General features: G+C 49.1%; 86 protein-coding genes (2 of these 86 running past the window's edge). 81 read left to right on the plus strand and 5 right to left on the minus strand.

Translation table 11 applies throughout. The features are described 5' to 3' along the window. From MHH48_RS01740 to MHH48_RS01990, 51 genes are all read left to right on the plus strand, one after another. A protein-coding gene (locus MHH48_RS01740; RefSeq protein ID WP_076322568.1) for a Wzz/FepE/Etk N-terminal domain-containing protein crosses the window boundary here: on the plus strand, nt 1–494 show its 3' portion. Its footprint begins 259 nt before the window's first position; the window shows 494 of its 753 coding nt (coding positions 260–753); its start codon lies beyond the left edge, outside the window; its stop codon occupies nt 492–494. Further along, nucleotides 475–1,119, plus strand: a complete 645-nt coding sequence (locus MHH48_RS01745) for a CpsD/CapB family tyrosine-protein kinase (RefSeq protein ID WP_076322567.1) — start codon at nt 475–477, stop codon at nt 1,117–1,119. The genes MHH48_RS01740 and MHH48_RS01745 overlap by 20 nt, the downstream gene beginning before the upstream one ends. Nucleotides 1,120–1,408: 289 nt before the next feature. Continuing rightward, nucleotides 1,409–2,299, plus strand: coding sequence for a UTP--glucose-1-phosphate uridylyltransferase GalU (gene galU / locus MHH48_RS01750; protein WP_076322566.1), 891 nt, complete (start codon nt 1,409–1,411; stop codon nt 2,297–2,299). Nucleotides 2,300–2,313: 14 nt separating this feature from the next. Continuing rightward, on the plus strand, nt 2,314–3,012 hold the full coding sequence (locus MHH48_RS01755; protein ID WP_076322565.1) for a sugar transferase: 699 nt from the start codon (nt 2,314–2,316) through the stop codon (nt 3,010–3,012). An 18-nt stretch (nt 3,013–3,030) separates the two neighbouring features. Continuing rightward, complete coding sequence (locus tag MHH48_RS01760; RefSeq protein ID WP_256720521.1) at nt 3,031–3,975, plus strand: glycosyltransferase family 2 protein; 945 nt, start codon at nt 3,031–3,033, stop codon at nt 3,973–3,975. Continuing rightward, complete coding sequence (locus tag MHH48_RS01765; protein ID WP_144023446.1) at nt 3,939–5,036, plus strand: glycosyltransferase family 4 protein; 1,098 nt, start codon at nt 3,939–3,941, stop codon at nt 5,034–5,036. The genes MHH48_RS01760 and MHH48_RS01765 overlap by 37 nt, the downstream gene beginning before the upstream one ends. After that, entirely contained in the window at nt 5,033–6,469 is a 1,437-nt protein-coding gene (locus MHH48_RS01770; RefSeq protein ID WP_076322563.1) for an O-antigen ligase family protein, read from the plus strand. Before MHH48_RS01765 ends, MHH48_RS01770 begins: the two co-directional genes overlap by 4 nt. Nucleotides 6,470–6,494: 25 nt before the next feature. Then, the gene (locus MHH48_RS01775; protein WP_076322562.1) at nt 6,495–7,847 is read left to right on the plus strand and encodes an oligosaccharide flippase family protein; all 1,353 of its coding nucleotides are present in this window, start codon (nt 6,495–6,497) and stop codon (nt 7,845–7,847) included. 30 nt (nt 7,848–7,877) lie between these two features. Continuing rightward, nucleotides 7,878–8,774, plus strand: a complete 897-nt coding sequence (locus MHH48_RS01780; protein ID WP_076322561.1) for a glycosyltransferase family 2 protein — start codon at nt 7,878–7,880, stop codon at nt 8,772–8,774. A gap of 48 nt (nt 8,775–8,822) precedes the next feature. Continuing rightward, nucleotides 8,823–9,992 carry a glycosyltransferase family 4 protein gene (locus MHH48_RS01785; RefSeq protein WP_076322560.1) on the plus strand — a complete coding sequence of 390 codons (1,170 nt, stop codon included), beginning with the start codon at nt 8,823–8,825 and terminating at the stop codon, nt 9,990–9,992. 1,155 nt (nt 9,993–11,147) lie between these two features. Then, nucleotides 11,148–12,335: a glycosyltransferase family 4 protein gene (locus MHH48_RS01790; RefSeq protein WP_076322557.1), complete on the plus strand. Its 1,188-nt coding sequence runs from the start codon at nt 11,148–11,150 to the stop codon at nt 12,333–12,335. Continuing rightward, nucleotides 12,332–13,528, plus strand: a complete 1,197-nt coding sequence (locus MHH48_RS01795; protein WP_076322556.1) for a glycosyltransferase family 4 protein — start codon at nt 12,332–12,334, stop codon at nt 13,526–13,528. The genes MHH48_RS01790 and MHH48_RS01795 overlap by 4 nt, the downstream gene beginning before the upstream one ends. Further along, a complete protein-coding gene (locus MHH48_RS01800; protein WP_083659643.1) occupies nt 13,528–14,667 on the plus strand; it encodes a glycosyltransferase in 1,140 nt (379 codons plus the stop codon). The genes MHH48_RS01795 and MHH48_RS01800 overlap by 1 nt, the downstream gene beginning before the upstream one ends. A gap of 3 nt (nt 14,668–14,670) precedes the next feature. Beyond that, nucleotides 14,671–16,050, plus strand: a complete 1,380-nt coding sequence (locus MHH48_RS01805) for a sugar phosphate nucleotidyltransferase (protein ID WP_076322555.1) — start codon at nt 14,671–14,673, stop codon at nt 16,048–16,050. Between the two features lie 37 nt (nt 16,051–16,087). Beyond that, on the plus strand, nt 16,088–17,425 hold the full coding sequence (locus tag MHH48_RS01810; RefSeq protein WP_076322554.1) for a UDP-glucose/GDP-mannose dehydrogenase family protein: 1,338 nt from the start codon (nt 16,088–16,090) through the stop codon (nt 17,423–17,425). 23 nt (nt 17,426–17,448) lie between these two features. Next, nucleotides 17,449–18,621 carry a nucleotidyltransferase family protein gene (locus MHH48_RS01815; RefSeq protein WP_179090627.1) on the plus strand — a complete coding sequence of 391 codons (1,173 nt, stop codon included), beginning with the start codon at nt 17,449–17,451 and terminating at the stop codon, nt 18,619–18,621. Between the two features lie 118 nt (nt 18,622–18,739). Further along, the gene (locus MHH48_RS01820; RefSeq protein ID WP_076322552.1) at nt 18,740–19,030 is read left to right on the plus strand and encodes a lasso peptide biosynthesis PqqD family chaperone; all 291 of its coding nucleotides are present in this window, start codon (nt 18,740–18,742) and stop codon (nt 19,028–19,030) included. A gap of 2 nt (nt 19,031–19,032) precedes the next feature. After that, nucleotides 19,033–19,536 (plus strand): lasso peptide biosynthesis B2 protein, encoded by a 504-nt coding sequence (locus tag MHH48_RS01825; protein ID WP_076322551.1) that lies wholly within the window; start codon nt 19,033–19,035, stop codon nt 19,534–19,536. Beyond that, complete coding sequence (locus tag MHH48_RS01830) at nt 19,533–21,338, plus strand: ABC transporter ATP-binding protein (RefSeq protein WP_076322550.1); 1,806 nt, start codon at nt 19,533–19,535, stop codon at nt 21,336–21,338. The genes MHH48_RS01825 and MHH48_RS01830 overlap by 4 nt, the downstream gene beginning before the upstream one ends. Nucleotides 21,339–21,738: 400 nt before the next feature. Further along, entirely contained in the window at nt 21,739–21,939 is a 201-nt protein-coding gene (locus tag MHH48_RS01835) for a cold-shock protein (protein WP_006207692.1), read from the plus strand. Between the two features lie 100 nt (nt 21,940–22,039). Then, nucleotides 22,040–22,282: a cold-shock protein gene (locus tag MHH48_RS01840; RefSeq protein ID WP_076322548.1), complete on the plus strand. Its 243-nt coding sequence runs from the start codon at nt 22,040–22,042 to the stop codon at nt 22,280–22,282. Nucleotides 22,283–22,349: 67 nt separating this feature from the next. Further along, nucleotides 22,350–22,598 (plus strand): helix-turn-helix domain-containing protein, encoded by a 249-nt coding sequence (locus tag MHH48_RS01845; RefSeq protein ID WP_076322547.1) that lies wholly within the window; start codon nt 22,350–22,352, stop codon nt 22,596–22,598. Nucleotides 22,599–22,863: 265 nt separating this feature from the next. Continuing rightward, entirely contained in the window at nt 22,864–23,322 is a 459-nt protein-coding gene (locus tag MHH48_RS01850) for an Hsp20/alpha crystallin family protein (RefSeq protein WP_076322546.1), read from the plus strand. Between the two features lie 158 nt (nt 23,323–23,480). Beyond that, nucleotides 23,481–24,185, plus strand: coding sequence for a PspA/IM30 family protein (locus MHH48_RS01855; RefSeq protein ID WP_076322545.1), 705 nt, complete (start codon nt 23,481–23,483; stop codon nt 24,183–24,185). A gap of 27 nt (nt 24,186–24,212) precedes the next feature. Then, entirely contained in the window at nt 24,213–25,244 is a 1,032-nt protein-coding gene (locus MHH48_RS01860) for a TFIIB-type zinc ribbon-containing protein (RefSeq protein WP_076322544.1), read from the plus strand. Next, complete coding sequence (locus MHH48_RS01865) at nt 25,241–26,029, plus strand: TPM domain-containing protein (RefSeq protein WP_076322543.1); 789 nt, start codon at nt 25,241–25,243, stop codon at nt 26,027–26,029. Before MHH48_RS01860 ends, MHH48_RS01865 begins: the two co-directional genes overlap by 4 nt. Nucleotides 26,030–26,050: 21 nt before the next feature. Further along, a complete protein-coding gene (locus MHH48_RS01870) occupies nt 26,051–27,076 on the plus strand; it encodes an SPFH domain-containing protein (protein WP_076322542.1) in 1,026 nt (341 codons plus the stop codon). 336 nt (nt 27,077–27,412) lie between these two features. Continuing rightward, complete coding sequence (locus MHH48_RS01875) at nt 27,413–27,553, plus strand: hypothetical protein (protein WP_179090626.1); 141 nt, start codon at nt 27,413–27,415, stop codon at nt 27,551–27,553. 193 nt (nt 27,554–27,746) lie between these two features. After that, nucleotides 27,747–29,135, plus strand: a complete 1,389-nt coding sequence (locus tag MHH48_RS01880) for an extracellular solute-binding protein (protein WP_076322541.1) — start codon at nt 27,747–27,749, stop codon at nt 29,133–29,135. Between the two features lie 83 nt (nt 29,136–29,218). After that, on the plus strand, nt 29,219–32,095 hold the full coding sequence (locus tag MHH48_RS01885; protein WP_076322540.1) for an extracellular solute-binding protein: 2,877 nt from the start codon (nt 29,219–29,221) through the stop codon (nt 32,093–32,095). 24 nt (nt 32,096–32,119) lie between these two features. Then, on the plus strand, nt 32,120–33,070 hold the full coding sequence (locus MHH48_RS01890; RefSeq protein ID WP_076322539.1) for a sugar ABC transporter permease: 951 nt from the start codon (nt 32,120–32,122) through the stop codon (nt 33,068–33,070). A gap of 2 nt (nt 33,071–33,072) precedes the next feature. Further along, nucleotides 33,073–33,948 (plus strand): carbohydrate ABC transporter permease, encoded by an 876-nt coding sequence (locus MHH48_RS01895; protein WP_256720520.1) that lies wholly within the window; start codon nt 33,073–33,075, stop codon nt 33,946–33,948. Between the two features lie 18 nt (nt 33,949–33,966). Further along, nucleotides 33,967–36,021, plus strand: coding sequence for a YIP1 family protein (locus MHH48_RS01900; protein ID WP_076322537.1), 2,055 nt, complete (start codon nt 33,967–33,969; stop codon nt 36,019–36,021). 15 nt (nt 36,022–36,036) lie between these two features. Continuing rightward, nucleotides 36,037–38,628, plus strand: a complete 2,592-nt coding sequence (locus MHH48_RS01905; RefSeq protein WP_076322536.1) for a DUF5696 domain-containing protein — start codon at nt 36,037–36,039, stop codon at nt 38,626–38,628. A 1-nt stretch (nt 38,629) separates the two neighbouring features. Next, entirely contained in the window at nt 38,630–39,526 is an 897-nt protein-coding gene (locus MHH48_RS01910) for a sugar ABC transporter permease (RefSeq protein ID WP_076322535.1), read from the plus strand. 106 nt (nt 39,527–39,632) lie between these two features. Next, on the plus strand, nt 39,633–40,553 hold the full coding sequence (locus MHH48_RS01915; protein ID WP_076322534.1) for a carbohydrate ABC transporter permease: 921 nt from the start codon (nt 39,633–39,635) through the stop codon (nt 40,551–40,553). A 76-nt stretch (nt 40,554–40,629) separates the two neighbouring features. Continuing rightward, the gene (locus tag MHH48_RS01920; protein WP_076322533.1) at nt 40,630–42,309 is read left to right on the plus strand and encodes a DUF4855 domain-containing protein; all 1,680 of its coding nucleotides are present in this window, start codon (nt 40,630–40,632) and stop codon (nt 42,307–42,309) included. Nucleotides 42,310–42,454: 145 nt separating this feature from the next. Continuing rightward, complete coding sequence (locus tag MHH48_RS01925; protein WP_076322532.1) at nt 42,455–43,726, plus strand: endonuclease/exonuclease/phosphatase family protein; 1,272 nt, start codon at nt 42,455–42,457, stop codon at nt 43,724–43,726. Between the two features lie 389 nt (nt 43,727–44,115). Further along, complete coding sequence (locus tag MHH48_RS01930; protein WP_076322531.1) at nt 44,116–46,344, plus strand: AraC family transcriptional regulator; 2,229 nt, start codon at nt 44,116–44,118, stop codon at nt 46,342–46,344. A gap of 176 nt (nt 46,345–46,520) precedes the next feature. Then, nucleotides 46,521–47,456 carry an ABC transporter permease subunit gene (locus tag MHH48_RS01935; protein WP_076322530.1) on the plus strand — a complete coding sequence of 312 codons (936 nt, stop codon included), beginning with the start codon at nt 46,521–46,523 and terminating at the stop codon, nt 47,454–47,456. 72 nt (nt 47,457–47,528) lie between these two features. Then, on the plus strand, nt 47,529–48,395 hold the full coding sequence (locus MHH48_RS01940) for a carbohydrate ABC transporter permease (RefSeq protein ID WP_076322529.1): 867 nt from the start codon (nt 47,529–47,531) through the stop codon (nt 48,393–48,395). A gap of 108 nt (nt 48,396–48,503) precedes the next feature. After that, nucleotides 48,504–50,054 carry an extracellular solute-binding protein gene (locus MHH48_RS01945; protein WP_076322528.1) on the plus strand — a complete coding sequence of 517 codons (1,551 nt, stop codon included), beginning with the start codon at nt 48,504–48,506 and terminating at the stop codon, nt 50,052–50,054. 189 nt (nt 50,055–50,243) lie between these two features. Continuing rightward, entirely contained in the window at nt 50,244–53,099 is a 2,856-nt protein-coding gene (locus tag MHH48_RS01950; protein WP_076322527.1) for a DUF4855 domain-containing protein, read from the plus strand. A gap of 466 nt (nt 53,100–53,565) precedes the next feature. Next, nucleotides 53,566–53,754 carry a hypothetical protein gene (locus MHH48_RS01955; protein ID WP_076322526.1) on the plus strand — a complete coding sequence of 63 codons (189 nt, stop codon included), beginning with the start codon at nt 53,566–53,568 and terminating at the stop codon, nt 53,752–53,754. 366 nt (nt 53,755–54,120) lie between these two features. Further along, nucleotides 54,121–55,227: a BMP family ABC transporter substrate-binding protein gene (locus tag MHH48_RS01960; protein ID WP_076322525.1), complete on the plus strand. Its 1,107-nt coding sequence runs from the start codon at nt 54,121–54,123 to the stop codon at nt 55,225–55,227. Nucleotides 55,228–55,626: 399 nt separating this feature from the next. Next, nucleotides 55,627–57,159, plus strand: a complete 1,533-nt coding sequence (locus tag MHH48_RS01965) for an ABC transporter ATP-binding protein (RefSeq protein WP_076322524.1) — start codon at nt 55,627–55,629, stop codon at nt 57,157–57,159. Then, complete coding sequence (locus tag MHH48_RS01970; RefSeq protein ID WP_076322523.1) at nt 57,152–58,207, plus strand: ABC transporter permease; 1,056 nt, start codon at nt 57,152–57,154, stop codon at nt 58,205–58,207. The genes MHH48_RS01965 and MHH48_RS01970 overlap by 8 nt, the downstream gene beginning before the upstream one ends. Before the next feature lie 6 nt (nt 58,208–58,213). Then, entirely contained in the window at nt 58,214–59,167 is a 954-nt protein-coding gene (locus tag MHH48_RS01975; protein ID WP_076322522.1) for an ABC transporter permease, read from the plus strand. A gap of 182 nt (nt 59,168–59,349) precedes the next feature. Continuing rightward, complete coding sequence (locus tag MHH48_RS01980; protein ID WP_076322521.1) at nt 59,350–65,622, plus strand: 5'-nucleotidase C-terminal domain-containing protein; 6,273 nt, start codon at nt 59,350–59,352, stop codon at nt 65,620–65,622. A 181-nt stretch (nt 65,623–65,803) separates the two neighbouring features. Continuing rightward, nucleotides 65,804–66,292, plus strand: coding sequence for a sigma-70 family RNA polymerase sigma factor (locus tag MHH48_RS01985; protein WP_076322520.1), 489 nt, complete (start codon nt 65,804–65,806; stop codon nt 66,290–66,292). Beyond that, nucleotides 66,292–67,275: a hypothetical protein gene (locus MHH48_RS01990; protein WP_076322519.1), complete on the plus strand. Its 984-nt coding sequence runs from the start codon at nt 66,292–66,294 to the stop codon at nt 67,273–67,275. The genes MHH48_RS01985 and MHH48_RS01990 overlap by 1 nt, the downstream gene beginning before the upstream one ends. 129 nt (nt 67,276–67,404) lie before the next feature. Here MHH48_RS01990 and MHH48_RS01995 read toward each other — a convergent pair whose 3' ends face one another. After that, nucleotides 67,405–68,049, minus strand: a complete 645-nt coding sequence (locus tag MHH48_RS01995) for an AraC family transcriptional regulator (RefSeq protein ID WP_256720516.1) — start codon at nt 68,047–68,049, stop codon at nt 67,405–67,407. 371 nt (nt 68,050–68,420) lie between these two features. On the opposite strand from MHH48_RS01995, the gene MHH48_RS02000 reads away from it, so the two are divergent. Beyond that, nucleotides 68,421–69,740, plus strand: a complete 1,320-nt coding sequence (locus tag MHH48_RS02000) for a sulfatase-like hydrolase/transferase (protein WP_076322518.1) — start codon at nt 68,421–68,423, stop codon at nt 69,738–69,740. A gap of 118 nt (nt 69,741–69,858) precedes the next feature. Here MHH48_RS02000 and MHH48_RS02005 read toward each other — a convergent pair whose 3' ends face one another. Beyond that, entirely contained in the window at nt 69,859–71,775 is a 1,917-nt protein-coding gene (locus tag MHH48_RS02005; protein ID WP_076322517.1) for a beta-N-acetylhexosaminidase, read from the minus strand. A gap of 494 nt (nt 71,776–72,269) precedes the next feature. On the opposite strand from MHH48_RS02005, the gene MHH48_RS02010 reads away from it, so the two are divergent. From MHH48_RS02010 to MHH48_RS02080, 15 genes are all read left to right on the plus strand, one after another. Then, nucleotides 72,270–72,743 carry a hypothetical protein gene (locus MHH48_RS02010; protein ID WP_076322516.1) on the plus strand — a complete coding sequence of 158 codons (474 nt, stop codon included), beginning with the start codon at nt 72,270–72,272 and terminating at the stop codon, nt 72,741–72,743. Between the two features lie 96 nt (nt 72,744–72,839). Continuing rightward, nucleotides 72,840–74,417: a S8 family serine peptidase gene (locus tag MHH48_RS02015; protein ID WP_144023443.1), complete on the plus strand. Its 1,578-nt coding sequence runs from the start codon at nt 72,840–72,842 to the stop codon at nt 74,415–74,417. A gap of 858 nt (nt 74,418–75,275) precedes the next feature. Further along, nucleotides 75,276–80,240, plus strand: coding sequence for a pullulanase (locus tag MHH48_RS02020; protein WP_076322514.1), 4,965 nt, complete (start codon nt 75,276–75,278; stop codon nt 80,238–80,240). A 490-nt stretch (nt 80,241–80,730) separates the two neighbouring features. After that, nucleotides 80,731–81,132 carry an IS200/IS605 family transposase gene (gene tnpA, locus MHH48_RS02025; RefSeq protein ID WP_076322513.1) on the plus strand — a complete coding sequence of 134 codons (402 nt, stop codon included), beginning with the start codon at nt 80,731–80,733 and terminating at the stop codon, nt 81,130–81,132. Nucleotides 81,133–81,137: 5 nt separating this feature from the next. After that, on the plus strand, nt 81,138–82,277 hold the full coding sequence (gene tnpB / locus MHH48_RS02030; RefSeq protein ID WP_076322512.1) for an IS200/IS605 family element RNA-guided endonuclease TnpB: 1,140 nt from the start codon (nt 81,138–81,140) through the stop codon (nt 82,275–82,277). Nucleotides 82,278–82,702: 425 nt separating this feature from the next. Further along, nucleotides 82,703–83,446: a hypothetical protein gene (locus MHH48_RS02035; protein WP_076322511.1), complete on the plus strand. Its 744-nt coding sequence runs from the start codon at nt 82,703–82,705 to the stop codon at nt 83,444–83,446. 15 nt (nt 83,447–83,461) lie between these two features. Then, entirely contained in the window at nt 83,462–85,150 is a 1,689-nt protein-coding gene (locus tag MHH48_RS02040) for a VWA domain-containing protein (RefSeq protein WP_076322510.1), read from the plus strand. 67 nt (nt 85,151–85,217) lie between these two features. Beyond that, on the plus strand, nt 85,218–86,357 hold the full coding sequence (locus MHH48_RS02045; protein ID WP_076322509.1) for a toxic anion resistance protein: 1,140 nt from the start codon (nt 85,218–85,220) through the stop codon (nt 86,355–86,357). A gap of 166 nt (nt 86,358–86,523) precedes the next feature. Beyond that, on the plus strand, nt 86,524–87,474 hold the full coding sequence (locus MHH48_RS02050; RefSeq protein ID WP_256720515.1) for a phosphotransferase: 951 nt from the start codon (nt 86,524–86,526) through the stop codon (nt 87,472–87,474). A 265-nt stretch (nt 87,475–87,739) separates the two neighbouring features. Beyond that, the gene (locus tag MHH48_RS02055; RefSeq protein WP_076322507.1) at nt 87,740–89,338 is read left to right on the plus strand and encodes an ABC transporter substrate-binding protein; all 1,599 of its coding nucleotides are present in this window, start codon (nt 87,740–87,742) and stop codon (nt 89,336–89,338) included. A 99-nt stretch (nt 89,339–89,437) separates the two neighbouring features. Continuing rightward, the gene (locus MHH48_RS02060) at nt 89,438–90,388 is read left to right on the plus strand and encodes an ABC transporter permease (protein WP_076322506.1); all 951 of its coding nucleotides are present in this window, start codon (nt 89,438–89,440) and stop codon (nt 90,386–90,388) included. Nucleotides 90,389–90,403: 15 nt separating this feature from the next. Then, on the plus strand, nt 90,404–91,309 hold the full coding sequence (locus MHH48_RS02065; protein ID WP_076322505.1) for an ABC transporter permease: 906 nt from the start codon (nt 90,404–90,406) through the stop codon (nt 91,307–91,309). Between the two features lie 22 nt (nt 91,310–91,331). After that, on the plus strand, nt 91,332–92,354 hold the full coding sequence (locus MHH48_RS02070; protein ID WP_076322504.1) for an ABC transporter ATP-binding protein: 1,023 nt from the start codon (nt 91,332–91,334) through the stop codon (nt 92,352–92,354). Next, nucleotides 92,338–93,339 carry a dipeptide ABC transporter ATP-binding protein gene (locus tag MHH48_RS02075; RefSeq protein ID WP_076322503.1) on the plus strand — a complete coding sequence of 334 codons (1,002 nt, stop codon included), beginning with the start codon at nt 92,338–92,340 and terminating at the stop codon, nt 93,337–93,339. Before MHH48_RS02070 ends, MHH48_RS02075 begins: the two co-directional genes overlap by 17 nt. Before the next feature lie 31 nt (nt 93,340–93,370). After that, nucleotides 93,371–93,790, plus strand: coding sequence for an OsmC family protein (locus tag MHH48_RS02080; RefSeq protein ID WP_076322502.1), 420 nt, complete (start codon nt 93,371–93,373; stop codon nt 93,788–93,790). A 158-nt stretch (nt 93,791–93,948) separates the two neighbouring features. On the opposite strand, the gene MHH48_RS02085 is transcribed toward MHH48_RS02080, so the two are convergent. From MHH48_RS02085 to MHH48_RS02095, 3 genes are all read right to left on the minus strand, one after another. Next, a complete protein-coding gene (locus tag MHH48_RS02085; protein WP_076322501.1) occupies nt 93,949–94,362 on the minus strand; it encodes a DUF2500 domain-containing protein in 414 nt (137 codons plus the stop codon). An 86-nt stretch (nt 94,363–94,448) separates the two neighbouring features. Further along, complete coding sequence (locus MHH48_RS02090) at nt 94,449–95,042, minus strand: NAD(P)H oxidoreductase (protein ID WP_076322500.1); 594 nt, start codon at nt 95,040–95,042, stop codon at nt 94,449–94,451. Further along, nucleotides 95,039–96,043, minus strand: a complete 1,005-nt coding sequence (locus MHH48_RS02095) for a hypothetical protein (RefSeq protein ID WP_076322499.1) — start codon at nt 96,041–96,043, stop codon at nt 95,039–95,041. The genes MHH48_RS02090 and MHH48_RS02095 overlap by 4 nt, the downstream gene beginning before the upstream one ends. 178 nt (nt 96,044–96,221) lie before the next feature. Here MHH48_RS02095 and MHH48_RS02100 point away from each other — a divergent pair, with 178 nt between their 5' ends. From MHH48_RS02100 to MHH48_RS02165, 14 genes are all read left to right on the plus strand, one after another. Continuing rightward, nucleotides 96,222–96,560 carry a helix-turn-helix domain-containing protein gene (locus MHH48_RS02100; protein WP_076322498.1) on the plus strand — a complete coding sequence of 113 codons (339 nt, stop codon included), beginning with the start codon at nt 96,222–96,224 and terminating at the stop codon, nt 96,558–96,560. 375 nt (nt 96,561–96,935) lie between these two features. Then, entirely contained in the window at nt 96,936–98,954 is a 2,019-nt protein-coding gene (locus MHH48_RS02105; protein WP_076322497.1) for a bifunctional diguanylate cyclase/phosphodiesterase, read from the plus strand. Between the two features lie 298 nt (nt 98,955–99,252). Next, nucleotides 99,253–100,263 carry a LacI family DNA-binding transcriptional regulator gene (locus MHH48_RS02110; RefSeq protein ID WP_076322496.1) on the plus strand — a complete coding sequence of 337 codons (1,011 nt, stop codon included), beginning with the start codon at nt 99,253–99,255 and terminating at the stop codon, nt 100,261–100,263. Between the two features lie 148 nt (nt 100,264–100,411). Beyond that, complete coding sequence (locus tag MHH48_RS02115) at nt 100,412–102,742, plus strand: glycosyl hydrolase family 65 protein (protein WP_076322495.1); 2,331 nt, start codon at nt 100,412–100,414, stop codon at nt 102,740–102,742. A gap of 20 nt (nt 102,743–102,762) precedes the next feature. Continuing rightward, nucleotides 102,763–104,058, plus strand: a complete 1,296-nt coding sequence (locus tag MHH48_RS02120; RefSeq protein WP_076322494.1) for a sugar ABC transporter substrate-binding protein — start codon at nt 102,763–102,765, stop codon at nt 104,056–104,058. Between the two features lie 59 nt (nt 104,059–104,117). Continuing rightward, nucleotides 104,118–105,014 (plus strand): sugar ABC transporter permease, encoded by an 897-nt coding sequence (locus tag MHH48_RS02125; RefSeq protein WP_076322493.1) that lies wholly within the window; start codon nt 104,118–104,120, stop codon nt 105,012–105,014. A gap of 14 nt (nt 105,015–105,028) precedes the next feature. Next, on the plus strand, nt 105,029–105,871 hold the full coding sequence (locus MHH48_RS02130; RefSeq protein ID WP_076322492.1) for a carbohydrate ABC transporter permease: 843 nt from the start codon (nt 105,029–105,031) through the stop codon (nt 105,869–105,871). A 28-nt stretch (nt 105,872–105,899) separates the two neighbouring features. After that, nucleotides 105,900–108,125, plus strand: a complete 2,226-nt coding sequence (locus MHH48_RS02135; protein WP_076322491.1) for a family 78 glycoside hydrolase catalytic domain — start codon at nt 105,900–105,902, stop codon at nt 108,123–108,125. 259 nt (nt 108,126–108,384) lie between these two features. After that, nucleotides 108,385–109,140: a response regulator gene (locus tag MHH48_RS02140; RefSeq protein WP_083659640.1), complete on the plus strand. Its 756-nt coding sequence runs from the start codon at nt 108,385–108,387 to the stop codon at nt 109,138–109,140. Beyond that, nucleotides 109,109–110,758 carry a histidine kinase gene (locus MHH48_RS02145; RefSeq protein ID WP_076322489.1) on the plus strand — a complete coding sequence of 550 codons (1,650 nt, stop codon included), beginning with the start codon at nt 109,109–109,111 and terminating at the stop codon, nt 110,756–110,758. Before MHH48_RS02140 ends, MHH48_RS02145 begins: the two co-directional genes overlap by 32 nt. A gap of 194 nt (nt 110,759–110,952) precedes the next feature. Next, nucleotides 110,953–112,590 (plus strand): ABC transporter substrate-binding protein, encoded by a 1,638-nt coding sequence (locus MHH48_RS02150; protein WP_076322488.1) that lies wholly within the window; start codon nt 110,953–110,955, stop codon nt 112,588–112,590. 105 nt (nt 112,591–112,695) lie between these two features. Continuing rightward, nucleotides 112,696–113,646, plus strand: coding sequence for an ABC transporter permease subunit (locus MHH48_RS02155; RefSeq protein WP_083659639.1), 951 nt, complete (start codon nt 112,696–112,698; stop codon nt 113,644–113,646). A gap of 10 nt (nt 113,647–113,656) precedes the next feature. Further along, nucleotides 113,657–114,544 carry a carbohydrate ABC transporter permease gene (locus MHH48_RS02160; protein ID WP_076322487.1) on the plus strand — a complete coding sequence of 296 codons (888 nt, stop codon included), beginning with the start codon at nt 113,657–113,659 and terminating at the stop codon, nt 114,542–114,544. A 272-nt stretch (nt 114,545–114,816) separates the two neighbouring features. After that, nucleotides 114,817–115,343 carry the 5' portion of a GntR family transcriptional regulator gene (locus tag MHH48_RS02165; RefSeq protein WP_083659638.1) on the plus strand. 634 nt of this gene lie beyond the right edge of the window, so only the first 527 of its 1,161 coding nucleotides appear in the window; its start codon is at nt 114,817–114,819; its stop codon lies beyond the right edge, outside the window.

Raw genomic sequence — 115,343 nt, forward strand, 5'->3', positions numbered from 1 at the left:
TTGTCGAGAAATATCCTAACTTAGGAGAGAGCGCTTGGCAATTATCTTCAAAGTTCTCCGTCACATCAGCGAACAATTCACAAGTTATGAACCTGGTCTATCAGGATACATCCTATGTTAAGGCTGCTGAGATTGTAAATGCGGTCTCCGCCGTATTCAAGGAGCAAATTCCTCATATTATGAATGTTGATAACATCACCATCTTGAGCGAGGCAGATACGTCAGCATCACCAGCGCCAATCAATTTCAATCCTATTATGAACTTGTTAATTAGCTTAGCTGTTTCGCTAATGCTGGCGATTGGACTTGTATTTCTACTCGACTATCTGGACGATACGCTGAAGTCAGAAGCGGAGATCATCGAGACATTGGACGTTCCTGTGCTCGCTGTTGTTGGAAAGATGAGTAAAGGAGACCTAAAGAAGTCCGCGAGAATGAAAGTAATCCAAAAAACTCAGGTAGGTGAAAGCCAATATGCGACGATCAATCAATGATAGCAGTCTAATTATATCAATGAACCCCAAATCACCTATATCGGAAGTGTATCGCCTGCTTCGAACAAAAATCCAGTTTTCTTCTAAAGATCAGGAATTGAAGACCCTTATGGTTACATCGACTCAATCAGGGGAAGGGAAGACTACTACGATTAGCAATTTGGCTGTTACTTATGCGCAGGAAGGAAAAAAGGTACTTCTTATTGATGCCGATATGCGCAAGCCCTCGCTGCACCGGGTATTCTCCCAACCCAATCATCAAGGTTTAAGCACACTATTAACAGGGCATACAAGCGTTCAAGATTCAATCCAAGAAACGATCAACGGTCATTTATCGTTACTTCCTTCCGGACCGGTACCTGCGAATCCGGCTGAACTTATGGATTCAGTAGTAATGCGTGAATTGTTGGAACAATTCAAACAGCAATACGATGTGATTCTCATCGATACACCATCAGTGCTTTCTACATCAGATAGTGTCATCGTTAGCGCGTTATGTGATGGCGTTGTATTGGTCGTTGCTGCAGGCAAGGTGAGGAAAGATTACTTAAAGAAGGCCAAAGAGCAGTTGGATCATGTAAATGCGCGAGTGTTAGGCATTGTAATGAATAAAGTAGCGAAGTAAATCCTTAGTAATACTAAAGAGAATATTCAGGACTAATGGCTGAACAGCCATAGAAGCAAAGGTAATGTCTACTGTACCTCTTTCACTGTAGGCACTCGGTCACGCTGTGGGTCCTAGGGACCTTAGACATTATTGTCGAGGGTGTGATGTGAGGACGGGTTGAATGCCCTTATTAGAAAATTTAGCTATGTTCTTTTCCGGGAGAAGAGTGCATAGCTAGGCTTTTCTACTACTTAAGAAATTGTTTAACAATGGTATTAATAATACAGGGATGGGTAGTGAATGAAAAATGAGGAAAGTAAAAAAAGCAATTATACCTGCAGCTGGTCTAGGAACTCGTTTCTTGCCTGCAACAAAAGCGATGCCAAAAGAAATGCTTCCGATCGTGGATAAGCCCACTATTCAATACATTGTTGAGGAAGCGGTAGCATCAGGGATTGAGGATATTATTATTGTGACAGGTAAAGGAAAACGCTCCATTGAAGACCATTTTGATCATGCGTTTGAACTGGAAAATAATCTGTTCAGTAAAGGAAAATTTGATCTCCTTGATGAAGTGCGCCGCTCATCAAATGTAGACATCCATTACATACGTCAGAAGGAAGCTAAAGGGCTTGGCCATGCCGTTTGGTGTGCACGTAATTTTATTGGCGATGAGCCGTTCGCTGTGCTCCTTGGGGATGATATTGTCCAATCCCATTTACCTTGTATTCGTCAGCTGGCGGAGCAGTTCGAGCAATTACAGAAATCAGTGATTGGTGTTCAAACCGTGCCCTTTGATCAAACACAGCGTTATGGAATCGTAGCTCCACTGGAAAGATTCGATCGTTTATATGAAGTAGATTATTTTGTAGAGAAGCCACAAGTAGGTCAGGCTCCATCCCGATTAGCAATAATGGGGAGATACATACTCACGCCAGAAATATTCGGATTTCTGGAACATCAGGAGGAAGGTGCTGGTGGAGAAGTTCAATTGACAGATGCTATTCAAAAGCTAAATGTGAGTCAAGGTGTCTATGCATATGATTTTGAGGGAGTCCGTTATGATGTAGGTGAAAAGCTTGGATTTATTATGACTACAATTGATTTTGCGTTGCAGAATAATGAGTTGCGGAAGCCGTTGCTACAAGGTATGGAAGCCATTCTCGAACGAGAATATCTTAGTAAAATAAATCGCTAATGAGGTGAAGGTAAGTGTCTCCCACTCCGCAACGAAACGAAATTGAAGTTGTTTTCGAGGGGAACTCGGTTTATCCAAACTATGCTCTAGAAAAGAATAAAACTAAAGTTCTGTATCTTATAATTAAACGAATGATGGATTTCACCTGTTCACTCATAGGTCTTGTTCTGCTAACTCCGCTCTTCTTAATCATATCCATATTAATTAAACTGGAGGATCCTAAAGGGTCCGTTTTTTTTTGTCAGACCCGTATCGGTAAGAATGAGAGACCATTCCGCATGTATAAGTTCCGCTCAATGGTTTCGAATGCTGAGGAGCTGCTGGAGGAGCTGTTGGATCAGAATGAGATTAGTGGTGCAATGTTCAAGATGAAAGAAGATCCGCGCATTACGAAGTTTGGAAAGTTTATCCGTAAGACCAGTATAGATGAGTTACCACAGTTATGGAATGTAATCCGCGGAGAGATGTCGCTTGTAGGGCCAAGACCAGCACTTCAAAGAGAGGTTAGTCAATATACTAATTATGACAAGCTACGATTGAGGGTTACTCCGGGCTGTACTGGTTTATGGCAGGTAAGTGGACGGAACAATTTGAGCTTCCATGAGATGCTAGCATTAGATTTGGAGTATATTGAGCGCAGAAGTTTATGGCTTGATGTAAAGGTCTTATTTAGAACGGTAAAGATTATTGTCTTCCCGAATTCAGCCTATTAAATATGGAGTGTTTAGAAAATGAATATGACCATAAGCGTAATCGTTCCGACTTATAACAGGGTTGAAGCTCTTTTAAACTGTATGCAAGGAATTAAAAGACAAACTAGATATCCCGATGAAATCATTGTTGTAGTAAGAAGCACGGATAAGTGTACATTAGATCGCATATCTGCAATTTCTATAAAGAATTTGAAGATCGCTCTTATTGAACAGACAGGTGTAGTAGCTGCATTGAATTGCGGGATTGAGCAAAGTTCAGGATCTATTTTGGTGCTAACGGATGATGATACAGTTCCCCATACGGATTGGCTTGCAAAAATTGAAAATTATTATCTAACGGAACCTACTGTAGGAGGAGTAGGAGGAAGAGATATTGTACATTCTCGAGGGAAAACGATTCCAGCTGTAAAACAAAAGGTCGGAATTATCAAGCCCTATGGTCGAATCATTGGTAACCATCATATTGGAATAGGTAAAACAAGGGAGGTAGATATCCTTAAAGGAGCTAATATGAGCTTTCGGAAAGATGCAATTCAAGGACTGAAATTTGATGAAATGTTAAAAGGTACTGGTGCCCAAGTATATAACGAGATGGAAATCAGTCTTTCTGTTAAGAAGAAAGGCTGGAAACTAATCTATGACCCACAATTGTGTGTTGATCATTTCCCGGCTGAAAGATTCGATGAGGACAAACGGAACCAATTTAATGAGATTGCGTTTTTTAATACTGCCCATAACGAGACGTATACTTTACTTAAACATTCCAATTGGACTAGGAGATTGTTACTTATAGTGTGGATCATTCTCGTTGGAAGTAAGGCCTCACCGGGAGCTATTCAATTTGTTAGAATGCTCCCTAGAGAGAAATACAATAGCTTTAATAAAATTATAATTTCTTATAAAGGAAGAGTCGAAGGGTGGAGGACATGGAGACTCAGCAAAAAGGGACTATTGAAAGCATAAAGAAATTACGGATTGCTGTAGTTGCATTTGAATTGATTACACCTAATCAACGAACAGGCGGAGTCAGTCACTTCAATCACAGATTATGTACCAAGCTTTCAGATATGGGTCATGAAGTTACGGCTATAACAATGAATTCTTTGCTAGAAGACGCTAATTATAATATAAAGTCACTCTCGAAATCAGTAGATATTAACAAGCGTTTCCAGCGTTATTATCTAACGGCGTTAAAGGGTAGAAAAATTAATTTTGATGGGTACGATCTTGTTATTTCCAATGGTGATGATTGGGCGATGCGTCGGGCTGGAGTACCGTGGGTCCGTATCATGCATGGAAGTGCTATAAGGGAGCTTCAACATAACCATAGATTGCTTAGAAAAATGAACCTTTCCATTCTTTATTTATTAGAAAGATATTCATCTAAACGATCTACAGTAACTTTATATAATTCAAAAGATACTCAGAAATTATATAAAAACAGAAAACAAGATGAAGTTCTACATTTACCTGTAGACAGAGATCTTTTTTTTCCGGCGGAAAAAGAGAAAGAACCGACTATATTGTTTGTAGGAGCTTTAGATAGTAGGAAAAGAGGGCGTCTACTCCGTAATTTATATGTATCTAATATAAAAAAGGAAATCCCTAATTGCAAATTGTGGATGGTTTGTAATCGTGATGAATCAATTGATGGAGTGACCTATTTCAATAATCTAACTAACGAGGCGTTGGCGTCTCTATACAGAAAAGCTCATATATTTTGTATGCCTTCTACATATGAGGGATTTGGACTCCCTTATTTAGAAGCCATGGCAAGTGGAACCTTAGTCGTGACAACTCCTAATCCAGGAGCAGATGAAATATTGGATAATGGAAAATATGGGGTGATTGTCAAGGACTCTGAACTAGGAGAGTCTCTAATTGCTTCATTAAGAAATATTAATAAATATGAGATGATTATCCAAAGGGCTATAAAGTTTGCGGAACAGCAATCATGGGAGAATATCATTGCAAAATACTTGACTTATTTGAATTCAAATAATAATTATGAGGAGAAACAATGATTGTTAATGAGGCTATCTTCATTAAACCGAAAAAAAACATACTACTCTATTGTTGCGTAATCATAATTGCGATTTTTATTGGGTTATTTACACCAAATCATACTAATATAATGCTTCAGATTGGCTGTGTGTTCGCAGCGTTTGTACCCGCATTAATTCTGTCTTTACGAGATCATCCAATGCTTATTCCGTATATCGTTGGTTGTTGGGTCTTCTCACCAGCATTACGACGATATTTGGATTGGTCAGTGGGAGAATTCCAACAATTCTCCTTAATTCTAATTCTGCCGCACATTGTGACATTTACACTGTTGTTTAGCATATTGAGAAATAATAAAAATCGAAGTATGAAACAAGAGTTCCTCAGTAATCGATTTTACATATTTTTTCTTGTTTCCTATATTTATGCGACCATATTAGGGGTGGCATTAAATAAGACTTCAGGTATTTATGATGCGATAGGATATGTTGCTCCTGCACTAATATTCTTCTACTTTTTTTATAAATCATTCAGCCAACTAGAGATAGAAAATATGATTAGAGTTATCGTCTGTTATGCCCTCATAGTTTCGATTTACGGTTGGTTCCAATATCTCACACTGCCATCATGGGATAAGTTTTGGCTTGTAAATGCAAATATGAACTCCATCGGTAAACCGGAACCTCTTGGCTTCCGCATGTTTTCGACAATGAACTCACAAGGACCAGTTGCTGTTTTTTTATCCACAGTAGTCGTGTTCATGATAATGAATAAAAGGTGGAGAGGACCAGTTGGGTCGCTGGGAATCGCTTTGGTTATAACTGCTTTGTTCATTACTTTGGTCCGCTCTGCTTGGATTACGTTAATTTTTGGCTTAGTTGCCTATATTGCGTTTATGGAGAAAGGAAAGAAGATAGGCAAGATTATCTCGATTGTTCTAATAGGAATTTGTTCATATTTTTTAATAAGTAAATTGCCAGGTGCAGAAAACATTACTTCTAGGATTGAAACCTTTCAAAATATTGACGAGGATCACTCCTTTCAGGAAAGAATAGAGCTTGTTCTAACAGCTACTCCCCAGATTTTAGGGAATCCACTAGGAAGAGGATTTGGAAGCATCGGCAGAAGTACAATACTGGGAGATGGTCAGAGTTTTGCTGGTTTAGGCAGCGTAGATAATGGTTACCTTGGCGTGTTCTCTACTTTTGGTGTCATAGGTGGCTTAGTCTTTTTTATCGGTCTATTTTCTTTATTTTGGCATATCAAACAACTCAACAATAACATGTTTAGGGCACTGGCTCTTTCATCAGTTGTTCAACTATTCGTTACTTTTTTATTTGGTGGTGGTTTGCTTGGTTATCAGGGTGTATTGTTTTGGTTATTCGTATCGATAGCAATAACAAAAATCGACTTCAATAAAGATAGGCCAGCCGTTGCAATATTATTGAAATGAATTTGGATGTTAGGGGCTTACATAAATGCCAAAAAAAAAATCAACAAACAAAACCACCACTATAGGCAACTTTTTCCAGAATTTTGGGAGCCAAATTATGATCATGTTTATTACTTTATTATCAGGTGTATTACTTGCTAGAGGGTTGGGGGCTGATGGTAGAGGGAAATATATCGCAATCACAATGTGGACAAATTTATTATACTGGGCTCTTAGTTTTGGTATATATCAAACTGTCCTTTACTATTGGAAATCACATGACAAACCCAAAAAGGTGATATTTACAACTTTTCTTGTGTACACTTTAATCGCCTGCATTTTAGCAATTATAATCTCAGAGTTGGTAATTGTTCCACTTATAACGGTCGATTACGATACAGAATTGGTGGTAGCAGCGAGAATTTACTTTGTTGGAATCATTTACTTAGCATTTTCCGATGTACTCATGGCTTCATTAGCAGGAGATGAAAAGTTTGGTTATTCAAACATGCTTCGTATTGCTATTCCAGGAGTGACCACCTTATTGATGTTGAGCTTATTTTTGTTTGGGATCCTCGATGCCAGATCCGCACTGTATGCTTCATTTATTACCTCAAGTAGTTTATTTGTTTTAAATTTAATTAAAATTTTAAAGCTGAATTACATTGGCCTTAAGATCGACTGGCCTTTGATGTGGAAAGCATTTAAATATGGGGCAAAATCACAAGGTGGAGATGTAGCGGGTATGGCATCGAATAACTCTACTCAGATGATTTTGTCCGTTTTTTTACCTCCAGCATCACTTGGTTTGTACTCTACAGCACAGAGCGCCATTTCTCCACTAAAGACAATTACATCTACTATAGCCATCACGACACAACCTAAGCTAACTGCTGAAGATATAGGAAAGGTTCATAACCGTGTGACAGAAATATTTCGTAAATCAATCATTCTTATCGGTACTTCTTCTATTGGGTTGGCTTTAGTTCTTCCATTTCTTTTACCGTTTGTCTATGGTAACGAGTTTGAGGCTGCTATCCTTCCAGCGTTGGTTCTTCTTCCAAATCTATTGTTTAACAGCCTTTCAAATGTTCTTCGTAATGCTTTGAATGGAGCAGGTATGACATTTATTAATACAAAATCAGAACTTATAATCCTTGTTTTCACCATCATATCCTTATATGTCTTTTTGGATCGTTGGGCCCTGTTAGGAGCAGCAATTGTAACATTACTTACTAGCATCTTGAGATTGGCTATTTTTTATTATGAGTATAGAAAACGAATGATCCAAATTTCTTATAAAGCTGTAATTCCTACATGGAGTGATGCAAAAGGAATCTATAACGTAATTAGGTTACAACTCAATAAACTGCGGGGATCAGTTCGTGAATATCATTAATAATTCGAAAAAATAGTGAGGAGACTTAATGTGTTAACGCTTAGTATCGGCATAATAACACGTAATAGATATCATGATTTAATTAGATGTGTCACCTCTATTGAAAATAGTATTGACCATTGTATAACGAATGGAGGAGGACTCTCAATCGGAGAGTTGGTTATTTCTAATGATGGCTCGGAAATAACAGTAAAAGACATCAGGTATACCTGGAAGGTTATAGAGGGACCAAAGAAAGGGATTGGTGCCAATAGAAATAATATAATTGACAACATTAATGGAGAATACATTCTAATTACAGACGATGATATGGAATTCCCGGTGGATTTTATCAAGAAATCATTAGAGAAATTGCTAACAGTAAACAGGAATATTGTCCTTACTGGTAGGTTGAAAGATACCAAGGGGTATATAATTCCGACGGAACCAGACTTCTGGGGATATCGAAGAATTCCAATCGATATTTCACAACAGCCAAGAGGATTTTCTGATCCTGTAACATGGTTTCCAGTGAACTGTTTTTCTAAGTGTAGATTCGATGATTCTGTAACATATGGACCAACTGAAATGGATTTTTCCTATCAGCTTAGATTTAATGGATATGAGATTACCTATATGCCGGAGTTATGGGCAATTCACTGGGGTGAAAATAGAACAAGTGTTACGTTAAACAAAGCTCACATGGAGTTTTCAAGGATTTATTACACACTTAGAAGGTATCATTCGTGGGAACGTTCCACTCTGAACTTGTTGTTATTCCGTATACTAGAATTGCCTCGACTTACTGTTGCACTCACAAGAAAAATGGGGTTGAAGGGCATATTACTAGCGTTTCATGCGTTTGTAAAAGCTAATGTGCAGTTCGAACGAGGGAAACACTCAATGGAAAGGGAATTGGAGGATACATCTTCTCATTCGATAATTTGAGCAGGCTATGGAATAGCAGCTAATTAAGTAAGGAGTGAGTGAGTATACATGAACATACTTTTATCTATTCATCATAGATTAAACAAAAACGAAGGGGCTCCAGGTGTAACATACCAACTGTATCAAGAATATAAGGAATTAGGACACGAGGTATCTATTTTCTCAATTGACGATATTCCCTCCTTTATTCCAAATAAACTCAAGTCCTTTTTATTTCCGGTTTTCTTTTATTTCCATGTAAAAAAAACATCAAGGAAGAAGAAAATCCATGTTATCGACGCATCAAGCGGGGATTCATGGATTTTAAGTTTATTAAGAAACAATAAGCGGAATCTGGATACTGTTCTTGTAGCGAGAAGTCATGGATTAGAGCATACAGTTCACCAATCACGACTAGATCAACAAAGAGTTGGTGATATTAAACTTTCGTGGAAATATCCTATTTATCATGGAGGATTACGATTATGGGAAGTATCCACTTCATTTAAAAAGGCGGATGGATGTCTCTTTTTAAATAAACATGATCTTCAATATGCATTGAAGAATATAAAGGCCAATGAGCGATATTCTCGAATTATTAGTAACGGCCTACCTAATTATTTTCTCAATTTAAGTGGTGCTATTAAACCAGTCCCTAGTCATGAAAAAATGCAAATTGCTCAAGTTGGAAGTTATATTCCTAGAAAAGGTATCTTGTATACTGCAAAAGCCATGAATGTGATATTAGAGCAATTTCCTAGTATAGAGCTTTCCTTTATTGGTACGGGATGTAGCGTTGAGAAGGTGCTCATGGATTATAAACCTGAATTTCATAACAGAATTCATGTGATTAGCAAATATAACCATGAAGATTTACCAAAGTTACTAATAGGTAAGCATATCTTGATGTTTCCATCATTAGCTGAAGGCTTTCCTTTGGTACTTATCGAAGCAATGGCATGTGGTCTACTACCGATAGCAACCTCGACCCCAGGACCTCTAACGATACTTAAAGATGGATATGATTCTGTTATTGTCCCACCAGCCGATAGTAAAGCGATAGAAAATTCCCTGCACAATATTGTTACAGATCCTGAGCGATTGAATCAGATACGCATCAATGCCTACAAATCAGCACAGCGATATAAATGGTCAGTAATAGCAAAAGAAACCATTGAGTTTTATGAAGAAATTAGACTTGGTAAATCTAACTTAAATGAAAGGACCAGATTGTTTTGATTAAAGAAGTTATTTTTCTTAGAAGCATTGCATGTTTAGCTATTGTTCTGGGCCATTCCATCGCCTCATCGCTAAGCTGGTACCCTCATATAACTTCCGAAGCCGGGTATATAACGGATTCTTGGAAGATGCTAATGCAGCTCCTGCTCTTTGGAACGCCGATATTTGTTTTTATCAGCGCGCTGGTTTTATCTTATTCATACCCGAATGGAACTCCAAAGCATTTTTTATCGAAGCGTTTAATATTTATACTGATTCCCTATGTAATTATGGGTCTGGGTTATGCCATATTGGCCTCTTTAACGCAGGGCTCATTCAACAATCTGTTGGGAAATATGTTTGATAATGTAATTCTTGGACAATTCCACGGTTACTTCATCATTATCATATTTCAATTTTACTTGCTTCATATCGTCTTTCATAAGCTTGTTAATTACATCAGAATTGAACGATTAGTAATCTATTCCCTGATTATTAATGTTATCTATTTACAGATTGCAGGGGTATATCTTCAAGATACAAGGTGGGGGACACAGTTATGGTGGTTCCCTTTGTGTGCGTGGATTTTTTACTATTCCTTGGCATATTATCTAGGCCGGAATCTTGATAAATTTAGAAGCGCATTGAATCGACATCGATGGGCTATTGGAATTAGTGTATTCTAACCGGAGCTCTAGTCCTTACGTTATTCCATTTTAATGTACTACCATCGTCAGGATCGAAACGTATTGATGTGCTGCTGTATACCACATTTACATGCTTTTTCCTCTTTTACATTGGTTCAAGGATGAAGAAGATTCCATCGGTCTTTGTTGCGATTAGTTCGTACTCCTTTGGGATCTACTGGCTGCATGTTTTCTATATACAGGTTTTTCACAAAGTTTATAAAATGCTGGCTGTTGACTACCAACAACTTTTAAATGTTTCAGGGTATATTATAGTTTTATTTATCGGCAGTACATTGTTATCGATAGCTACGGTTTATTTGCTTCATAAATTTAGATTTGGAGCTTATGTCGTGGGTAAAATCGGGGCTCCGTATAACAAAAGTCAAATAAATCATAATTCGGTGGAATCGCTGAAAGCATCCTGAGATTCAGATTATCGGTATTACGTTCAATATTTCAAATTATGAATCAAGAAAAGAGAGATACCATGAATGTGCTTTCAACCGGAATGGGATGGATCGATATCCAGCATGGAGGTTTAAACCGTTATTTTGCAGATTACACCAAAGCCATGAAAGAATTTGGACATTCTGAACTGGGCTTTGTCGTCGCTCCTAAAGGAGTGGAGCTGCCTTCAGACTGGAACATCAGTAACGCAACCAACGAGCTTCGCCTCAACCACTTCCTTCCACGTATGAAATCGGTGCAGAAGCATGCGGTTCAAGCGGTCCGAAGCTTTCATCCGGATGTATTTAATCCACATTTTGCGTTTTACACAACCATGGTTACAAGAAACCATATCCCTGCGCATATTCCCATTGTCACACACTTCCATGGACCATGGGCCATGGAATCCAGAGTAGAGGAAAAGTCAACTGCGGGTGCAATAAAAAATACAAAGTATTGGATCAAAAAGCAAGTGGAGCAGTTGACCTACCGCCGTTCCGATAGTTTCATTGTACTTAGTGAATATTTTCGTGATGTATTGACCGAAACCTACGGCGTAGATGAGCGGAAAATACATATCATACCCGGTGCAGTGGATCATAATCGCTTTCGGCCGCATCCAGATCGTAATGAATTAAGACTGCGATTAGGCATCGCCCCCTATCAACCTATACTCTTCTGCATCAGGAGATTGGTTCGCAGGATGGGGATCGACCGACTGATTTATGCCATGGTAGATGTGGTGCGAGTATTCCCTGAGGTCCGATTGTTCATCGGTGGAGACGGACCGATGCGGGCGGAGTATGAAGCGTTAATCCTTCGGCTTGGACTTTCTCCCAATGTGAAACTGCTTGGCAGAATTTCAAATGAGGAGCTTGTTGAGTACTACCAGGCTGCTGATATCAGTTTAGTGCCGACACTCACGTTAGAGGGGTTCGGTCTTATTACCGTTGAGTCTCTTGCCTGTGGTACGCCGGTACTGGGAACCCCTTATGGGGGAACGAAGGAAATTTTGCATCAAGTATCGGATGATTTGATGTTTGAAGACGGTACTGCTGAATCGATAAGCAAGAAAATCATTGATGTTTTGAATAAAGACTCATTCCTTCCTTCACGAGAAGCGTGCAGGGAACATGTATTGAATCGGTACACATGGAGTCGAGTGGCGGAAGCGGTGACCGCTGTTTTCACGGAGGAAGTTGAGAAAAGAAAGGTATTCAGAACATGAAAATCGCCTTTTATAACCATACAAGCACGGTAAGTGGTGCGGAGATCAGTCTCTTGTTAACTGCAAAATATGTAACGGAGGCACATCCGATTATATTTGCCCCCGAAGGGGAACTGCTGCAGAAGGCACGCAATCAAGGAATCGAGGTTGTTGCTCTACCCAGTTATAGGGCGCGAATGACCAGAAATCCATTTCTGCTTGTTGTCTATGTGATGGGGATGCTGTGGGCAGGATGGAAGCTTGCTCTTCTCATGAAAAAAAGCCAAGTGGATCTCATCCATGCGAATTCCATCCGAGCAGGTATTATGGCTGGACTATTCGGATGGTACCATAGTCTACCCGTTGTGTGGCATATTCGAGACATGCCTCCCCAAGGTTATATAGGCAATCTAATCAAAAGACTCGCAGGGAGTACAGCTAAAGCGCTGATCTGTATTTCAGAATCTGTCTTGCAAAGTATGGAGCATCCTTCCGTAGCTAAGCGGTGCCACCTTGTACATAACGGTGTGGAGCTAAAGAGCTTTCATGACGAAGAGAAACAAAGGATTAAAGGGCATATCCGTTCGGAATTACAAACACCACAGGAAGCACAGGTGCTGGCTATCATCGGTCAAATTGCTCCCTGGAAGAGACAAGAAGATGCCATAGAAGCATTCGCAAGTCTTATTCGTGAAGAACGGAATGCGGTTTTATGGATCGTTGGGGAAGCCAAGTTCAGGCAAGAGAACGAACGTTATCTGGTCAGATTGCAAGAGATGGTTAAAGCTTTTGGCCTTGAAGACAAAGTCATATTCACCGGATTCCGGGAAGATGTATTGGAGATCTGCTGTGCTGCAGATCTCCTTTTATTATGTTCGGACCATGAACCTTTCGGCAGAGTCATCATTGAAGCCATGTCACAAGGCACTCCGGTTGTGGGAACCAGGGGCGGTGGTGTACCTGAGATTATTGATCATGGGGTGAGCGGGTTCATGTATGAAATCGGAAATACAGATGAACTCGCACAGTATATCCGTCAGGTGCTCGATGATAAGGCTGTATGGTCTTTACTTAGTCAAAATGGGCAGGAAAGAGTAAGGGAGATGTTCTCCATTAAGCAGACATCTCATAATGTTCAACAGATCTATAAGGAGCTATTGGCGAGACCCGGCGTCGAATCGATAGAGCGTCAGCGGGCAAAGGAGATTGTATAATGCGGAATTTGAAAGTGGCTATCGTACATGATTACCTCAATCAGATGGGAGGAGCCGAACGGGTTGTGGCTGTATTCCACAAGATGTTTCCCGATGCTCCAATTTATACGACGATCGTCGATGAGAATAAACTGCTTCCCGAATTGAAGGATGCAGTCATTTATACCACATGGATGCAGCGCATACCTGGGATATTGAGCAAATTCAAACTGTTTTTCTGGCTGTATCCTTTTGCTGTTCGATCCATGAATGTAAAAGGCTACGATCTTATTCTAAGCTCCAGCAGTGCTTATGCGAAAGGTGTGAGGAAGGGAAATCAGAGTGTGCACGTATGTTATTGCCATGCTCCCATGCGCTTTGCGTGGAATTTTGAAGCCTATATGGATAGCGTGCAAGTGCCGAATCTCGTGAAGCGGATTGCTAAATGGTTCACCTTCCCCCTTCAAGCATGGGATAAGGACAACTCCAAGCAGGTGGATTACCTTATTGCCAACTCTACCATCGTGAAACAGAGAATCAGGCAATGGTATGGAATAAATGCCTCTGTTATATTTCCCCCCGTAGAAATTAGTCGGTTTAGCATCGATGAAGAGAAGCCGGAGGATTATTTTCTCGTTGTCTCCAGATTAGTATCTTACAAAAAAATTGACCTCGCCGTAGAGGCCTGCACTCGTCTAGGCCGGCGGCTGATCGTCGTTGGAGATGGACCGGATCGACAGAGGCTTGAGCAGTTAGCAGGTGATACCATTACTTTTCTCGGCAGAAAAAGTGATGAAGAGGTTGTCCGCTATATGCAGCATTGCCAAGCGCTTATCTTTCCGGGGATTGAGGATTTTGGGATTACACCGCTTGAAGTGAATGCATGCGGTCGCCCGATCATTGCGTACCGTGAAGGCGGAGCTTTGGACACGGTCGTAGCGGAGAGGACCGGACTGTTTTTCGACAAACAATCGATAGACTCGCTTTCCGAAACGATTAGGCGCTTTGACCAATATGATTGGGATTCGGAATGTATTCGGGAGCATGCTGAGAAATTTAGCGAGGATGTATTTGTAAAACGACTGCAGACCAGCATCGATGGCCTGATCAGGGCAAGAGAGATCAACGCTAAGCTTATGGAAGTGGAAGGGAGCTATTAAATCATGCATATTGTTCTATTGTCTGGGGGCAGCGGCAACCGATTATGGCCATTGTCCAATGAGACACGTTCCAAGCAATTTCTGAAGATATTAGACGGGGAGTCAGGACGACGCCAGTCGATGGTTCAGAGAGTATGGGATCAGTTAGGACAAATGGACCTTCAGCAATCCACGATTGTGGCAACCGGGAAATCCCAGGTAGAACTACTCCAAAATCAGCTTGGTTATGAGGTGGAAATTATCATAGAACCGGAACGGAGAGATACTTTTCCGGCGATTGCTTTATCAGCGGGATATTTATATTCCATTAAAGGTATCAGTCTCAATGAGGTTGTGATCGTACTTCCGGTTGATCCGTTTGTCGAGGATCATTTCTTCGAGAAGGTAAAGGAATTAGAGGCGTTAATGCTGGAAAGCGGCGCTGATCTCGGGTTGATGGGGGTTTTGCCTGATCATCCATCCTCGAAGTTTGGTTACATCGTCCCTCAGTCGGCATCGAATTTAGAGAATGGGACGGAATTCTTCAAGGTGAGCCACTTTGTAGAAAAACCTGAAGAAGAGCATGCGCTTCGGCTGATAGAACAAACAGCGTTTTGGAACTGCGGCGTGTTCGCTTTTCGGCTTGAGTATCTCATTCATTATCTGATAGAGAAATCGCTTCCTATTCAATATGATGAATTGCTTCAGCAATATCGCCGTATAAACAAAACAAGCTTTGATTATGCCGTGGTTGAGAAAGCGCAAAACATCGTTGTTATGCCTTATAAAGGAATGTGGAAGGATTTAGGAACTTGGGATGCATTGACCGAAGAAATTCATACCCCTTTGATCGGAAAAGGAACCTTAACCGACGATTCCTCCAATACGCATGTCATCAATGAGTTGGATATTCCCATAACGGTCATCGGAGCGCCTAATTTGATTGTTGCCGCTAGTCCCGACGGTATTCTGGTCTCTGAGAAGAGCGCCAGTATGCGGATAAAGGAAGTGCTCCAATTCGGAGACCAGCGGCCTATGTATGAAGAGCGTCGCTGGGGACGATATCGCGTGCTCGACTATACCAAGTATCCAAACGGCAATGAAGTATTGACAAAACGGATATGCATTTTAGAAGGGAAGAATTTAAGTTACCAATATCATTTGCTGCGCAGCGAAGTATGGACGGTGATATCCGGTCAAGGCGAAATGATATTGGACGGCAACGTTCGAATGATTGGTAAGGGGGATGTTGTTGTTATCTCGGCTGAAGCAAGGCATAGTCTACGCGCTATCACCGATATCGAAATCATTGAGGTGCAAACCGGCAGCGAATTGATTGAGGATGATATTGTAAGATTGGCGATGAATTGGGATGAAATCAAGATAAGTGTTTTAACTTCATAAAGGATAGCGAAATCCGCTATCAGAGGAGTGAAAAAGGATGAAAATCACGGTCATTGGTACGGGCTACGTTGGCCTGGTCTCAGGCGTATGCTTCTCCGAGCTTGGAAACGAGGTCATCTGCGTAGATAAAATAGAGGCTAAGATTGAACAACTTCAACGTGGAGAGATTCCCATTTACGAGCCTGGTCTTCAGTCGTTGATCACCGTTAATAAGGAAGCAGGGAATCTTCGTTTTACCACCGATTTGATCGCTTCAGTCAAGCAATCGGACATCATCATCATCGCGGTGGGAACACCGTCTATGCCGAATGGGCAAGCCGATTTGAGTTATATCGAGATGGCAGCCCAAGAGATCGGGCAGGCGATGAACAGTTATAAGATTATCGTAACGAAGAGTACCGTTCCGGTAGGAACGAACGAAAAAGTCAAAGAAATCATTGCACAGCATACACATGAATCCTTTGATATCGCTTCGGTGCCTGAATTCTTGCGGGAAGGCACGGCGGTTCAAGACACCATGAATCCAGACCGGATTATTATTGGAACGGACAGCAAGAGGGCAGAGGAGCAGCTTGTTGAGTTGCACAAACCTTTGACGGAAAATATGATCATAACGGATGTTCGCAGTGCTGAAATGATTAAATATGCTTCTAATGCTTTTCTTGCTACAAAGATTTCCTTTATCAATGAAATTGCAAATATATGTGAGCGAGTTGGAGCTGATGTGACGAAAGTAGCCTATGGTATGGGTTATGACAAGCGCATTGGCTCTTCTTTTCTGAAAGCGGGTATCGGATACGGTGGTTCCTGCTTCCCTAAAGACACACAAGCTCTTATTCAAATAGCCGGACAGATGGATTACGATTTTAAGCTTCTAAAATCCGTCGTTGAGGTCAATCGAGACCAACGCCTCAACATTATTCGCAAGTTGGGAGCCTTGATGGGTGATCTAACGGGTAGAACGATTGGGGTTTGGGGATTGGCGTTTAAGCCTGAAACCGACGATGTCCGTGATTCGCCGGCATATGAGATTATATCGGAATTAATGGAACGAGGGGCAAAGGTGAAGGCTTACGATCCAGTTGCGACGGATAATTTCAAGAGAAATTATGATATTGCCGGAATTACTTACTGCCGAAATGCCCGGGAAGCAGTTTGGCAAGCGGATGCACTTTGTATTTTAACGGAATGGAATGAATTCCAGCAGGTTCCATTATCCGATATCGAGAGTTGGTTGAAATCGCCGTACCTGATCGATGGTCGTAATATATACGATGAGGAACAATTGGCAAAGACGAAGCTTGTCTATTACTCGATCGGCCGGCCAGGAATGAATAAAGGCGTAAGAGAGCAAGTGCCTGCACTCTTGCTATGATCAATTTTATTGGGGTGGATACCTTGATTATTGAAGATGCCGTTAAGTTGGATCTGAGTGATATCTCCAAAGAGCTGTCTTTTTTACTCTATCTTCTCCGCAATAACACGCATGAAGAAATTCTCATAAAGCAATATGCATCGGATGTCGATTGGGATATGTTCATGAAACTCGCGCTGCACCACCGGGTTTATCCGCTTGTATATCTGCGACTTAAAGGGGTGGATGCATCCCTCATTCCATTCGAGGTTATGGCGTCTCTCCAGCAGCATTATCATAGTAACGTGATGAAAATGCTTCATTTAAGCAGGGAAATGAGCCAGCTTTGTGAGGCGCTCAAGGATACTGGGGTGCGTACACTTTTGCTTAAAGGCCCTATACTAGCTACGCAGCTCTATGGGGATCTGGCACACAGGACTTCGAAGGATTTGGATATCTTGGTGGATGCGGATGACGTGGAAAGAGTTGAACGGGTGCTGGTACAGCTTGGGTACGAATTGCAGGATGAACGTATCTTGGGAAATTGGAAGAAAACAAGCCATCATTTGTCCTACGAGCATAAGAAACATTCAGCGCAGATCGAAGTTCACTGGCGTCTGAATCCTCATTATAACAAGTCATTCTCCTTTGATTTATTGTGGGAGCGCAGGAATGATGTGATGCTGTCCCATCAGATTTATCATTATCTGGGAAATGAGGATTTGCTAAACTATCTGGCCGACCATGGTGCCAGGCATGGTTGGTTCCGGCTGCGTTGGCTGATGGATATTGCAAGGCTGCTTCCCATGATAAACAGCAACGATATGAAGGCCCACTTTGAGCGATATGGGGGGCAGCAATATGTAGGGCAGGCCTTTATTCTTTTATCGCGACTGTTCTCAGTCGACATTCCGCACGATATGACTGTATTAACGATAAACTCGAAAGCCCACCGCCTTGCACAAAGTGCACTCTACTATATTAAAAGGATCGTCAAATTGAACCCGGTGCCGGAGAAAAGCGTGGCATGGCGTTATAACCGTTACCTATTCTCGTTAATGACGGGACAACAGAAAGTTTTGTATATATTGAATAAGTTTCTGCCCAATTCGCGGGACGCTTCGGTACTGCCATTACCCAAATCACTGCACTTTCTGTATTATCCGCTCCGGCCATTTCTCTGGTTCTGGCGGCGTATGAAACAACCATCGATTTAAGGGTGCAGCATCATCGCTTTTATCATTGGATCACAATCACAATCCATTTTGTAGAAGCGGGTATCATCAGAATATTCTCAGGCCAGTTTATATAGCTGAAAAAAGGGGGGTTCTATCCATGACTACTGAATTAATCACGACAGACGCTCTCGTTGTACAATCTGAAGGTTTCCTGGTCAGTGATATGGATGGCGAGAAGGTGATGCTGAGCATCGAAAACGGCAAGTATTATAATCTGGGACGGATTGGCGGGCGAATATGGGAACTTATTTCGTCTCCCGTCACGATCTCCAATATGGTGGATCAATTGGTATTGGAGTATGAGATCGAGCCGGAGCTCTGTGAGCAGCAGGTACGATTATTCCTCAAGCAGTTAGCCACAGAAGGCCTTGTTCAGGTGGATAAATAGCAATGAGCCTGTACCGGAAAGCACGCCGATTTATGTCTTTTCCTGTAAGCATGAAGCTTATGTTGGCAGAAGCTTACTTGTATCTGGCTTGGGGAAGAGTGTTCAAGCTTTTCCCTTTTCAAAAGGTATCTCCGTCTCTGGGAGAACCTATGAAGGAGACACCGTATGTGGGCTATACGGAGGAGGAGCTTTCGCTTGTCCGCCAAATCTCCAGAGCCGTCCATACCATGAGCCGTGTCACATGGTGGGAAAGCCAATGCCTGGTTAAAGCCGTTGCCGCGATGAAGATGCTGGAGCGAAGAGGGATTCCGAGTACACTTTATCTGGGAAGCGGTCGGGACGATAACGGAATGATGGTTGCCCATGCCTGGCTCCGCTTCGGCTCTTATATTGTAACGGGAAGAGAAGGGCATGAAAGGTATGCCGTTGTCGGGATATTCGGTAAGGATATGGGGACCGAAGGTTTGAACTTGAAGCGGTCATCCGATAAGGAGTTTTTACATTGAAGGATCTCTTTTATTTTATCCGTAAAATGCATGGGATGGCCGGGTTTAAGCTCTACCTCAATATGGGTATGATCCTGTTCATCAGTGTTTTGGACGGCATCGGCATCTATTTGATCGTCCCTCTGCTCGGTGTAATTGGTGTATTCCAGACCGATTTGAGCGGGGTGCCGCTTGTCTCAACCTTGATGGATCTGGCTGGTTCATGGTCATTGCAGCTCAATTTGCCGATGATGCTGGCCCTCTATGTGGTGATTGTGGGCGGGCAAGCCCTGCTGCAGCGCAGTCAGAACCTGTTGAATGCAAAAATATTGCAGCGATTCATTCGCAAACTGCGCATGGAAACGTATCAGGGGTTGCTGCATGCCAAGTGGGAGTTCTTCCTGCGCCACCGCAAGTCGGATTTCAACCATGTCATGACCAATGAACTCGGGCGCGTGAATCAAGGCACGTTTCTGTTCTTGCAGATGGTTTCGTCTTTCTTGTTCACAATAATTCAGATTGGGCTTGCCCTATGGCTCGCCCCGATGCTGACCCTCATCGTCCTGATGAGCGGTGGGCTCCTTGCCCTGTTTGGACGCCGATTCATCCGGCGGTCGAAGCGGATCGGCGAGCAGACGACAGAGCTTTCGAAATATTATTTTGCGGGCATCAGCGAACATTTCAACGGCATCAAGGATATTAAAAGCAACCGGTTGGAACCATTTCATATGAACTGGTTTGACAGGCTGTCGCGAAAAATGGAGCATAATTTTATCCAATTCGGCAAGATCAATTCCTTGTCCCAGCTGATCTATCGGCTCTCGTCTGTATTGCTGGTTGCCGGATTTGTGTATTTGGCGCTGGAAGTGCTGCGTACGCCTGCTGAACAGCTGCTGATGATCGTTCTTATCTTTTCGCGCCTATGGCCTAGATTTATCAGCATTCAATCGAGCACCGAGCAGCTCGTGTCGAATTTCCCGGCCTTCCGGGCGATACGCGAGCTGCAAGCGGAATACGAGGTAGACAGGGAGATCGCCGGATCGATTTCGATGACAGGGGGCGAGCGACTTCAGCTGCAGCATGGAATCGATTGTACTCATGTGGACTATCGGTACGATGGCGCTTCCCCCGTCTATGCTTTGCGAAATATCAACTTACATATTCCTGCTAATCGCATGACGGCCATCGTCGGCAAATCAGGGGCGGGCAAGAGCACCCTTATCGATCTTCTTATGGGACTGATCCAACCGGAGAGCGGGCAAGTTCTTGTAGACGGCGTGTCCATGGAGGACGAACGTCAGTTGATGTCGCTCCGAGGGAGTATCGGATATGTGGCGCAGGATCCTTTTCTCTTCAATGAGAGCATCCGGGATAATCTGAAGCTGGTTGCTCCCGATGCCTCGGATAACGAGCTGTGGGAAGCGCTGAGGTTTTCAGCCTCCGACGAATTCGTACATGGGCTTCCGCTAGGCCTCGACACCGTCATTGGTGACCGCGGTATCCGCCTGTCCGGTGGAGAACGTCAGCGGATTGTGCTGGCGAGAGCTATCTTGAAAAAGCCTTCGATTCTGGTGTTGGACGAAGCGACAAGCGCACTCGACAGTGAGAACGAGCAGCGGATACAGGAAGCGTTGGAACAGCTGAAAGGGAGCATGACGATCATTGTGATCGCCCACCGACTGTCCACCATTCGCCATGCCGATCAGGTCATCGTGATGGAGCAAGGGCGGGTTATCCAGCAGGGGGGGTATCAGCAGCTTTCCCAAGATCACAAAGGCACTTTCCGGCAGCTGCTGAGTTATCAGACAGGTGCTCAGATGTAACCTCTGATTGGATCGCATAACACTGCTGTATGTGCAAGACCTGTTGTTTAAAGCTGCAACCCTACGGCCATTTCCCGGTATTTTACCGGGAAATGGCCGTTTTTTTGCGGAAGCATTTCTTGAGCTAGCAGATTATACTTACACCGGGCCTCCTTATCAACATCCCTTTAGCGGCCATTTGTTTACATTCAGCTTACCCTTGTCTTTTTATGAATTGTACATAAGAAATAAGACGTTTGCTATTTTGGAACGGTTGGGGTATAATAAGTTTATTGGGATTTTGACCTGAGATTCACATATTGCAGAGGGTTATTATTTTGATCAGGAACCTTGTGCAATATGTGAATTTTTTGTTTTTAACCAAAAATGAGAAAATCATATAAATTTAGGAGGTGTTTCTATGCAAACAGGAACAGTGAAATGGTTTAACGCAGAAAAAGGCTTTGGTTTCATCGAGGTTGAAGGTGGCGAAGACGTATTCGTACACTTTAGTGCAATCACAGGTGACGGCTTCAAGTCGCTTGATGAAGGACAACGTGTTGAATTTAACGTAGTCCAAGGCAACCGCGGTCAACAAGCTGAGAACGTTGTAAAACTGTAGATTTTTGAAAAGATCCCCAAACGTACCGTTTGGGGTTTTTTTTATAATAGAGCTCAAAACAGCATGAAGGCGTTAAAAATGTAGCTAAGGGGGAAGTTCATTGTCTTATTCTTGGAATAAACCACTGGAAAATCTGCCGGAAGAGATGACTGCGATCTGGTCTTGTACGAAGGAAGGGTGTAACGGTTGGATTCGAGATAGCTTCTCGTTCAAGGAAGTTCCCGTTTGTTCACAGTGCGCGTCGTCCATGGTCAGCAGCAATAAAGTCTTGCCGATCCTTGTTTCGTCGGATCAGCAAATCAAGCTTTACCGTAAGAATCAGCGCAAGGACACCAAATCGTAAGGGGGTGCTCTCACGGCTCCTTGACCATTTTGTTTTAGTCGTTGCGTTAAAGAAAGGTTGAGATCTCATGCAGGTGTTCGAAGATTGGAATTTAAAGGTGAAAAAAACGTTTAATGCAACCAGTAATGAAGAAGTATTAACCGTTTCTGAGGCAGGTCAATTGTTAGGTCTGTCCAAAGATCAAATGAAAAGATATGTCGATCAGAATAAGCTGACCAAAGTTCCTATCATGAGAAGCGTGCATCGATACCTTTTGTTGAAGAGTGAAATCGATCATATTGTGAAAAACGGTAGGTCTACTCACCCCAATATATAACTGAAACGGGCACCCATTCGGGTGTCTTTTTTATCGTGCTAAATTTCGCGTGAACATAGTTTTATTGGGAAGCATGGAAACGAAACAGTCTGAAGGTCAAAAAAGGTCAAATCGAAAGATCGAGACCAATTCATGCGAAAAATCGGCTGAAAATACGTTATTTTAGTCCTGTTTTCTTTATAACCGGTTTTGGCATTTATGCGTGCAAGGCATATAATAAAGGCGTAAGGTCAAGCAAGGTCAAATAAGAAAGGGGAAATCTATGATGTTTGATTTGATGTCATTTGGAAAGCGCGGGGAGGATGCCTTCGGGCAGTTGGTGAAGTCATTTCACGATGTCTTTAACGATGCGTTTCAAGATGAGGTGTTTGCACCGTTCAAAGGTTCGATGATGTCTTTCAAAACAGACGTTAAAGAGACGGAGCGCGCTTATCTGGTTGAGGCCGAGCTTCCAGGTTTTCAAAAAGACGACATCGAAATCAGCTACGCTGACCCTTACTTAACGATCAAAGCCGTTCGCAAGGAAGATAACAGCGTGGAGGATACGAAGCAGCAAATCGTCCGGAAGGAACGTCGTTATGGCGAGTATGTGCGCAGATTCTACGTTCAGAATATAGCGGAGGACCAAATTGCCGCTTCCCTGAAGGATGGGGTCCTCAAGCTTGAAATACCGAAACAGCCGGACTCTGGTAAGAAACGCATCCAGATCCGGGATGATATCTAATAAACGTACCCTCCGATCTGATATGGTCGGGGGGATTTTTTTGCGTAGCATTAGTTATATTTTTACATATATTCCATCAAATTTCGGCATTTGAAACCTTTTAGCGGTATGTAGGGTATTATAGGTTAAATGTAAACTTTTCGAGGGGGAAACTCAGGGTGGGAATCTTATCGAGGTTTAAGGATGTTATGAAGGTGAATGTGAACGCACTGTTGGATCGGACGGAAGATCCGGAGAAAACAGTTGACACGTATATGCGTAGCTTGAATATGGACTTGGGTCAGGTGAAAGCGGAGACGGCTTCCGTGCTTTCGGATGAGCGAAGAGCGAAGCGGGCCCTTGATGAGTGTGGTGCCGAGATCAAGAAGTTGCAGCGATATGCAGAGAAGGCCGTAGAAGCGGGAAATGAGGATAATGCTCTGAAGTTTCTGGAGAGAAAAGCAACCCAGGCCCAGAAGCTGAACGAACTGCAGGCAGCATACGAATCGGCATCCGCAAACGCCATCAGGATGAAACAAATGCAGGATAAGCTGGTGTCGGACATGAGCCAACTGGAGGCTCGCTATGCCGAGTTGAAAGGGAAAATGGCGGCTGCCAAAGCCCAGCAGGATGTAAACGCCAGCCATTCATCCTCGGGCGGTGCGAATGCGGCATTCAACACGATGGAAGAGAAGGCAAACCGTGCCTTGGATGAAGCGCTGGCCCTGGCTGAGCTTCGCGCCGGAGCGAAGGAAGACGATCTGGACGATCTGATCGCTGAATTGGAGAAGAATATGAGGAAGGACGGAGCTGCTCCAATGGAGACTCTCCCTGCCCAGGATGAACTGGAAGCAATCAAAGAAAAGCTGAAAGAGAAGGAATAATCATTTCATTGTTATCGAGGTGAGGAAATGCCGGTTATCGAATACAAATGCCCGAACTGCGGCAGCAGCATGGTTTTTGACGGCGATACAGGAATGTTGTCTTGCCTGAGCTGCGGAAGAAAAGATAATATCGAGGAAATTCCCGACCCGCTGAAAAAGCAGGTTTTCGTCGAAAACGAAGTGAAGGAGTATCACTGCAACAGCTGCGGGGCCGTCATCGTGACGGAGCCGGAGACCAGCGCCACGACCTGCAGCTTCTGCGGCTCCGCCGTTGTACTCAGCGACCGACTGAGCGGCGATCTGGCTCCGGTTATGGTCATCCCTTTTTCGATTACCAAGGAAGAAGCGATGAAGGCTTTCAAGAAATGGTGCAGAAATGGCCTCCTGACACCAAGCGGATTTATGACAGCGAACCGGATCAAGGAAATTACCGGGATATATGTACCTTTTTGGCTATATGAGTTACATAATCGGGTTGAAGTTCATGGCCACGCCACCAAGGTGAGAACCTACACACAAGGAGATTACCAGTACACGGAGACCCAGCACTTCGACATCTACCGGAAGATTCGCTTGAACTATATGAAGGTGCCGATCGATGCTTCGGAGAAAATGAACGATGAGTTGATGGATAAGCTGGAGCCTTTTCCCTATCAGCAGCTGAAGGAATTCAAGACGCCTTATCTCGCCGGGTACATTGCCGAAAAATACAGCCATAATGAGCAGCAGCTTCTTCCGCGTGCCAAAGATAAGATCAGCTCCTACATTGATTCGTATATTTCGTCAGCCGTGTCAGGATACACAACCGTAAATTATACCAACAAGCAGATCGATACCACCGTAAAACAGGCGGATTATGTCCTCCTTCCGGTATGGATGGTGCACTATGATTACAACAAATCGGAGCATACCTTTGCGATGAACGGCCAGACGGGGAAAGTGGTCGGCAAGCCGCCGATCAGCAAAGCGAAAGTAGCTGCGTGGTTTGCAGGCATTTCGGGCGTCTCGTTACTGTCATTGAAGCTGATCTCCTGGGCGATGGGAGGAGGTTTCCTGTGAGAAGACGATATGCCTTATGGACGGTCTTATTTTTACTAACGGTATATTTGATAGCGCCCTCCGGGATCGTCAAAGCTGCGAATGATAAGCCTTTGATCTTTGACGAAGCGAATCTGCTCAGTCCGGAAGAACGCCATGAGCTGAATGCGATGGCCATTGAGTATGGCGCTGAACGCGAGACGGATTTCATGATACTTACGGTTAACCGTGTTGAAAATGATGAAGTTGAGACTTGGACGGAAAACTTTTACGATGAGTATGCCCCCGGGTATGATAAGCCGCACGGCAATACGGCTATTTTGACCATAGTAATGGATACCAACGATGTGCATCTGGAAGGTTATTATAAGGCTGAGAAGTATCTCGATTCCGGGAGACTGACCAAAATACGCAACAAGATTACGCCCGATTTATCGAGCGGTAATTATAAGCAGGCGTTTGAAAAATACATCAAAACCGCTCATCGTTACATGGGCTTTGAGCCGGACGTGAACCCGGATAATATTATATTTAATCTCTGGTTTCAGCTAGGAACTGCCGCTGCCATCGGCGCTATCGCCGTGGGTGTCATGGCTTATCGTTCTGGCGGACGGGTGACGGTCAATTCTCGCACCTATGAGGATACCAGCACATCGGGGATACTGAACCAGCAGGACCGTTATGTTAGAACAACGGTAACGAAGCAGAAGATCGAGCGCAACACGAGCAGCGGCTCGGGCGGCGGAGGCGGTGGCGGCGTCAGCAGTGGCGGCCATTCGCACAGCAGCAGCAGCGGGAAATTTTAATGGAAGGGATTGATAACATCGATGGGATTTTTCAAGAACCAATTCTCTAATGTCGTGGAATGGGAAGAGTTTAGGGACGATATGATTTTCTGGAAATGGAGCAACCGGGAGATTAAAAAAGGAAGCAAGCTGGTCATCCGCTCCGGTCAGGACGCGATTTTTGTCAATAACGGCAAGATCGAGGGGATTTTTGAGGATGAAGGCGTATATAACATCGACTCGGATATCATTCCGTTCCTTTCTACTTTAAAGGGATTTAAATTTGGCTTTAACAGTGGCATGCGCGTGGAAGTACTGTTCGTGAACACGAAGGAATTCACCGTCAGATGGGGGACGCAGAATCCGGTCCTCATTCCGACGCCGCAGCTTCCGGGCGGTATGCCGATTCGTGCCAACGGCACGTTCAATTTTAAAGTGAATGATTATGTGACGCTGATCGACAGAATCGCCGGGATGAAAGAGAGCTATCTTGTGGACGACGTCAAGATCCGGATCACTTCGGTGCTCGATCAATTGTTGATGAAATGGATCAGTCGCGAAGGCAAGGACATGTTTAATCTGCAGGCGAATGCCTCTGAAATCGCGAGAGGGATTCGAGAAGACCTGGACATGGAAGTGATGGACAACGGGATAACGATCACCGGCTTCCAGGTGATGAGCTTCAACTATCCGAAGGAAATTCAGGATATGATCACCAAGACGGCTTCCCATGAAATGATCGGCAATCTGCAAAAATACCAGCAGGTCAGCATGACGGATGGGATTGCATCCGGCAAGGTGCAAGGCGGCGGTGCGGCTTCGGATATGGCAGGCATGATGATGGGGATGAACATGGCTAATGAAATGATGAAAAATATGAATCAGAACCAGAACCAGAATCAGAACAATTCGAATCAAAGCCAACAGCCTCCGGCTGCGAAGGAGCCATCCGCCCCGGCGGCTGCATCCCCTTCTGAAGGAAGCAAGAAGCCCAATTTCTGCCCGAACTGCGGCGCAAAGAATGAAGGGGCGAACTTCTGTCCGAATTGTGGGCAGAAGCTGGGTTAAGTTGAATTTGTGACTAGCCGCGCTAATAAATGTACAAGATTTGATACAAAGTTCGATGCCATCATTGGAATGACGCAAATGGTGGTGGCGTTGAGCGAACGTAAAAACTCTTATCAAAACAGCACCCCTCGCTTTTAAAGCGGAGGGTGCTGTTTTTCTATGTTCGCTGTTTCCTTTAACTAGTTATGTATCCACCTATACTGTTTGTACCTTCTTAGTTATCTTTCGTTCTCCACGTTCCTCCAACACGTTACTTCGCGCTCTGCAACCCTATCTTCTCATATAGATTCACTTCTCTGTCTGTTCCAACTCCTGCACAGAAAATGTGATCCCTACATGAAAATGATTACGACCCATTCGATCAAATCCCTAATGAAGCTGGTCCAGCGGCAATTGAGAACTCGCCGGGCCAAAAACAACCGGTGGAACCCGTTTGATTCGGCCGCGCGAGTACCGAATCCGGCCAATGAGAACTAGGCGTGCTGCAGCGGTGAATGCTACGATGGCTCCGTTCGAATCCTGCAATCCGCACAAGAAAAGGAGGAATGTCTTTAAGAGCAACGGAGAACGTTCGGCGGGCCGTTTGTCGAGCTGTCGCGGAGCTGGCATCGCAATTGCCGGCACTGCCCGGCACATGCGAAAGAATAAGCAAAAAGGAGGTATTAAAGAAATGAGTATTAAAAGCAGGAAGCAATGGCTTTTCGTTGTTGTGCTTGTTTTCGTTGTTTTCTTGACGGGGTGCACAAGGGGCGGAGGGAATTCCGCCGACGAGCCGAAGCCGGAACCTCAGGTGGCCGTGACAGAGCAGGAGGATGAGCAGCCAAAGAGCGGGGAAGAGCAGCAGGCGCCTGAGGAGGAGCAAACGATTGACATGCAGGGAAAACCGGTGCGCGTCATATCGTGGGGGTATGCCGGAGGCGAGAAAGGCACAGAAGCAGGCGAGCAGCGAATCGCCCTCGAGCAGGAATTGGAAAAGAAGTACAATACAAAGTTTCAATTCGAGCAGATTCCCTGGGGTGATATCCAAGATAAGATTACAGCGTCCATCGTAGCCGGCGAGCCGATCGCGGATGTCTTCCTGCTGGAGCGGTATCGGGCATTCCCTGCGATGGTGCAGAAGGATTTCCTGCAGCCGATTGATGGCATTCTGGATATTAACAACGAAAAGTGGCCTGCTGAAATGCGGATGACCGGCAGCTTCGATGGCAAAGTGTACGGCTTCTCGACGGCTGTAGGCGGCGGGGGCGGCATTTATTACAACAAGGCGATATTGAAGAAGGAGGGTTTACCAGATCCACAAGAGCTGCATGAGAAAGGGGAGTGGAATTGGGATACGTTTCTGGATATAGCGAAGAAGTCGACCAAGGATACAAACGGTGACGGGAAAATTGACCAGTACGGGCTGGCGCTTACCTCAGTAAACTTCGTACCGGCATTTATCGCGTCGAATGACGGAGACGTGACAAAGGTGGTCGACGGTAAGCTGGCGTTCACCGGGGATGACGAAAATGCGATGGAAGCGCTCCGGTTTTATAGCGATTTGAGTAATGTGCACAAAGTCGTCAAGCCGAACCAGACTGACAATTGGGAAGATTACATCAACGCCTTCAACGAAGGCATCGTCGCGATGCGGTATGGAGAAGGTTGGGAGGGAAGCGGTATTCAGACGAACCTGGGGAATGATTACGGCTTCATCTTCATTCCGAAAGGGCCGAAAGCGACCGCTTACCACAACGCGATGCAGCCGACGCTCTGGTACGTGCCGAAGGGTGCGAATCCGGATGCTGTCCGCATCTACGCCGAGTACCTGCTCGGCTACATGCCGAAGGAGGGGGAGTTGGACGCTTGGACGGAATCGCTGTTTGCCGATCAGAAGAGCCTCGACAACTACATGGAGATGGGAAAAATTATGAAGCCGAAGGATTGGGAGGGAATCCCTAACTTTGGTCAGGAAATCCGCAAGGTCTGGGATAATATCGGTGCAGGCAAGGAAACGCCGGAAACGGGCATGAAGAGCGTACGTCCGGTGCTGGAAGGGCTGCTCGATGCAGCGCAGTAATCATAGCGATACTCCGCGGTGCCCGGGCTTCGGGAAGCCTCCCGGATGCCGCACAAGTTCGCGAGCAAAGAGGGGAGTGGCGGATGAGAGTTCGAGCCATCTGGAAACGAAGCTTGTTAGCCGTCCTATGCGGAGTGCTTGGCTGGGCCACACTGCTGCTGTTGCCTGATGGAAGCTCCGCGCCGCTAGCGGCAACGGACGCGGCAGTTAAGACTGTCTCTCCAGAGGAAGCCTTCGAGGGGAAGGAGGGCTCGTACGCCCGCTATCTTCAGGACCATGCAGACGAGCGTCTTCCCTCAGACGAGATACGGATTGAAGCAGAGCGGCAGCCGATCAGTGGTTCCGGCGCTGTCGTTGCCATGGAGCGCGAGGGGGCAGAAGGAAGCGCCGCTCTGTCCGGAGAGAGCGGCGAGATCAGCTGGGACGTCGACATCGAAGAGGGCGGGCTCTATCATCTCTACGTGCGCTATTACCCAATGGAGGGCCGAAGCGAGGCGATTGAGAGGGCGCTGTTCATCGACGGTCAGCTTCCGTTTACCGAAGCAGAGCGGTTGCTGTTTCCACGTGCTTGGGGCAACAAGGAGGAGCGCATCCGGCAGGATGCGAACGGAAACGACATGAGGCCGTCCCAGGTGGAAATCCCGGCATGGGAGGAGATGGCGCTCTCCGATGCGGACGGCTATTATGAGGAACCTTACCGGTTTTATTTTGCCAAGGGAAAGCACAGGATTACACTCCGCTCCGTACGGGAGCCGATGCTGGTCGATTATTTGGTACTGCGCCCGGCCAAGGAAATACCCGCTTACGCCGACCTGCGGGCATCGTACGAGCGGCTCGGATACGGCAAACCGGCGGAAGGTACCTTGATCTCCGTGCAAGGTGAAGACGCTGCGGTCAAATCGAGCCCGACCTTGTATCCGCTTGCCGACCGGTCCAGCCCCGCCACCGAGCCGTTTCATCCAAAGGAAATCCGGCTGAATACGATTGGCGGCAACAATTGGCGCATCCCGGGACAATCCATTACGTGGACGTTCGAAGCGCCACAGGATGGACTGTACAAGATCGCCGTGAAGTATAGGCAGCATTTTGTCCAGTCTCTCGAAGTTTCACGGCGGCTCAAGATCGACGGCCAGGTTCCCTTCGCAGAAGCAAACTGTATCGGCTTCAAGCCAGGCGGTGGGTGGCAAATGATGCAGCTGGGCAATCCTGAAGAGCCTTATTTGTTCTATTTGACGAAAGGAAAGCACAGGCTATCGCTCGAAGTGACATTGGGCGAAATGACGCAGCATATCCGCAGCGTCGAGCAAGCCGTGCTGGAGCTGAACCAGCTGTACCGTAAAATTATTATGATTACTGGCGGGTCCCCTGACCCGTTCCGCGATTATGAGCTGCAGAAGCGGATTCCCGAGCTGCGCGAGACATTCGAGGCGGAGGGCCGACGTCTTCAAGGCGTGATCGGAAGCATGGAGCAGCTGTACGGTGGCAAGGGTGAGCGGATGGCGGTGCTGAATACGGTCGCCTTTCAGTTGCTAGATCTGGCGGACGACCCGGAATCGATCGCCAAGCGTCTGGATGCGTTCAAATCCAATATCGTCGCCTTGGGGACGTGGATGTTGACGGCGAAGGAACTGCCTTTGGAAATTGATTATTTGATCGTCGCTTCAGAAGAAGCCCGGCTTCCGCAAGCGGACGTATCGTGGCTGGCTAATGCGGAACACGGCGTCCGGCAGTTCCTTCTGTCGTTTTTCACCGATTACGATGCAGTCGGCGCGACCGACGAGGAGGCGGAGGCGGTAGACGTCTGGGTTACAGGGGGGCGGGATCAGGCCCAACTGATCAAATCGATGATCGACACCTCATTCACCCCGCAGACCGGCATTCCCGTCAATTTGCGGCTAGTCGACCCGGCGGTGCTGCTTCCAGCGACGCTGGCCGGCTCCGGGCCTGATGTGGCGCTCGCGTCTAGCAATGTCATCGATTTCGCCATGCGTGGCGCTTTGCAGGACCTGTCGGTCTTTGACTCGTTCCAGCATGTGAAGCAGCGGTTTGCAGCCAGCGCGTTCGTCCCGTTCGAGTACGAGGGCGGGGTGTACGCTATCCCGGAGCAGCAGACGTTTCCGATGCTGTTCTACCGAAAAGACGTGCTGGAAGAGATCGGCGCAGAGGTGCCGCAGACATGGGAGGAAATGTATGCGCTTATCCCGGTGCTGAACAAGCGACAGCTGTCGATCGGATTGACGCCGGATGTGACGATGGACATTCTGTTGTACCAGAACGGCGGCTCGTATTACAAGGACGGAGGCAAGGCGTCGGGATTGGATGCAGAGGAAGCATTGTTGGCTTTCAAGCGGTGGACGGATCTATATGTCAACTACAAGGCACCGCAGCAATTCGATTTCATCAACCGGTTCCGCATCGGCGAGATGCCGGTGGGCATCGCGGACTACACAACCTACAATTCACTGGTCGTCTTCGCTCCGGAAATCCGCGGCTTATGGGCTTTCGCTCCTGTCCCGGGAACACCGGAAAGCGAAGCCGCAATCCATCGCGAAAGCGCGTCCGTCACGCTCGGCTCGGTCATGTTCAAGCGTGCGAAGAATAAGGAGAACGCCTGGGCGTTCATCGACTGGTGGACCGGCAAGGAAGCCCAGCTGACGTTCGGCCGGGAGCTGGAGGCGCTCATGGGCGCTGCAGCGCGGTATCCGACGGCCAATCTGGAGGCGCTGCGGGAGCTGCCTTGGCCAGCTGACGATTTTGAGCGGCTGATGGAGCAGCTGGAATGGGTACGCGGTGTTCCGGACGTGCCCGGTGGCTACTTCACGAAGCGCCATCTGAACAATGCGTTTTTCGAGGTGCTGAACAAAGGGGCTAATCCGCGCGAGACGTTGAAGGATTACGCGCGGACGATCAACCAGGAAATTACGGTCAAACGTCGCGAATTTCATTTGCCAACGGATTAGAGAGGAGGATGCATCATAAGCGTACTGTCTAAACAGACGAAGGCAGGCGCGGCGCCGTTTCGGACGGAGCGTCCGACTCGATTCCGCAGGCTGCTGCTCGAGTTGAAGGCGAGCCGGCAGGATTATATGATGCTGGCGCCGTTCTTCGCCATCTTCTTCACATTTACGGTCCTGCCTGTTCTCATGTCTATGCTGCTTAGCCTGACGGATTTCAATATGCTGGCGTTCCCGAACTGGGTCGGGCTTAACAACTATGCCCGTTTGTTTATTAACGACGAAGTGTTCCTCATTGCGGTGAAGAATACGATCCTGCTCGCGACGATTACCGGCCCGATCAGCTATCTGGCCTGTTTTGTCCTGGCCTGGCTGATCAACGAAGTGTCGCCGAAGATCCGCGCCTTCGTCACGCTTGTGTTCTACGCCCCGTCTTTGTCGGGCAACGCCTTTATCGTCTGGAAGCTGCTGTTTGCGAATGATTCCTATGGCTTCGTCAACGCCTTCCTGCTGCGCAACCGTATCATTATGGAGCCCATATTGTGGCTGTCCGACATCAACTACATCCTGCCGATTCTGATCATCGTGCAGCTTTGGCTCAGTCTGGGCACAAGTTTCCTGGCGTTCATCGCAGGACTGCAGGGGATGGACAAAACGCTGTTCGAAGCCGGCGCGATCGACGGCATCCGTAACCGTTGGCAAGAGCTGTGGTATATCACGCTCCCGTCAATGCGTCCGCAGCTTATGTTCGGCGCGGTTATCCAAATTACAGCTTCATTCGCAATTGCCGAGGTTTCGACCCAGATCGCCGGGTTTCCGAGCGTGCAGTACGCAGGCCACACCATCGTCACCCATCTGGACGATTATGGCGGTATCCGGTACGAGATGGGCTATGCATCGGCGATCGCGACCGTGCTGTTCGCCTTAATGCTGGGCTCCAATTTACTTGTTCAAAGACTGCTCAAGAAAGTCGGTGAATAAAGTTGGCGACGATACGGATTCGACGTAATCGAAGATGGAACCGTTCGCTTGCCGTCGACCTTCTGCTGTTTCTGGCGCTTGCTGGCGTCGGCGCCTTTATGGTGCTGCCGCTGCTGTTTGTCGTCAGCAACGCGTTTAAGCCACTCGACGAGATCTTCCGGTTTCCGCCGAGGTTTTTCGTCCGGTATCCGACGCTGCGAAACTTTACGGAATTATATTATTTGCTGTCCTCATTCTGGGTGCCATATACGCGCTATATATTCAACACTGTCTTTATCGCGGTCGTCGGCACGGCGGGCCATGTCATACTGGCGTCTTTGGCCGCTTACCCGCTGGCCAAACGCCGCTTCCGGGGGCGAGGCGTGCTTTTTACCATCGTTGTCCTTTCCCTCATGTTTTCCGGGCATGTGACGGCCATTCCCAACTACATGACGATGTCGTGGCTCGGCCTGCTGGACAGCTACTGGGCGGTCATCATTCCGGCGCTCGGCTCTTCGCTCGGACTGTTCCTGATGAAGCAGTTTATGGAGCAAATGGTACCGGACGCGCTGCTTGAGGCAGCCCGCATCGACGGCTGCAGCGAGTATCGGATCTTATGGCGGGTCGTGATGCCGATCGTCAAACCGGCCTGGATGACGCTCATCATTTTCTCCTTCCAAGGGTTGTGGGGCGCGGGCGGCACCGGCAAAATCTACATCTACAGCGAACAGCTCAAGACACTCGACCATGCGCTCGGGCAAATATTGGCGGGCGGCATCGTGCGCACGGGACCCTCGATGGCTGCAACGCTGCTCATGATCTCAGTGCCGATTGCGATCTTCATTATCTCGCAGAGCAACGTTATCCAAACGATGTCGACATCCGGTATGAAAGATTGAGAGGGGGGGACAAAAGGAATGAATCGGATATGGCTGCCGCTTCTCGTTATGCTTGTCCTTGCTCTGGCATCGCCCCCGCTAGCCGATGCGGCTCCCTATTACGGCTATCATTACTCCTCTGACGGAGAAGCCGTTCCGGCTCCGCTGCCGTATATGCCGGATAAGGTCATCTATGGCTCGACTGTGAATGCGGAGGCCTTCAATAATCCGGAGGATCTGTTTGTCGGGCCGGACAGGCGCGTCTATATCGCGGATACGGGCAACGACCGCGTTGTCGTGGTGGACGAAAATTGGCGACTCGTCCGGATTATCGATTCCTTCCAGCGCGAAGGCAAGGCCGATGCGTTCAATAAGCCGCAAGGCGTCTTCGTCGACAAGGAGCATCATATTCACGTGGCAGACACGCAGAATGGGCGGATCGTCGAGCTGGACGGGGAAGGGAAGCTCGTGCGTATCGTAGGGCCGCCTGAGTCCGAGACACTTCGCGCGGATTTCAAATTTTTGCCGACAAAGCTGGCACTCGACTCTGCGGGGCGGCTGTTCGCGGTCAGTCAGGGTGTGTTCGACGGCATCGTAGAATTTGATGCGAATGGGGCTTTCAGCGGCTTTTTCGGCAAAAATCCGGTCCGCTTCAACGCGGCAGACCTGTTCTGGAAGCAGCTCGCGACCGATGCGCAGCGCCGGCAAATGGCGCTGTACGTCCCGATCGAATTCAACAATCTGGCTATCGACGCCGAACAATTCGTCTATGCGACGGCAACGGAGAACCGAACTACGATTGATATGGTGAAGCGACTCAATCCATCGGGTATCAACGTTCTAAGGCAGGATGGCATGATTCCGGTTATGGGAGATTTACGCTCGACGCGTTCCGGCAGCTTCGGTGGCAGCTCTACGCTGATCTCCATCGATGTTGACGCCGACCAGATCTACCTGGTACTGGACTCCAAGCGAGGCCGCACATTTGCCTACGATTATGACGGGAATCTGCTGTTCCAGTTCGGCCAAATCGGCGATAAGGTCGGCAATTTCCGCGGGCCGGCGGATGTAGCCTGGTTCGGACGGGACATTCTTGTGCTCGACCGCGCACTGAACAGGCTCACGTTGTTCAAGCCGACACGCTACGGCTCGCTTATGCTTGATGCGGCATCGGCTTACTACAATGGCAAGGAAGAGCAAGCGGCAAGGCTGTGGCGCGAAGCGAGCAAGCTCAACGGCAATCTCGAGCTTGCCCATATCGGCATAGGGAAGGCCCAACTGGAGGAGGGGAACTACGAAGCGGCGATGGCGAGTTTCAAGTTCGGCGATTCGCGCCCGTATTTTTCCAAGGCGTTCGCCGGCTACCGCAAAGCGTTCCTGTGGAACAACTTTGCCTGGCTGTTTGCTTGCCTCGCCGCTACCATCGCGGTCTTTGTCCTCGCCAAGCGTTTCGCGCCAAAGCGATCATCGGATGACGAGTATGGGCCAGTCCGCACCGCGCTGCTTACGACCGTGAGACCGTTCAAGCAGTTCTGGGAATTGAAATATGAAGGGAAGGGTAGGCTCTGGGTCGCGTTGACTATCGTCGCGCTAGTCGGCTTCATCTTTGTCCTGCGGGCCTTCTACTCCGGCTATCTCGTCTCGGGCGGGCAGTGGGAACGGATCAACAGTGTGGAGGAATTCGCCTTCATCGTTATACCGTTTCTGGTCTGGTGCGTGGCCAACTGGTCGCTGACGACGCTTATGGACGGAGAAGGGACGTTCAAGGAGATCGTTGTCGCGAGCGGTTATGCCATGCTGCCGTTGCTGCTGGCCAGCACGCTGCAGCTGGCTTTCGGCTGGATGATTACCTTGCAGGAGTTGAGCTTCTACTCGTTATTTGGCACGATCGGCGTGCTGTGGTTTGCCGGTCTGCTGTTCGTGGCCACGCTGACGGTGCATCAGTACACGCCGCTAAAGACTGTCGTGACGATGGTTTTGACGGTCGTCGTTATTGCCATCATCGTTTTTTTGGCCCTATTGGTGTTTAGCTTGATTCAGCAACTGGTCGTCTTTATTTTGACGGTCTACCAGGAATTATCATTACGGATATGAGGGGAGATGCGCTTGATGCGAATGAGCATGCTTTGGCGACGGTTCGTTATCATCACGGCCGGAGTTTCGGCGCTTGCGCTTGTGGCCGCCGTTGTCTTGTCTTCGCTGTCCGCGCCGGGCGACCCGGCTGCCGTAATTGCTGAAGCGGAAACCCGGCTCGAGGCGAGCCGAACGGCGGCAGCCGCTTCGGCGCCCGCGCTCCCCTGGATTCAGGATCAGGGCGCCGTTCCGGATGGGATGGAGAAGGCGGCCGAAAACGGCCGGCTGACGCTGTTCATGGACCGGCAGACGACGTCGTTTGCCGTCAGGCACAAGGAAAGCGGCCGATTGTGGTACTCCAACCCCACGAGCCGCGAATCGGACCCAATCGCGTCAGGAGTGCATAAAGATCGGCTGTCATCCCTGTTTTTCCTGTCCTACTTGCTGGATACGGGCCAGGAGCAAGAGTACGACAGCTATGCGGACAGTGTCGCGCTTGGACAGTTCGAAACGGAGCTGATCGAGAACGGGGTGAAGGTGACGTATACGGTCGGCCAGGTCGTCCGCGGGATTGAGTCTATACCGCGAGTGATGACCGGGAGTCGTTTCGAGGAGCGGATTATCAGCCGATTGTCGGACGAACGGGCCGTAAGCGAGATGAAAAAGCGGTTCAAATATGAGGCAGACCGCGATGTGTATACGCGGCGGGAGTTGCCCAGTTTGGCGGTGTCTGCCGTGCTCGACATTTTAAATCAGGTCGGATACGGGGAGGAGGATCTGGCTTACGATGATGAAGAGAATGGTCTGGAGCCGGAAGCGGGCTCCGGACGGCCGCGATTTTCGATTCCGGTCGAATACAGGCTCGACGGGGAGCAGTTTGTCGTGCGCATTGATGCAGGAGCGATTGAGAAAACGGGGACAATGCCGCTGCATACCATAACGCTGCTGGAGTTTTTCGGAGCGGCCGATTCATTGCAGTCCGGTTACATGTTCGTCCCCGATGGGTCAGGAGCGCTTATATGGCTGAACAACGGGCGGACCGTCGAACCACCATACCTCGCTCCGGTGTACGGAGAGGACGGTGCGATCGCCAGGGATGAGAAGCTGGCGGAGCATGAGACGGTCCGACTGCCTGTATTTGGGATGAAGGCGGGTGACGCGGCTTGGCTTGGCATCATTGAGCAGGGTGACGCGATTGCATCCATCAAGGCTGACATCGCTGGCAGGCTGAACGGCTATAACTATATCGCTCCGTCATTCACGCTAGCGAGCAGGGATAAGGTGATCATCGCCGGAAACTCGGCGACAAGTACGAATCCGGTTCACCAGAAAACGCCGTACGGAGGGGACATCGTTGTTCGTTACGGATTTCTGGCGGATGACAAGGCAGACTACTCCGGGATGGCAGCTTTGTATCGCGACTATCTAGCCGAACATAACCGGCTGCGGAGGCTGGAACCTGTGGCGGACACTCCGTTCGTGCTCGAGCTCGTCGGCGGGATGGAAACGCGCAAATCGATGCTGGGCGTGCCGTATGATGCGGTCACGCCGCTGACGACGCTCGATCAGGCGCTGGAGGTGCTTGCCGCCTTGCGCAAGGAACAGGTGGCAGCCGTCAAGCTGCGTTATATGGGTTGGTTTAACGGCGGGACTCAACATCATTACCCGTCGCGGGTGGCGGTTGGTGAAGAGATTGGCGGACGGGCGACATTTACCGAGTTCGCGCAGAAGCTGCGCGGGCAGGGCGTCAGGTTCTATCCGGACGCGGCCTTCCTGAACGTTTATACGGACGGTCACGGATTCCGCGCTGGACGCGATGCGATCAAATACATGTCGCAGAAGACTGCGAGTGTGTACCGTGTCGACAGGCCAAGCTTCATCCTCGATGGGGAGTCCTTTTCCCACTACCCGCTGTCTCCTGTCCGGCTTCCTGCGGTTATCCGCAGCTTCACCAAGGCAGTGAAGCCGCTCGGCATCGGCGGGCTGTCGCTGCGGGATTTGGGCGACACGCTCTATTCCGACTTCGACCAGAAGAAGCCGGCAGACCGGCAGCAGAGCGCAGTGATCGTCGAATCTCAGCTGATTGAGCTGTCCGCGGACTTTCCGGATCTGATGGCGAGCGGCGGTAACGCTTATTTGCTGCCGTATGCGCAGACGATCGTGAATGCGCCTGCAGCTTCGAGCGGATTTAACCTGGAGGACGAATCGGTCCCTTTTTATCAGATGGTTCTTCACGGTTACGCGGATTTGGCCGGCCTGCCGTTCAACCAGGCGGACGACCAGTATGCCCGAAAAAATATTTTGAAGGCGATTGAGACGGGTTCAAACGTTTACTATCGCTGGGTGTACAGCATGCCGTCCGAGCTGAAGTCTCCCGCAGCCCGCGAACTGTACGCGGCCGGCTATGCGGACTGGGTCGAGGAAGCAGCCGCAGCCTACAAGGAAGTGAACGAGGCACTGAAGCCGGTCCGGCACCTGCGAATCTCCCGGCACGAGAAGCTGTCTGAAGGAGTCTACCGGACCACGTATGAGGACGGCACGGCAATTACGGTCAATTACAACGACAAACCGGTTTCACCGGGCGGCTATGCCGTCGGTGCGCTAAGCTATCGGATAGGAGGGAAGTGACATGCGTCATGTCCGTTTCACTCTTCAGCGCAAGAGGGCGCTGATGGGCATGCTGTTTACGCTGCCGTGGCTGATCGGATTCATTTTCCTCTTTGCTGTCCCGCTGGCCCAATCTTTTCAATTCAGCCTGCATGAGCTCAAGCTGGGGGAAAGCGGCCTGGAGCTTGAATATCTGGGTTGGGACAACTACAAGCACGCCTTCTATGTCCATGCGACGTTCAACCGAATACTGACCGAGTCGGTCATCGGAATGGCTGTGAACGTACCGCTTATCATCTTTTTCAGCCTGTTTATCGCCACCGTGCTGAACCAGAGGTTCAGGGGCCGGTCGCTCGCGCGCATGATTTTCTTCCTGCCGGTTATCGTGTCCACCGGCGTCATCTCCAGCCTGGGCTGGGCCGATTACATGTCACAGGCGATCGGGCAGACGCTCGCAGAGGGCGGCTTCAGCAGTCTCGGCAGCTTCGAGCTGAAAGGCATCCTGTACGATATGGGCATGAACCGGGGGCTCGTCAATTATTTGGCGGACGCAGTCGATCGAATCTATGACATCATCAGCTCGTCCGGCGTGCAAATTCTCATTTTTTTGGCAGGGCTACAGTCGATCCCCCCGTCTCTCTATGAGGCATCGCGAATCGAGGGCGCCACAGGGTACGAGAATTTCTGGAAAATTACATTTCCGATGATGGCGCCGCTCATCCTGACCAACGTGATCTATACGATCATCGACTCGTTCCTGAACAGCCGGATGGCCAGCCTGCTGAAAGAAACGTCGTTCAAGCTGTTTGATTTCGGCTTGAGCGCTGCAATGTCCTGGATTTATTTCGGCGTCATCGTGCTGCTGCTTGGTTTGTTCACAGCCGTCATTTCACGCAGGGCGTTTTATTACGATTCATAGCGCTGGCTGCCGAATCGGAGCTGCTGTGAGCTTTAGCCAGCGTGGAAGCTTGAACGGTGCTTGAAGGGAGCTTGCGCAGCTACACTATATTTGGAGGAGGGGCATCATGCTTGTAACAGCCGCCGGCAAAATCAAGGCTTGGTCATGGGCATTGTTCCGCACAGTCCTCGTGATGGGCATCGGCTATGTCATCCTGTACCCGATCCTGTTGAAAATTTCACTTGCCCTTCGGGGAAAAGAAGACATTTACGATCAAACGATCATTTGGTTTCCGAAGCATGCCACCCTCGACAATCTGGTGTTCGTGCTAGACAAAATGAATTACATGGATGCGCTGCTCAATACGATCGGCATCTCGGCCATGGCTGCCGTCCTGCAGACGGCTTCCTGCGCCCTGGCGGGTTACGGCTTCGCGCGCTTGAAGTATCCTGGGCAAGGCCTCCTATTTATGCTCGTTGTCTTCACGATCATCGTCCCGCCGCAGACGATTATGATTCCGACGTACATGCATTTTCGGTATTTCGATCCGTTGGGGCTTGTAGAGCTGTTTACCGGCAGACCGGGTGTCAGCCTGCTTGATACCCATTGGCCGTTTGTCTTGTCGTCCATTACGGCGATGGGGCTAAAAAACGGGCTTTACATTTATATTTTCAAGCAATTTTTCCGCTCGCTTCCCGGAGAACTAGAGGAGGCCGCTCTCGTGGACGGCGCAGGTATATTCAAAACTTTCTATCGGGTTATGCTGCCGAACGCGATGCCGGCGATCATCACCGTCGTGTTGTTCTCATTCGTCTGGCAGTATAACGATTCATTCTACGTTTCGATGTATTTGACGGATACAAAAGTGCTGTCGATGCAGCTTGCGTCTTTGCCCGGTTTGCTGGCTGCGGACTCGCCCGAATATATGCTGACCTCTATTCGGTTGAATGCGGGCACCGTACTGGTGATCATTCCGTTGATGATCTTCTACTTGTTCTTGCAGAAGCATTTCGTCGAAGGAGTCGAACGCTCGGGCATCGTCGGCTGATCGAATGTCATGAGGGATACACCCACCGTATTCCGGCTCTGAATGTCGGGTCCAGAATTTATAGGGAGGTAATCTGATGTTTACGAAAAAAAATGGATTTATACTCACGATCATTGCCGTCATGCTGTTTACCCTTACTCCAAGTGCACTGGCCCAAGAAGAAACTGAAACACCAAGGAATCTAGCGGCTGAATTAAGCTATCAGTACTCAGCGGCTCCGAATGAAAGTTACCCTGACTCCGGAAACGAGTTGACCGATGGGGTATACGAGCCTTTGGAATATGTGAACCCCGGCTGGCAGGGACATCTTCGCGGTATCACAAGAGAAGTGGTGTTCGATTTGCAGGATTTCAAATCCATTAACGCCATCAAAGCGCATTTTATGCAGGACAGCAATGCGGGAATATTTTATCCCGTAACGGTTTCGATGTACGTCTCCGATGATGGCCAAAACTGGGGGACGCTGGCACATCGGAATACACAAATTCCATTGTGGGAGCCGGGACCGGCAACCGAACAGTTCTATATATGGGACGCAGCAGCGGACGGATTGCCGCATCCGAACAAGAACGCTTCATCGGCATATGCGCGTTATGTAAAAATTACGTTTACGACGCAAACGTGGACATTCCTCGATGAAATTGAAATTTGGGGCATGGACGGCAAAGCGAAGCATGCGGTTCGGATCAAGCCTGAAGAGCCGGCTTATTTGGAACCGGGCAAAGATACGAACGGCATCCGCGATCTTGTGTTGCTGTACAATGGCTGGTATCCAAACGGAGAAGGCATTTGGACGAAAGATAAAATTATCCCGTACATTAGTTATGTCGACCAGCAAGGTGAACCGACCGATTGGTTTTATGATGGCGTCCTTTACCTTGGTTTGCTGACCCCAGGCGGGGAACGAAACTTTGGCAGCACGGCTTTGTTTGAAGATTGGCAGTGGTACTTGGACACCACGTTTGGCGCGGACGGTGACATGAAGCATTTGAACGATGCGACTGCAGAAGTCGGTCAAAAACTCGGCGATCCGAAGCACCGTACGAAAGTCGTGCTGATGATTCCTAACCCGGACACCGCTACGACGGATTTTGGTGACGTTGACGGCGACGGCATTTCGGAGAACTTCAATCCCGACCAGGTAGGCGCGGAAGCGGCTCTCCATAACAGACAAAAAGCAGTAAGCTGGTATATGGATCAAGTTAAACAAAGATGGTCAGCGGCGGGCTACTCCAATCTCGAATTGTCTGGCATGTACTGGCTCGCCGAAAGTGCGTGGCTCGGTGAACAATTTGATGAACCGTTGATCCGGTATACGAGCGATCTTGTCCATAGCAATCACAAGCAGAAGTTTTTCTGGATTCCGCATTTTTACGCAAACGGCAGCTTCGCTAAGGAACAGCTTGGCTTTGACGCCGTGGCTCTGCAGCCGAATCATTTCTTTAACGAAACAGAAGCGACGCGTCTCGAGGATGCGGCCGGGCTTGCCCGCCAGTATGGGATCGGCGTTGAATTTGAAACGGATGAACGGATGAACACCGATCAGGAGATGCGCAAGCGATTCATCGAATATTTGAATGGCGGCGTCGATTACGGATATATGACCCGTGCCTTCAAAGCTTATTATCAAGGCAATACTTCCCTTCTGGACAGCTCAAGAAGCAGCGATCCGATCGTGCGTTCGAATTATGACTTTATGTATCAATTCGTAAAGGGTACTTATGTGAAGCAAACGGTGCCCGATCCGGTGGAATGAGCGTTGATTTCATACGATACGTTATCAATTTGCTCATCCCACTCTCATATCACCCTCGGCTTGATCAAGTGTCGTCAATATTGCAGCTTTGAGATGCACGCCTGAATTGATGGTTCAAAAAATCATTGGAAAAGAGGTTGGTTGCATGATGGTATGCACCCTCCAAGCCTTGTTTCATCGTCACAAGCAGGTCCGTATTGCAGTTGTTGTTGCTGTTTGCAATACAGCGGTGAAGCTGCTGTCCGGGTTCAGCACTCCAGCATTAGCTAAAGCAAACGTTACAAGTGTGGTGCATGAGGAAACGGTTGATCTGACGGTTATGACCTTCAACATTCGGCTTGGGGGAGGCGTTGTGTCTTTCGATCAAACCGCCGAGACGATCCGGACAGCCGGGGCCGATATCGTCGGCATCCAGGAGCCAGGTGGCAATCTTGCCGCGCTTGCGCAAAAGCTCGGTTTTTATTATGCCGAAGGCCATAACATCATGAGTCGGTTTCCCATTATCAACGCACACCAGCGAGAGTATGTTTACATCGAGGTCAGGCCGGGCAAAGTGGTTGCGATGAGCAACGTGCATCTGTCTGCGTATCCGTACGGGCCTTATGACATACGGGACGGAAAATCTGTACATGATGTGCTGAGCAACGAAAAAAAATATCATATGGCGGAGATGAAGAGTCGGTTCGAAGTGCTGCCGAACCTTGCGAGCCGCGGACTATCCGTATTTCTTACGGGCGATTTTAACGTGCCGTCCCACCTCGACTGGACGAATGCAACAAAAAGCAATCATTATGGCGTTTCGATCCAATGGCCCGTGTCTGCGAAGCTGCAACAGTTGAATTTTCGCGACTCATACCGTGAAATTCGCCCGAATCCGGTTACGCATCCTGCCAATACGTGGACGCCGGGGGAAAACGGACAAATCGGCACGAATGAAGTACATGACCGCATCGATTTTGTGTATGCGTCGGGACCATCGACTACGCTTGGCAGCAAAATCGTCGGTGAAAACGGGCCCTATTCGGATATTGTGCTTGCGCCTTGGCCGTCCGATCATCGTGCAATTGTCTCCACATTCCGCGCGCAGCTCGCTCCGACCCCCGATTTGCCGAACGGAGCAACGATATGTACGGATAAGCCGGCATATGCTCAAGAAGAAACTGTGCTCGTAACATATACGAGCGCATCGGTCAGCAAGGATTGGATCGGCATTTACCAGGAAGGCATAATTCCGGGTATCGGTAATCCGTCGATCGTTTGGAAGTATGCAAGCGAAGGGCAGCCACCGAACGGGACGATCAGCTTCGACTCCTTGAGCCTATCGGCCGGAACTTACGATGCCATACTGCTCGCCGACGACGGATATACTGAATTGGCGCGAACGACATTTACAATCGGGTCGAACGCAGGGCGATGAAATGGTGCAGAACACTTACGTTGCATTGAGCTGTTCCAAGGCTTCTCAAACTGGAACGTCGCTAATCTAAGCTTTATTGCCCTCATCTTGATTACCACGGAGTAACTTGCTCTTGTTGCCACGGACAAAACACCTTCAAGGTTGTTTCCATATCTGACGATATGGTTGCATTTACTTGAAGGTGTTTTTATTTGTCTCCTTCCCTGGGGCCAGTCCCACTGCGAATTCCTACACTTAATTGCAGATCGTGGACGTATGCTGCAGGCGAATCCGGAGAAATAGAACTTGACGGACAAATGAGAACTAGGCAAACAGAAAAGGGGTGCATTATGATAGGACATATTAGTCATAAGAGAACTGCCATTGACGAAGGGGGACTGAGGGATATTATGTTCAGATCGACATCCTGGCGCATATTTGTGATAAGCGGCATCTTTTTTGCGATCACCATCATACCGCTCTCGTTGTTTCTGGCCAACCGATTTTCTCATTACGCTTATTCCCAGATGGGGACGTTTAATCAGGACCGTATCAACGAAATGGCAGAGCGGGTCGAGTACATCCTGGCTAAGCTGAAATGGTACGGTCTGACCATGTACGAAGATCGTACCGTGCAAAACTGGATGTATGCTTCCCCCGACGATCTGCTGCAGAATGCCAGCGCGATGGGGGTGTTGACTAAATATTTATCTAATGAGCCTTATATTGAAACCGCTTACTTATTTAGCTTTCGTAAACGTGAGGTGATCGACTCCAAAGTTGGGTTGATTCCGTTCGAGGAATTTGCCGATCAGCCGATGCTGCAGCGAATTGAGCGTACTCCCGGGGCCTTCCTGCGTTATTTTGACCACCAGATAGGAAATAAATCGTATTTGGCTCTTCAGCTACCCTCGACTCCTGTGCAGAAAAATCGCGATGGGTATCTTGTTGTCCTGTTCGACAAGAAGGAGCTCCAGAAGCATTTGATCTCAAGCGGTGAAAGAGCGGATACGCTGCTTACTATTGTGGATGATCGAGGAAAATGGATTCTGGGGGAACAGGATGAGCGGCTTGAGGAGACCATCTATAACATCCAACCGGGAGTGAAGGAAGGTTCATTCGAGTTGAACAGAGCGGGAGGGGCAGTGTTCGTCAACTACGCCCGAATGGAATCGTCGGAGTGGACTATTATATCTGTCACTGAAATGAAACAATTTCGCGAAAAGGCAGGGGCATTTAAAACCGTCATCATCGCCTGCTCGCTGCTGCTGCTCATCGCGCTGCTTCTGGTCGCCTATTGGAATTCGCGCCGTTTCGTCGGACCATTCCGCCGGCTGGCGGATCAACTGCAGCGGAAGCTGGGCGTGAAGGGGGAGAACGATTACGGTGTCATTGAGCAGGGCGTCGTTATGCTTCGCGATCATTATCCGCTGATCAAGACCGAATATTTACGGCAATGGCTGCTGCAGGGCAGACTGACTGATGGCGCCAGAGCGGCCATTGTCCGCGAATCGTGCCTGCTTGACTATGAGTGGCTTCGACTAGCTGTTATCAAGATCGACTCCTATTATGAGATATCCGAGCGGTACGATTTCGTCTCTCGCAAGCTGCTCAAGTATGCAATCGGCAATATCGCAGAGGAGCTGCTGGGCACACCTGAACGGCCGATCGAGGTGGTCGATTTTGGGACCGACCATCTGGTCGTGCTGGTTGGCACGGTTAGCTCCCTCCCTGATCCCGAGTTGACTAAAGAGCTGAAGGAGCTTAGTCGTCAAGTCACCCGTCACGTAAAGCTGGACGTGACGATCGCCGAAAGCTCAGCGCGGCGTGTGCATGATGATTTACGCAAAGTATACGACGATATGAACGAGCTGACATTATTCAAGTTTGTCAGTGGTGATGACAAAATCTACGTTGAACAAGACTTTGAGCGGTATGCCGATTTACAAGCGCCGATCGACTCCGCCGTGCATGAAAGCTTGATCCAGACGATTCGCAGCGGCAAAGAGGAGAAGGTGCTGGCCATGCTGGAGGAGGTGTTCACGCGCCTGCAGACGATGAAGTATACCGAGTGCCAATTCCAACTGAAGCTGCTTCTGTTTGCGATCGTCAAGTCGTTCAGCAAAATGATGTCTATTCAGAGTGTTGAAGGGATTGAGCGCCACTTGAGGCAGTTCGCCACGCTTACCGAGGTCCGCGAATGGCTGAAGGAAGAGACTGGGCGGATTATCCGGCAGCTTAGCGACCAAAAGGGATTCAATCGCAAGGAAAAGCTGGTTGGGGAAATCATCGAGTATGTCCGCTATCATACCCATGACCCGATGCTGTCGGTAGACGATATCGCTGACCATATCGCTTTGTCGGCCAAATACGTCAGGCAGCTGTTTCACGAACAATATGGCATGCCTTTATCGAATTTCATCTTGAACGAGCGGCTCGGGAAGGTTAAGGAGCTGCTGGAGCAGACCAGCATGCAGATCACCGAAATTGCAGAGCAGTCCGGCTTTCAGACGAAAAGCCACTTTTTCACCGCATTTAAAAAAGCGACCGGCATGACGCCAAGCCAATACCGCGACAGCAAGGCGAGCGAGCGGTTGGAGCGGACGACGCGGCAGATGGGCGGGAACTCTGCGAATTAGCAGGCGGGGTAGGCGGCGATTGAGAACTGGCCAGACCAATAACAACCGGCGAACGCTCGCGATTTTAGCCACGCGAGAACCCAATCCGGCCAATGAGAACTAGGCAAGCCGCAGCCGTGAATGCTACGATGGCTCCGTTCGAATCCTGCAAGCCCACAAGAAAGGAGGAACGCTTTTTGGAGCGACGGAAAAGATTCGGCGGGTCGTTTGTGCGCGAGCTGTCGCGGAACCGGTATTTGTACTTGCTGGCGCTGCCCGGCATTGCGTTTCTGGTCGTATTTGCGTATATGCCCATGCTGGGGCATCTGCTCGCCTTCCAGAATTACCGGCTATCGGATGGAATATGGGGGAGCGAATGGGTCGGATTTAAAAACTTCGAGTTTTTCTTCAATGGGAAAGACTGGCTGCGGGTAACGCTGAATACCGTTTTCCTGAATGCGCTGTTTCTTCTATCCGGCCTCGGCAGCGCGGTCGTGCTGGCTATCTTCCTGAACGAAATCCGAAACAGGCTGTTCAAGCGAATCACGCAATCCTTTATTTTTTTACCGTATTTTATTTCATGGCTTGTCGTCAGCATGATGGCCTTGACGCTATTCAGCACATCGGAGGGACTGATTAACCGCGCGCTTGTCGCCCTTGGCTACGAAGGAGTGGACTGGTATTTGTCGCCTGGCGTATGGCCGTATATCTTAACCGTGATTAGCGCCTGGAAGATGGCCGGATATAATTCCATTATTTTTTTGGCCGTCATTACGGGCATCTCCGCAGAATATTATGAGAGCGCCCGAATTGAAGGTGCGAGCCGGATGCAACAGATGCTCTACATAACGCTGCCGTTGATGCGGCCGACGGTGATGGTATTGGCGCTGCTTGGCATTGGCCGTATTTTTTACGGCGATTTCGGCATGATTTACGCGATTATCGGAGATAACGGCGTACTCTTTCCGACGACAGATGTCATCGATACGTATGCATTTCGGGCGCTGCGGCAGCTGGGTAATTTCAGCATGTCGTCTGCCGTCATCGTGTACCAGTCCTGCATGGGGCTCGTCACGATTCTCATCTTCAATGCGATCGCGCGCAAGGTGGACGCGGATTCAAGACTATTCTAAAAGGGTTCGGCGAAACGGGCAATGGCCCGGTCCATGCGGCCTTTTCGCCGGACAATGTAAGGTGTGATCGACATGAGAGAACGGTTGTTTCTTATTCTGATGTATGCGGTGCTGGGCGCGTTTGCGCTGTTTTGCTTCATTCCGTTCTGGATTGTGTTCATCAACTCGTTCGCTGATGAATCGCTTCTGCAGACGGCGGGGTACCAGTTGCTTCCGAGCAAATTCAGCCTCCATGCGTACAAATTTCTGCTCTCCGGCAAGCAGGTGTTTCTAAGCTACGGCATGACGATTATCGTGACGATCGCCGGCACGGCGCTGGGCGTCCTTTTGACAGCTGCCTATGCGTACACGCTGAGCCACCGGAAAGTGAAATATCGCAACATTTTATCGTTTTTGACCTTCCTGACGATGCTGTTCGGTGCAGGGCTGGTCGGCTTCTACATGCTGATTGCCAACTGGCTGCACCTGAAAGACTCGGTTTGGGCGCTCATTTTGCCCTATCTGCTTAATCCGTTCTATGCCTTCATTCTTGTCTCCTACTACCGGACGCTGCCGTATGAATTGAATGAAGCTGCGACTGTGGACGGAGCCAATGATATCTTTATTTTCTTTCGGATCATCTGGCCGATTTCGCTGCCTGTAATCGCCACGGTGAGCCTGTTCTACGCACTGCAATATTGGAACGACTGGTATTTGTCATTGCTGTTTATCGACAATTACAAGATGCTGCCGCTGCAGATGATGATACGCCAGCTTATGTCCAATTTGAATGTTATGGCTTATGTGAGCGGGAGCCAGACGCAGTACAACGTCGTCGTGCCGACCTATGGGATGCAGCTGGCGATCGTCTGCGTTACCATCGGCCCGATTGTGTTCGTCTATCCCTTCATACAGCGCTTCTTTATTAAAGGTTTGACACTTGGATCGGTAAAAGGGTAGAGCGGCAAGCGGGAAGCGCGGTTGACCGGTTCGAGCTTTCGAGCGCTGCTGTTTTCGAACCGGCCCATCCGCCTTTTTTTCTATTTTTTGAAACAGGGGGAATGAACAATGAAAAGACTCTTGTCCATCGCGCTCGTGTTATTGATCGCGCTTGTCGCGATTGCAGGTTGTTCGGGCAAGAACGAAGGGGAAGGGAAGACGCCCGGACCGTCGGGTCAGACCGGAGATGGCGTGAGCGGTGACGCCAAACTTGAAGAGGTCACCTTGAAAATCATGATTCCCGGCGACCGGCCGCCGGATATGGATTTAGTCATCGCCGAAGCAGAGAAGCGAATGAAGGATACGATCAATGTCAAGCTTGACATCGTGTTCGTGCCTTGGTCCGATCTGGCGCAAAAGACACAGGTGACGCTCGCTTCTGGCGAAAACATCGATCTTATCTTTGATGCGCCATGGCTGCACATCAACCAAATGATTGCAAGCGGTTTCTATGAACCGCTGGATGACCTGTTGGCCCAGTACGGCCAAACAGTGCTGGAGAAACGGCCGCAGCAAATGTGGGACTACAACAAATACGGCGGCAAAATTATGGCCGTCCCGCTCGGCGTCAGTTACATGTCCGGCAATTCCTACATGGTGCGCAAAGATATTCGCGAGAACCTTGGCGTACCGCCGATCAAGACGTATGATGAACTGATTGCATTCGCCTACAAGGTGAAGGAGCAGAAGAAAGACATCATTCCGATGAGCGCAGGCTCTTACACGTATTCTTTCGTCAATCACCATGCACTGAACGATTACGAAACTCATGTCAGGCCGACCCACGCGCTCGGCAACAGCTTGATGCTCTACTATAAGAACAACGACGGGAAAGTATACAATTTGCTGGAGGATCGGGAACCGATCGGAACGTGGCTGGCGAACACGCACAAATGGTTTAAAGACGGACTGATTTTCAAGGACATTTTGACGACGAAAGATTTCCACCAACCGATCTCGGCAGGCAAAGTAGCAATCGTCACAAACGGCGCGTTCGGTATTGGCGATTCCTTCAAGAACACATTTAAGAACAATGTACCGGACGGCGAGCTGGAAACGGTCACCTTCTTTAACCCGGAAAAAGGCGCGAATTTCACCAATTTTAAGCAGTGGAATTTCCTGGCTGTTCCGAAGGTAAGCAAAAACAAGGAACGGGCGATTATGTTCCTGAACTGGGCGAATGAGAAGGAAAACTACGACCTGCTCTCTTACGGAATTGAAGGGAAGCATTGGGAAGCGGCAGGAGAGGACAAAATGAAAAACCTGGATACATCCGGCTACTCTGCATTCGGCTATGTCTGGCTATGGAATCCGGTCGATGAGCGCAGTGTTGTGGGTGGCGATCCGAAGAATGATGAAATGGATGCCGTGCTTCGCGATGCCGACATGTTCACCACCGATATTTTGGCCGGTTTCGAATTTGACAGTGCCCCGGTTCAAAACGAAATCAGCCAGTACAATACAGTCGATGGACAATACTACACGGCGCTGTTCAACGGGGTTATCGATCCGGACGAGACATTGAAGAAATTCGAAGCGGAAGCCGGGCCTGCCCTCAAAAAAATTCAGCAGGAGCTGGAAAAGCAAATCGATGAGTTCCTGGCGGCAAAAGCGAAATAGACCAGAATCACGACGTGGTGAAGACGGCTTCCTCTTTCGGAGGAAGCCGATCTTGTACACGCTGCTGCTTGCTTATATCAGATTTCGCGAAAGGGGGGATCCAAATTTAGCGTTCACCCGGAACAGAAATAAGAGTTTAGAATCTTTGATATTTCTGTACTTGAGAATAAGAAAAAGGAGCTGGCCTTGATGAGTTTGAATAAAAAATGGGTATCCGGATTAATGGCAGCCGTATTACTAATGTCTCCGGTCTCTGCGGTGCAGGCGAAATCGCCTGTTCCGGATGTGGCGGACCTGCAAGCGGCAATTGAAGTCAATCAACCGACGAAAGCTGGTGAACCGGGAGTGGAACAGGCACCACTAGCAGGAGACGAGAATCAAGCAGCAGAATCTTCCGCAGTACAGGAGACGCAATTCCGCAATCTTGCGGCCGGCCTCCCGTACGAATGGTCTGAAGCTCCGGAAGCTTCGCATCCCGATGACGGATACAAGCTTACAGACGGTAAATACGGCGCATTGGATATGAACGACCCGGCATGGGTAGGACATCAGCGCGGAAAAGCGCGCGAAATCGTATTTGATCTGGGGGAGGAAAAGTCGGTCGGGAAGATAACCGCTCGTTTTCTCCAGGATTATCCGACGAACTCGATCCTCGTGCCGCTGTCGGTATCGATGTATGTCTCTGACGATAAGGAAAATTGGGGGCTGCTTTCTCATAACGCTACGCAGCTGCTATGGGGAGCAGGACCGCCTAGACAGGAGACTTTTGAATGGGATGGCAGCCGGGATGGAATTAAGGGCGGGAATACGGATGGCAAGTTGGCTTATGCCCGTTATGTGAAGGTAATCTTTTATATGCATCCTACACAGTGGGAATACATTGACGAAATCGAAATTATGGGTATGGACGGCAAGATTGAAGGGGCGGTAAAGGTTCCTGCCGAGCAGCCTCGTTTTTTGGAGCCGGGGGAAGCTACGGCCGGGATCCGGAATCTGAATTTGCTGTATAACGGGCAATACGCGAATGGTTTGGGCGATTGGAAGAAGGAACGGATTATCCCTAATATCAGCTATGTAAATAAAGACGGCGAGCCGGTCGATTGGCTTTATGACGGCGTTCTATATCTCGGGATTGCTTCGCCTGCTGGTCGCGATTTCGGTCAGGGACAAACGAACCTGGACGATTGGAAATGGTATTTGGATAAAACATTTGCAGCCACGGGCGATATGCAGCAGTTGAATGAGGCCGCCAAGGAAGTTGGGGCCAAGCTGAAACAGCCCGATCATCAAGTCAAGGTTGTGTTAATGATTCCGAATCCAGGGGAATCCTTAACAGATTTTGGCGACATTGACGGTAGCGGTTCCTTAAATTTCAACGACTCCGTCGTAGGCAAAGAAAAAGCGTCTGAAAACAGAGGAAAAGCAGTACAGTGGTGGCTGGACCAGACCCAGCAAAGATGGCAGGCTGCCAACTACTCTAATCTTGAGCTTGTCGGCATGTACTGGATGCCGGAACAAATCGACATATCCGAATCAGGACCGGACATAGCTCGCATGGTGTCGGATAAAGTGCACGCCATGAACAGGAAGGTTTTCTGGATTCCACACTCATATGCTTACAAAATGTTTATGTGGAAAGACGCAGGGTTCGATGCCGCGGCGCTTCAGCCTAACTATTTCTTCGGCGGAATGGATTCCGACCGTATGGACGATGCTACAGATACTGCAAAGCGGTACGGAATGGGGAACGAAGTTGAATTTGATGACGGAATGTTGACAGATCCCGTACTTCGTCAGCGTTTTGTCGAATACTTGGACAGCGGCGTCAGATCCGGTCTGATGCAAAATGGCTTCAGAGCTCACTATCAAGGCAATAATGCAGTATACAACTTAGGGGTAAGCAAGGATCCAAGTTTGCGTTTAATGTATGACTGGCTGTATCAGTATTTGAACGGAACGTACGCTATCGACAGCAGCCCGGCGCCGGAGACGATGACGGAGCTTGTACGGCGGTATGTCGCGTCGAACGAAATCGAATCGGTTTTTGGTAATGAGTTGTCGTATCGATTGCAGACCATCAAGCTTCTTCTGGACGAAAACAAGCCGAAGGATGCCGTAACGTATATGCAGGATTTTCTTGCGCACATTCATGACCCGGCCGTTCAAGCGCAAGGGTTGATTTCGGCCTCGGCCGCATCGGTGCTTGATTCCTACGCCCAAGTTCTCATTCAAACCTGGTCTGACGGAGGGGGACTCAGCAATCTGGTTCTTGGCAAAAGCTATACAATTTCACAGCAGCCTAACAGCAACTATCCCGATTCCGGGAACGAACTTACGGACGGCCGATTCGGCGGGACGGATTACCGCACCGAGCAGTGGCAGGCCCATGCGGGAAGCGACTACCCTGACGAACGAAGCCGCACCATCACATTTGATTTGGGCGGCAACAAATCGATCGGGGCAATTAGAGCCCATTTTCTTCAGGATAAAGGACCCGGCATCTATTTCCCTCCGAACGTCACTTTTTCCGTTTCATCTGACGGCGAATCCTGGAGCACGCTGGCAACCGTTTCTCCCCCACCGGCACATGATGCTGCCTCGGCCGAGTTCGTGAGCTGGAGCGGGATAACAGACGGCGTGCCGGGGAAAGCGGGAGCCGACAAAGTGTCTGCCCGCTACGTTAAAGTCGAATTCCCGGTCAACGTCTGGGTCTTCCTTGATGAAATCGAAGTTCTCGGTACGGATGATCAGGCAGGAGGTGAGACGGGTATCGACGGCGCAAGAGCCGTGGTGGATGCCGCTGCGAAGAAATTGACAATCGACGGTCTGGTCGTGAACGGCAGCCAGTCCCAAGTGAATTTGAAAATACTCGATTCGAAAGGGAAAGTTCGCTACGAAGGCCAGACGACCAGTACAGAAACGGGAAGTTTCGAATTCATGATCAAGCTTACCGGCAATTTAAAGGGAACTTGCGACGCCTATCTGTCTATGGAAGGAATGTCGGATCCCGTTAAGATTTCATTCGAGTACAATAAAAAGGACTGATGAGTTATTTCCAGCACGAGCTCAGGTTCCGATGGCATAATGGCCTGATTTCCGAGAAGTTGACTTAGGATAAGGGCATTTTATGGCAAACTCTGCCGAGCATGATGCATGATAACTTATGTTTCGTAAAAAAAGCCATGGAGGCAGCGTTATTTCCACGCTGTAGCCCGTGGCTTTTGCTTTCGAATCGGTCTTGATGATCACATGGGAAATATGTGGCGCATAACGATGTTTATGAACACGTTTAATATAATGAAGGAAGAAGAAAACCGGTAATTAGATTCAAAGTCGCAAAGGATTGTTGGTCTCCCAAACTACATCAAGGGCTATCTGGAAATTTCATGCTGAGAAAGTTGAGAACAATGTAAACGCATACTTATTCATGGTATAATGCATCTAATAGATTAAGCGATTTTAGTCATTTGGGATTATATTGCTGTAAATCTGGGCTGGGGGTGTTGCGAGAATGAGAAGGTATAGCGTGTGGCGTCCGATTATGCTGATTGCGGTGGCGCTGCTTACGAACAGTTTGGTTACGAATTTGGCGGGGGTATTTGGCATGACGCCGGAGTCGGCAAGCAGCTTGGGCGTAGTCGCCATGATTATTGCCGGATTGATTACGTATAATCGCATGATGAAGTCCCGCCGCAAGTGAATATTCATTCAAAACTTTCATTGAAATGAACAGCATGTTTGTAAGCACCTTGCCGAGGTGCTTTCTTTCATAAGGGGCTATTATTTTTTTCCAAATTGCAGGGTCTGAGCACTTGCAAGTTTGCGTACCACACCAATTGTAACCCCCCGTGTTATCTATAAAAACCGTGATATCAACACCGCGTTAACTACGGCTTCCTATCTCTACTAGAATTGGAATAAAACATGTCTTAAACGTTTCACCGCGACACAGATGCAGCTTGACAGATTCACCCAAATTTATGTTGAAAAGGGTCTGTTTTATTAATATATTGTAAATAGCACGAATCTAGTATTCGGGCATATATACCTAGGAGGGTTATCCTTAATGAAAAAAGGGGTCATATCTTTAATCAGTTTGGCGTTATCTGTCACAATGCTGGCAGGTTGCGGCGACAAACCAGCGTCAGAACCAAGCGGCGGCGCAGGCGGCGATGCACCTAAGGCAAACTTCAAGGTAGGGATGGTTACGGACGCGGGAACCATCGATGACAAGTCGTTTAACCAAGGAACGTACGAAGGTATCGAGAAGGCCAATAAGGACTTCAAAATGGAGTATAAATACCTGAAGCCGGCCGGAACGACAGAAGCCGACTACTCGAAAGAGATCGGAAACCTGTACGATGCCGGATTTAAGTTCATTGTAACTCCAGGCTTCAAATTTGAAACAGCCGTGTTCAAAGCACAGGACAAGTATACAGATGCTAAATTCGTGATTATCGATGGAACACCTCATTCCGGCGACAGCAATCCGGTAGTTAAGGAAAATACCGTATCCATCTTCTTCGCTGAGCAAGAGTCCGGTTTCCTGGCTGGCGTAGCGACTGCGCTTCATGTGAAGGATGGACAAGCTGGATTTATCGGCGGAATGGAAATCCCTCCTGTACAGAAGTTCAACTGGGGCTTCCAGCAGGGTGTAGCTTACGCCAACGAGAATCTCGGCACGAAACTGGTAATTAACAAAGAAAACGTTGTTTACCAAGGATCCTTTGATGATGTTGCAGCAGGCAGCCAATTGGCGGCTCAAATGTATGACCGTGGCGTAAACGTTATCTTTGCGGCAGCAGGCGGCGTTGGCGTTGGTGCGATTAACGAAGCGAAGACTCGCGTACAGAATGGATCTGAAGTATGGATCGTTGGCGTAGACGTTGACCAGTATCAAGATGGCGTTTACGAAGGCGACAAATCCGTTGTCCTGACTTCGGCCGTGAAGAAAATCGACCATGCGGCTTACGATATGATCAAAGCTGAAATGGAAGGTAAATTCCCAGGCGGACAAACGCTTACGCTGGATGCGACCAATGACGGCGTCGGCCTTCCTGAGAAGAATCCGAACCTGAGCGATGACGTCCTCAAGCAAGTGGACGAAGTGTTTGGCAAGATCAAAGCCGGCGAAATTAAAGTTACGGCAGAGCAAGGCGATTTGATTAAGTAATCCAAGACACCAAGGTCATCTACAGAAGCGTGGATAGACTTACTTGAAAAGCAGCGATACCGCATGAAAAAAGACGGATTCCCTCCGTCTTTTTTTAAGGTATCAGAATTTATAAGTTATTTCAGCGAAGCGTAAGCAATTCTGTAATCGCATTTATATGTTTTGGGGCCCCCGCAAAGTATTTGGAACAAGCATCGAAGCATAGGCTCCACTTTGTGGGGCTATTTTAGGTATCAGACCGTATCACCGGCGCAAGCGATTGCATCCTGATATTGAATGTAGAAATCGATCTATGTAACTGCGTTCTGGCTGTTTGGAAGTGAGTCGATCCGCGTTTTTTTTAAAAGCAGTTATGCACAGGAAGATATTTAACAAAAAAGAAGGAGAGGACCCAAAACCATGGACTATGTTGTCGAGATGGTGGGCATCCGCAAGGAATTTCCGGGGATCGTGGCCAATGACGATATCACGATTAGGTTGAAAAAAGGCGAGATTCATGCGCTGCTCGGTGAGAACGGGGCGGGCAAGTCCACCCTGATGAGCATCCTGTTTGGCATGTATCAGCCTGACCGTGGCGTAATCAAAGTCAACGGCAAGGACGTGCGGATCTCGAATCCGAACGTCGCGAACAAACTCGGAATCGGGATGGTGCATCAGCATTTTAAATTGGTCGAGCCGTTTACCGTGACCGAGAATATTATTCTGGGCAGCGAGACGCGCAAGTACTTCTTCGGCTTGGACGTGAGATCGGCTGCCAAACGGGTCGAGGAGCTGTCCAAGCGATACGGCCTCAATGTAGACCCGTATGCCAAAATCGAGGATATTTCGGTCGGGATGCAGCAGAGAGTGGAAATTCTCAAAATGCTGTACCGAGACGCGGAAGTGCTCATTTTTGACGAGCCGACCGCCGTACTGACCCCTCAGGAAATCGAAGATCTGCAGGGCATTATGAAAAACCTGGTCAATGAAGGCAAATCGATCATTCTGATCACCCACAAATTGAAAGAAATTAAAGCGGTTGCGGACCGCTGCACCGTCATCCGCCGCGGCAAGACGATTGGCACCGTAGAAGTGGCAGACACGAGCCGCGAGGCAATGGCCGAAATGATGGTGGGCCGCAGCGTATCCTTTAAGGTGGACAAGCAAGAGAGCCATCCGGGTAAAACCGTTCTGGAGATCAAATCGCTTATGGTAAAGAACAGCAAGAAAGTTGATGCGCTCAAAGGCTTTAGTCTGGACCTGCATGCCGGGGAGATTGTGGGCATTGCAGGCGTGGATGGTAACGGTCAATCGGAACTGATAGAAGCCATTACCGGACTTCGGCAGGCGGAGAGCGGAACGGTGAGCTTGAATGGAAAAACGCTCAACGGTCTATCTGTCCGTCAACGAAATGAAAGCGGAATCGGCCACATTCCAGAGGACCGCCAAAAGAGGGGCCTCGTACTGGATTATACGATTGAAGAGAATTTGATCCTCGAGGTGTATAACCGCCCACCGTATTCCAAGAACGGGCTGCTGCAGCCAGCAGCGATCCGCAAGCATGCGGAGCATATCATTCAGAGTTTTGATGTGCGTTCCGGAACGGGCGGCCGGTCGATCGTGCGTTCGATGTCCGGCGGTAACCAACAAAAAGCGATCATCGGCCGCGAGGTAGAGCGCGATCCGGATCTGCTTATTGCTGTCCAGCCGACTCGGGGCCTTGACGTAGGCTCGATTGAATATATTCACCGGCGTCTGATCGAACAGCGCGACAAGGGGAAAGCCGTTCTGCTGGTTTCCCTGGAGCTTGATGAAGTGCTGAATCTGTCGGACCGCATTGCCGTTATCAACAACGGTGAACTGGTAGGTATCGTTAAAACCTCCGAAACGAACGAAAGAGAGCTCGGACTGATGATGGCCGGGTATCAAAAAGAGGAGGCACCACATGAATAACAGCGTAAAATCGTTGCTTGCCGTCCTGTTCGGACTCATTGCGGGGGCACTGCTTATGGCGCTGACCGGACATAATCCGGTAGAAGGGTATAAGTATCTCATCCAGGGTGGACTCAAAAACCCGGAGCGGATCGGAAATACGCTGGCGACGGCGACTCCGCTTATTTTAACCGGTCTGTCCGTGGCTTTTGCCTTCCGCACTGGACTGTTTAATATCGGTGCTGCAGGCCAGATGCTGTTCGGTGGATTTTGCGCGACGGCTGTCGGCCTCTCGCTGGACCTGCCGCGGGCTCTGCTCCTGTTAGTCATGGTACTGGTCGGGTTTATCGGCGGTGCGCTATGGGCGGTTGTCCCAGGTTTCCTGAAGGCTAAATATAATGTGCACGAGGTCGTATCCACGATCATGATGAACTGGACGGCCTACTGGACCGTTTATTATGTCATTCCGGGTTACTTCAAAGGGGCGAGCCTGGAGACGGAATCGCGTCAGCTTCCGCCGGAAGCTATGCTGCATCAGCAGTGGCTAAGCGATATGTTCCAAGGTTCTTATGTCAATCTGGGCTTTTTTATCGCGGTTATTGCTGTTCTGGTCGTCGCTTTCCTTATTAACAAAACAACGCTCGGGTATGAATTGAAGGCGGTCGGATTCAACCGGCACGCTTCCGAATATGCGGGTATCGCTGTCAAACGCAGCATCGTGCTGTCCATGTTCATCTCCGGCGGTCTCGCGGGCCTCGCGGGTGTTGCACAGTATACGGGGAATGCCTCCAGCATGCAGATCGGCATTCTGCCGAGCCAGGGATTTGACGGGATTGCCGTAGCTCTGCTTGGAATCAATGCACCTATCGGTGTATTGGTGTCGGCCTTGTTCTTCGGAATTCTCTATTCGGGCAGAGGGTTTATGAATGCCATGACGGAGATTCCGCCGGAAATCGCCGATTCGATTATCGCCATCATTATCTATTTTGCGGCAACCAGCATCTTGATCGAACGACTATACCGTAAAATGAAGCTGCGTCGCGCGGCTAATAAAAAGCAGGGGGAGTAAGGACATATGTGGACAACGATTGAACAGATTTTTCCGTATGCCATCGCTTACACGATCCCGCTTTTGATTACCGCCTTGGGCGCGCTGTTCAGTGAACGAAGCGGGGTCGTCAATATCGGCCTTGACGGCTTGATGATTGTTGGTTCTTTCATCGGAGCCTTTGTCATATTCAAAATGCAGGCCCAATGGCCCGGCCAATCGTGGGTACTTTGGGTAGGATTATTGGCAGCAGCGGCAGCGAGTGCACTATTCTCGCTGTTACATGCCTTTGCGAGCATCAACCTTAGTGCCAACCAGATCATAAGCGGTACGGCGATCAATATGATCGCGGGTGCCCTGACGATTTTCCTTGCCCGTAACATTACGGGTAGCGGCAAGATCAGCATCACGAATGGTTTTGCACCGTTTGATGTGCCTGTGCTGTCCAAGATACCGGTTATTGGGGATTTGTTTTTTACCAAAACCTATGCAACAACCTGGCTTGTTCTGTTAGTGTTAGTGCTCAGCGCACTAATATTGTACAGAACACCGTTCGGTCTGCGTCTCCGGTCCTGCGGCGAGCATCCGCACGCAGCGGAAGCAGCCGGCATTAAGGTGCAGTCCATGCGCTATGTCGGCGTCATGATCTCGGGTGCTTTTTCCGGACTCGGGGGGGCTGTCATTCTGTTGACGTATTCCGGTGAATTTACGGGGAACGTTGCAGGACTAGGGTTCCTGGCTCTGGCGTCCTTGATCTTCGGACAATGGAAGCCGCTCGGCATCCTGCTGGCCACCTTGTTCTTCGGATTTGCCACGACGGTAGCCAACGTATCGCAGGTGATCCCGTCATTGGCGGTGATCCCGCCGGTCATTCTCAAGATTTTCCCTTATGTTGTCACGCTGATCGCACTCGTGATTTTCTCCAAATCCTCGAATGCGCCGAAAGCCGTAGGGGAGCCGTTCGATTCAGGTAAACGGTAACGGATTGCGCAAGTCGATGTAACACATCTAGAACCTCTGATATGCTTATGCCCACTTAGGGCTAGGTCTATCGGAGGTTTTTTTACATTTAGCATACTTTAGGTTAGAACTCCCAAAACATCTCTGGTATATATAGTAAATAAGGCTACAGAATTTAATAGAATAGAGGAGTGAAAACCTGAATGCGCATTCGATTACATAGGTGCCAAAAGCAGCTAAGTATGTTTATGGCTATCGTAATGCTCCTGAGTATCATCGTTCCTTTCAGTTCCATGAAGGTGGCTGAGGCTGCTCCCCAACATGATCAGGTTGTGATCAGCCAGGTATATGGCGGCGGCGGGAATAGCGGGGCCATTTATACGCATGATTTTATCGAATTGTTCAATCCGACCGGCAGTCCGGTTGACCTTACAGGCTGGAAGGTACGTTATGCAAGCGCAGCAGGCAGTTTTAACGGCACGACCTCTTTAACTGGTATTATAGAGCCTTATTCTTATTATTTAATCCAACAACAGAGTAGTGGCTCGGTAGGTGCTACTCTACCGGCGCCTAATGTTCAAGGATCGCTGAACTTGAGCGGCTCTAACGGCAAAGTAGATCTGGTAAACGCCGCGGGCGATCGTATCGACCTCATTGGCTATGGATCGGCTTCAGAATCTGAGACGAGTCCGACCGTAGCTTTATCTAACAGTACGGCTGCGATCCGCAAGGAATTGACCGTTGGTCAAAATGACCGCGGCCACGACACGGATAACAATGCAGCGGATTTTACCGTTACCTCACCGGAGCCCCGGAACAGCGCGAGTCCAGCTACGCCGGTCACTCCGGGCACGGGCTTGGGAATGGTAACGGCTAATCCGGAGCCTAACGCCTGGCCTGCCGGTACGAAGATTACGCTGTATCCGCCTACGGTAGGGGCTTCCGTCTATGCGGATGTGTATCTGTCCGGCGGAAACGGCTCCGGCTTCCAGCTCGTCAACGGCCCGATCACCATAAACGAGCCTACGCGAGTGGATGCCTATGTAGTCCAAGATGGCCTGCCGGATGGGCCGGTCTCCTCGTTCCAATATGATATTTTAACGCAAACGTCTGTCGCTGAAGCCCGCAGCAAGGCAAAAGGAGAGCATGTCTGGACGGAAGGCGTCATTACGCATATCGAAGGCAGAGAAACCTACATTCAAGACGACGCAGCAGGTATTGTTCTCTATGACTACCCCCTCAATGCCAGCGTTGGCGATCGGGTGAGCGTGGCCGGCGTGATGGAGATTTATAACAATCTTCAGGAGATCAAACCGCACGCCTTGCTGCCGCATGACGTGACAGGGAACCAAGTCGGAGTGCCGCAGGCTCTCCCAATTACCGGAGCTGATCTATCCCAAGCTGCAGGGGAGACTTATGAGGCAAGGCTTGTCTACTTGGATGATGTGACTATCAAATCTGAGAACAGACCTGGCGAATACACGGCCGAGCAAGGTGGGCATGAATTCATCATCTATTCCGGATTGTCCAAGCTGAAGACGGTGAAAACCTTCAGCCGCGTCACGGGCGTGGTCAAGCAGTTCGGCAACATCTATGAGCTGATCCCTCTCGGCGAGCATGCCTTAATCGAGGAGATGTTCTCCGTGATTGCCAGTCCGGGTGCGGGACCGATCATCATCGGGGGAACGGTGGCGCTGTCCAGCCCTACGCAAGGGGCGAGCATCTATTATACGCTCGATGGGTCAGACCCGACGCAAGCTAGTACACAGTACAGCTCACCGATTCAAATAGACCGTGACACGACCATCAAAGCGGTTGTTGTCTCGGGTGCAGATGTGAGCAAGGTATACGAATTTGCTTATAAAGTTACTCAGCAGCCGCGCATCGCGGATATTCAAGGCGAGGACCATACTTCGCCGTATACAGGACAGACGGTAACTGATATTGAAGGTGTTGTAACCCAATATGGTTATACGTTCTCTAACGGCAATATCAAGGGATTCTATATCCAGGATCCGAAGCCGGATTCCAATCCGAATACCTCGGATGCGATTTTTGTGTATTCCACAGATCCAAGCCGGCCTCAAATCGGAGATCTGGTGAGCGTAACCGGAAAAGTGGCCGAGTTTAACGAGGGAAGCTCCAGTAACTTGACCTCCACCCAAATCGAGCTGCAATCCATCAAGAAGCTTGATCAGGCTCAGCAGCTGCCCGAACCGGTTACCTTAGGTAAAGGCGGGCGCCCGATTCCTGCCGCCATTATCGATAATGACAGCATGACAACGTTCGATCCGGACGAAGATGCCATCGACTTCTACGAATCTCTGGAGGGCATGCTGGTCAGACTTCCGCAGCCAACGATCATTAGTCCGTATTGGACAAGCAGCGGAACCTACAACATTGCGACCCGGGTCGAGAATGATACCGCGGATGTCATTACGCCTGCGGGCGGTCTCGTTCTGAAAGAACAAGGCAATTTCAACCCGCAGCGTCTTATAATTGCTTACGGCAATCCGGGGCAAGAAGTAAGCACCGGCGATACGTTTGCCAATGATGTGATCGGCGTAATCGGTTATAACAGTGGTAATTTCAAGGTGATTCCGGCTAAAGGCGAGTTGCCTGCAATCAACAGCAGCTCTTTTAAGCAAGAGGTATCCACTATCGACGTGAATGACAGACAGCTCAGAGTGGCGACGTATAATATCGAGAATTTCTATCCGGGTGTTAGCTCCGCTAAAATCAACAAGCTGGCGGAGTCGATCGTAAACAACATCAAGTCTCCGGATATTATCGGTCTCGTAGAAGTACAGGATAACAACGGAGAGCAGAACAATGGAACTACCGCGGCAGACCAAAGCTACCAGACCTTGATTAACGCCATCAAGGCAGCGGGAGGACCCACGTACAGCTTTACCGACATTGATCCGGTGAATAATAACGATGGGGGAGCGCCGGGAGCGAACATTCGGGTCGGGTTCCTCTACAACGCGGATCATGTTCAGTTATCCGACAGCGTTCAAGGCAAAAAGGGCTCCTCGACGGAATCCGTTGCGTATGATGCGGCAAAGGATCAGTTAACCCTGAATCCGGGCCGGATTGATCCGCTGAATGCGGCATTCAACGCGTCGCGTAAACCTTTGGCCGCACAGTTCGAATTCCAGGGCGAGAAAGTGATCGTCATCGCGAATCATTTTAACTCGAAATCCGGGGACCAAGGACCATTCGGCAATACCCAGCCGCCGGTTCTCTCCAGCGAAACGCAGCGCCATCAGATTGCAGCGGTCGTGAACGGGTTCGTGAAAGACGTTGTGTCCGCTAACCCTGATGCGAACGTCGTCGTTCTGGGAGATTTGAATGATTTCCAATTTACCGAGACGGCGAACATTTTGAAAGGAAACGAATTAGACAATCTGATCGATACCCTTCCGCTCGAGGAGAGGTATACCTACACGTATGACGGGAACTCGCAGGTGCTGGATCATATTCTCGTCAGTAAGAATCTGACCCGCTCAGCGCAAGCCGATGTCGTTCATCTGAATGCCGACTTCCCGGTTTCCAAGGGTCGCGTATCGGATCATGATCCGGTTGTCGCGCAGATCGACCTGAAGGGAGAAGCCGTGGACGGCTTCCCGCTGACGATTTTGCATACCAATGACACGCATGCCAATCTGGACACCGTAAACTCGCCGGATAACATTGCGCGCCGGGTGACGGCGATCAAGGAAGCCAGAGCAAACGCGGTCAATCCTCTGCTCGTGGATGCAGGGGACGTATTCTCCGGCACGCTGTATTTTAATCAATATTTGGGACTGGCGGATCTGGAGTTCATGAACCTGGTTCAATATGATGCCATGACCTTCGGTAACCATGAGTTCGATAAAGGATCTGAGGTGCTGAACGATTTCATTGAGCATGCGGAATTCCCGTTTGTTTCCTCGAACGTGAATTTTTCGGCCGATGCTTTATTGACCCAGAAATTCAAGAATGAAGTGACCCGGGATGCCAAGGATGCAACCATCTACCCGGCCATCATCATGGAGGTAGACGGGGAGCAGGTTGGCCTCATTGGACTTACAACCGAAGACACGGCGAACATCGCTTCGCCTGGAGACGTCACCTTCGATGATGCGGTGCAAAAGACAAGAGACACCGTGGCGATGCTGCAGAAGGAAAGCATTAACAAAATCGTCGTGCTGTCGCACCTCGGTTATGACGTGGACGTTAACCTTGCTAAGGAAGTTGAAGGCATCGACATCATCGTGGGCGGTCACAGTCATACCAAGCTGGATCAAGCGGTCGTAGACAGGTCGGACAGTGAACCGAAGCTGATCGTGCAGACAGGGGAAAAAGGACAATTCTTAGGTCGGTTTGAGGTCGTATTTGACGACGAGGGTGTTCTGCAGGAGTGGAACAGTAACCTCATTTCCGTTGACGAGAAAGATAGTGCCGGCCAATACGCGGTACAGCCGGATCCCGAAGCCTTGCAAATTCTGAACACCAAATATAAGCCGGGCGTGGAGGAACTAAAACAAACGGAAGTCGGTTTGACCGAAGTGAAGCTGAACGGCGTTCGTGCCGACGTGCGGACGAAGGAAACGAATCTTGGCAACCTGATTGCCGATGGCATGCTGGATGCGGCGCAAGCGGCCGGCACGAATGCGGTCATCGCCCTGCAGAACGGCGGCGGGATACGCGAATCCATTGAGGCAGGCAAAGTCACAATGGGTGACGTGATGACGGTGCTTCCGTTTAACAATGATCTGGTCACGATTACGTTAACGGGCGCCGAGATTAAAGAAGCCATGGAGAACGGGGTTTCCAAGACGCCGGCACAGGACGGGCGCTTCCCGCATATCGCGGGCATGAAGTTTATCTATGACTCCACCAAGCCGGTTGGATCACGCGTCCTGCGTATCGAGGTCAAAGGCAAGAACGGATACGAGCCGATCGATATGAATAAATCCTACGAGGTAGCGACGAACGCGTTTACCGCTAAAGGCGGCGACTTCTATGCTTCGCTCGAGAAGGCTTATCTGGAAGGGCGTGTGAACCTGCTCTATAAGCCTGACTATGAAGTATTCTCGAACTATGTGAAAAAAGTAGGCACCATCACAGCCAAAACCTCCGCCGTCGAAGGACGGATTACGGACTTGAAGGGAGCGCCGCTTCCAGGAGGACCTGATCCGGGCGGACCGGGAGAGCCTGGACCGGGGAACCCTGGGAACCCGGGCACCCCTGGAACTCCAGGACCGACGACGCCTCCCGTGAATCCTTCGAATCCTGGCACGACACCTCCGGTCGAACCAGGCAAGGTAAAGGTTCCGGTTAAGGTGGAGAATGGTGTGGCAACAGGCAGCGTCACTGGGGCTGCCATGAAGGAAGCACTGAAACAGCCTGTTGGCGGGAAAATTACCGTAGAGGTAACAAGCACGCAGCCAATCTCTTCTTCATCCGTTACCATCGAGAATGAAGCGCTCCAGGCATGGCTTGATCAAACAAGCGCACAGGTGCTGGTGGTAGCGACGCCTTACGGAAGCTATGAGCTTCCGAAGAAGGAGATCAATCTCCAAGCTCTGGCTGCGCAAACCGGATCGGATATTAGCGGCCTTCACTTGGTCATTCAGCTTGAAGTGGATTCGGATGCTCTTAAATCAGCAGCTTCCAAAGGATATCATGCGCTGCAGGCTGTGAGCTACACCTTGACAGCGAAGTCCAGTAATGGCAAGACCATCACGCTCGGTTCATTCCAATCGTATGTGAAGCGGTCCCTGAATGTCGACAAAGCGCATGCTTTGACCGATATTGCGGTTGTTCGAGTGGGCGGAAACGGCAATGAATATACGCCGGTACCATTCAAGGTGAATGGTCAACGAATCGATATCTATAGCCGTACCAACAGCACGTACCTGGTGCTGCAGAACCCGGTAACGTTCCAGGATATTGCTACGCACTGGTCCAAGGCAGACGTTGAATCGCTTGCGGCCAAAATGATCGTAACCGGACGCACAGAGCAGACCTTTGTTCCGAACGCATCGGTCACTCGAGCCGAGTTCGCAGCGCTTGTCGTCCGGGCATTGGGCCTTTCTGCAGACGCTGCGTCAGGCAGCTTCCAGGACGTGGTGTCATCCGACTGGTATGCCGGAGCTGTCCAGGCAGCGGTCGATTCCGGTATCATTACTGGCTACACGGACGGCACCTTTAAGCCGAACCGGACGATCACGCGCGAAGAGATGGCGGTGATGGCCTACAACGCGCTGGAGTATGCCGGATACAACCAAGCCGACGCGGCAAAAGCCCATTTTGCCGATGCGACCTCGATCGGTGGTTGGTCCAAGACAGCGGTGTATGAATTGGCGGCTCTTGGTATTCTGAACGGAGACCAGAATCAGCGCTTCAACCCTAAATCGAGTGCCACCCGTGGGGAAAGTGCTGCTGTGCTCCATCGCATGATGCAGGATTTGACGTATACCAAATAAACATATTGTATAGCGGCTGGATGCAGATTGAGTTAGCAATCTACGTGAAATAAGCCGAAATAGGATCAAGAGGAGGGCTACCTTTAGGGGTAGCCCCTTTTTAAATCCGAAAAAACTATAAACAAAATGTGACCGATTCGCGTCCATAACTGTGTTAAGGGTAAAAGGAGGTCTAAAGGCGATGCAGATCGATTCGCTCCGGCCGGGCGGAGATATTACGGAAACCTATGAATTATACGGCGACATGCTTTTTAAAATAGCGATGGTGTACCTGGGAAACAAACAGGATGTAGAAGAAGCTATTCAGGAGACGTTTATGAAGCTGATATATAAATCACCTGAGTTCAGCAATCAGGAGCATAAGAAAGCTTGGCTCATTCGGGTGATTACGAACCATTGCAAGAACATGCAAGGAAGCCTGTGGCGCAAGCGGGTAACCAAAATGGAGCATATGAATGATTATTTTGTGGAGCCGACGGAACGAACCCTGATGGATAACGTCATGAGTTTGCCGTTCAAGTATAAGTCGGTGATCCATCTGTTTTATTACGAGGATTATTCCGTTAAGGAAATCGCCGGGATCTTGCAGATTAATGAGTCTGCGGTCAAGATGCGTCTTCAGCGCGGCAGGAAGCTGCTGCGCATGGACTTGGAAGGAGAGGACGATTGATGAATCGGAATGACTACAAAACATTGATAGATCGAATAGAACCTGATAAAGGATTGGAGGAGCGCCTGATGAAAGGAATGAAACAAAATCAGTATCAGACGACAAGAAGGAATCGGTGGGGTATGGCTGGCGTTAGTATGGCTGTTATGTTGGGGCTAGTCCTGGTTGTTTCAATAATGTTGAATCGTGAAGATGTTCCCGTTGTTACCTATACTCCGGAAACGCAAGGGACTGGAGAGCATACCCCGCCGACCGCCCAGGCCGGTCATGATCCGGTAACCATCCCGAAAATCGAGCTTCCGGGTGAGAGCAACGTCAAAGCCGACATGATCGGTTTGGTTGTATACCAGGGCAATATTTACACCCAAACAGGTACGCAAATCACGCCGGAAATTGCCAAGCAGCTGCGGGGCGACAAGCTCGGTCGGTCGAAATCAGGGATTACGGAGTGGAGCTCCTCCGATGATTACACGGAGCTTGCTTCAACAATCGGAGAAATGGACATTTTCTCGGTTAAGGGATATGACGCCGATTTTAGAATCATGTCCTACATGGAGCACGACGGAGAAGTCTATGCTGAATTGTATGAGCATCTAAACGGGATTACGGTGGCCAAGGGCGAGGATATCATAGGCAAGCTGAATCTGATGGGGAACATGACGTCTGTCAAATGGCAGGATTTCGACAGCTGGAACATGGGCGAGAATAAGCAACACGAGCTTTCTGGTGATGCGGCGGTGCAAGCTTTCGTCGAGGCGTTATACGAGGCGAAGCCGGTAGCGGCCGAACCTTTGTTTGAGCAAGGGATCTACGAGACCGGGTCGGGCGAGCAGAAGTTTCTATATATCCAGTTGCAGGACGGGACGGAGGTCCAGTTAAGATTGTTTAAAGGCGGCCAATATGTGCGATATGCCAACGCGCCTGTGTTCTTTCAATTGGAGGACGAGGCGTTCACCACGCTGTGGAAGCTGATGGAGGAGTAGGTCGTCCTACCGTTTATAGCAACGAAAAAAGGTAATGTAAAAAACTAGAGGCTATCCCTAATCGGATGGCCTCTAATCGTTGATGTAGGGTCGCTAATGGCGCCCCCTTTATCGCATGGCGGTCCCTTGCTATTCGCGTTCCGTCGATGATGGGCGGTTCGCTTTCACGAATGCACTCGGCGTCATTCCGAAATACCGGGTAAAGGCGCGGGAAAACGTGAACAAATCCGAATAGCCCAGGGATAAAGCGGTCTGCGTGATGCTGATGCCCTCGGCGGATAATAGGCGGGTCGCTTTCTCCATGATCAACTGCTGCATGTAGCGGGACGGAGAGATGCCGTATCGGCGGGTAAACGCGCGGGTAAAGTGACTGCGATGCACGCCGGCCCACGCGGCAAGCTCCTCCACGGACAGGTTCTCGGTACAGTGAAGCTGCATATACCCGGGGATGGATCCGAGCCAGTCGGATGCAGCAGAAGAAGGAGATTGGTGCCGGTTCGAATTGATGCTGTGGATCAATTGGAATCCCAATGACATCAGCTGAAGACTGTGGTCTAGCTGGGGCTGCCGGAGCAATCTCTGAATCTCCTTGATGATCGCCAGGGTATCGTCCCCGAAGGCGTTTTGTCGATAGGGCCGCTCCGGACATAAATCGATATGCTTCAATATGGATGGCATCAACTCGCCCATAAAAGCCGTCCAGGTGATCGTGGTAGACGGCTGCTCGCAGTCCTTGACATAGGTATAGACCGAGCCGGGGAAGAGGCAGAACAAGTCGCCTTCCGAGCGGAGACGCTACTGCCGTCCCATCCGAATTGCACCTTGCCGCTGGCAACGAAATGTATACTATAAAATCCGACGGACCGGGGACCGACTTTTTCGGTGAAAAAGGGGTGCGTACCGGATTTGTATATCCACAATCCCATTTTTGTCTCAAATGAAACCGGATTGTTAAAGTATTCTTCTCTGGATAGTCTTGGGTTCACTGTCACGTCTCCTCCTGCTTGCTGTTCCTGATCATTTTCTTATTGTTGCTACTATGCAACATATTGTATAACGATTGCAAGGATTGAGCATTCCTTGTGGGCCTGTCAAAGGGTACGATGATGAGGAACAAGTCGAACATAGTAGAGGTGAATTAAGATATGAAACAACCGAATTTTATCGTCGTATATTGCGATGATCTAGGGTATGGGGACCTTGGGTGTTACGGTTCGGAAACCGTGAAAACCCCGCACCTGGACGGATTGGCTGATGAAGGCATTCGTTTTACGAATTGGTATTCCAACTCTCCGGTCTGCTCTCCGTCACGAGCCTCTTTATTGACAGGCAAGTATCCGGTCAGAGCGGGAGTCGGTGAAATCCTGGGGGCGAAGCGCGGCTCGCATGGCCTGCCTGCCGCCGAGGTAACGTTGGCGAAGGCGCTTAAACCCGCCGGTTACAGAACGGCATTGTATGGAAAATGGCATCTGGGTCTGTCAGAGGAAACCAGTCCGAACGCGCATGGGTTTGATGAGTTTTTCGGATTTAAGGCGGGCTGCGTCGATTTTTACTCGCACATCTTTTATTGGGGCCAAGCCCATGGCGTCAATCCCCTTCATGATCTATGGGAAAACGAAACGGAGGTTTGGGAGAACGGCCGGTATATGACCGAACTGATTACGGAACGATCCGTTGATTTCATTAAGCGGTCTCGGGAGCAGAAGGCTCCGTTCTTCTTGTTTACGTCATACAATGCGCCGCATTATCCGATGCATGCACCACAGGAATACATGAACCGGTTTGCGCATTTGCCTTGGGATCGGCAGGTCATGGCCGCCATGATTGCAGCGGTGGATGACGGCGTTGGGGAGATTGTGAAGGCACTGAAGGAAGCGGGTTGTTATGAGGATACGGTCATCTTTTTCTCCAGCGATAACGGACCGTCCTCCGAGAGCCGGAACTGGCTGGACGGGACAGAAGACGTTTATTACGGCGGGAGCGCGGGGATCTTTCGCGGGCATAAAGCAAGTCTGTTTGAAGGCGGAATCCGCGAACCTGCCATACTAAGCTGGCCGAACGGATTGGAGGGCGGACAAGTACGCGATGAGGTGGCGGCCATGATGGACATCGTACCGACCTTTCTGGATCTGGCGGGCGTCGATCCGGCGGCGGGACCGCTTCAAGGCGTTGCACTGGATGGAAGCAGCCTGAAGGGGATGCTGCGAATGGGCGAGCCGTCGCCGCATAAGCAATTGTTCTGGGAGTATCAAGGCCAACTGGCTGTCCGGGAAGGGAAATGGAAGCTGGTGCTGAACGGGAAACTTGATTTCGACCGCGTGGTTCCGGATCAGGTTCATCTGTCCGATCCGTCCAAGGATCCCGGGGAGCGCTCCAACCTGGCGAACCATTACCCCGAGATCGTGGAACGGCTTAGCCGGGATGTGCGAGCCTGGTACGAGGAAGTGCAAAGTAACGGATCATAAGCGTGGATTAGAGCGAATCATATAAGCCTTAGCGATTATGCAAAAAAAAGCCCCGGCATCGGGGCTTTTTTCATATATGTTGGTGACAGGTATCAGCAGATTCCGGTAGCTGGGACCCTTAAAAAGGATTCAGCACATGGTAGAACACGTTCGGCGAAGCCATGCGATAATAATGACTGCACCAGCCGACCCCTTTGTGGTTGTCGCGGTTGGTCGTGCTGAACACCAGCCGTTTCTGCTCAAGCTCTTCAATGCTTGCCGTCTGTCCCTCAACGTATTCCAAAATGCGGAACGATGCGGTATCCAGGCGAGTAATGACGCCGCCATAGCGGATGTCGATGACTTCCCAGCCAAAGGGCTTAAACATCCGGTGCCACTGCGTGCGGTGGACAATGCGCAGCTCTTGAACGGCTTTGGAAATGGCAGGGAGCACGACCTTGGCCATATGCCTTAAGGTATCGGTGTCCTTGGTGTCATAGGCTTTCTTCAGCAAAATGCCAATCTCGCTTTTGCGTTTGAGGACGGCGCTCAACTTCTCTGGCATATCGAACAGATAGTCCAGCTCGGCGCTGCTATCGCGCTTCGCTCGCAGGTTTTGCTCCAGTTCGGCATAGTGGTTCGAGAGGTCCAGGCCTTCGATCTGTTTGTCGAACATCCCGAGGAGCACGTCCTGATACAGCAAAAATTTCGACGGGTTGCTCTGCTTGGCGTTGTTCGGCTCCTGGCCGGGGATTTCGTCCAGATCCTTAAGCAGGAGGAATGTATCCATATCGATGCCCGTACAGAATTTCACCCGTTCCGCCAACTGAATCGGGGACGGCTTCTGTTCCGAGTAGGCATGCTCGGCATAGAGCTGCAGACCGAGCAGCGCCGCGAACGGATTTCCTTCGTTGCCGTCATCGCCCCACATCGTGGCGTATACCTCGCGGATTCCCTCCTGCTTGCACACTTGAAGCGCAACATCCGAAGCGTTCAGTGACAAACCGTAGTTGACGCCGAAGGTGTTGAAAATCCAGACGGCTCCCGCAAACACGAGGTTGCACCCCAGCGGACGGTGATTGGCGATCAGCTTCTTATAGTCCTCCGGCTCCATATGGGTATAGTCCCAGTACACCATGTCCACGTCCTTCGGGATGCGGCGGGCCATATCCTCTGGAATCGACGTTTCCTTGTCGTAATATGCCGCATCGCCGCCTCCGCCGGCAGCGAGCTTCAGGAACATGTCGCTCCACATCATTGGCTTCAGGCCGCGCTTCCGGACGGCAGCCAGGACTTTGTCCAGATGGGCGATCATAATGTCGAAACGGCTCACATAACCGTTGTGATCCAAATATTTTCCCCGTCCGAGCTCCTCCGCTTCGTCCATCCCGATATGAATCTTGTTGCTGCGGAACGGAGCGCTGGCAGCCTCGATCATCCGTTCAATCAGGGAATCGGTCTGCTCGCTGCCGACAAGAAGGGCCCCCTTCGTATCACGGTAATGTTTGATGGGCTCCCACTTCAGAAACTCCTCCAGGTGCGCCAAGGTTTGGATGCTCGGGAAAGCCTCGATGCCGAATTGATCGGCATAATCGTCAATGGCTTTCAGTTCCGCTTGCGTGTAGCGACCGCGCATATAACCGAAATACGGCTCGCCTTCGATCTGGTAGGTATCCTCCATGTATAACATCACGCTGTTCATCCCCATCAGGGCCATCTTGTTCAGCATGAGCTTGAAGCTGTCCACGGTCAACACGGCGTTGCGGGACAGGTCGAACATCGGGCCGATCCGGTCAAATTGCTGACGTTCGTGAAGGTGGAACGTATCGCTTTGGCGGCTATGTTGAACCAGCAAGCCGAGTCCCCGGAAAAATTGATGTTTTCGTCCGTAACGAATATAGGTGTGAGTCCGGTCCCTGCCGACCTCCAGATCTCCATCCGACAAGGCTACCTCTACGGGGACTCCGTCCTCCCCGAGCTCTACGCCAAGCTCATCCAGCAGCAGCTGAATGCCGGGCATGACATCCGTAACAGCGCCCTCAAAACGAAATTTCATATGAAATCCCCCTGCATCCATGATTTTGCGAACATTAAACATTATATCATTATAATGTTTAATGTTATGGGAATCGTCGTGGGAAATCAATCATTAGTTTGAGAAAAGGTGCCGTTACAATTCATCATACTGGAAACGCTAATGTTCTCGCTTAAGCGAGAACATTGGATAACAAAGTAAGTGGTTATGTATATGAAAGGGGAATAGGTTATATTCAAGTATTCAATAATTTCCGTAAGCATGCTAACAAAGATAATTATAAACATGGGGGATATGTATGAAAAAGATATCATCCCGTTTCAAAAAAATAGTAATAATAATGATGATGATATGTGACATGAACGTATATTAGAGCTGAACCTATTTTTTTTAGTCCGGTCCAGTCCGGATTAATTTATTCTGGAGAAAGTGAGGTTACAACGAAACATTTACTGGACAATTCACGTCTGAATAGGAAAGTACTGTAAATAAAAAAATGATAAGGTGGGAATTTGATGAAGACACAAAGAAAAGTAATCATTTCCTTAATCGCATGTCTCTTATTTGTTCCTTCAGCAGCCTCAGCTAAAGAAGCAGAATTGAAGGCACCTGCTGTCAAAAAAGTGAAAGTCCAAAAAATCTGCCCTTCAGCCAAGGTCGAAAGAGAGAAACAAAAAGTGGAAGGGGAACGAACCGTGAAAGGTGCAGTAATCCTTGAACCATTGCAAACGCTCATGGACGACTATAAACTGAATAAAATAGAAGAACAGATCGAAGTAAGCATTATGCTTAGATATGATCTGAACATATCCAAACAAAATTTTTTGAAAACGAAGTTCGCTACGTTTAAGGAGGCTGTAACGGACAAGGATGGATTCGGAGGATACAGTTTTTTTGCCAAGTTGACAATCAAAGAAATTGAGGAAGTGAGTACATGGGATGAAGTATCCACCATGTCACTTCCATCGGATACGATGTCCATCTATTAAATATGTTGAGAAGCCCGTACTACGCCGATTCATTTGGCGAAGTATTGGGTCTTTTTTTTATGGTTTTCGGAAAACACCTTGACAGCCCCTTCGAAAATGTTGGACAAATTGAAAGAAAGACTTCAGGCTAAGACATTACATGCACAAGGGAAAATAGACGTAAGTATCATGCTGAATTACGATGCAGGGATGACGAAGGAAGAATTCATAGAAAGGGAATCGGAAATATTCAATGGAAACATCACAGATTTGAATGGTTTTGGTGGTTACAGTTTTTTTGCCACTTTAACAACCGATCAAATTGAACAATTGTTGCAATTGGATGAAATAGCCTCCCTTTCAACCCCGGACGATGTAGTGTCTGTATATGGTGAGCCGGACGAACAACAATCAGAAATCTATTTGAACGGTGCTACCGAGATGACTGGAATTAAAAAGGGAAGAAGTGACTACGGAGTAACAGGAAATCGTGATGGAAAGGCATCGTATTCCAAAAACGACTCAGTGATCGCAGTAATTGATACGGGTATTGATAGTGGACATGTTGATTTGAGTGGAGGCAAAATTATAGGTTGGAAGGACTTTGTGAATACATCCTCAACTACAGCATATGATGATCTGGGTCATGGAACGCATGTTGCCAGTATTGCAACTGGAACGGGAGCGGGAGATCCCGGAATAGAAACAGGGGTGGCCCCTGGTGCAGCTCTCGTGGGAATCAAGGTATGCTCAAGCAATACAAGTTGTTCTACCCAGAATATACTGAGTGCGTTGGATTGGATTGTTGCCAACAAGGACACATATGGAATTGATATCATTAATATAAGTCTAGGCAGTTCAGGATCGGCCAACACAAGCTTTTGCAACAGGGTGTCTACTGCGGCCAATAACGGAATACTTACAGTGGTGGCTGCTGGTAATACACCAACAGGATCGGACTATGGCTCACTTAATCATATGGCCAAATGTTCGGACGTGTTATCTGTTGCGAATGTGGCGGACCCTTACGAAGGAGGATGGTATCTAAATGCTTCGTCCAACCGGGGAACCGGATCGGAAGGTCCTACATTGGCAGCACCTGGAACTTCTATTCGCGCGGCTAAGGCAAACTCTACTAGCGAATATATTACATACACCGGAACTTCAATGGCAACTCCCATGATTACCGGATTAGCAGCTCTAATGCTTCATGCTAGTAATGGGAGCCTTAAATATGATTTTAAAATAGAAGATTATGGGATGTCGGGATATGATAAAGTTTATGGTAACGGGCTCATCCTAGGCCATCAAACGATTAAAGCTGCGTCAGGGTCTTCTACCGGTTCTTTCGATAACTATCGTAATCATATTCGAGCACAAACAAATATAGCAGCGAACAACATTAATTTATACAATATTAAGGTTAATAGCACAGATGCTTATTTCGCCAACACACTGATCATCAATGATGAAAATGGTGCAGACCTGGATTTGTATATATGGAAACCGGGGGTTGAGCCTATTCAGAATGGACAACTGAGACTAGATTTGGCGATCCAGAGTAGTACAGGAGTTCTTCCTCAGGAAACGATTAGTTTTAAGCCAACAGCAACGGGCAACTACACCATAGGGGTCCTAGCCTATAATTCAGCTACTTATGCCTTGGATTGGGCAGGGCAAATATCGGTTCCATGACAGATGTTTAGGATGAGAAATCCAAAACAACAGAACAAAAGCCGGCCCAACCTTATGGGGGCCGGCTTTTGTTCTGTTTGGTGGGCCCGGCAAGGGCGATAAATTGGCGATGAAAGTCCGCTACAGGCTTGGCGTAGGACTGCTAGTAAAGGCAAGAGTGTCCGCCGCGAGGCGGAATCTGAAGGAAGCCGGCGGCAAACCCTCGGTCTGACGAACAGAAATCATATACAATGCAGGATGGGACGGACGAACTTGCCTAACAAAGCAAAGCCCAATACTGCCAGAACCCCATCGCGTTAATGTAGTAGGTGGATGAGGGGAAGGTTATCTCTCTCACCCGGGGAGATCTCACAGACGTCAAGTAGGAAAAAAATCCGAACGGCGGAGTAAAGCTTGCTGTGAGAAGTCAGCAGAGGCAATACTACCGAGAAGTTTTTTCGGGAAGGGTCGAACAATCGTAAGTCTCGAGTATATACCGAACGGTACGTACGGTGGTGGGAGGGCCGGCTACTCTACTAATGGGTAGCCTCCTCTCCTATCCGATTGTTAGAGCTAGATGCTGCTGGAGGAATCCTCTCTTGAGTCGCAAAATTCATTATGAAAACAGGTCAAAATGTGGTTGACGAGAAGGAGCCTGGATACTACAATAAAAAATGCAAACGTTTTCACTATAATCGCTTTCATCTATCCTTGTTTCATTCTATATTTCGGACCACTCCTCCAATCATTGTCAGTAATTGTCGTACTTTACTTGATGGAAGCTCAAACCCGTTTATGCAAGCGTTTGCGCAATAATTGGCATCAACATAACATCAGCTGTTGTACCTAATCCAAGAACAGAAGGAGGCTATTTGTTTCATGAGAATGACGGTTTCAAGCAAACGAACGTGGTCCATCATCATGGTTTTTTCGTTGATTTTCTCCATGCTTGCCATTCCGCCATCACCGGCCAGTGCCAATAACGCGCCAAGCCAAGTTACGCTGGTGGGGACTCTGCAATCCGAACTAGGCCATAGCGGAGATTGGGACCCGGCCGCCGCCGCGACAACCATGAAGAATATGGGGAACGGAGAATACAGCTTTACCGGTCACTTGCCCGCTGGATCGTACGAGTACAAGATCGCGATTGACGGTAAGTGGGATGAGAATTACGGTTCCACCAATTATTCCAATCCAAGCGGAGCGAGCAAGGATGGCAACATTCTAATAACGCTCGCTCAGGACTCTCAGGTTACTTTTTATTACAACCACGAGAGCCACCGGATCGCGGATTCTACATACTACGTTCCGATTGAAGCGGATAAGCTTCCAAGAGTGATCGGCAGCTTCCAGTCGGGTATTGGTGAAGCGGCCGACTGGTCGCCTACGGATGCGCGCTTGATCATGCAGGATTCCGATTATGACAATGTATACACGGTGACAGCCGACGTGTACGAAGGGGATCATGAGTATCAAATCGCTTTGGGCAGCGATGCGGCAAGCGCGGTTCACCCCGCTAATCGGGAAGCGCTTCAGCTGCCGCAAGATGTGAAGGTTACATTCAGCTATAATGCGAACGATCATGGTGTTGCCGCTCGTTTCACGGTGCCTGCAGATCCGGGAACGCCGGTTCCCGCTAACCATCTGCGCGTCCATTACAACCGGGCAGACGTGAATTACGGTAGCATTGGTCTGTGGATTTTTGATGACGTTGCAGTTCCGTCAGCCAACTGGCCGACAGGGGCAACGCCATTCCCGAGCGGGCAGCAGGACGGCTACGGCGCCTTCGTCGACATTCCGCTCAAGGACGGCGCCCAAAAAGTCGGGATCGTCGTTGTCGACCGCATTAGCGGCAACAAAGACGGCGGCGACAAAAAATTTGCCTTAACCTCGCCGGACATGAACGAAGTATGGCTCAAGGAAGGCTCCGATACGGTATATAGCTTTGAGCCTGTTGACCTGCCTGCAGATACCGTGCGTATCCACTATCAACGGCAGGATCAGAACTACGATTCGTACGGTTTGTGGATATGGGGTGATGATGTCGCTGCGCCTTCGAAAGACTGGCCGACAGGAGCCACCATGTTCACTCCAGGCCAAACCGACCGTTACGGCGCTTACGTGGACGTACTGATGAAGCCGGAGGCCCAGAAGATTAATTTCCTCGTGCTGGATCCGTCCAAGGGAGATGCCGGGAAAGACGGCGGCGACAAAGGTTTTACCCTGGTAGACCGATACCAGCATCTGTTCATTAAAGAAGGCGACAATACTGTCTATACATCTCCGCATGGGGAGGTGCCTACAGGGTTAGTCTCGGCAGAGGTATTGTCTCCCGGAAAGCTCCAGCTCGGATTTACGATGACCGATGGTTTGGAAGCGGATACGCTGAAGAATGAGCTGCAGATCAAGGATAAGGACGACCATACGGTTACCATTCAAGACGTGAAGATTGTCGGAAACACTACCATCGAAGTGTCGGCATTATTCCAGCTGGATCAGACTCCGCTTAAGGTAACCTACGCCGGAAAAACCGTATCGGCTTCGACCGGCTGGAGAATGCTGGATGAGATGTACGCGTACGACGGCGATGATCTCGGGGCGACTTATCAGTCCGGTGGGGCCGAGCTCAAGTTGTGGGCACCGACGGCAACCGAGGTCACCGCGAATGTGTACAGCAAGGATAATGCAACGCAGTTGATCGGCAATGTAACCCTGCAAAAAGGCGATAAAGGGGTTTGGTCGGTTCATTTGAAACCGGGAGATATCGGAATTCAGGATTTTAGAGGATATTTTTATCAATACGAAGTGACCAACAACGGTGTGACGAAAGCCGTGCTGGATCCATATGCCAAATCGATGGCGCAATTCAGAGTGAACACCAAAGGTGAAGCAGGACCGGACGGTGATACCGTCGGCAAAGCGGCTATCGTCGACTTGAGTCAAACGGATCCTGCCGGCTTCGGTTTTGCGGACATTCCTGGTTATGAGCAGCGGGAAGACGCCATCATCTGGGAGATTCACGTCCGGGATTTTACGTCGGATCCGACGATTGAGAACGATCTGCATAACGCGACTTGGGGATCCTACGACGCATTCAAAGAGAAGCTCGAATACATCAAGTCCCTAGGCGTTACCCATGTTCAGCTGCTGCCCGTGATGGCGTGGTATTACGGGGACGAAGCTGCCATGAAGAACAGGGAGCTGGAATATTCGGCAAAAGACAATGAGTACAACTGGGGATATGATCCGCACAGTTATTTCTCTCCTGATGGTGCTTACTCCGAGGATCCTACGGATGCGGAATTGCGAATCAAGGAACTGAAAGCGATGATTAACGCCATCCACGAGGCGGACATGGGCGTCGTATTGGACGTGGTGTACACCCATATGGCCAAGGCAGACTTCCTGAATGATATCGTGCCGAACTATTATGCCTTCCAGGACGCCAACGGCAATTTCATCGGCGGCTTCGGCAACAACCTGGCAACCAACCATAAGATGGCCGAGAAGCTGATGGTAGACTCCGTGAAATACTGGTTCGACGAATACAAAATCGACGGCATGCGCTGGGACATGATGGGCGACGCCACGTATGAGGCTGTACAGAACGCCTATGATGCCGCAGCCTCCATTAACCCGAACGCTCTGTTTATCGGCGAGGGCTGGGTCACCTTCGGCGGACATCTGTCGGATCCTTCCCTGGCAGGCAAGGGGGCAGACCAGAATTGGATGGATAAGACGGACGACGTCGGCGTCTTCTCGGATGAGTTCCGCAATGAGCTGAAATCCGGCTTCGGCAATGAAGGTGAGCCTAGATTCATTACGGGCGGCGCACGCGACATCCAAACGATTTTCAACAATATCAAGGCGCAGCCTAGCAACACGAAGGAAGATGACCCGGGCGACATCGTTCAATACATTGAAGCCCATGACAATCTGCCGCTGTACGACATCATTGCGCAGTCTATCAAGAAGGACCCTTCGATAGCAACGAATGATCTGGAGATTCATAAACGCATTCGTCTGGGCAACCTGATTACTTTGACTTCGCAAGGAACGGCTTTCCTCCATGCAGGGCAGGAATACGGGCGGACCAAGCAATGGCTGGGTCAGGGTGTGCCCGAGCAAAAATATCACGAATTAGAGGACGAGGCGGGAAACCGTTTCGGTTATTTCATCCACGACTCCTACGACTCCTCTGATGCCATTAACATGTTTGATTGGGAAAAGGCAACGGATGAAACCAAGTATCCGGAGAACAACAAGACGCGGGAATATACGACCGGACTGATCGAGTTAAGAAAATCGTCCGACGCTTTCCGCCTGGGCGATCAGTCCATGGTGAATTCGAATGTGATCCTGCTGCAGATTCCCGAGGTGAAAGCGCAGGATCTGGTCATTGCGTATAAAAATAAAGCCACGGACGGAACCGGCAATTATTATGTGTTCGTTAATGCGGATAACCAGTCGAGAACGTTGACGCTTAGCGAGGATCTGACCTCAGGCACGGTGGTGGTTGATAACGACGAAGCGGGCACGACCGGCGTCAAGGCGAAGTCCGGATTTACGTTATCCTCCGGCTCGATTACGCTTGAACCTCTGACGGCCGTTGTAATTAAAATGAAAGCTAAGATCGATGACGGTGGCAACGGCAGCAACCCTGGCAGTGGAAATGGAAATGGAAGCGGAGGCGGGGGAGCAGGCGGCAATCCGGCGACCGATCCGGGAACGAAGCCGAATCAGGGTCAGCGGATCGTCAACGAAGAGTCGCTGCGCAGCGGACAAGAGAAAGTGACGATTCAGCTGGGTGCCGAGGATATCGAGGTTCTCTTGCCGCTGACAGCAGGGGACATTCTGGGAGAGAAGCCGCTGGAGCTGAAGTGGGACGGCGTGGTTGTACAGCTTCCGTCCGCGCTGCTCAAAGCGCTGCACCAGCTCGTACCGGCCGATCAGGCTAAGGATGCGGTTATCTCGTTTAAGCTGGAAGAGGTTGGATCGCAGATGGCTGCCTCACTCGTAGCCAAAGCAGCTGCTTCCGAGAAGGCTAAACTGAAGCAGGGCAGCAAGCTATATGATTTCCAGCTTTCCGTCCGCACGAAAGACGGCAAGGCATATAAACTGGAGAATTTCATAGCACCCGTAACGCTTGGTTTTGCAGTCGACAGCGCTATTCACGGCAAGCTGGCCGGCATCTACCATATCTCGGATCAAGGCCAACTGAAATATGCTGGCGGCAAGCTGGTAAACGGGCTGCTGACGGCCGAAGTCAGCCAATTCAGCACATATGCTGCATTGGAATATGATAAATCGTTTGTGGACCTTACCGGCCATTGGGCCGAGCAAGCGGTAAAAGAGCTTTCCGCGAAGCATATTGTAAATGGCACCGGCGATACGAAATTCAGCCCGAATCAGTCGCTGACACGCGCGCAGTTCGCTGCAATGCTCGTTCGTGCCCTGAGTCTTGAAAGTACGCAAGGCACGGCCTTCACTGATGTGGACGGCGAAGCGTGGTATGCTTCGGCGATTGCGGCAGCTTATCAGCATGGACTGGTGAATGGCAGAGGCAAGGACACCTTCTCGCCGAACGCGGCCATCACCCGCGAGGAGCTGGCTGTGATGCTTTATCGTGCATACCGGACCAGGGGGAACGCCTCTTCTTTAGCAGAAGCACCGGACCTGAAGGATAAGCAGCAAATTTCTCCATGGGCAGTCCAAGCGGTGAAGGAAGCCTTGTCCCTTGGCTTGATGAAGGGACATGCCAACAGCACGTTTACGCCGAATGCCAAGACCACCCGTGCTGAAAGCGCACAGGCTGTGCTCAATCTGTTGAATCAAGTGAAGTAATATCCGACGGAATATCAATAAGAAGAGCCCTGGAGGATTCCAGCGGCTCTTTTTACCGTCATACGAACAGCATTATCTTTTTTTTCCTTACTCATCCGCCTAACAGATAGCAAGTATGCATTCCTTGCCCACCGCGGATTGCCGTACGCAGGATTACATCAGCGGTCGATTCGGATGATCAATAGTTCGGCTGGGCCTTGAACCCAGACATCGAGCTCTTCTCTTAAAAAATAGAAGTCTTTCAGGCTTTCACTGAAGGACTTTTTTTGTTTCTTTTGTCGCAGAACCATTGGATTATTTATGTAATTTTGATGAGCCAGCTTTCGCAAATTAGCCGTGCGTTAGAAAGCTTCGGGCAAAGCGTGTCATATGATACTTCGATTGTCCGACATATGTTTGGTGTTTAATTAACATTTACGCCTATGAAACAATAAAAATATGGTTTTTTTTGCAATGACATATGTTACTCTAAAACAAGAGGTGGTAATATATGTCTGAAATTAAACATGGACGAGGTTACGTATACTCAATCCAGTATCATATCGTATGGTGTGTGAAATATCGCCATAAGGTGTTGCTTAACGGTGTAGACAAAAGACTTAAAGAGATGCTTTGTCAGATAGCATCAGACAACAACTTTGAAATAGTTGAGATCGAAAGTGACAGTGATCATGTTCACTTGTTGGTCGAATGCTCACCACAACACGCTATCCCTTCTATCATTAAAGCATTGAAGGGAGTATCCGCAAGATTGTTGTTTAAAGAGTTTCCTCAGCTAAAGAAGAAGCTTTGGGGAGGGAATCTTTGGAACCCATCTTACTTTGTAGCAACAGTTAGCGAAAATACAGAATCTCAAATTAGACAGTATATACAAAACCAGAAAGTGAAGTGATATCCATGCTAGTACACAAGGCGTACAAGTTCCGCATTTATCCTACCACAGAACAAGCTGTCCTCATTTCTAAGACGATTGGCTGTAGTCGCTTTGTGTTCAATCACTTTCTGGGGAAGTGGAATACAACTTACAAAGAGACGGGCAAGGGACTTACTTACGGAACATGTTCAGCCGAACTAACCAAACTTAAGAAGGAGCTGGATTGGCTCATAGAACCCGATAAGTTCTCTTTGCAGAACGCACTAAAGAATTTAGCAGACTCGTATTCTCGATTCTTCAAAAAGCAGAATGATGCTCCAAGATTCAAGAGCAAGAAGAGCCCTGTTCAGTCTTATCAAACCAACTTCACCAACAACAACATCGCTATAATAGACAACAAAATCAAACTTCCAAAGTTAGGTTTAGTTAAATTTGCAAAATCCAGAGAAATAGAAGGGCGTATCTTGAATGCTACAGTCAGACGCAACCCCACGGGTAAGTATTTTGTGTCTATACGTGCAGAAGTAGAAGTGGAAGCATTGGCTGAGACGAACTCTTCGGTTGGAATCGATGTGGGATTGAAGGAATTTGCCGTTCTGACTAATGGGGAAAACTTCCCAAACCCTAAGTTCTTTCGAGCGCTAGAAGCAAAACTAGCTAAAGAACAACGTATTCTATCAAGAAGGAAAGAAGTAGCATTGATACAAAAGCGACCTCTTGCTGAATCGAGAAACTATCAGAAGCAAAAGCTTAAGGTAGCTAGAATCCATGAACGTATTGCCAATTCGAGAGCAGATTACTTACATAAGATTTCAACGCATATTGTCAAAAACCACGACAACATTGCGATTGAAGACTTGCAAGTAAAGAATATGCTGCAAAACGGCAAACTAGCTAAGGCAATTAGCGAAGTATCTTGGACGCAATTCAGAACGATGTTAGAGTACAAGGCGAAATGGTATGGACGCACAGTGGTCCCTGTATGCAAAACGTTCGCATCTTCACAGCTATGCTCTTGTTGTGGGTTTAAGAACAAAGAAGTTAAAAACCTGAAGCTTCGTGAATGGACTTGCCCAGTGTGCCATTCTCATCACGATCGAGATTGGAATGCAAGTAAGAATATCCTCCATGAAGGAAAAAGACTTCTGTCTGCACAGTTGTAGTGAGTCGTTGTGCAGTAACCGTAGGAAATTACGGGGATAGCCTAATTAATTAGGGTTCGATAGAACCCTGTACTTAGGAATCTCGTCACTTTAGTGATGAGAGGTTCAAATAGTTACCCTACCTCTATGATCTTGCTTGCCTCGGCTTGGCGCCTCTATTCTTACAACAATTCTCTGCGTTCCACCATGGCTTTCCAGACACGGGACGATCATGCCCGTATCATATTAGCAAGGCGAGTTATCTGATACCAAATGGAATGAATTGTGAATCGGCAGGCCTATCGCGTGAGGAAAATGCATCTAACTTCGAAATGAGACGTAGTATGTGTTATATCCTTCATTTACCTATGTTTTACGGATATTTTAAAAGGCGGTTATAAGTCGAATCAGTCATCGCTCTATAGGAGTAAGGGAGGTGTTAATTCTTGAATGGCTCGAAATCCGTGAAGCTGCTCCTGCTTATGGCGGTTATCGCGATCGTAAATATTGTGCTGGTTTCGCCCGGGCTGCTCGGATTCCATATTGGCGGCGATAGCGCCTTCCAGTCGGCATCGGTCATTACCGTATGGATTGTTAGTGTTCTTGCACTCTTTTATGGCAGTTATGTTTTGTTATTCAAGCCTCCGGCTGTGAAGGCGATCCAAACGATTCAGACCCGTGAGGATTACATAGACGCGCTTCATCATTATCGCAACGTGAAAGTGCTGAAGAATGATATCGCCCTTGCCCTGGACCAATTGGAACGAATCGAGAAAAAGAGAAACGCGCTGCTGGATGTCCTGGGTCAGCGTTTTGAGCAAACGGAGCTCAGTTACAAGAAATTCATTGCGGTCATCGATGAGGTCGAGAAGCTGTTCTATCTCAATATCCGAGGGATTCTGAACAAGCTGGGCGTCTTCGCCGCATCCGATTTCAACCGCATGGCCGATCAGCCCAAAGCATCCCAGCTATCCAGCAAGGTGGCGCAGAAAAAAACAGCCTTATACCAAGAGTATCTGGCTTACGTGACCGGTTATCTGGAAGCGAATGAAGAAATCATGCTCAAACTCGATAAACTGCTGCTGGAGATTTCCTTGCTTGGCAGCACCGATTACCGGGATGTGGAGGAGATGCCATGCATGAAGGAAATCGATACGTTAATCAAGCAAACCAAACTATATAAGCAATAAGAGAGGGAGATGATTATGCGAAGCAAAGGGAGTGCCTTTGTCGTATTAGTGGCCATTGCAGTGGTCGTGTTTGTTCTGGTGTATGCGGGGATCACGTTAACCTCCAATCTGGGCAAGAGCCAGTCTGAGGTCGATTCGGAAGGCGCGGCTAAGAAAATCAACAAAATCTACAAGGATATTGTGGTCACGACGGCGGATCCCATAAAAGGCCAAGTCGATCTGGACCCGGTTGCCGTAGCCGACTCTCTGCCCGATATATCCAAGTTTCCGATCTCGGTCGAGAATACAACGGACTTGTATGTTGAGATCTTCTCCTCGCCCGAGAAGGCAGGGCCTGGTATTGACGGTTGGTTGAATGAAGTGGCAGCGGAGTTCAACAACTCCAAGCCGGTGGTGAACGGCAAGCCGGTATCGGTGAAAATCCGTAATATCGCGTCGGGAACCGCAACCGATTACATAACATCCGGAAAGTACGTGCCGGACGCTTTTACGCCTTCTAATGAACTGTGGGGGGAGATGGTCAAGGAATATGGCGTCAAGGCCGAGCTTGTATCCAAGCGCCTCACGGGGAACGTGACCGGCGTTGTCACTCGAAAGGCCAAATACGATGAATTGGTGGAGAAGTACGGCTCCTTGAACGTCAAGACGCTGACGGATGCGATATCGAATAACGAATTGGCGATGGGTTACACAGATCCTTTTGCGAGCTCCACGGGTCTAAACTTCCTGATCACGGCCCTTGAAACGTTTGACAGCTCCGATCTGCTTAGCGAAAAAGCGGTACAGGGCTTCGAGAAATTCCAGGCGAACGTCCCTTTCACGGCTTCGACCACAATCCAGATGCGCGATGCAGCGAAGTCCGGCATGCTGGATGCCTTTGTCCTGGAGTATCAGACCTATGTCAACGCGGCGGACATGAAGAGCGGTTACGTCTTTACCCCGTTTGGCGTAAGGCACGACAGTCCCTTGTATGCGCTCGGGAAAGTGCCGAAGGAGAAGCTGGACATCATTAAGAAATTCGCGGCGTTTGTTGAGCAGGACAAATACCAGAAGTTAGCCGACAAAAAAGGGTTCAATGGTCTTAACGATTATCAATCCGAGCTTGAAGTTGTCGACAGCAGTCTGCTGCCTTCTGCGCAGAAGCTTTGGAAAGAGAAAAAAGATGGCAACAAGCCGGTTGCGGCTGTGTTTGTAGCGGACGTGTCGGGAAGCATGGACGGCGAGCCGTTAAACCGCCTCAAGGAATCGCTGTTGACCGGGCAGAAATATTTGGGCCGGGACAACAGTATCGGCTTTGTATCGTATTCCACGGATGTCACGATTAATCTTCCGATCGGCAAGTACGACTTGAATCAACAGTCGATGTTTGTCGGGGCGATCAACAGCCTTGAAGCCAGCGGGAATACCGCGACCTTTGACGGCATTGTGGTGGCAATGAAGATGCTTCAGGACGAGATGGCGGCGAATCCGGACGTGAAACCTCTGATTTTTGTGCTGAGTGACGGGGAGACGAACGTTGGGCACTCCCTGGATGACATCCGGGAACTGATCAAAGCGTATAAAATCCCAGTATACACGATCGGCTATAATGCCAACATTCAGGCGCTCCAGAGCATATCCAGCATCAATGAAGCAGCCAGCATCAACGCGGATACCGACGATGTCGTATACAAAATCGGCCAGCTGCTGAATGTGCAGATGTAGCAGCATTACAAGCGTTTTTCACATATAACGAAATGGTTCACACAAGAAACTTGTAGGAGGGGTTATATTGTCATTTACGATGGAAGTCATTAGTCCCGAAGAGATTAAGACGGCGATTGAAGAGCAGGTGAAGCCTGAGCCGGAAGAAGTCACGCAGCTGAAGGAGCTGGCGGCTAACAATGTGCAGGCCATCATGGAGCTGGATATCGAATCGCTCGAGAAGCGAAGACAGGTGCTGCAATCCATCGAGAGCTTTGGCATCAGCTCGATGAGATCCTCCTCGGAGAAGAATGCGCTTCTGCAGGTTCAGGTGGGAAGATTATCGAAAACCGGGGATGAAGGCGGTCAAGTGGCCAAAGGGTTAACGGAGCTGCAGCTGCAGCTGAAGGATTTGGACCCGAGCGTTGTGGATTTTGCGAAGAGCGGGCTGCTGGGCATGGTGTTTAACCCGCTGCGCCGATATTTTGCCAAGTTTCAAAAGGCGGATGCCGTCATTTCAGATATCATCATTTCTCTTGATAAAGGCAAAACCGTATTAAAGAACGACAACACCACGCTGGAGATTGAACAGCAAACCCTCCGCGAGCTAACCAAAAAGCTGCAAAAGGAAATTCAGCTGGGGATGCTTATGGACGCAGAGATCGAATCCCAGGTCGAGGCGGCCAAAAAGCGGCAGGAGTCGGAGGATAAAATCCGGTTTATTACCGAAGAGGTGTTGTTCCCGCTGCGCCAGCGCGTGATGGACCTGCAGCAGATGCTGGTCGTAAACCAGCAGGGGATTATGGCGATTGAAGTGGTCATTCGGAACAACAAAGAATTAATTCGCGGCGTAGATCGGGCGAGAAACGTGACGGTAACGGCGCTGAAAATCTCGGTCACGGTGGCTAGTGCCCTGTACAACCAGAAGATTGTCCTGAAGAAAATCGAGCTGCTGAACGAAACCACGAACAATCTGATCAGCGCTACCTCCAAAATGCTGAAGGATCAAGGTGCGGCGATCCACAAGCAGTCGCTGGAAACGAGCATCTCCGTCGATACCTTGAAGCAAGCGTTCACGGATGTGCTGTCGGCGCTCGATTCCATCAGCACTTACAAGCAGGAGGCGCTCCCGCGGATGCGTGAGACGATCCATCAATTCAGTGAGCTGGCGGTAACAGGCGAGCAGCAGATCCAGCGCTTGGAGCGGGGGCAGAAGCTGGGACTGTAAGACAGGACGGGACATATTTTAAAAAAGAGTGTGTAGGTACGAGACTGCGCACTCTTTTTGCTGCTGGGCATGCTTAGGTTCGAAAATTATTGAACAGGTAGGCATATGCAGAAATCAATGCCCAGTGAATGCTTGATCATCCGGATGGTGAAGGGAGGCGATGCAATTGGAACGAAGAAGGGAACTTATGGCCGCCGCTGTAAGCAGGTTCGGACTCTTGGAGAGGGAAAGACTCCAGACGCATTTTTCCGAACACAGCCTTGTCTGTTCTTATCGAAGGGGTGCGGAGACCGTGTATGTACGCTTGACCGACGAGTCCCATAAACCATATGCGAAAATTGAGGGCGAGGTGCAGTGGGCCGAGTTTCTTGGAAGTAAGGGAGTATGCGTTTCGAGACCGCTTTATTCAGTGGAAGGGAATCTGGCGGAACGTATCCGGATGGAGGACCGTGAATATACGGCGGTGTGTTACGAGGAGGCCAAGGGGCGTCCGGTCGGAGAGAACGATGCCAATGAGCGATTATACAAGCGAATGGGCCAATTCATGGGCTCCATGCACCGCATCACCAAAGGGTACACCCATCTGGATCCCGTTACAAGACGCCCTGATTGGTCGGATGAGGCGGAAAAGGTTCGGTATATCGATTTACCGCTAACCGAGAAAGGCGTCACCCGTCGTTACGAGGTTTTGCTCCATTATATTTCGGAGCTTCCGATTGCTGCGGACGCTTATGGACTGATCCATGCGGATTTTCATTACGGCAATTTTTTTGTAAATGGGGATACCTTGTGTCTGATTGATTTTGATGCAAGCCGGTATTCATGGTTCATTGATGATATTGCGGTCGCCGCGTTTTTCTCGGGTTTAACCGAAGGGGCAGATGCGGAGCCGGATCAGTTTCTGACCCCGTTTCTAGAAGGATACCGTCTGGAGCATCATCTGGAGGATAAGTGGTTTCGAGAAATTCCGTATTTCATGAAGCTGCGAGAAATGGGGCGTTATATCAAGCTATTCCATGCTTGTAGCGGGAAGATTGATAAACTCCATCCGTGGGGGCAATGGTATATGAGGGGACGCAAGGAAAAGATTTTGCGAAGTTTCCCAGCAATTGAATAAGCGAAAAAGCCTTGGTTCGAGACGGAACCAGGGCTTTTTTTAATTAATGTAAAGGTCTGCCGCAGCGGGTTCCTCTTAATAGGAAATTAATTCTAGCACGATCAATTATTGCATTGACAGCCTGTTTCGAATCCATTAGTATTTGCATAACTTATTAAACCTACAAGATAACTTAGTTTTAGGGGTGCGTTCGTTTCACGAGTTTTTTGACAGAGCATGATGCATACATTTCATATGCATATGTCTACTACATGGGGGGATTACAATGAAAGCCAGAAAGCTAGGTTTACTCTTATCGTCGATCGTGCTGATGATGTTGATTGCGGCATGCGGCAGCGGTTCCGATCAGGCGGCAGAGGGCACCGCTGAAGACAAAGGAAGTGAGAAGCAAGTCGAACAAAAAGAGTATAAAGACGAGCTGAACATTGCGCTTACGGCTCAGCCGCCTACGTTGGACACGGCCTTGACGGTATCGGCGGTTGCGCTGGATACAGCCGGCAACATCTTCGAGCAGCTGTACACGCTTAATGCAAATTATGAGCCCGTACCGTCTCTGGCAGAGTCCGTCGAACGAAGCGAGGATGGGTTAACGTATACCTTCGCCCTTCGCCAAGGCGTGAAGTTTCACAACGGGAAAGAGATGACTTCCGAGGATGTTGTAGCCTCGATGAACCGCTGGCTGGTGACTTCGTCCCGTGCGAAAGTGCTGCTGACGAATGCTAAATTCGAAGCCGTCGATACGTATACCGTGAAGCTGACCGTAGAGGCACCTACGTCGGACGTGTTGATTCTTATTGCATCGCAAGCGCAGTTCCCTTCCATCATGCCGAAAGAGATTGTAGACGCGGCGCCGGCTGACGGAATCAAGGAGTACATCGGTACAGGACCTTATAAATTCCAGGAATGGAAACAGGATCAGTACATACATTTGGTGCGAAATGAAGATTATCATCAATTGGTGGATACGGAGCCAAGCGGGTTTGACGGAAAAAAAGAAGCTCTTACGAAAAATCTTTACTTCCATTTTGTCACCGACCATTCCACGCGCATTGCAGGCGTGAAGACCGGACAGTATGATGTGGCAGACAGCATTCCGATCGAAAGCTATGATGAGCTTGCTGCCGACAACAATATCAATTTGCTCTCGTTCCCTGGAGGTGCACTGACCGCATTTTTCAATACCAGCGAGGGATTGTTACAGGACGTGAAGATTCGCCAGGCCATTCTTGCCGCGTTAAATAATGAAGAGATCATGTTGGCGAGCTTTGCCAAGCCGGATTTATACTCTTTGGCGCCGGGTTACCTGAATACGAACCAAGTCCAATGGTCGACCGAAGCCGGGGCGGAGTATTACAACCAGTCGAACCCGGAGAAGGCCAAGCAGCTGCTGCAAGAAGCAGGGTATAACGGTGAAGAAATCACGCTGCTGACGACCAAGGACTATAACGAGATGTACACGGCTACATTGGTCATTCAGGAGCAGCTTCGCCAGATCGGCATGAACGTAAAAGTGGAGAATTTCGATTTCCCGACGTTCCTAGAAACGAAGAACGACCGCTCCAAGTGGGACATTTTCGTTGCGAGCACGGGCTATCAGATTACGCCGCCGCAGCTGCTGGCCGTCAATCCGGATTGGGCCGGTCTTGATAATGAAACGGTCAAACAGGCGCTGATCGATATTCGCGGCGCAGCTACGCCGGAAGCCGCCAAGCAGGAATGGGAGAAGCTGCAGGGCTTCCTGTACGAATTTGCTTCCTCCACCGTCATCGGCCATTATAATGGCGTCGTCGCCACAACGAAGAAGCTTGAAGGCTTCGAGTTGTTCGAAGCACCGGTGGTTTGGAATGCCAAAGTAGCGAAGTAAGCGTATATGGAGGGTGTTACAAGTTACCGGAGTAACTTCGATAACACCTTCCTTTTTTGAAATTGGATTCATAGACCATGTACAAATGAGGGGTTTGCCGTGCTGGCTTATATTACGAAAAGACTTTTGTCGCTGATTCCTGTACTGGCCGTTGTCACCATCGCTATTTTTCTGATCATCCACATTACACCAGGGGATCCGGCGGCGGCCATATTGGGAATGGAGGCGTCGCAGGAGGAAATACAGCAGCTGAATCAGGACCTGGGATTGGACCGCCCCATACTCGAACAATATACGAGCTGGGTAACCAACGTGTTCAAGGGGGATCTGGGGGATTCGATCTTCATGAATCAGCCGGTCAGCGAAGCGATTGCGGAGCATGTAACCCCCACGCTATCGCTGGCCATTCTGGCACAGGTTATCGCAATTATACTGGCGATTCCCTTCGGGATTATCGCTGCTTACAAGCGAGGGTCCATCGCAGATTATACGCTGATGGGGATATCCTTGCTGGGCATGGCTTTACCTAGTTTTTTGCTGGGATTGTTCCTTATGCTGTTTGTTGGCGTCAAGCTGCAGTGGCTGCCAGTGGCTGGATATGAACCGCTCAGTAGCGGGCTCTGGGAACATATGAAGTATCTGATTCTTCCCGGCATTTCCCTCGGGACCATACAGGCAGCCCTGATTACGCGGATGACCCGTTCGTCCATGCTGGAAGTGCTGAATTTGAATTTCATCAAGACAGCCAGATCCAAAGGCTTGCATGAAATGAAGGTGCTGTTCAAACATGCGTTTCGGAGCGCGTTTCTGCCCATTCTGACCGTCATTGGACAAACGTTTGGCACGTTGGTGACAGGGGCCGTGGTCGTGGAGGCGATATTCAATATTCCCGGATTGGGTCAATTGATCTTGAATTCCATTGCCAGAAGGGACTTCGCGGTGATCCAAGGCGTGGTGCTTGTAGTTACGCTTATGTACGTCACCATCAACTTAATCATCGACTTGCTTTATGGAGCGGTTGATCCGCGTGTTCGTTTGGAACGCAAATAAAAGAGGTGTGATTGGATGGCAACTGTTCAGGAAAAAGAATACGTCGCTCAAGTCAGTAAAAAGCTGAAAAAAGAGCAGCGTGCACTAGGATATCGCCGACTGAGGTCGAACTATGGGCTTTTGATCGGGGCGACCATCTTTATCGTTCTGGTGATGCTGGCCATGCTAGGGCCTTTATTTACATCCTACGGCCCGTATGACATGAAGGTGGTGGACCGTTTAACGCCGCCGGGGGCCGAGCATTGGCTGGGTACCGACGAATTTGGCCGGGATTTGTTAACGAGGCTTCTGTACGGTGCAAGGGTATCGATTAGCGTAGGACTGGCGGTTGCACTGCTGTCCTCGACTCTAGGGCTCGTGATCGGCGTCTATGCGACCTATTACAAAACATTGGATCATATTCTTATGCGCATCTGTGACGGGTTGATTGCGATTCCGGGTATTTTGCTGGCCATTGCCTTAATGGCTGCACTCGGCGCATCAGCCATTAATGTCATCACGGCGCTAACCATCGTGTTTACGCCGAATATTGCCCGGGTCGTTCGCTCGGCCGCGCTGGTGGTACGCGAGCAAACTTACATCGAGGCGATGCATGTCCAGGGGGCAAGCTCCACGCGCATCATATGGCAGCACATCGTGCCCAATACGCTATCTCCGCTACTGGTGCAGGCTACCTTCGTATTTGCCGAAGCCATTATATCCGAGGCCGCGCTAAGCTTTCTCGGAGCGGGCATTCCTGCGCCTGAAGCCAGCTGGGGGAACATTCTGCAGGCGAGCAAGCTTGTCATTTACAAGGCATGGTGGATGGTTGTATTTCCAGGAGCAACGCTTGTTCTGTCTGTCCTCAGCTTGAATTTGCTGGGCGACGGACTGCGTGATTGGCTGGATCCTCGCGTGAAGCAAAAGTTGAGAAAGTCATGAATATAAAGCTGGAGGTACTTTCATGAATAGCGAACCTCTATTGGAAGTGAAAAATCTAAAAACGCATTTTCATACCGAGCGGGGGAAAGTGACGGCCGTGAACGGAGTCAGTTTTTCCATGAATAAAGGCGATATCATTGGTATTGTCGGGGAATCCGGCAGCGGAAAGAGCGTAATGTCCCAATCGATCATAAGACTGCTGGACCATACGGATGCGATCGAGTACGAGGGAGAGATCCTATTTGAGAAGCAGGACCTGCTGTCTCTCTCGCCTTCTAAATTACGGGCGGTCCGCGGCGACAAAATCTCCATGGTTTTTCAGGACCCGCTTACGTCCCTAAGTCCCGTATATACGATTGGTAATCAAATCGAGGAAGCCATACGCCTCCATCAGAAAAAGTCTAAGAAAGAAGCTCGTCAACAAGCTATTGAGATCCTACGGATGACGGGTATTCCATCTCCGGAAGTGAGGGTGGATGAATATCCCCATCAGCTGTCGGGAGGAATGCAGCAGCGGGCGATGATTGCCATGGCGCTCTCCTGTGAGCCGAACCTGTTGATTGCGGATGAACCGACAACCGCGCTCGACGTAACGATTCAGGCGCAGATTCTGGAGCTGATCGCCGACTTGAATCGCAAAATGGGCATGGGCGTGCTGTTCATAACGCATGATCTGGGTGTCGTATCGGAAATTTGTACGGGCGTGAAGGTGATGTACTTGGGGCAGATCGTGGAGGAAGCTCCCACGGAGCAGTTGTTTCATACGCCGCTCCATCCTTATACGCAGGGGCTGATCCAATCCATCCCCAAGCTGGAAGGGGACAGAGACGATGAACTCCATGTCATTGAGGGAACGGTGCCGTCTCTGACGGATATACCGCAGGGCTGCGGCTTTTCTACACGATGTCCTTATGCCGACGAGTTATGCCGTACCTCAGAGCCGCCGATGAGAATGGCCCATACCGATCATCGTGTGAAGTGCTGGCATTACGAGGCTATAAACGAGCCGAAAGGGAGGGAGACAACCGTTGGAACAAGCAGCTGATCATTCGATTTTAAAAGTAAGCTCCCTTCACAAGCAGTTTCCGGTGTACGGATCTTTCGGTAAGTTACGGGGCGCCAAGGGATATGTGAAAGCCGTAACGGATGTTTCTTTTCAATTAAGAGAGGGAGAGACATACGGACTTGTTGGAGAATCCGGTTCGGGTAAAACCACCACAGGGCGTACGATCTTAGGGTTAACCCCGGCAAGCCAAGGTCAGGTTTTATACCGGGACCGGGATTTGGCTACGATGTCGAGGGAGGAAATCCGGAAATTCCGCAAGGACGTACAGCTTGTTTTTCAAGATCCGTTCTCATCGCTTAACCCGAGGAAAAGAATCGGCCGAATTCTGGAGGAGCCCCTGATTATTCATAAAATGGGAGACAAGGCAGAGCGTCAGGAAAAAGTCTTTCGCATCTTGAAAACCGTGGGCCTGCAGCCGGAGCATTATTTCCGTTTTCCCCATGAATTTTCGGGCGGTCAACGCCAGCGTCTGGGCTTGGCGCGCGCGCTTATCATGAATCCGAAGATTATCGTATGCGACGAGCCGGTCTCGGCACTGGACGTCTCCATTCAGTCGCAAATTTTGAATATGCTCAAACGTCTGCAGCGGGAATTGAAATTAACGCTATTATTTATTACGCATGATATCAGCGTGGTTCGGTATATTTCCGATCGGATCGGCATTATGTATCTCGGAAAAATCGTGGAAGAAGCTTTAACGGATGATCTATTCCATGAGCCCTTGCATCCCTATACGAAGGCGCTGTTCTCGGCAGTGCCCGACTTTTCCCACAGCCGATTAAAGGATCGGATCATGTTGCGGGGGGAAATCCCGTCCCCCTTATCACCGCCGAGCGGTTGTGTTTTTCATACGCGCTGTCCCTATGCAACGGATGTCTGTAAGGCAGAAGTTCCGACTTTAAGAGAAGTTCGGCCCAACCAGAAGGTAGCTTGCCATCTGGTTGATGAGAGCCGTTCATCCTGAAACGAAGACTAAAAGAAAAGAGGCTAAGAACATGACAACGTTAAAAATCGTAGAGGGCCAGGATCGGATATTCAATGAGGCGGGGTTTCAGCTCGTCGGAAATCATGGACCGAATCTGGAGGGCGGCTTGTCTCCGAGAGAGCTGCTGGAAGCGTCCTTGGCGCTATGCGTGTCCATATCTCTCCAAAAAATAATGGATTACGACGGCGTGGATTATGATAAATCCTCTATTCATATTGAAGTTTCATCGGTAAAGGCAGAAGATAAAAGCAATAAATTCTCGCACTTCAACGTGTTTGTCTCGCTGCCGCCAACCCTGGAGGCAGCGTACAAGGAGAAGCTGAAATCTGTCGTAGAACGCGCCTGCACCATCGGTAATACGTTGAAGAGTGAGGCCGTTGTTGAACTGATCGAAGTGAATGAACCCATCGAAACGAGCAGCAATGCGTAATGGGTACGCTTTTATGTTAATCTTTTAAGCGAATCCAACAACAGCCTTAGTCCAGGTTTCATCGCGGACTAAGGCTGTTCTGTTCTTAAGGGATCATACAATGCAATATTATGAGTACGTGCTGCATCTATTTTCGCCGTATGCCTTATGGCGTTTAGTTACGACTGCGGCTGTACATCCCGCTCAAAAGCGACGATCCAATCGCCCTGAATGGCGGCATAGCCGGTGTCTCCCTCCACAACAAGGCCATACAGATTTTTGACATCGAGGAATTCTTTCCGGTCTCCATTATCAAATTCGAGGGTGATGTAGTAATACGTTCGGGATGAATTGCTGGAATGGATCATGCTGTTATCCCCGTTGTGATGATTGGTGTGGTGACGGACGTCCATACGTTTGGAGACAACCCGGGCAAACTCGGACGTGCGAGGCGACTTGGCGTTCTTAACATAACGGGCGCCATTAGAGATGAAGCCCACAATCACAATCACGAATACAATTCCAATCAGAATGGGAACCAGCGTAAACATAAAATCAAATCCTCCGCCAAAAGACGTTCCTTGCGGCATCATCGACTGCACTCCTCTCTGTCCGTTATTTTTTCATTGTATATATGTACGGTAAAATGGACTGAAATGTTTCAATCTTAAAGAATCAGTCATTTCACGCTTACTCCAGAGTCCGCATAATGCAATCCCAGCTGATAAGCACGCTCGAGCAAACTCTCCATATGCTCCTGTCTACCCTCCAACGTATCATAGAAGAATTCCACACGGGAATTCTTGATTCCGGAGTAGTCGGCCATTCCAATATTGAGGGAAAGGGATAACATCTGATCATAGCCCCGCTTGGCAAAATGATCTTCCGAAGCTCCCGCGAGCGCCAGCCATAATACCTGTTGGTGATGAAGCTTTGAGCCGCCGCCGTAAGCGAAGCCATGATTCCAGACACGGTCGATATACCCTTTCAGCATGGCCGGGATTCCGTACCACCACACCGGGAAGATATAGGCCAGCGCGTCGTGTTCCTTCATTCGTGCAATTTCAGCTTCTACTTCAGGAGAATAGATCTTGGTAGGATTAGACCAATCAGGTTCGTCTGCCTCCCACAGGACCGGATCGAAACCGATGCGGTGGAGGTCCAGAATCTCCGCTTCATGCCCGGAGTCCCGAAGCCCTTGTACAAACTTCTCGGTAATTGCAAATGTAAAGGAATTTTCGCGTGGATGCGTAACAACCGTTAATACCTTCATGAGGGTTCACCGTCTCTTTCTTCTCTTCGAATTTGAATGCCAAATTGTTCAATACGTGTCATTGCAGTTACAAGAGGAACCAGCGTTTCAGGTAGATAGAAGCCTCCGGGAGCAGGAGGTGAGCCATCCCAGCCCAGAATACGCTCAATGGAAAGGAGGATACCGAGGGCCGTAAAATGCGCCTGTCCCTTCGGATCGGTCAACGTGATTCTCCGTTTCGCGGAACGGCCGTCAAGAAGAACACCTTCAAGATCAATGTAGAGGTCTTGAGAGGCCGTGCCTCCAGCCCGTGTCCCTATAGAGTCATGAATGGCGAAATCGAATCGAATATTAGGCGCTCCCGTAACAGCAGCGAGGCTTGGAACATCCAATAAACTCATGGGATGGCCCTCTACCCGGGAACCGTTTGAAAGACTTATGCTTCTCGGATACTTCGTAGCCTCAACCCATTTCCATATCCCGTTTTCCCGGATGAGGGCACGGTTGATAAATCCCTCGGTTTCCTCAAGCGTCATAGGCCCCATTGGATCGCGTTCATCATAGTGACCCGCCAAGCCGATCGATTGGATGCTTCGGAAAGACTTCGCCTCCTGATACGCGACCAAGGTCAGGATTCCCGCTTGCGAATGTCCCAGAGGCACAATCGGTGCTTGAGGGGGATGGCTTTGCATGGCGAATAGAATAGGTGTCAGTTCGTCGGCAAGCTTGGTGATCCCGATATGCGCAATTCCTTTTGCAAGGGCCTCTTGCATGAGGAGGTCGGCCGGATCCTGGATGGTAGAAACGATAAGGTCGGCTTGTTCCAGCTCTGTTGGAGACAGACCCTGGCGGATATCTAAAAAAGCGGTACGGGCGTTTCCTAGTTCTTGTACTAGTAAGCTCCCCTTCTCGGGATGCCTTCCGGCGAGTATAATCTTGGCATCTTGATTGATCGTTCGGATATGCCGGGCAACGGCACTCCCGATTACGCCATAACCTCCGGCAATGTATATACGCTGCATGCCATTTCACCTCCAATTTTTATGCTTAAGCTCTGGTATAAGGGGATTATGTAACATATAATGACGGAAAGGAAGTACGCACTTAATGGTTCTATAGGTACCTAAAAGTATCATTAGTACCCCAAGGTGCCTGTTATCCGTCCTATGCGACTTACGTTCGAAAAGGAGAGAAGATCTTATGAATGGGGAGCGACAATACAATATTCCGTCCGAGGCAACTATGGATGTAATCGGCGGCAAGTGGAAGGTCATTGTGCTGTGCCACTTAAGTTATGGACCCAAGCGAACGAGTGAAATTAAGAAGCAGATGCCGGATATTACGCAGAAAATGTTAACCCAGACGCTGCGGGAGCTGGAGGAGGATGGGATTATCACGCGAACGGTCTTTAATCAAGTGCCGCCTAAGGTCGTGTACGAGCTGAGTGAAATGGGCGTTTCGCTGCAACCGATCCTTGATCAAATCTGTGAATGGGGCGAGAAGTACTTGAATGGGAAATCGAAGGTAATTACACCTTGAGGACAGACAAAATAAAAGCTGCTGACCTAATAAGGGTCCGTAGCTTTTTTATTTTTTGAAATAGATTGTTGTCGCTCATAATTTCCATAGGGTAGAGGAAAAGCCTAGATATCCGCAGAATATTTAGTTCTTTAGACTCATTAAAATCCGGGCGATTTTAGCAATTTCTATGTTTGTCGAGAAATTGAATAGTTACTATAGATATAATAATGGATAGGGTGTAGGGCTGGGGAGGCCGTGAATATAAGGATTATCAATTTCTGATATGCAGCGGGACGAGTCACCCATGAATTAATAGAAACGTTTGTCCATTAGGAAACGTATGATCTTCATAGGACCTAAGGATTACTCACAAAAGGAGTGTGTACAGCTCAGATGGAAGGCAATTATAACTTATATATTGTTGGGCTTTCAATTGCGATTGCTATACTTGCTTCATACTCGGCTTTGAATATTACCTCTAAAATTTCGGATGCGAACGGCAAATCCAAGTTTTATTGGCTTTGCGGTGGCGCCATGGTCATGGGAAGCGGCATTTGGTCCATGCATTTTGTCGGCATGCTGGCGATGCACATGAATATGAACGTGAAGTATGATGCCTTTCTGACCATCATGTCGATGCTGGCCAGCGTGATTTCCTCCTTCATCGCGTTTTATATCACCATGCCCAAAAGCATTAACTGGTCCAAGATCGCCATTGGCGGTTTCATTATGGGAAGCGGCATCGTAACGATGCATTACATGGGAATGGAGGCCATGATTGTACACGCCGAAATCCGTTATGATCCCGGCATGTGGGCATTGTCCGCCATCATTGCGCTGGCAGCTTCCTATGCGGCCTTATTATTGTTTCTCCGTTTTCGCAACCATTCCAAGTCCAGCTTTCTTAAGTGGGGCTCGGCGGTCGTCATGGGATTTGCCGTGTGCGGAATGCATTATACAGGCATGAAAGCCGCGCGGTTCGAGGCTCATGCCGGCATGATGGCGCATCAACCGCAGTCTGTTGATTCCTTTCTTCTGTACTGTGTGACGGTCACGATTTTTGCCATCCTGCTGATATCCTGGGGAGCGATGTTCTTTGATCGGCATGTGCTGGAAAAGCTGGCCTATCAGGATACGATCACGGGATTGCCTAACCGCAATGAGATGAACCGGTTCTTTGGGGCGAATCCCGAAACAGAGAAGATTACGATCCTGTTTCTGGATTTGGACCAATTTAAGGCCATCAACGATACGCTGGGCCATAATGTCGGGGATTTGCTGGTTCAGGAAGTGGGTAAGCGACTGCGTCAATTCATTCGAGGCGGCCAGCAGGTATTCCGGATCGGCGGGGACGAATTTCTGGTTATTTTGAAGCAAAGCGACCCGAATTATGCCCAGCGCTTAGCCGACGATATACTTCAACAAATAAAAAACGTGTACCATATCGACGGCAACGAATTGTACGTGACGGCAAGTATCGGAATCAGCATCGGTTCCGTCCATAGCTCTGACCGTACGACGCTGCTGAAGAATGCGGATACCGCAATGTATAAAGCGAAGGGACTGGGCAAGAACCAGCAATGCCTCTATGACGAGGAGATGGGTCTTCAAGAGGTTCGCAAAATGGAATTGGAGAAGGACCTGCAACGAGCGTTTGAGCTGAAGGAGTTCTTCATTGTATATCAGCCCAAATGGAATGTGCAAAGTGATCGCTTGGTCGGATTCGAGGCGCTGCTTCGCTGGAAGCATCCCAGATTAGGCGTGATATCGCCACTTGAATTCATTCCGATTGCCGAAGAGACGGGGCTGATTATACCAATGACCCGATGGACGCTTGAGGAAGCATGCAAACAGTGCAGAATTTGGCAGGAGAGAGGAATTGTCCAGCCGGTTTCGGTAAATTTATCGATTCGTTTATTTCATGGTGACAATCTGCTTGAGCTTATTCAAAACGTTCTGGATCAGGCGAATTTGGAGCCTCGCTTGTTAGAACTGGAAATAGCAGAGTCCATGGTGCTGCATGATGTGAATGATATTATCCGCCAGCTTGGGAATATCAGGTCCTTGGGGGTTAAGGTCTCCATGGATGATTTCGGAACCGGTTATTCCTCGATTGGTCTATTGGACCGGATTCCGATTGATGCTTTAAAGCTGGACCGCCAGTTCACCAATGATTTGGACACGCCCAGCAAACGCGCCATTGTCAACGCCATCGTTCTTATGGCAGAGAATTTGAATCTAGATGTAATCGCGGAAGGTGTCGAGAACAAGGAGCATATCGACTTTTTGACCGGACTTGGCTGCCACGTCATGCAAGGTTATTATTACGGAAAGCCGATGGATATCGATGAGATTAAGGTCTGGATGTACGAACATAATCACAAAACAGAAGAGATCGTGACCCTTCGATGAAAAATAAATGGAATAGATACAGATCATAAGAATAACGGGCACCGTGAAGGTGTCCGTTATGTTGTTGAAGGTACATATTCTCACATCCCACCCCACTGAATTCAGAATATGAGTATAGGATTGGCAATGGTCGTGGTGATCAATGCATGATACCTGCCTCCAAGAAGGTCGGAGTTCTTTACACTTTTTGTATGATACTCAATAGCTTATTTCTTCTTTGTTGCAGGAGTTTTGTTGCTATTTTACTGGTAACGGATACAATAGTATGTGAATCTAATGAATGGTAGTGGTGATATATATGGTGTCAATCAAAGATGTGGCCAAGCTGGCGAACGTTTCGATATCAGCCGTTTCCAAGACGCTGAATGGCTATTCGGATGTAAGCGAAACCACGAAACAAAAGGTCATGAAGGCCGCGCAGGAATTGAACTATTTTCCGAACCGTCTGGCCAAAAACCTAAAGCACAAGGTCACCAAGACTATTGCGCTTATCATATCGAACTTTGAACAGGCGAACGGCAAGGACGGTGTCATGTTCCAAATCATGACCGGCGTCTATGCTGCAGCCCAGCATTATCAATATGAGGTGGTCATATATACGCGGAGCTTGTCCGAACAGCAGGATAAATCGTATTGGCAGTTCTGCAAGGAGAATAAGATCGCTGGCGTCGTAATTTCCGGGCTTCGTACCACGGACCCCTATTTTGAAGAATTGGTAAACAGTGAATTTCCATGCATGGTGATAGATGCTGATATTGTCGGTCCCCATACCGGTTCGGTGATAACGGATAACGTGGGTGCTGCCAGAAAAGCGGTGGAATATTTAATCGGCAAAGGGCACCGTGAGATCGGCATGATTAACGGACATAGCTTTGCGGCTGTCAGCATTCAGCGACTTCAGGGGTTCAGGGAAGCACTGGAAGGAGCAGGCCTGATTTATGATTTGAACAGGGTCATTGAAGCGGATTTTAGCGAGCAGGTGGCGTACGAAGCGGCCGAACCTTATTTGCAGCGTCATCCGAATTTATCGGCTGTTTTTATATCCAGTGATCTGATGGCGATCGGATTTATGACGCGCTGCCGCGAACTGAACATCCGAATTCCTGAGGACATCTCCATCATGGGCTTTGATGATATTGTGCTCTCCAGTTATACGACACCTAGATTGTCCACGGTTCGACAAGATTTTACAAAAATCGGCTATTCGGCATTTGAGGAAGTGATCAAGATGCTGGAGAATCAGACTCCCGGCTATCATAAAATTCTTTCATTCGAAATTGTTGACAGGGAGACAATAATGGTGCAATAATGTTATCGAAAACGTTTTCGCATTAGGAAGGCTTTTATTTTAGGCTCATTCCGAAATCGTTTTCGGTTCTTTTTTGAAAAGATCGAAAACGATTTAGGTATCGCTTACAAAAATAGAGAAAAATACAACAAATGGAGAGGATAACAACATGCTGAGCTGCAACGAGGTACAGTCTGAAGAGTTGAAGAAATGGTCATTTTCCGAAGTGCAATTCAATCCGCTGGCTTTAGGCAAGTGTGAAGCGATCATGTCGCTAGGGAATGGATATATGGGGCTTCGATCAGCTGCGGATGAGTCGTATATCGGGGAGAAGAGAAATCTGTTTGTGAACGGAACCTTCAATAAATTCGATGAATTCGAAGTGACGGAGCTTCCGAATACGGCCGATATGACGCGTCTGGATATTCGGATTGACGGTACAAGGTTCTCCTTGGAGCGTGGAATGGTTGCCGAATACGAGAGAATGCTGAACATTCGCGATGCCGAGCTCGTTCGGAGCTTTATCTGGGAATACCAAGGGAAAAGAATTCGATTTGAGTTCAAGCGCTATGTATCGCTGGCCAAGCTGCATCAGATCGGCCTGAAGGTAAGCATAACTCCTCTGAACGAGGGCATAACACTGGTCATTAACTCCGGGATTGACGGCCAGGTGAGCAACAGCGGAAGTCAGCATTTTCACGAAGGAGAGAAGCGGATTTTCGATAAGACCTTCCTGGAGCTGATTCAGACGACAACCGAGTCCAAGGTGGATTTCATCCATGGTGTGGCCCATCGTCTTAAGTTAAACCAGCAAGTGCTGGATGTTGCTCCCAAAATGGATATCGACCGACGTAAGGTTGCCGTCTCCTATGCACTTGATGTTGCAGCAGGGGAGTGCTTTGAATTTGAGAAAATGGCGACGGTATTCACTAGCCGTGACAGTGAATTTGCGGAAGGAACAAGCCTGGAAGACATTCGGCAGCATGCACTCGCTGAATTGAAAGCGTTCCATTCTGCCGGATACGACCGGCTTTTTGAAGAGCATCGGTTGGCCTGGAGCAAGGTGTGGGAGCAATACAACATCTCGATCCAATCCTCCAATTCCTTTGATCAGTTGGCAGTCCGGTTTGCCATATACCATCTGGTTATCATGACTCCGGCACATGACCGGCGGATGGGAATCGGCGCCAAGGGGCTCAGCGGAGAGGGATATAAGGGTCACTCTTTCTGGGATACGGAAATTTTTATTTTGCCATTCTATATTTATACGAAACCCGAGGTTGCGCGATCCTTGCTTGAATATCGATATCTCGGTCTGGAAGGCGCTAGGGCAAAGGCAGTTGAAAATGGCTTTGCAGGCGCGATGTATCCATGGGAAGCAGCATGGCCAAGCGATGGCGAGGTCACGCCGGAGTGGGGTCAGGTGGATATTGTCACAGGCAAACAGATCAAGATATGGTCCGGATTTATTGAACAGCATATTACGTCCGATGTCGCTTACGCCGTGTGGCACTATTACAAAGCGACCGGTGATCAGGACTTTATGGATCGTTGCGGCTACGAAATGATATTTGATACCGCTAAATTCTGGGCGAGCCGTCTGGAATGGAATGAAAGCAAGGCGATATATGAAATCAATGAGGTTGTGGGGCCGGATGAGTACAAGGAGCATGTGGATAACAATGCGTTCACCAATTACATGGCTTCCTTTAATATCCGGTTGGCCATGGAATACTACGAGAGTCTACAAACATCGGATGCGAAGTTATTCCAGTCGCTGAACGGGAAGCTGGGGCTGGAGCAGGCCATGAATGAGTGGCAGAATAAGTTCCATCAGATCTACTTGCCACAGCCGAACCAAGATGGCATTATCCCGCAGGATGACACCTACTTGCAGAAGAAACTCATTGATTTAACTCCTTATAAACAACAGAGCAAGGTAGGCAGCATCTTTGACGATTACAACCTGGATCAGGTTGGAGAAATGCAGGTATCCAAACAGGCTGATATTATGATGCTTTTCTTCCTGCTGGAGGATCAGTTCTCTCCGGAAGTGAAGAAAGCCAATTACGATTATTACGAGCCGAAGACGCTGCATGATTCCTCGCTGTCGATGTCTACACATAGCATTCTGGCGAACGATTTTGGCGATGGGGATCTGGCATATCAATTGTTCGAACGAGCTTCGAAAATTGACTTGGGGCCGTACATGTACTCCTCAGATGCCGGCATACACTCCGCGTCACTTGGCGGCATATGGGAATGTGTGGTGCTCGGGTTCGCAGGCGTCCGCATGCTGGGCGGGGAGCTGCACATGAATCCAAATCTGCCTGAAGCCTGGGAGGAGCTTTCCTTCCCGCTATACTGGCAGGGGCAGCGCCTGGAAGTGCACATCGACCGTGAGAGGCTGACGCTGACTACGAATTCGGAGCAGGAACTGCAGCTGGTGTTCCACGGCAACACCATCAAATTCTCGAAAGAGCTTCAAATCCAATATTGAATATTCAGGAGGGTCATTCAATGAAAAAGAATTGGAAATGGTCAACCATGCTCAGCATGGTCATCATCGCTGCGTTGGCATTATCCGCTTGCGGCGGTAACGGTGGCAGCTCGGACAAAGGCGCGGCCGGAGAGAAAGTTAACCTTACATTCACCGTCTGGGGCGATGTGAGCTCCGGTGCGAACGAACAGCAGCTCGCTGATGAATTCAATAAAGCACACCCGGATATCCAGGTGAAATTCGAGCCGATTCCGAGTGAAGGTTACGGCACCAAATTGACGACTTCGCTTGCAGCCGGGCAAGCACCCGACGTATTCCTGATCGGTGAAGGCGATTATTTCAAATATGTTGAAAAAGGCGTTGTTGAGCCGCTGGATGAATACTTGAGCAAGGACAGTGGTTTCAGTCTGGATATCTTCCAGAAGGATCTGATCGACAACATGAATATCAATGGCAAACAGTACTACCTGCCGAAGGATTTCAATCCGCTTGCGCTCTGGTACAACAAGCGCATGTTTGATGAAGCGGGCATGGAGTATCCGTCCGATAATTGGACTTGGGACCAACTGATCGAAACTTCCAAGAAGCTGACCAAGAAGGAAGGCAATAAGTATACCGAATTCGGTTTCAATGCCGGCAAATGGGAATATCCGATTTACACGTATCTGTGGGATCATGGCACGGATATAGCGAATGAAGACGGAACGCAAGCCGAAGGATTCATGAATGGTGAGAAGACGGTAGCCGCTATTGAAAAATACGTATCCCTGTCCCAAGGCGAAGACCGCGTATCGCCTACGCCTCAGGATGCCGAGACCCTTGGTGGAGACTCCTCCATGTTCATGACGGACAAACTGGCCATGATGGTCACCGGCCGCTGGGTGAAGGGCGATCTGGATAAATCGGATGTGGAATACGGATCAGCCCTGATTCCGACAGGCGAGGATGGTACACGGAGCAGCATTATCGCAAGTGCAGGCTGGGCTATCAATGCAAACGGCAAACACAAGCAGGAAGCGTATGAGCTGTTGAAATGGTTGTCCGGAACGGAAGCACAGAAGCTTCGCTCCGAGAATGGCAAGGTTCTTCCTGCAACCGTAGTGGAACTTGAAGAAGTGAAAGCAAAGGAAGTGTCAGACAAGCCGGTTATCGAGATGATGGATTATGCGAAGAAACCGGTCACATTGCGCTCTACCCATGGCCCCATTTTTGTTGAGGAATTCAACAAAGCCATAGAGAAGATTTTGCTGAAACAACAGGACGTGAAGGGCGCCCTGGATGAAGCTGCGAAAAACGTCGATAGCAAAATCAAGTAAAAACGACAGGTGAAGCGCATGACGAATGCGCTTTACCTGCTTCATCAAGGAGGCTTGTTATGCGAAAGTCTAAATCGGATTGGGCCGGCTACTTATACATCATGCCATGGCTTCTGGGACTTCTGCTGTTTACGATTGGACCGATGCTGTTCTCGTTGCTGCTAGCCTTCAGCAAATGGGACATTATAACGGGAGTGCAATCGATCGAGTGGGTTGGGCTGGACAACTTCAAGGCGATTTTCCATGACGAATTGTTCTATCAATCATTAAAAGTAACTTTTATCTTTGCTTTGGTATCTGTGCCACTCTACCAGATTGTGTCCCTCTTGATTGCGGTACTGCTCAATATGCGCAGCCGCGGCATGAAAGTGTTCCGATTGATCTATTTCATGCCGTCCGTCATTCCTGCGGTTGCGGTATCGATGATGTGGGTGATGATATTCAACCCCGAGTATGGGATTCTGAACAAAGCGCTTGGCTGGTTTGGCATCCAGGGACCCGCTTGGCTTCAAGATCCATCCTATGCTCTCGGAGCGCTCATCGTCATGGGGATCTGGGGCGTCGGCAACACGATCATTATTTATCTGTCGGGTCTGCAAAGCGTGCCGGAGGACATGCATGAAGCGGCTGAGCTGGACGGTGCCGGCCGTTTCCGCCGGTTCTTCAGCATTACGCTGCCGATGATATCGCCAACGGTATTTTTCAATTTGATCATGGGGATTATCGGCGGGTTCCAATACTTCACCCAGGCTTTTGTCATGACCAACGGAGGACCGCTGAATTCTACTTTGTTCTATAATCTGTATCTCTATAATAAGGCCTTTCAGGATTACGAGATGGGGTATGCCTCCGCCTTGTCCTGGATCTTGTTTGTCATCATTCTTGTATTCACACTGATTGTCATTCGAAGCTCGTCCATGTGGGTGTATTATCAGGGCGACGATGATAAGGATTAAAGGAGGCGTCATTCATGAATCAATCTGCCAAGCGTCGTATCAACGTGCCGCATATCCTATCCATGCTGGCGCTCATTGCCGGGGCTCTTATCGTCATTGTGCCTTTACTGTGGACCTTCTTCACGTCATTGAAGTCACCGGCTGAGGTGTTTAAAGATAATTTCTTCCCCACCGTGTGGCACTGGACCAATTACCGAGATGCCGTGCAAGCCGTTCCATTCTTCAAATTTCTGGGCAATACCCTCATTATTCTGATTCCGGTTTTGATCGGAACCGTATTATCTTCGGCTATCTGTGCTTACGGATTCGCGAGATTTAATTTCAAAGGGAAACGCATGCTGTTTCTGGTTTTGCTTGCAACCATGATGCTGCCTTCGCAGGTTACGATGATTCCGATGTTCATCATGTTCAAGGAAATCGGCTGGGTGGATACTTTCCTGCCTCTCATCATCCCTGCGTTTTTTGGCGGTGGCGCATTTAATATATTCCTCATTCGCCAGTTCATGCGCGGCATACCGCGGGACCTGGATGAGTCGGCCTTCGTGGATGGTGCCAACCGGTTCCAGATCTTTACGCGCATCGTTCTGCCGCTGTCCGTGGCACCGCTGATTGCGGTATCGATCTTTACCTTCATGGGCGTATGGAATGATTTCCAAGGACCGCTTATTTACCTGAATTCCAGCGATAAATATACGCTGGCTCTGGGACTTTCCATGTTCAAGGGATTGTACAATGTCGAATGGAACATGCTGATGGCGGCAACGATTCTGATTATGCTGCCGGCATTAATCGTATTTTTCTTGGCACAAAAATATTTCATCGAAGGCATTTCCATCTCTTCAGCCATCAAGGGCTGATCAGTTGACGATGCGTTAGGAGGCTGACATGCCAAAAACTACAGGATTAAGTAGCAGACATCCTTTCAATTTATACTATAATGCCAGTGAGTATATTAAAATCTGTGGAACCCAGGACGGATATTTCCCGGATTTCGGACATCATATTGCCAATGAGATGGGCGGGGTGTGGCTGCACCCGATCAAGCTGCTGGACGGCTTCTGGCTGAGAATTACGGATCTGGACCGGAATATCTCGGTTTGGTCGAGATCGGACGGCTTTACGAATGAGCCTTGGGGCAGCCGGTTTCAATACGATCACGGGCTGGGCCATATTCCGGTTCAATTGGAGCGCACGCAATTCGCACCCGAGCTGGAAAAAGGATTCGTGGCGGATTATAAACTGCTGTCCTATGGAAAAGGTACGACCCGCCTGAAGCTGGAGCTGCTGGCTCGCACCGATCTTCGCCCCGTCTGGTTCTCCGATGAAATCGGCATAACCGATGGCGAGCAGGATGAGGTGATCCTCAGCTCGGATCGGAAAGTCACCGTGAAAGACAGTGCACATGACTGGTATGTCCAGATCGGTTCGGATCTGCCGGGCAGCGTGGTTGAGACGGGGCCGTCTCTATATGGGCCCGAGTTCACCGCTGGAAACGGGACGGGTGTAGCCTTCCGGAGCGAAGTGATTGAGCTCCGGGAGAAGGAGACATTGCAATTCCGCTTATTTGTGGCCGGCTCCTATCAATCCCAGGAAGAGAGCGAAGCGGTATATGACAAGCTTGTCTCTTCGCATGAGGCTCTTTTTGACGAGAAAAAGGTTATATATGAAGAGGTCGCTAACCGGGCCAAACTGAAAATCGCCGGCGAGGACTTGCTGAATGAAGCCTTTACGTGGGCCAAATTGAACAATCAGTGGCTTGTGCAAAAGGTGGACGGGATCGGACGCGGCTTGACTGCCGGCGGACCTACCTATCCGTGGTGGTTCGGATGTGACAATACCTATTCCCTTCAAGGGGTGCTTGCTATCGGGGATGCGCAGCTTGCAAAGGATACGCTGAACCTTTTGCTTGAAAAATCGGAGGAAGCCAATGGCAATGGCAGAATCGTGCACGAGATCACGACCATGGGGGCGGTGTCGAATCCGGGCAACACCCAGGAAACGGCCCATTACATCGCTTTTGTATGGGAGCTGTTCCGCTGGACAGGAGATGAAGAACTGCTGCGCCGTCATTACCGCTATTGCGTAAAGGGCGTAGACTGGCTGCTGCATGAAATGGATCCGGACGGCGATCTGTTCCCGTCAGGTTACGGCATCATTGAGATTGCCGGTCTGAACATGGAACTGATCGACAGTGCCGTGTACACCGCCCAGGCTCTGCGGGCGATGGTCGATATGAGCAGGCATCTCGGCGAGGAAGAAAACGCGGAGAAGTATGGTCAGCTCGCGGACCGGGCAGTACGCGCGATCAATGAAGTGTATTGGTGTGAGTCGGAGGGATTATACGCTGACGCCGTTGCGACCAGAGGCGATATTGAGCCAAAGGTGGACTATATGGTATCCCTCTCAGAGAAGGAAGGCATTCAGGGGTATCGCGAATACCTGGAGCAAATGCTGGCCGAAGCTAAAGATGCGAAGGCTGACCGGGGCTGGCCGCTTAACAAGAACTGGGTCATCGTGACGCCGATGGAGACGGGCATTGCCGATCCGGAGAAGGCCGAGAGGGCGCTTCAAACCATGCGTTCCGATGTGTTTATCGGGGAGCATGGCACCTATCTTGGGGGGATCTACAAGCAGGGCACGATGACCATCTCGACGGGGGTTCACGCGGTAGCGGAAGCGGCCAACGGCCATCCGGACGAGGCGCTGGCGCTGCTGCGCAGAATGCTGGGGACCTTCTCGAAGGTGCTTCCGGGTTCTTTTTCCGAGATGTCGCCGGATTACGGCTGCGTGGTGCAGGCGTGGACATTATATGCCCTCACGGTTCCGGTTATCCGCCATTTCTTCGGTGTGACACCAAACGCGTTTGAGAAGACGGTTTATATCAAGCCGCAGCTTCCAACCTCGTGGCATGATCGTGAATGCAGCCTGAGCAATCTTCGGGTAGGCGAAGCCGAGCTGGATATTTCCATAGCGCCACAACAAGCGGGGAATGGACGGACAGTAATCGTTCGCAACCCTCAGGGGTGGAACATTGTTATCGAGCTGGACGGTCAACGCCTGGAGAGCACAGAAACGCATATAATCTGGGCAGTGGAATCAGTCCAGGTGTAAGCCAGCAAGAGAAATGCCCCTTGAACGAGGGGCATTTCGACGATTCTCATCTAAAATAAAGGTCCCTCAATCCGTGTAAAACGGAGGAGGGATCTTTTTTCGTGTCGAGTGATCAGGAAGATCCATTCGTTGAATTTGAGGGTTAAATTGAAAGCCCTTTCGGAAATCTATGATATACTACGACATAACAGGCATACCATTTATAACAACCTATATTTTCCTATATTAGCCTCATACTTTCACAAGCAAAGGAGATTTCATGATGTTTAATGTTCTTGTTGTTGACGATGAGTCCGTTCAAAGAGAAGGCATTAAGGATTTGATCTCTCAGTACCGCTTTCCCTTTCAAGTACTGGAAGCCGAGAACGGAATGAGCGCGGAGCGGATTCTGGTTCAGAACGCGATTGATATCCTCATCACCGATGTCAGAATGCCTCTGATGGACGGACTTGCGCTAAGCAAACAAGCCCGAAAGATGCAGCAGGATCTAAAGATTGTCATCTGCAGCGGTTATGACGAATTTGAATATGCCCGCAGCGCCATCCGGCTGGGCGTGGTAAATTACTTGCTGAAGCCGCTGGTCAGGGAGGAGTTTCTGGAGGTGATGGAGGATATTACGCAGATCAGTCCCTATGGTGGGGATCTTGAGCAGGAGACGGTGGAATCCAAGGTCATCCTTCAGGTCAAGGATTATGTGAAGGATCATTACCAGCGGGACATTTCGTTGTCGGATGCAGCCCACGATGTATACCTGTCCCCGGGGTATTTGAGTATTTTGTTCAAGAAAGAGACCGGCGAGAACTTCTCGAAGTATTTAACCGATTACCGCTTGCGACGGGCAAGCCATCTGCTCCTGAACTCCAATATGAAGGTAAATGATATCGCCGGAGCGGTTGGCATCGATAACCATTCGTATTTTGCCAAGCTGTTCAAAAGCAAGTTCGGCGTCAGTCCCTTACAGTACAGAGAGTGCGGGGTGCTCCATGATCGGATGGATCAAGAACAAGTTCAATGATATCAGGTTCCGCAACAAGCTGCTGCTGTCCCACTTGGTGATTGCACTCATTCCCATTCTTCTGCTCGGGCTGCTCTCCTTCATTCAGTCCTACCGCATTCAGATGAAGGAACTGCGGAGCGAGGCCGAAGCCAGCCTGGAGCAGGTGGCGAACATTATGGATTACAAGATTAACCGGTACAATACGCTGAGCGAGTTCATGGTGCTGAATCGGGATTTATCCCAAATTTTCATTAAGGACTACGAAGAGAACTATTTTAACATGTACCTGGATTTCCGTGACATACTGGAGTCGTTGATCTCGAACATCCGGCTGATGGACGAGGATATTGAGGCCATTACCTTTTATACCTCCGGTGAGCTGCTGGGGATTCGCGACAATATTTTGCCGATCGGGGATCTCAAGAGCAAATCTTGGTACGATGGATTTCGGGGCAGGCGCTGGATTGTGGACGGGGAGAAGCTTTATCTCGTTCAGGAATTGATCAGCAATCCGAAGGACAGCAATTTCATGGTCATTTCCATTCAGCATGACAGCATTTTTGCAGACCTGGACAAGCTGTCGGAGCATGTGGCGGTTCATATCGAGGATGCTGAGCATCGTGTGATATTCAAGGTGAGCAAGGAGGCGGATGCTTCAGCCGGTTTGGAGAGTGGAGAGCCGAGCGGTCTGATCCTAAGTCGGTCGCTTGCCAACAATGGGTGGACGATTCACTACAATCTGCTGAATACGAATGCGTATGCAAATGCGCTGGGTATTTTTCAAATTACGTTGTTTGTCATTATCCTCAGCTTGATCATTACTTTCCTGCTCATTTATGTGATCTCCAACAACTTTACGCGACGAATTATCCATATCAAGAACAAGGTGGACAAGGTGGAACAGAACAATCTCGATGTGATCATCCAGAGCTCATCGAGGGACGAATTCGGCGAGCTGACCAATGGCATCGGCAAAATGCTGAAACGAATCAACAGCCTCATTTCCCAGGTGTATCAAGCCGAAATCGCCAAAAGGGAAAGCGAGTATAACAAGCTGGTCAATCAGATCAATCCGCACTTCTTGTACAATACGCTCTCCTTTATCCGTTGGAGGTCCGAGAAGAAGGCAGATATCGAAACGAGTTATATGGTATCGGCATTGGCCCGATTCTATAGAACGACATTGAATCAGGGGAGGCAAATGGCCACGATCAATGATGAGATGCAGCATATCAAGGCCTACCTGGACTTGCAGCTCATCATGAACGATGGCCGGTTTGACGTGGATTACCATATTGACGAGGGAGTGTTACATACCGAGGTCATTCATTTTATTTTGCAGCCGATCGTGGAGAATGCCATCAAGCACGGATTCGTGGAGGCAGGTGCGGTCGATTGTCGAATTCACATTGGGGTCAGCCGGGTCGGAGAGGGCATTAGGTTCACCGTTAGCGATAACGGGGTGGGCATGACTCCAGTACAGGCGGCACGCTTGTTAACCGGGGAGAATGGCGGGTGCGGCGTTCGGAACGTGAATGACCGGATCAAGCTGTACTACGGTCTGGATTACGGACTCGATATTCATAGCGAGCCAGGCAGCGGAACGGAAGTATCGATGGTCATTCCTGCCTCATGAACAGAGTGGATGCTATTCCGGCCATAGCGTTGGTAATGAAAGCGGTGCTGCAGCGGCCGCTTTTTTTGTGTTTGAGGTCGGAAAAGAAGGTCATGAAAAAAGTGATACATATCCGAAAAATGTTGCATATACGCCAATTTTGAAACCGCATACAATTTGATTATCAACCAAAACGAGAAAAAGGGGATGACAGGATGAACAAACGCAGAAAGATGGCTTCTCTGCTGCTCAGCTGTATGATGCTGGCCGTATTCAGCGGCTGCGGCGGGGGCAAGAGTGATAACGCGCAGCCGGAAATTTTAGAGCAGGATTATGAGCCTTACGGAAAATATGAGACGCCGGTGGAATTTACGATCGGCCGGAATACCAATCATGTGAACAACCTGCCATCAGGCGATACGATTGAGGACAATTTGGCTACCCGTTACGTGGAGGACCGGGTGAATGTGAAAGCCAAAGTGGCTTGGGAGACGGATGATATGGATCAGAAGCTCTCGCTATCGATGACAACGGGCGATCTGCCGGACGTTATGCTGGTCAGCCGCGATATTTTCAACCAACTGGTGGATAATGACCTGATTGCCGATATGACGGAGGTGTACGAGAAGACCGCATCCGACGGGGTCAAGAATATCTACGCTTCCTATGGCGACTTGCTGCTGAACCAGGTGAAGGTCGACGGTAAAATCATGGGCCTTCCGATGACGAATATCGGCAACCAGCACCAGCTGCTGTGGGTTCGGAAGGACTGGGTGGATAAAGTCGGCGCGAAGATGCCGGAATCCGTCGAGGATGTATGGAACCTCGCCAGAACATTCGTGGAAAAGGACGCCTCGGGAACAGGCAAGACGGTCGGAATGGTGATGGATTCCAATGCCATGAACTTTACGCCGGTATTCGCTGCGCATGGCGCCTTTCCGATGAACTGGATCGAGAAGGACGGCCAGGTTGTATATGGATCGGTCCAGCCCGAGATGAAGCAAGCGCTGACGGAGCTGAGCGCCATGTACAAGGAAGGTTTGATTGATAAACAGTTCGCCGTCCGTTCGAATGAAGAGAAGGAAGCGCTTGTGATCAACGGTCAGGTAGGCATGCTGTTTAATCCATGGTGGATCGGATACACCAACTACAAGGACTCGATCAAGCAAGATCCCAATGCTGTCTGGGTTGCCGTATCGGCACCGATAGACGAGAACGGCAAATTCAAGACGATCCGTCAGGATCCGGTGGGCGGCGGTATCGTTGTGGTGAAGAAGGATTTTGCCCATCCCGAAGCGATCATGAAGTCGGTCAATCTGACAACAGATTTCCTGTACTCCTTAACGGATGATGCAATCAACTACAAGAAAGAGCATCCGGACGAGATGCTGACTGATGCCAGCCGTTGGAACAATGATCCGACGCAAATTCCGATGCAAGTGGATTATGACGACGTGTTGAAGCGTTATTACGACGATCTGATGAAGGCGGATCAATCCGGTGATGCTTCGGCCGTTCAGGAGGACCGGGTGGTGTCCTTCAAGGCGTATCAGGAGTTTAAGGAGAAAGGCAATGCCGTCGATGTGAACACCTATGGTGAATACCTCTCCCGTATCGAGGGTCAGCGCGAAGCGAACAATCCGAATCTGGAAGTGATTCCTGCCGGCTTCTACGGAACCACCGAGACGATGAAGCTGAAGTGGGCCAACCTCCAAAAGCTCGAAGAGGAGACGATACTGAAAATCATCATGGGCCAAGCCCCCGTAGATGAATTCGATAAGTTCGTGGGCACCTGGAAGCGTACCGGCGGCGATGAGATTACGGAAGAGGTCAACCAGATGAGCAGCAGATAAGGAAAGCATGAGCCTTGGCGCGGAGGGCTCTTGGTGGTCATCCGCGCGGGCTTTTAATTCGATAAGGTCTGTCCTGACAGGGACATGATGGAGGTGGAGCGGACGATGGCGCAAGTGGAAACAACCGTCAATCCAGAGCGGGAAGTACGATACCGGAGGAAAAAGAAACGAAGAACCTTTGACGAAATGACCTATCATGCGATGCTGCTGCCCGGCATGGCCATGCTGTTCATTTTCTCGATTGTGCCGATGTTCGGGGTGGTTATGGCTTTTCAGAAGTTCATCCCAGCAAAAGGGATACTCGGCTCCGCATGGGCAGGGCTCGACAATTTCACGTATATGTTTCAACTGCCGGATGCCAAACAGATTTTTGTGAATACGCTGGTCATCGCGGTCGGGAAGATTGTTCTCGGATTGATTGTACCGATTGTGTTCGCCCTGCTGCTTAATGAGGTGCGTCTGAAGCTCTTCAAAAGCACGATTCAAACCATCGTGTATTTGCCGCATTTTATGTCATGGGTGGTCCTGGGTACGATGCTGACCATGATCTTTTCCTTTGACGGCATGATTAACAATTTCCTTGAGCTTCTGGGGCTGGAGCGGATCATGTTTCTGGCAAGCAACGACTGGTTCAGGCCGCTGCTCATCGTGACGGATACCTGGAAGGAATTCGGCTACGGGACGATTGTGTATTTGGCTGCATTGACGGCGATTAACCCGGCTTTGTATGAATCCGCCGCCATGGACGGCGCGAGCCGCTGGAAACAGACGCTGAATATCACACTGCCGGGCATGTTTCCGACGATCATCCTGCTGGGCACGCTGAGCCTCGGCAATGTGCTGAATGCGGGATTTGACCAGGTGTTCAACCTGTATAATCCGCTGGTATATGAGACGGGTGATATTATCGATACGTTTGTGTACCGCATGGGTCTGATCAATATGCAGTATTCGTTCGCAACGGCGATCGGACTGATGAAATCGGTCATTAGCTTTATTCTGATCGTTATATCCTACAGGCTGGCCTCGAGGTATGCGGGGTACAGGATTTTCTAGGAGGGTTAGCATGATTCAATCCAAAACGCTGGGCTCAAGGCTATCCCGCCTGATGATTATGCTCGCGCTCGTTCTGATTACATTTGTGTCGCTGGCCCCCATCGTCAATACGATTATGGTGTCTGTCAGCAGCAGCACGGCTGTTAATGCTGGCAAGGTCTACTTTTTTCCGGTGGAGCTGAATTTCTCATCCTACGGGCAGATACTGAATGACACGAAGTTTTGGAAGGCGTTTCTAATATCCGTGGAACGGGTGCTGCTTGGGGGCGCGATCAACATGATATTGACCATCCTCATGGCCTATCCATTGTCGCGGAGCGTCACGCAGTTCCGATCGAGAAATAAATATATGTGGATTATCGTGTTTACGATGCTCTTCAGCGGCGGGATCGTTCCCTGGTATATGGTGATCAGCAAGCTGGGGTTGATCAACAGCATCTGGGCACTGGTTCTGCCGGGTGCGGTTCCTGTCTTCAACGTGATTCTCCTGATGAACTTCTTCAAGGGCATTCCGAAGGAGCTAGAGGAGGCCGCATTCATTGATGGTGCCGGTCCGTTGAAAATCCTGCTCAAGATCTTTATCCCGATTTCCATGCCCAGTCTGGCAACCATTACCCTGTTTGTCATCGTCGGTCACTGGAACAACTTCTTTGACGGAATCATCCTGATCAATGACAGCGAAAAAATACCGCTTCAAACCTATCTGCAGCAGCTCAGTCTGACGCGCGACCAGATGCAGAATCTCTCGGTCGAACAGCTGCAGCAATTCAATAAAATTTCCAACACGACCCTGAACTCAGCCAAAATTCTGGTTTCCATGATTCCAATTCTGCTCATCTATCCGTTTCTGCAGCGTTACTTAATCCACGGAATCGTTCTGGGGGCCGTGAAGGAATAGAACAGCTCAGCCGGTCAGGCTTATTAGCGTGCTCTGCTTGAGCGGGTACATCCAGTACCGGCAAATGGAATAGGTAGTCGACAGAGAACAGCGCCGCAGGATAGTCTTTCCGGCGAAAGACTATCCTGCGGCGCTGTTTTGTCATGGTTGGGACTGTTCCGATTGTATTTAATTTGTAAGCGGTATTCGTTCAACATGGACAATTTAAACATATCATGTTATATTGTTATATAAATTAGTAGGTTTTGGAGTACCGTTGGAGGGATATCAATTTGAAAGATGCAGCTTCCACGAAGCCGATGTATGAACAAATTTTTAATGAGATGAAGCGAAAGATCTCAACCCATATTTTTCGGATAGGCGATAAAGTCCCTTCGGAGAAGGAACTCGCGGATGAATACGGAGTTAGTCGAATCACAAGCAAAAAAGCATTGGATCTGCTGGCGGCCGAAGGCGTGATTGTACGCAAGCCGGGCAAGGGATCGTTCGTAGCTGATCCGGATGAGCCTGTGGTACACAGGGAACCTCTCTCCTCAGAGAGCACAGATGCTGCAGCGGCCAGCCGGGAGAAGATGATCGGCCTCGTCATTACAGACTTTTCTTCAAGCTATGGAACGCGTCTTATCTACAGCATGGAGCAGTATTCCAGGGACAATGACTGTTTTCTGGTACTGCGCAGAACATTTGGAGACCAGGATAATGAGGAATTATCCATTCAGAAGCTGCGTAATCTCGGCGTGAACGGACTCATCGTATTTCCCGCCCAGGGGGAATATTTCAATGCCGAAATATTGAAGAT

It is taken from the genome of Paenibacillus sp. FSL F4-0100, from assembly GCF_037993005.1.
In the GTDB taxonomy this organism is placed as follows: Bacteria; Bacillota; Bacilli; order Paenibacillales; family Paenibacillaceae; genus Paenibacillus_AQ.

Coding starts and splice junctions, on each gene's coding strand:
- MHH48_RS01770 (WP_076322563.1), top strand. CDS start 5,033: ATGATTGTTAATGAGGCTATCTTCATTAAACCGAAAAAAAACATACTA.
- MHH48_RS01900 (WP_076322537.1), top strand. CDS start 33,967: ATGAATCGGATATGGCTGCCGCTTCTCGTTATGCTTGTCCTTGCTCTG.
- MHH48_RS01810 (WP_076322554.1), top strand. CDS start 16,088: ATGAAAATCACGGTCATTGGTACGGGCTACGTTGGCCTGGTCTCAGGC.
- MHH48_RS02005 (WP_076322517.1), bottom strand. CDS start 71,775: ATGAAATTTCGTTTTGAGGGCGCTGTTACGGATGTCATGCCCGGCATT.
- MHH48_RS02020 (WP_076322514.1), top strand. CDS start 75,276: ATGAGAATGACGGTTTCAAGCAAACGAACGTGGTCCATCATCATGGTT.
- MHH48_RS01915 (WP_076322534.1), top strand. CDS start 39,633: ATGCTTGTAACAGCCGCCGGCAAAATCAAGGCTTGGTCATGGGCATTG.
- MHH48_RS01805 (WP_076322555.1), top strand. CDS start 14,671: ATGCATATTGTTCTATTGTCTGGGGGCAGCGGCAACCGATTATGGCCA.
- MHH48_RS02080 (WP_076322502.1), top strand. CDS start 93,371: ATGACAACGTTAAAAATCGTAGAGGGCCAGGATCGGATATTCAATGAG.
- MHH48_RS02135 (WP_076322491.1), top strand. CDS start 105,900: ATGCCAAAAACTACAGGATTAAGTAGCAGACATCCTTTCAATTTATAC.
- MHH48_RS02155 (WP_083659639.1), top strand. CDS start 112,696: ATGGCGCAAGTGGAAACAACCGTCAATCCAGAGCGGGAAGTACGATAC.
- MHH48_RS01875 (WP_179090626.1), top strand. CDS start 27,413: ATGAAAATGATTACGACCCATTCGATCAAATCCCTAATGAAGCTGGTC.
- MHH48_RS01790 (WP_076322557.1), top strand. CDS start 11,148: ATGAATGTGCTTTCAACCGGAATGGGATGGATCGATATCCAGCATGGA.
- MHH48_RS02000 (WP_076322518.1), top strand. CDS start 68,421: ATGAAACAACCGAATTTTATCGTCGTATATTGCGATGATCTAGGGTAT.
- MHH48_RS02125 (WP_076322493.1), top strand. CDS start 104,118: ATGCGAAAGTCTAAATCGGATTGGGCCGGCTACTTATACATCATGCCA.
- MHH48_RS02150 (WP_076322488.1), top strand. CDS start 110,953: ATGAACAAACGCAGAAAGATGGCTTCTCTGCTGCTCAGCTGTATGATG.
- MHH48_RS02100 (WP_076322498.1), top strand. CDS start 96,222: ATGAATGGGGAGCGACAATACAATATTCCGTCCGAGGCAACTATGGAT.
- MHH48_RS01940 (WP_076322529.1), top strand. CDS start 47,529: ATGAGAGAACGGTTGTTTCTTATTCTGATGTATGCGGTGCTGGGCGCG.
- MHH48_RS02070 (WP_076322504.1), top strand. CDS start 91,332: ATGAATAGCGAACCTCTATTGGAAGTGAAAAATCTAAAAACGCATTTT.
- MHH48_RS02115 (WP_076322495.1), top strand. CDS start 100,412: ATGCTGAGCTGCAACGAGGTACAGTCTGAAGAGTTGAAGAAATGGTCA.
- tnpB (WP_076322512.1), top strand. CDS start 81,138: ATGCTAGTACACAAGGCGTACAAGTTCCGCATTTATCCTACCACAGAA.
- MHH48_RS02095 (WP_076322499.1), bottom strand. CDS start 96,043: ATGCAGCGTATATACATTGCCGGAGGTTATGGCGTAATCGGGAGTGCC.
- MHH48_RS01820 (WP_076322552.1), top strand. CDS start 18,740: ATGACTACTGAATTAATCACGACAGACGCTCTCGTTGTACAATCTGAA.
- MHH48_RS01760 (WP_256720521.1), top strand. CDS start 3,031: ATGAATATGACCATAAGCGTAATCGTTCCGACTTATAACAGGGTTGAA.
- MHH48_RS01745 (WP_076322567.1), top strand. CDS start 475: ATGCGACGATCAATCAATGATAGCAGTCTAATTATATCAATGAACCCC.
- MHH48_RS02010 (WP_076322516.1), top strand. CDS start 72,270: ATGAAGACACAAAGAAAAGTAATCATTTCCTTAATCGCATGTCTCTTA.
- MHH48_RS01850 (WP_076322546.1), top strand. CDS start 22,864: ATGTTTGATTTGATGTCATTTGGAAAGCGCGGGGAGGATGCCTTCGGG.
- MHH48_RS02065 (WP_076322505.1), top strand. CDS start 90,404: ATGGCAACTGTTCAGGAAAAAGAATACGTCGCTCAAGTCAGTAAAAAG.
- MHH48_RS01880 (WP_076322541.1), top strand. CDS start 27,747: ATGAGTATTAAAAGCAGGAAGCAATGGCTTTTCGTTGTTGTGCTTGTT.
- MHH48_RS01835 (WP_006207692.1), top strand. CDS start 21,739: ATGCAAACAGGAACAGTGAAATGGTTTAACGCAGAAAAAGGCTTTGGT.
- MHH48_RS01960 (WP_076322525.1), top strand. CDS start 54,121: ATGAAAAAAGGGGTCATATCTTTAATCAGTTTGGCGTTATCTGTCACA.
- MHH48_RS01925 (WP_076322532.1), top strand. CDS start 42,455: ATGATGGTATGCACCCTCCAAGCCTTGTTTCATCGTCACAAGCAGGTC.
- MHH48_RS02085 (WP_076322501.1), bottom strand. CDS start 94,362: ATGATGCCGCAAGGAACGTCTTTTGGCGGAGGATTTGATTTTATGTTT.
- MHH48_RS02130 (WP_076322492.1), top strand. CDS start 105,029: ATGAATCAATCTGCCAAGCGTCGTATCAACGTGCCGCATATCCTATCC.
- galU (WP_076322566.1), top strand. CDS start 1,409: ATGAGGAAAGTAAAAAAAGCAATTATACCTGCAGCTGGTCTAGGAACT.
- MHH48_RS02140 (WP_083659640.1), top strand. CDS start 108,385: ATGATGTTTAATGTTCTTGTTGTTGACGATGAGTCCGTTCAAAGAGAA.
- MHH48_RS01970 (WP_076322523.1), top strand. CDS start 57,152: ATGAATAACAGCGTAAAATCGTTGCTTGCCGTCCTGTTCGGACTCATT.
- MHH48_RS01945 (WP_076322528.1), top strand. CDS start 48,504: ATGAAAAGACTCTTGTCCATCGCGCTCGTGTTATTGATCGCGCTTGTC.
- MHH48_RS01885 (WP_076322540.1), top strand. CDS start 29,219: ATGAGAGTTCGAGCCATCTGGAAACGAAGCTTGTTAGCCGTCCTATGC.
- MHH48_RS02160 (WP_076322487.1), top strand. CDS start 113,657: ATGATTCAATCCAAAACGCTGGGCTCAAGGCTATCCCGCCTGATGATT.
- MHH48_RS01860 (WP_076322544.1), top strand. CDS start 24,213: ATGCCGGTTATCGAATACAAATGCCCGAACTGCGGCAGCAGCATGGTT.
- MHH48_RS01950 (WP_076322527.1), top strand. CDS start 50,244: ATGAGTTTGAATAAAAAATGGGTATCCGGATTAATGGCAGCCGTATTA.
- MHH48_RS02145 (WP_076322489.1), top strand. CDS start 109,109: ATGATCGGATGGATCAAGAACAAGTTCAATGATATCAGGTTCCGCAAC.
- MHH48_RS01975 (WP_076322522.1), top strand. CDS start 58,214: ATGTGGACAACGATTGAACAGATTTTTCCGTATGCCATCGCTTACACG.
- MHH48_RS01905 (WP_076322536.1), top strand. CDS start 36,037: ATGCGAATGAGCATGCTTTGGCGACGGTTCGTTATCATCACGGCCGGA.
- MHH48_RS02105 (WP_076322497.1), top strand. CDS start 96,936: ATGGAAGGCAATTATAACTTATATATTGTTGGGCTTTCAATTGCGATT.
- MHH48_RS01785 (WP_076322560.1), top strand. CDS start 8,823: ATGAACATACTTTTATCTATTCATCATAGATTAAACAAAAACGAAGGG.
- MHH48_RS01870 (WP_076322542.1), top strand. CDS start 26,051: ATGGGATTTTTCAAGAACCAATTCTCTAATGTCGTGGAATGGGAAGAG.
- MHH48_RS01825 (WP_076322551.1), top strand. CDS start 19,033: ATGAGCCTGTACCGGAAAGCACGCCGATTTATGTCTTTTCCTGTAAGC.
- MHH48_RS01955 (WP_076322526.1), top strand. CDS start 53,566: ATGAGAAGGTATAGCGTGTGGCGTCCGATTATGCTGATTGCGGTGGCG.
- MHH48_RS01765 (WP_144023446.1), top strand. CDS start 3,939: ATGGAGACTCAGCAAAAAGGGACTATTGAAAGCATAAAGAAATTACGG.
- tnpA (WP_076322513.1), top strand. CDS start 80,731: ATGTCTGAAATTAAACATGGACGAGGTTACGTATACTCAATCCAGTAT.
- MHH48_RS01910 (WP_076322535.1), top strand. CDS start 38,630: ATGCGTCATGTCCGTTTCACTCTTCAGCGCAAGAGGGCGCTGATGGGC.
- MHH48_RS01845 (WP_076322547.1), top strand. CDS start 22,350: ATGCAGGTGTTCGAAGATTGGAATTTAAAGGTGAAAAAAACGTTTAAT.
- MHH48_RS01795 (WP_076322556.1), top strand. CDS start 12,332: ATGAAAATCGCCTTTTATAACCATACAAGCACGGTAAGTGGTGCGGAG.
- MHH48_RS01930 (WP_076322531.1), top strand. CDS start 44,116: ATGTTCAGATCGACATCCTGGCGCATATTTGTGATAAGCGGCATCTTT.
- MHH48_RS01775 (WP_076322562.1), top strand. CDS start 6,495: ATGCCAAAAAAAAAATCAACAAACAAAACCACCACTATAGGCAACTTT.
- MHH48_RS02040 (WP_076322510.1), top strand. CDS start 83,462: ATGCGAAGCAAAGGGAGTGCCTTTGTCGTATTAGTGGCCATTGCAGTG.
- MHH48_RS01800 (WP_083659643.1), top strand. CDS start 13,528: ATGCGGAATTTGAAAGTGGCTATCGTACATGATTACCTCAATCAGATG.
- MHH48_RS02015 (WP_144023443.1), top strand. CDS start 72,840: ATGTTGGACAAATTGAAAGAAAGACTTCAGGCTAAGACATTACATGCA.
- MHH48_RS01920 (WP_076322533.1), top strand. CDS start 40,630: ATGTTTACGAAAAAAAATGGATTTATACTCACGATCATTGCCGTCATG.
- MHH48_RS01985 (WP_076322520.1), top strand. CDS start 65,804: ATGCAGATCGATTCGCTCCGGCCGGGCGGAGATATTACGGAAACCTAT.
- MHH48_RS02090 (WP_076322500.1), bottom strand. CDS start 95,042: ATGAAGGTATTAACGGTTGTTACGCATCCACGCGAAAATTCCTTTACA.
- MHH48_RS01965 (WP_076322524.1), top strand. CDS start 55,627: ATGGACTATGTTGTCGAGATGGTGGGCATCCGCAAGGAATTTCCGGGG.
- MHH48_RS01990 (WP_076322519.1), top strand. CDS start 66,292: ATGAATCGGAATGACTACAAAACATTGATAGATCGAATAGAACCTGAT.
- MHH48_RS02120 (WP_076322494.1), top strand. CDS start 102,763: ATGAAAAAGAATTGGAAATGGTCAACCATGCTCAGCATGGTCATCATC.
- MHH48_RS02110 (WP_076322496.1), top strand. CDS start 99,253: ATGGTGTCAATCAAAGATGTGGCCAAGCTGGCGAACGTTTCGATATCA.
- MHH48_RS02055 (WP_076322507.1), top strand. CDS start 87,740: ATGAAAGCCAGAAAGCTAGGTTTACTCTTATCGTCGATCGTGCTGATG.
- MHH48_RS01980 (WP_076322521.1), top strand. CDS start 59,350: ATGCGCATTCGATTACATAGGTGCCAAAAGCAGCTAAGTATGTTTATG.